General features: G+C 47.1%; 110 protein-coding genes, 1 rRNA gene, 1 pseudogene and 1 other annotated feature (2 of these 113 only partly in view). Of the genes and pseudogenes, 87 read left to right on the top strand and 25 right to left on the bottom strand.

Annotated features, from left to right (window positions below):
- A protein-coding gene (locus tag SATMO3_RS21900; protein WP_371371895.1) for an oleate hydratase crosses the window boundary here: on the bottom strand, positions 1–1,203 show its 5' portion. The gene continues 573 nt to the left of window position 1, outside the view; only the first 1,203 of its 1,776 coding nucleotides appear in the window; its start codon is at positions 1,201–1,203; its stop codon lies off the left edge, out of view.
- Positions 1,204–1,435: 232 nt separating this feature from the next.
- Between SATMO3_RS21900 and SATMO3_RS21895 the strand changes: the two genes are divergently transcribed.
- The 4 genes from SATMO3_RS21895 to SATMO3_RS21880 all read left to right on the top strand — a co-directional run bounded on the left by SATMO3_RS21895 (position 1,436) and on the right by SATMO3_RS21880 (position 6,127).
- Positions 1,436–2,983, top strand: a complete 1,548-nt coding sequence (locus tag SATMO3_RS21895; protein WP_371371894.1) for an ArnT family glycosyltransferase — start codon at positions 1,436–1,438, stop codon at positions 2,981–2,983.
- Between the two features lie 313 nt (positions 2,984–3,296).
- Positions 3,297–3,908 carry a DedA family protein gene (locus tag SATMO3_RS21890; protein ID WP_371371893.1) on the top strand — a complete coding sequence of 204 codons (612 nt, stop codon included), beginning with the start codon at positions 3,297–3,299 and terminating at the stop codon, positions 3,906–3,908.
- 37 nt (positions 3,909–3,945) lie between these two features.
- Positions 3,946–5,565 (top strand): polysaccharide biosynthesis C-terminal domain-containing protein, encoded by a 1,620-nt coding sequence (locus tag SATMO3_RS21885; protein ID WP_371371892.1) that lies wholly within the window; start codon positions 3,946–3,948, stop codon positions 5,563–5,565.
- A 322-nt stretch (positions 5,566–5,887) separates the two neighbouring features.
- Complete coding sequence (locus SATMO3_RS21880; RefSeq protein WP_371371891.1) at positions 5,888–6,127, top strand: hypothetical protein; 240 nt, start codon at positions 5,888–5,890, stop codon at positions 6,125–6,127.
- A 75-nt stretch (positions 6,128–6,202) separates the two neighbouring features.
- Here the strand turns inward: SATMO3_RS21880 and SATMO3_RS21875 are convergent, their stop codons facing one another.
- Positions 6,203–6,430 (bottom strand): hypothetical protein, encoded by a 228-nt coding sequence (locus tag SATMO3_RS21875; protein ID WP_371371890.1) that lies wholly within the window; start codon positions 6,428–6,430, stop codon positions 6,203–6,205.
- A gap of 183 nt (positions 6,431–6,613) precedes the next feature.
- Between SATMO3_RS21875 and SATMO3_RS21870 the strand changes: the two genes are divergently transcribed.
- The gene (locus tag SATMO3_RS21870; protein WP_371371889.1) at positions 6,614–6,796 is read left to right on the top strand and encodes a hypothetical protein; all 183 of its coding nucleotides are present in this window, start codon (positions 6,614–6,616) and stop codon (positions 6,794–6,796) included.
- Between the two features lie 408 nt (positions 6,797–7,204).
- Here the strand turns inward: SATMO3_RS21870 and SATMO3_RS21865 are convergent, their stop codons facing one another.
- Positions 7,205–7,882: an N-acetylmuramoyl-L-alanine amidase gene (locus SATMO3_RS21865; protein WP_371371888.1), complete on the bottom strand. Its 678-nt coding sequence runs from the start codon at positions 7,880–7,882 to the stop codon at positions 7,205–7,207.
- Positions 7,883–8,077: 195 nt separating this feature from the next.
- On the opposite strand from SATMO3_RS21865, the gene SATMO3_RS21860 reads away from it, so the two are divergent.
- On the top strand, positions 8,078–9,544 hold the full coding sequence (locus SATMO3_RS21860; RefSeq protein ID WP_371371887.1) for a PIG-L deacetylase family protein: 1,467 nt from the start codon (positions 8,078–8,080) through the stop codon (positions 9,542–9,544).
- A 319-nt stretch (positions 9,545–9,863) separates the two neighbouring features.
- Entirely contained in the window at positions 9,864–11,357 is a 1,494-nt protein-coding gene (locus SATMO3_RS21855; protein ID WP_371371886.1) for an Lsa family ABC-F type ribosomal protection protein, read from the top strand.
- 173 nt (positions 11,358–11,530) lie between these two features.
- On the opposite strand, the gene SATMO3_RS21850 is transcribed toward SATMO3_RS21855, so the two are convergent.
- Together SATMO3_RS21850 and SATMO3_RS21845 are read right to left on the bottom strand one after the other, a co-directional pair.
- Complete coding sequence (locus tag SATMO3_RS21850; RefSeq protein ID WP_371371885.1) at positions 11,531–11,857, bottom strand: multidrug efflux SMR transporter; 327 nt, start codon at positions 11,855–11,857, stop codon at positions 11,531–11,533.
- Positions 11,854–12,414: a TetR/AcrR family transcriptional regulator gene (locus SATMO3_RS21845; protein WP_371371884.1), complete on the bottom strand. Its 561-nt coding sequence runs from the start codon at positions 12,412–12,414 to the stop codon at positions 11,854–11,856. Before SATMO3_RS21845 ends, SATMO3_RS21850 begins: the two co-directional genes overlap by 4 nt.
- Before the next feature lie 632 nt (positions 12,415–13,046).
- On the opposite strand from SATMO3_RS21845, the gene SATMO3_RS21840 reads away from it, so the two are divergent.
- The 4 genes from SATMO3_RS21840 (at position 13,047) to SATMO3_RS21825 (ending at position 18,427) form a co-directional block, all read left to right on the top strand.
- Positions 13,047–13,388: a DUF3870 domain-containing protein gene (locus SATMO3_RS21840; RefSeq protein ID WP_371371883.1), complete on the top strand. Its 342-nt coding sequence runs from the start codon at positions 13,047–13,049 to the stop codon at positions 13,386–13,388.
- 252 nt (positions 13,389–13,640) lie between these two features.
- Positions 13,641–15,101 carry a tetratricopeptide repeat protein gene (locus tag SATMO3_RS21835; RefSeq protein WP_371371882.1) on the top strand — a complete coding sequence of 487 codons (1,461 nt, stop codon included), beginning with the start codon at positions 13,641–13,643 and terminating at the stop codon, positions 15,099–15,101.
- 56 nt (positions 15,102–15,157) lie between these two features.
- On the top strand, positions 15,158–16,933 hold the full coding sequence (locus SATMO3_RS21830; RefSeq protein ID WP_371371881.1) for a sigma 54-interacting transcriptional regulator: 1,776 nt from the start codon (positions 15,158–15,160) through the stop codon (positions 16,931–16,933).
- A 180-nt stretch (positions 16,934–17,113) separates the two neighbouring features.
- Positions 17,114–18,427 (top strand): serine dehydratase subunit alpha family protein, encoded by a 1,314-nt coding sequence (locus SATMO3_RS21825; protein WP_371371879.1) that lies wholly within the window; start codon positions 17,114–17,116, stop codon positions 18,425–18,427.
- Between the two features lie 90 nt (positions 18,428–18,517).
- Here SATMO3_RS21825 and SATMO3_RS21820 read toward each other — a convergent pair whose 3' ends face one another.
- Positions 18,518–18,649 carry a hypothetical protein gene (locus SATMO3_RS21820; protein WP_371371877.1) on the bottom strand — a complete coding sequence of 44 codons (132 nt, stop codon included), beginning with the start codon at positions 18,647–18,649 and terminating at the stop codon, positions 18,518–18,520.
- A 258-nt stretch (positions 18,650–18,907) separates the two neighbouring features.
- Between SATMO3_RS21820 and SATMO3_RS21815 the strand changes: the two genes are divergently transcribed.
- Entirely contained in the window at positions 18,908–19,294 is a 387-nt protein-coding gene (locus tag SATMO3_RS21815) for a PadR family transcriptional regulator (protein WP_371371875.1), read from the top strand.
- On the opposite strand, the gene SATMO3_RS21810 is transcribed toward SATMO3_RS21815, so the two are convergent.
- Entirely contained in the window at positions 19,287–20,042 is a 756-nt protein-coding gene (locus SATMO3_RS21810; protein ID WP_371371873.1) for an SDR family oxidoreductase, read from the bottom strand. The two genes, SATMO3_RS21815 and SATMO3_RS21810, sit on opposite strands and share 8 nt — an antisense overlap.
- Positions 20,043–20,091: 49 nt before the next feature.
- A complete protein-coding gene (locus SATMO3_RS21805) occupies positions 20,092–20,700 on the bottom strand; it encodes a TetR/AcrR family transcriptional regulator (RefSeq protein WP_371371871.1) in 609 nt (202 codons plus the stop codon).
- Between the two features lie 300 nt (positions 20,701–21,000).
- Between SATMO3_RS21805 and SATMO3_RS21800 the strand changes: the two genes are divergently transcribed.
- The 3 genes from SATMO3_RS21800 (at position 21,001) to dcuC (ending at position 25,003) form a co-directional block, all read left to right on the top strand.
- Positions 21,001–21,918: an NUDIX domain-containing protein gene (locus tag SATMO3_RS21800; protein WP_371371869.1), complete on the top strand. Its 918-nt coding sequence runs from the start codon at positions 21,001–21,003 to the stop codon at positions 21,916–21,918.
- A gap of 13 nt (positions 21,919–21,931) precedes the next feature.
- Positions 21,932–23,119, top strand: a complete 1,188-nt coding sequence (locus SATMO3_RS21795; RefSeq protein WP_371371867.1) for a hypothetical protein — start codon at positions 21,932–21,934, stop codon at positions 23,117–23,119.
- A 630-nt stretch (positions 23,120–23,749) separates the two neighbouring features.
- Complete coding sequence (dcuC, locus tag SATMO3_RS21790; RefSeq protein WP_371371865.1) at positions 23,750–25,003, top strand: C4-dicarboxylate transporter DcuC; 1,254 nt, start codon at positions 23,750–23,752, stop codon at positions 25,001–25,003.
- Positions 25,004–25,134: 131 nt separating this feature from the next.
- Here the strand turns inward: dcuC and SATMO3_RS21785 are convergent.
- A pseudogene (locus SATMO3_RS21785) lies at positions 25,135–25,290 on the bottom strand (ATP-binding protein); the annotation flags it as partial.
- 402 nt (positions 25,291–25,692) lie between these two features.
- On the opposite strand from SATMO3_RS21785, the gene SATMO3_RS21780 reads away from it, so the two are divergent.
- The 6 genes from SATMO3_RS21780 (at position 25,693) to SATMO3_RS21755 (ending at position 31,156) form a co-directional block, all read left to right on the top strand.
- The gene (locus tag SATMO3_RS21780; RefSeq protein ID WP_371371863.1) at positions 25,693–27,420 is read left to right on the top strand and encodes a methyl-accepting chemotaxis protein; all 1,728 of its coding nucleotides are present in this window, start codon (positions 25,693–25,695) and stop codon (positions 27,418–27,420) included.
- A gap of 941 nt (positions 27,421–28,361) precedes the next feature.
- A complete protein-coding gene (locus tag SATMO3_RS21775) occupies positions 28,362–29,267 on the top strand; it encodes a LysR family transcriptional regulator (protein ID WP_371371861.1) in 906 nt (301 codons plus the stop codon).
- Positions 29,268–29,356: 89 nt separating this feature from the next.
- Positions 29,357–29,527, top strand: a complete 171-nt coding sequence (locus SATMO3_RS21770; protein ID WP_371371859.1) for a hypothetical protein — start codon at positions 29,357–29,359, stop codon at positions 29,525–29,527.
- Between the two features lie 26 nt (positions 29,528–29,553).
- Positions 29,554–29,982 (top strand): nucleoside recognition domain-containing protein, encoded by a 429-nt coding sequence (locus SATMO3_RS21765; RefSeq protein WP_371371858.1) that lies wholly within the window; start codon positions 29,554–29,556, stop codon positions 29,980–29,982.
- A 5-nt stretch (positions 29,983–29,987) separates the two neighbouring features.
- The gene (locus SATMO3_RS21760; RefSeq protein ID WP_371371856.1) at positions 29,988–30,449 is read left to right on the top strand and encodes a nucleoside recognition domain-containing protein; all 462 of its coding nucleotides are present in this window, start codon (positions 29,988–29,990) and stop codon (positions 30,447–30,449) included.
- Between the two features lie 161 nt (positions 30,450–30,610).
- Positions 30,611–31,156 (top strand): ferritin family protein, encoded by a 546-nt coding sequence (locus SATMO3_RS21755; protein WP_371371855.1) that lies wholly within the window; start codon positions 30,611–30,613, stop codon positions 31,154–31,156.
- A gap of 114 nt (positions 31,157–31,270) precedes the next feature.
- On the opposite strand, the gene SATMO3_RS21750 is transcribed toward SATMO3_RS21755, so the two are convergent.
- On the bottom strand, positions 31,271–31,618 hold the full coding sequence (locus SATMO3_RS21750; protein ID WP_371371853.1) for a DUF4870 domain-containing protein: 348 nt from the start codon (positions 31,616–31,618) through the stop codon (positions 31,271–31,273).
- Positions 31,619–31,928: 310 nt separating this feature from the next.
- On the opposite strand from SATMO3_RS21750, the gene SATMO3_RS21745 reads away from it, so the two are divergent.
- The 4 genes from SATMO3_RS21745 to SATMO3_RS21730 all read left to right on the top strand — a co-directional run bounded on the left by SATMO3_RS21745 (position 31,929) and on the right by SATMO3_RS21730 (position 35,558).
- The gene (locus tag SATMO3_RS21745; RefSeq protein WP_371371851.1) at positions 31,929–32,621 is read left to right on the top strand and encodes a hypothetical protein; all 693 of its coding nucleotides are present in this window, start codon (positions 31,929–31,931) and stop codon (positions 32,619–32,621) included.
- A gap of 150 nt (positions 32,622–32,771) precedes the next feature.
- Positions 32,772–33,062: an ArsR/SmtB family transcription factor gene (locus SATMO3_RS21740; protein WP_371371849.1), complete on the top strand. Its 291-nt coding sequence runs from the start codon at positions 32,772–32,774 to the stop codon at positions 33,060–33,062.
- 49 nt (positions 33,063–33,111) lie between these two features.
- A complete protein-coding gene (locus SATMO3_RS21735) occupies positions 33,112–35,058 on the top strand; it encodes a CoA-disulfide reductase (protein WP_371371847.1) in 1,947 nt (648 codons plus the stop codon).
- A complete protein-coding gene (locus SATMO3_RS21730; RefSeq protein WP_371371845.1) occupies positions 35,055–35,558 on the top strand; it encodes a DsrE/DsrF/DrsH-like family protein in 504 nt (167 codons plus the stop codon). The genes SATMO3_RS21735 and SATMO3_RS21730 overlap by 4 nt, the downstream gene beginning before the upstream one ends.
- Before the next feature lie 165 nt (positions 35,559–35,723).
- Here the strand turns inward: SATMO3_RS21730 and SATMO3_RS21725 are convergent, their stop codons facing one another.
- Positions 35,724–35,945 carry a hypothetical protein gene (locus SATMO3_RS21725; protein WP_371371844.1) on the bottom strand — a complete coding sequence of 74 codons (222 nt, stop codon included), beginning with the start codon at positions 35,943–35,945 and terminating at the stop codon, positions 35,724–35,726.
- Between the two features lie 278 nt (positions 35,946–36,223).
- Positions 36,224–37,519: a nickel-dependent lactate racemase gene (gene larA / locus SATMO3_RS21720; RefSeq protein ID WP_371371842.1), complete on the bottom strand. Its 1,296-nt coding sequence runs from the start codon at positions 37,517–37,519 to the stop codon at positions 36,224–36,226.
- A gap of 379 nt (positions 37,520–37,898) precedes the next feature.
- Here larA and SATMO3_RS21715 point away from each other — a divergent pair, with 379 nt between their 5' ends.
- From SATMO3_RS21715 to SATMO3_RS21690, 6 genes are all read left to right on the top strand, one after another.
- Positions 37,899–39,161, top strand: a complete 1,263-nt coding sequence (locus SATMO3_RS21715; protein WP_371371841.1) for an MFS transporter — start codon at positions 37,899–37,901, stop codon at positions 39,159–39,161.
- Between the two features lie 161 nt (positions 39,162–39,322).
- Complete coding sequence (locus SATMO3_RS21710) at positions 39,323–40,198, top strand: hypothetical protein (RefSeq protein ID WP_371371839.1); 876 nt, start codon at positions 39,323–39,325, stop codon at positions 40,196–40,198.
- 20 nt (positions 40,199–40,218) lie between these two features.
- Entirely contained in the window at positions 40,219–41,334 is a 1,116-nt protein-coding gene (gene menC, locus SATMO3_RS21705) for an o-succinylbenzoate synthase (protein WP_371371837.1), read from the top strand.
- Positions 41,335–41,408: 74 nt separating this feature from the next.
- Entirely contained in the window at positions 41,409–42,524 is a 1,116-nt protein-coding gene (locus tag SATMO3_RS21700) for an amidohydrolase (RefSeq protein ID WP_371371836.1), read from the top strand.
- A 162-nt stretch (positions 42,525–42,686) separates the two neighbouring features.
- Positions 42,687–43,406, top strand: a complete 720-nt coding sequence (locus SATMO3_RS21695; RefSeq protein ID WP_371371834.1) for a peptidase C39 family protein — start codon at positions 42,687–42,689, stop codon at positions 43,404–43,406.
- A 128-nt stretch (positions 43,407–43,534) separates the two neighbouring features.
- Positions 43,535–43,843 carry a hypothetical protein gene (locus SATMO3_RS21690; RefSeq protein WP_371371833.1) on the top strand — a complete coding sequence of 103 codons (309 nt, stop codon included), beginning with the start codon at positions 43,535–43,537 and terminating at the stop codon, positions 43,841–43,843.
- 185 nt (positions 43,844–44,028) lie between these two features.
- Here the strand turns inward: SATMO3_RS21690 and SATMO3_RS21685 are convergent, their stop codons facing one another.
- The 4 genes from SATMO3_RS21685 to SATMO3_RS21670 are packed head-to-tail and all read right to left on the bottom strand — an operon-like array spanning position 44,029 to position 46,934.
- On the bottom strand, positions 44,029–44,679 hold the full coding sequence (locus SATMO3_RS21685; protein ID WP_371371832.1) for an amino acid ABC transporter permease: 651 nt from the start codon (positions 44,677–44,679) through the stop codon (positions 44,029–44,031).
- Positions 44,676–45,347, bottom strand: a complete 672-nt coding sequence (locus SATMO3_RS21680) for an amino acid ABC transporter permease (protein ID WP_371371830.1) — start codon at positions 45,345–45,347, stop codon at positions 44,676–44,678. The genes SATMO3_RS21685 and SATMO3_RS21680 overlap by 4 nt, the downstream gene beginning before the upstream one ends.
- Entirely contained in the window at positions 45,347–46,171 is an 825-nt protein-coding gene (locus tag SATMO3_RS21675; protein WP_371371829.1) for a transporter substrate-binding domain-containing protein, read from the bottom strand. Before SATMO3_RS21675 ends, SATMO3_RS21680 begins: the two co-directional genes overlap by 1 nt.
- A 37-nt stretch (positions 46,172–46,208) precedes the next feature.
- On the bottom strand, positions 46,209–46,934 hold the full coding sequence (locus SATMO3_RS21670; RefSeq protein WP_371371827.1) for an amino acid ABC transporter ATP-binding protein: 726 nt from the start codon (positions 46,932–46,934) through the stop codon (positions 46,209–46,211).
- Positions 46,935–47,326: 392 nt separating this feature from the next.
- On the opposite strand from SATMO3_RS21670, the gene SATMO3_RS21665 reads away from it, so the two are divergent.
- From SATMO3_RS21665 to SATMO3_RS21655, 3 genes are all read left to right on the top strand, one after another.
- A complete protein-coding gene (locus SATMO3_RS21665; RefSeq protein WP_371371826.1) occupies positions 47,327–47,623 on the top strand; it encodes a YtxH domain-containing protein in 297 nt (98 codons plus the stop codon).
- 83 nt (positions 47,624–47,706) lie between these two features.
- Entirely contained in the window at positions 47,707–48,066 is a 360-nt protein-coding gene (locus tag SATMO3_RS21660) for a hypothetical protein (RefSeq protein WP_371371824.1), read from the top strand.
- A 107-nt stretch (positions 48,067–48,173) separates the two neighbouring features.
- Positions 48,174–48,758, top strand: coding sequence for a hypothetical protein (locus SATMO3_RS21655; RefSeq protein ID WP_371371823.1), 585 nt, complete (start codon positions 48,174–48,176; stop codon positions 48,756–48,758).
- Between the two features lie 24 nt (positions 48,759–48,782).
- Here the strand turns inward: SATMO3_RS21655 and SATMO3_RS21650 are convergent, their stop codons facing one another.
- Positions 48,783–49,043: a hypothetical protein gene (locus tag SATMO3_RS21650; RefSeq protein WP_371371821.1), complete on the bottom strand. Its 261-nt coding sequence runs from the start codon at positions 49,041–49,043 to the stop codon at positions 48,783–48,785.
- Positions 49,044–49,145: 102 nt separating this feature from the next.
- Between SATMO3_RS21650 and SATMO3_RS21645 the strand changes: the two genes are divergently transcribed.
- The 5 genes from SATMO3_RS21645 (at position 49,146) to SATMO3_RS21625 (ending at position 54,164) form a co-directional block, all read left to right on the top strand.
- Entirely contained in the window at positions 49,146–49,823 is a 678-nt protein-coding gene (locus SATMO3_RS21645; RefSeq protein WP_371371820.1) for a type 1 glutamine amidotransferase domain-containing protein, read from the top strand.
- 253 nt (positions 49,824–50,076) lie between these two features.
- Positions 50,077–51,024 carry a 2-hydroxyacid dehydrogenase gene (locus SATMO3_RS21640; protein WP_371371818.1) on the top strand — a complete coding sequence of 316 codons (948 nt, stop codon included), beginning with the start codon at positions 50,077–50,079 and terminating at the stop codon, positions 51,022–51,024.
- A 162-nt stretch (positions 51,025–51,186) separates the two neighbouring features.
- Complete coding sequence (locus SATMO3_RS21635; RefSeq protein ID WP_371371816.1) at positions 51,187–51,657, top strand: N-acetyltransferase family protein; 471 nt, start codon at positions 51,187–51,189, stop codon at positions 51,655–51,657.
- Positions 51,658–51,840: 183 nt separating this feature from the next.
- The gene (gene metA, locus SATMO3_RS21630; protein WP_371371815.1) at positions 51,841–52,797 is read left to right on the top strand and encodes a homoserine O-succinyltransferase; all 957 of its coding nucleotides are present in this window, start codon (positions 51,841–51,843) and stop codon (positions 52,795–52,797) included.
- 209 nt (positions 52,798–53,006) lie between these two features.
- Positions 53,007–54,164, top strand: a complete 1,158-nt coding sequence (locus SATMO3_RS21625) for an HD-GYP domain-containing protein (RefSeq protein ID WP_371371813.1) — start codon at positions 53,007–53,009, stop codon at positions 54,162–54,164.
- A gap of 340 nt (positions 54,165–54,504) precedes the next feature.
- Here the strand turns inward: SATMO3_RS21625 and SATMO3_RS21620 are convergent, their stop codons facing one another.
- Together SATMO3_RS21620 and SATMO3_RS21615 are read right to left on the bottom strand one after the other, a co-directional pair.
- Entirely contained in the window at positions 54,505–55,356 is an 852-nt protein-coding gene (locus SATMO3_RS21620) for a DNRLRE domain-containing protein (protein WP_371371812.1), read from the bottom strand.
- 147 nt (positions 55,357–55,503) lie between these two features.
- Complete coding sequence (locus tag SATMO3_RS21615) at positions 55,504–56,841, bottom strand: beta strand repeat-containing protein (protein ID WP_371371810.1); 1,338 nt, start codon at positions 56,839–56,841, stop codon at positions 55,504–55,506.
- Positions 56,842–57,303: 462 nt separating this feature from the next.
- Here SATMO3_RS21615 and SATMO3_RS21610 point away from each other — a divergent pair, with 462 nt between their 5' ends.
- The 3 genes from SATMO3_RS21610 to SATMO3_RS21600 are packed head-to-tail and all read left to right on the top strand — an operon-like array spanning position 57,304 to position 62,081.
- Entirely contained in the window at positions 57,304–59,310 is a 2,007-nt protein-coding gene (locus SATMO3_RS21610; RefSeq protein WP_371371808.1) for a glycosyltransferase, read from the top strand.
- A complete protein-coding gene (locus SATMO3_RS21605; protein ID WP_371371807.1) occupies positions 59,270–61,042 on the top strand; it encodes a glycosyltransferase in 1,773 nt (590 codons plus the stop codon). Before SATMO3_RS21610 ends, SATMO3_RS21605 begins: the two co-directional genes overlap by 41 nt.
- Positions 61,032–62,081, top strand: a complete 1,050-nt coding sequence (locus SATMO3_RS21600) for a glycosyltransferase (RefSeq protein ID WP_371371806.1) — start codon at positions 61,032–61,034, stop codon at positions 62,079–62,081. The genes SATMO3_RS21605 and SATMO3_RS21600 overlap by 11 nt, the downstream gene beginning before the upstream one ends.
- Before the next feature lie 78 nt (positions 62,082–62,159).
- Here SATMO3_RS21600 and SATMO3_RS21595 read toward each other — a convergent pair whose 3' ends face one another.
- Positions 62,160–62,795, bottom strand: a complete 636-nt coding sequence (locus tag SATMO3_RS21595; protein WP_371371804.1) for a 3D domain-containing protein — start codon at positions 62,793–62,795, stop codon at positions 62,160–62,162.
- A 254-nt stretch (positions 62,796–63,049) separates the two neighbouring features.
- On the opposite strand from SATMO3_RS21595, the gene SATMO3_RS21590 reads away from it, so the two are divergent.
- Positions 63,050–65,086: a DUF342 domain-containing protein gene (locus tag SATMO3_RS21590; protein ID WP_371371802.1), complete on the top strand. Its 2,037-nt coding sequence runs from the start codon at positions 63,050–63,052 to the stop codon at positions 65,084–65,086.
- A 191-nt stretch (positions 65,087–65,277) separates the two neighbouring features.
- On the top strand, positions 65,278–66,138 hold the full coding sequence (locus SATMO3_RS21585) for a methylenetetrahydrofolate reductase (protein WP_371371801.1): 861 nt from the start codon (positions 65,278–65,280) through the stop codon (positions 66,136–66,138).
- Positions 66,139–66,431: 293 nt separating this feature from the next.
- On the opposite strand, the gene SATMO3_RS21580 is transcribed toward SATMO3_RS21585, so the two are convergent.
- Positions 66,432–66,728 (bottom strand): zinc-ribbon domain containing protein, encoded by a 297-nt coding sequence (locus SATMO3_RS21580; protein WP_371371800.1) that lies wholly within the window; start codon positions 66,726–66,728, stop codon positions 66,432–66,434.
- Between the two features lie 532 nt (positions 66,729–67,260).
- On the opposite strand from SATMO3_RS21580, the gene SATMO3_RS21575 reads away from it, so the two are divergent.
- Positions 67,261–68,319, top strand: coding sequence for an HD-GYP domain-containing protein (locus tag SATMO3_RS21575; protein WP_371371798.1), 1,059 nt, complete (start codon positions 67,261–67,263; stop codon positions 68,317–68,319).
- Positions 68,320–68,605: 286 nt separating this feature from the next.
- Complete coding sequence (locus SATMO3_RS21570) at positions 68,606–69,835, top strand: GDSL-type esterase/lipase family protein (RefSeq protein WP_371371797.1); 1,230 nt, start codon at positions 68,606–68,608, stop codon at positions 69,833–69,835.
- 180 nt (positions 69,836–70,015) lie between these two features.
- Here the strand turns inward: SATMO3_RS21570 and SATMO3_RS21565 are convergent, their stop codons facing one another.
- Entirely contained in the window at positions 70,016–70,525 is a 510-nt protein-coding gene (locus SATMO3_RS21565) for a hypothetical protein (RefSeq protein WP_371371795.1), read from the bottom strand.
- Positions 70,526–70,627: 102 nt separating this feature from the next.
- A complete protein-coding gene (locus SATMO3_RS21560) occupies positions 70,628–71,050 on the bottom strand; it encodes a PaaI family thioesterase (RefSeq protein ID WP_371371794.1) in 423 nt (140 codons plus the stop codon).
- A gap of 264 nt (positions 71,051–71,314) precedes the next feature.
- Here SATMO3_RS21560 and SATMO3_RS21555 point away from each other — a divergent pair, with 264 nt between their 5' ends.
- The 25 genes from SATMO3_RS21555 (at position 71,315) to SATMO3_RS21435 (ending at position 95,602) form a co-directional block, all read left to right on the top strand.
- Entirely contained in the window at positions 71,315–72,076 is a 762-nt protein-coding gene (locus SATMO3_RS21555; protein WP_371371792.1) for an N-acetylmuramoyl-L-alanine amidase, read from the top strand.
- Positions 72,077–72,539: 463 nt separating this feature from the next.
- A complete protein-coding gene (locus SATMO3_RS21550) occupies positions 72,540–73,808 on the top strand; it encodes an MFS transporter (protein ID WP_371371791.1) in 1,269 nt (422 codons plus the stop codon).
- 27 nt (positions 73,809–73,835) lie between these two features.
- The gene (msrA, locus tag SATMO3_RS21545) at positions 73,836–74,336 is read left to right on the top strand and encodes a peptide-methionine (S)-S-oxide reductase MsrA (protein WP_371371789.1); all 501 of its coding nucleotides are present in this window, start codon (positions 73,836–73,838) and stop codon (positions 74,334–74,336) included.
- Positions 74,337–74,481: 145 nt separating this feature from the next.
- A complete protein-coding gene (locus SATMO3_RS21540; protein ID WP_371371787.1) occupies positions 74,482–76,464 on the top strand; it encodes a sigma-54-dependent Fis family transcriptional regulator in 1,983 nt (660 codons plus the stop codon).
- Between the two features lie 297 nt (positions 76,465–76,761).
- Positions 76,762–77,133, top strand: coding sequence for a Lin0512 family protein (locus SATMO3_RS21535; protein ID WP_371371786.1), 372 nt, complete (start codon positions 76,762–76,764; stop codon positions 77,131–77,133).
- Positions 77,134–77,180: 47 nt separating this feature from the next.
- Complete coding sequence (locus SATMO3_RS21530) at positions 77,181–78,140, top strand: thiamine pyrophosphate-dependent dehydrogenase E1 component subunit alpha (protein WP_371371785.1); 960 nt, start codon at positions 77,181–77,183, stop codon at positions 78,138–78,140.
- 24 nt (positions 78,141–78,164) lie between these two features.
- On the top strand, positions 78,165–79,133 hold the full coding sequence (locus SATMO3_RS21525; protein ID WP_371371783.1) for an alpha-ketoacid dehydrogenase subunit beta: 969 nt from the start codon (positions 78,165–78,167) through the stop codon (positions 79,131–79,133).
- Between the two features lie 24 nt (positions 79,134–79,157).
- Positions 79,158–80,186, top strand: a complete 1,029-nt coding sequence (locus tag SATMO3_RS21520) for an NAD(+)/NADH kinase (protein WP_371371781.1) — start codon at positions 79,158–79,160, stop codon at positions 80,184–80,186.
- A complete protein-coding gene (locus SATMO3_RS21515; protein WP_371371780.1) occupies positions 80,186–81,379 on the top strand; it encodes a dihydrolipoamide acetyltransferase family protein in 1,194 nt (397 codons plus the stop codon). Before SATMO3_RS21520 ends, SATMO3_RS21515 begins: the two co-directional genes overlap by 1 nt.
- Before the next feature lie 40 nt (positions 81,380–81,419).
- The gene (locus SATMO3_RS21510) at positions 81,420–81,761 is read left to right on the top strand and encodes a carboxymuconolactone decarboxylase family protein (RefSeq protein WP_371371779.1); all 342 of its coding nucleotides are present in this window, start codon (positions 81,420–81,422) and stop codon (positions 81,759–81,761) included.
- Complete coding sequence (lipA, locus tag SATMO3_RS21505; RefSeq protein ID WP_371371777.1) at positions 81,761–82,642, top strand: lipoyl synthase; 882 nt, start codon at positions 81,761–81,763, stop codon at positions 82,640–82,642. Before SATMO3_RS21510 ends, lipA begins: the two co-directional genes overlap by 1 nt.
- 33 nt (positions 82,643–82,675) lie before the next feature.
- Positions 82,676–82,975, top strand: coding sequence for a DUF6506 family protein (locus tag SATMO3_RS21500; RefSeq protein WP_371371775.1), 300 nt, complete (start codon positions 82,676–82,678; stop codon positions 82,973–82,975).
- Positions 82,972–83,688 carry a lipoyl(octanoyl) transferase LipB gene (gene lipB, locus SATMO3_RS21495; protein ID WP_371371774.1) on the top strand — a complete coding sequence of 239 codons (717 nt, stop codon included), beginning with the start codon at positions 82,972–82,974 and terminating at the stop codon, positions 83,686–83,688. Before SATMO3_RS21500 ends, lipB begins: the two co-directional genes overlap by 4 nt.
- Complete coding sequence (locus SATMO3_RS21490) at positions 83,685–84,776, top strand: biotin/lipoate A/B protein ligase family protein (RefSeq protein WP_371371772.1); 1,092 nt, start codon at positions 83,685–83,687, stop codon at positions 84,774–84,776. Before lipB ends, SATMO3_RS21490 begins: the two co-directional genes overlap by 4 nt.
- 39 nt (positions 84,777–84,815) lie before the next feature.
- Positions 84,816–85,235, top strand: coding sequence for a glycine cleavage system protein H (locus SATMO3_RS21485; RefSeq protein ID WP_371371771.1), 420 nt, complete (start codon positions 84,816–84,818; stop codon positions 85,233–85,235).
- Between the two features lie 43 nt (positions 85,236–85,278).
- Positions 85,279–86,739, top strand: coding sequence for an FAD-binding oxidoreductase (locus tag SATMO3_RS21480; protein ID WP_371371770.1), 1,461 nt, complete (start codon positions 85,279–85,281; stop codon positions 86,737–86,739).
- Positions 86,736–87,902 (top strand): (Fe-S)-binding protein, encoded by a 1,167-nt coding sequence (locus SATMO3_RS21475; RefSeq protein ID WP_371371769.1) that lies wholly within the window; start codon positions 86,736–86,738, stop codon positions 87,900–87,902. The genes SATMO3_RS21480 and SATMO3_RS21475 overlap by 4 nt, the downstream gene beginning before the upstream one ends.
- Positions 87,903–87,928: 26 nt before the next feature.
- Entirely contained in the window at positions 87,929–88,339 is a 411-nt protein-coding gene (locus SATMO3_RS21470; protein WP_371371767.1) for a glycine cleavage system protein H, read from the top strand.
- Entirely contained in the window at positions 88,332–89,483 is a 1,152-nt protein-coding gene (locus SATMO3_RS21465) for a lipoate--protein ligase (protein WP_371371766.1), read from the top strand. Before SATMO3_RS21470 ends, SATMO3_RS21465 begins: the two co-directional genes overlap by 8 nt.
- A complete protein-coding gene (locus SATMO3_RS21460; protein ID WP_371371764.1) occupies positions 89,461–90,534 on the top strand; it encodes a geranylgeranyl reductase family protein in 1,074 nt (357 codons plus the stop codon). The genes SATMO3_RS21465 and SATMO3_RS21460 overlap by 23 nt, the downstream gene beginning before the upstream one ends.
- A 46-nt stretch (positions 90,535–90,580) precedes the next feature.
- On the top strand, positions 90,581–91,654 hold the full coding sequence (locus SATMO3_RS21455; RefSeq protein WP_371371763.1) for a radical SAM protein: 1,074 nt from the start codon (positions 90,581–90,583) through the stop codon (positions 91,652–91,654).
- Entirely contained in the window at positions 91,647–92,531 is an 885-nt protein-coding gene (locus SATMO3_RS21450; RefSeq protein WP_371371762.1) for a radical SAM protein, read from the top strand. The genes SATMO3_RS21455 and SATMO3_RS21450 overlap by 8 nt, the downstream gene beginning before the upstream one ends.
- Before the next feature lie 68 nt (positions 92,532–92,599).
- Positions 92,600–93,142, top strand: a complete 543-nt coding sequence (locus tag SATMO3_RS21445) for a DUF116 domain-containing protein (protein WP_371371761.1) — start codon at positions 92,600–92,602, stop codon at positions 93,140–93,142.
- 592 nt (positions 93,143–93,734) lie between these two features.
- Positions 93,735–94,790, top strand: coding sequence for a 2,3-butanediol dehydrogenase (locus tag SATMO3_RS21440; protein WP_371371760.1), 1,056 nt, complete (start codon positions 93,735–93,737; stop codon positions 94,788–94,790).
- 44 nt (positions 94,791–94,834) lie between these two features.
- Positions 94,835–95,602: a glucose 1-dehydrogenase gene (locus tag SATMO3_RS21435; RefSeq protein ID WP_371371759.1), complete on the top strand. Its 768-nt coding sequence runs from the start codon at positions 94,835–94,837 to the stop codon at positions 95,600–95,602.
- A 159-nt stretch (positions 95,603–95,761) separates the two neighbouring features.
- On the opposite strand, the gene SATMO3_RS21430 is transcribed toward SATMO3_RS21435, so the two are convergent.
- Positions 95,762–97,675, bottom strand: coding sequence for a sigma 54-interacting transcriptional regulator (locus tag SATMO3_RS21430; RefSeq protein WP_371371757.1), 1,914 nt, complete (start codon positions 97,673–97,675; stop codon positions 95,762–95,764).
- Between the two features lie 281 nt (positions 97,676–97,956).
- Positions 97,957–98,910 (bottom strand): NAD(P)-dependent oxidoreductase, encoded by a 954-nt coding sequence (locus SATMO3_RS21425; protein WP_371371755.1) that lies wholly within the window; start codon positions 98,908–98,910, stop codon positions 97,957–97,959.
- Between the two features lie 350 nt (positions 98,911–99,260).
- Here SATMO3_RS21425 and SATMO3_RS21420 point away from each other — a divergent pair, with 350 nt between their 5' ends.
- The 16 genes from SATMO3_RS21420 to SATMO3_RS21345 all read left to right on the top strand — a co-directional run.
- Positions 99,261–99,734 carry a DoxX family protein gene (locus SATMO3_RS21420; protein ID WP_371371754.1) on the top strand — a complete coding sequence of 158 codons (474 nt, stop codon included), beginning with the start codon at positions 99,261–99,263 and terminating at the stop codon, positions 99,732–99,734.
- A 136-nt stretch (positions 99,735–99,870) separates the two neighbouring features.
- Positions 99,871–100,163, top strand: a binding site (T-box leader).
- A gap of 115 nt (positions 100,164–100,278) precedes the next feature.
- Positions 100,279–100,386: a symporter small accessory protein gene (locus SATMO3_RS21415; protein WP_371371753.1), complete on the top strand. Its 108-nt coding sequence runs from the start codon at positions 100,279–100,281 to the stop codon at positions 100,384–100,386.
- Between the two features lie 24 nt (positions 100,387–100,410).
- Positions 100,411–101,991 carry a sodium:solute symporter gene (locus SATMO3_RS21410; protein ID WP_371371752.1) on the top strand — a complete coding sequence of 527 codons (1,581 nt, stop codon included), beginning with the start codon at positions 100,411–100,413 and terminating at the stop codon, positions 101,989–101,991.
- Positions 101,992–102,020: 29 nt separating this feature from the next.
- The gene (locus SATMO3_RS21405; protein WP_371371751.1) at positions 102,021–103,328 is read left to right on the top strand and encodes a phenylacetate--CoA ligase family protein; all 1,308 of its coding nucleotides are present in this window, start codon (positions 102,021–102,023) and stop codon (positions 103,326–103,328) included.
- A 123-nt stretch (positions 103,329–103,451) separates the two neighbouring features.
- Positions 103,452–103,919: a bacterioferritin gene (gene bfr / locus SATMO3_RS21400; RefSeq protein WP_371371750.1), complete on the top strand. Its 468-nt coding sequence runs from the start codon at positions 103,452–103,454 to the stop codon at positions 103,917–103,919.
- A 261-nt stretch (positions 103,920–104,180) separates the two neighbouring features.
- On the top strand, positions 104,181–104,849 hold the full coding sequence (locus SATMO3_RS21395) for a DUF1638 domain-containing protein (protein ID WP_371371749.1): 669 nt from the start codon (positions 104,181–104,183) through the stop codon (positions 104,847–104,849).
- Positions 104,839–106,680 carry an ASKHA domain-containing protein gene (locus SATMO3_RS21390; protein ID WP_371371748.1) on the top strand — a complete coding sequence of 614 codons (1,842 nt, stop codon included), beginning with the start codon at positions 104,839–104,841 and terminating at the stop codon, positions 106,678–106,680. The genes SATMO3_RS21395 and SATMO3_RS21390 overlap by 11 nt, the downstream gene beginning before the upstream one ends.
- Before the next feature lie 60 nt (positions 106,681–106,740).
- Positions 106,741–108,012, top strand: a complete 1,272-nt coding sequence (locus tag SATMO3_RS21385) for a PocR ligand-binding domain-containing protein (protein ID WP_371371747.1) — start codon at positions 106,741–106,743, stop codon at positions 108,010–108,012.
- 15 nt (positions 108,013–108,027) lie between these two features.
- A complete protein-coding gene (locus SATMO3_RS21380) occupies positions 108,028–108,687 on the top strand; it encodes a corrinoid protein (protein WP_371371746.1) in 660 nt (219 codons plus the stop codon).
- 251 nt (positions 108,688–108,938) lie between these two features.
- Positions 108,939–109,577 carry a B12-binding domain-containing protein gene (locus tag SATMO3_RS21375; protein WP_371371745.1) on the top strand — a complete coding sequence of 213 codons (639 nt, stop codon included), beginning with the start codon at positions 108,939–108,941 and terminating at the stop codon, positions 109,575–109,577.
- A 22-nt stretch (positions 109,578–109,599) separates the two neighbouring features.
- The gene (locus tag SATMO3_RS21370) at positions 109,600–110,979 is read left to right on the top strand and encodes a methyltransferase MtaB domain-containing protein (protein ID WP_371371744.1); all 1,380 of its coding nucleotides are present in this window, start codon (positions 109,600–109,602) and stop codon (positions 110,977–110,979) included.
- 56 nt (positions 110,980–111,035) lie between these two features.
- Positions 111,036–111,833: a methyltetrahydrofolate cobalamin methyltransferase gene (locus SATMO3_RS21365; protein WP_371371743.1), complete on the top strand. Its 798-nt coding sequence runs from the start codon at positions 111,036–111,038 to the stop codon at positions 111,831–111,833.
- Between the two features lie 115 nt (positions 111,834–111,948).
- The gene (locus tag SATMO3_RS21360; protein ID WP_371371742.1) at positions 111,949–112,542 is read left to right on the top strand and encodes a GTP-binding protein; all 594 of its coding nucleotides are present in this window, start codon (positions 111,949–111,951) and stop codon (positions 112,540–112,542) included.
- Positions 112,535–112,900 (top strand): hypothetical protein, encoded by a 366-nt coding sequence (locus tag SATMO3_RS21355; protein WP_371371741.1) that lies wholly within the window; start codon positions 112,535–112,537, stop codon positions 112,898–112,900. The genes SATMO3_RS21360 and SATMO3_RS21355 overlap by 8 nt, the downstream gene beginning before the upstream one ends.
- Positions 112,901–112,930: 30 nt before the next feature.
- The gene (locus SATMO3_RS21350) at positions 112,931–113,302 is read left to right on the top strand and encodes a helix-turn-helix domain-containing protein (RefSeq protein ID WP_371371740.1); all 372 of its coding nucleotides are present in this window, start codon (positions 112,931–112,933) and stop codon (positions 113,300–113,302) included.
- 560 nt (positions 113,303–113,862) lie between these two features.
- Positions 113,863–114,996: ribosomal RNA gene (locus tag SATMO3_RS21345) — 16S ribosomal RNA — on the top strand; it runs 421 nt beyond the window's last position.

Genomic DNA, 114,996 nt, shown 5'->3' with positions numbered 1-114,996 from the left:
TTTGAAATGGGGCTGGCGGTTAACCGTATAACTCATTAGCCAGTTGGAGTCTTTAACTGTAATAATGCCGCCGGTAACAACCCTGCCTGAGAATGGATCACGCCTGGCCATTTTTTGGATGTACTGCGGAATCCTTTCATCAAGAGTCGTGACGGTAGCGGATTCCCAGTTGGTCGCCATTATTTCGGTGCAGAATTTTTCCGGGCGGCCAAATGACGGATCCTGCTTGGCGATGTTCTTCCAGAGATGCCAGCAGCCGCCCTCGCCGGGATTGGTATCTAGCACCGGCGGATGCTCGTCATCGCCGAACGTAGAGTTTTCAGTACAACTGCCGTTTGTGACAAATACCAGATCATCTTCGGTTAGGTCAATAGTTTCTTCCTTGCCGGCCTGCCGGCAGATAATTTGTTTTGCAATCTTTTGCCGGCCCTGTATGTCAAAGATGACATTGGTGACCTGCGTATCATACTGGATGCTCACGCCATGAGCATCCAAATATTTCACCAGCGGCAGAATGAGTGATTCATACTGATTGTATTTGGTGAACTTTAGCGCCGAGAAATCAGGAAGACCACCGATGTGATGGATAAAGCGCTGGAGGTAGAGTTTCATTTCCAGTGCACTGTGCCATTTTTGAAAAGCAAACATGGTCTGCCAGTAGAGCCAGAAATTTGAAGCATAGAAATCATCGTCAAAAAAGTCATCAATGATTTTGTCGTATAAATTTTCATCTCTTGTCATAAACAGTTTGACAATTTCCATTGACGCTTTTTCCGACAGTGTGAACTTTCCGCCGGTCTGCGCATCTTCGCCGCGGTTTACGGAGGCTCGCATCAGCGAATAGTTAGGGTCGTGCTTATTAAGCCAGTAGAATTCATCAAGCACAGATACACCCTCGGTTTCAACAGAGGGGATTGAACGGAATAAATCCCAGAGGCATTCAAAATGGTTTTCCATTTCCCGGCCGCCGCGGATAATAAAGCCTTTATGGATATCTTTAATACCGTCGCAGGCGCCTCCTGAAATGCCTGTTTCCTCAAGAATATGGATGCGATCTCCTTGCATTTGCCCGTCGCGAACAAGAAAACAGGCTGCTGCCAGGGAAGCAAGTCCGCTGCCGACAAGATAAGCTGATTTTTTATCAACGCCTTTAGGCTTTTCCGGGCGGGCAAACGCTTCATAATTACCATTTGAGTAATACATAGCCGGAACCTCCCAAAAAAATTTATGAGTATAGTGTAAACGATACCGCTGGCGTATAAACGGATTTTTGGAATTTTACATCGTCGTTTTTTCAGCTTGTTTTCAGTTATGTGCTATATACTCGAGTACGACAGTTCGGATCGGGCTGCCTATGCGTATAGTGCTTACAATGTACTAGCATATATGAGCTATACAAAGAAGTTTTCTATGGAGGCAATATGAAAAAGACTACATGGCTGGAAATAATGCTTGTGCTGATTGTGGCGGGGTTTATTATGTCATTTCAACTTGGCGGGCTGCCATTATTGGACCCGGACGAACCGGTGTATGCGCAAACGGCAGAGAAGTGCTGGCTGCGAACGACTTTATATCACCAAGAATCTATGGGGATTTCTGGTATGACAAACCACCGATGTATTATTGGCTTGTGACCGGCGCTATGAAATTTGTTGGCCAGACAGAGACGGCGGCACGGCTGCCTTCCGCTTTTTTCGCCGTGGGCGGGGCTTTATTGGTCTATGCCGGCGGCAGGTCGATTATGAACAGGCGGGCCGGTCTCATCGCTGCCTTAGCGTTGTCGACAAGTTTGGAATATTTTTACCTGGGTAAAGCGGCTATTACTGACGCGACCTTAACATTTTTTATGTCAGCCTGTTTGTTACTATATTTGCGGCAAAAATACCATCTTGCTTATATAGTTGCCGGCTTGGCGGCGCTTACTAAAGGGCCTGTTGGTATTGTCCTTCCGGCCGTTATTATCTTAATTCATCTGATTGTGACAAGGTCATTAAGCAATGTAAGGAGAATGAAACTTATAACGGGCGGGTGTCTTGTTATGGCGGTTTCACTCCCCTGGTATTTATTAATGTATCAGTATCATGGCATGGATTTTATTAATACTTTTCTGGGATTTCACAACCTAACCCGTTTTCTCCAGCCCGAGCATCCGGCAGGCAGTTTGTGGTATTACTACATTCCGGTGCTGTTACTGGGATTTTTCCCGTGGACAATTTTTCTGGTTCAATCAGTAGCAGCGGCAATCCGGAACAGGCGAGACAGTAAGCAGGGCAGCGCGCTTATTTTTTTTGTAATTTGGGCAACCGTGATATTTGTTTTCTTCTCTCTGTCGCAAACTAAACTTGTTTCCTACATTCTGCCGATGTTCCCACCGCTGGCGTTGCTTGCCGGCTGGCATATCGACAACTGCCTGCAGGCCGATGTTCCGGGCAGTTTTAAAACACCTGTACGAATATTGACCCTGCTGATTATTATTTTGGAGGCTGCCCTTTTTATTACCGCTAAAACAGTGACAACGGATTTGCTGTACGGAGCAGCGCTGACCGGAGTGCTTTTTGCAATCCTTCTCGCTTTGGCGTGGTACACTGTACAAACAGGAAAAGGCAAGGCCTTCGTAAGTGTTCTTGTGTCCGGTATGGCTGCATTTGTCATCATCTTTATGAGTGTCCTCTTACCGGCGGCAGCGCCGAGTTTCTCAATGAAAGAGCTGGCTGGCGACTTTCAGGAGAACTATGATGGCCAGGCTCCGGTGTATGTGACAAAATTCTACCGTCCGGGATTTACCTACTATACCGGCACGGCGGGCATGGAATTGACAACTACCGAGCAGCTCAAAGATTTGGTTGCAAACAACCCGGGGAAAGCGTATTTCGTGGTTAAGAAAAAAACATACCTGGAGTTATCGTTTGCAGAACAGAACAAATTACAAATGGTTGCCAGCCAGCAAGACGTAGCATTATTACTGAAGGCAGATCACCGGTAATTTGACAGGCAGATAACTTTAGTGAATTTATCAAGGGACTTGTCGTCGCGTTGCGGAGAAAACAGCAGTTTGAGGCCAGAGTATCTTTTATGCAATTGCCAGGTATTAATGTGAATTGATCCTCCGGGCATTTCCCCATACTAATAGAAGACGGCTTTGATTAGGATTTCGTGCCGACGAATGAAATTGGTTTTTCGTTTGTTATTGAGAGTAGAGGACAGGTTAGTGGCCGCAGGAGGCGGAGAAAGCTTCGTACCGGCCAGGATTCTGTTACTGCTGCCTTTGAAAAATTGTAATGAGAGTTGGAGAAAATATGGAACAGTTTTTTCATATGATAGTTGACTATATTGGTCAATGGGGTTATGCGGCCATCATAATTGGTATGGCCCTTGAAAGCGCCTGCATTCCAATACCCAGTGAATTGATTTTTGGCTTTGCAGGCTATCTGGTGTACCTAGGCAGAATGGATTTCACTATGGCCGTAGTCGCCGGCGTAGCAGGCGGCCTTATCGGCTCAATTGGCGCCTATTTTCTTGGTTACTATGGAGGCCGCCCTTTTGTCCTGAGGTACGGACGATATATTTTACTATCGGAACGCAACGTGGACGTTGCACAAAAGTGGTTTGACCGATATGGGCTAAAGGCTACATTATTTAGCCGGTTATTACCAGTTATACGGACTTTTATATCACTGCCGGCAGGTTTTGCCAGAGTGAATTTTCAAAAGTTCGTCCTCTATACCGTTTTAGGTTCAATTCCCTGGACGATGGTTTTAATATACGCAGGGATATTGCTGGGGGAAAATTGGCAAATGATTAATACTATTGGCCACCAGGCGAGTTTTGTTGTTGCAGCGGCACTCATTATTGTGGCATTCTATTACTATAGGAAGAACCGTCTTCACCCAGGACACGATAAAGCTTGAACCTTAACAATAGCTCTGAAAGGATAACGGTCATCAAATGGCAGAACACCCAAAACCCAATCGGCTTCTCCAAGGTACTTTGATTTTGACAGTTGCCGGTATGGTTGTTAAAGTAATTGGCTCACTTAATTGGATTATATTATCGCGGGTATTAGGCGGAGAGGGGATTGGCCTGTATCAAATGGCCTTTCCCATATACTTGCTGGCATTAAGCGTGTCTTCCGCCGGTATACCTGTTGCCATTTCAATTATTACTGCCGAAAAAGTGGCGCTTAAGGATTATTCCGGCAGTAAACGCGTATTTAAATTGTCAATGGGCATATTAGCTGTCACCGGTCTTTTACTAAGTCTCCTGGTTTATTTTGGCGCCGGCTGGCTAATCGGACATCAAATAATCAGGGATTCGCGGGCCTATTATGCAATACAGGCCTTATCACCCGCGATATTTTTGGTCACTATACTCTCGAGTTTTCGCGGGTATCTGCAAGGTTGGCAAATTATGACGCCAACGGCTGTATCGCAAATTGCCGAGCAGATTTTCCGGGTAGGGGCCATGTTGTTCTTTGCGATGTTACTGTTGCCGCGAGGGATTGAATATGCCGCAGGCGGAGCCAGTATGGGGGCAGGCGCCGGGGCGGCTGCCGGCCTGCTTGTGTTGCTCTATTATTATTGGCGCCTGGAGAAACAGCAGAATGATTTTGCTGACAGTGCAGTCGCCGCTGAAAAAAATCATGAACCGGTTATCAGTATGGTACGCAGAATTGTTAAACTGGCATTGCCGGTATCGTTAGCCAGTATTATGCTGCCGCTTGTCGCTAATCTTGACTTGCTTATTGTTCCGCTGCGGCTGGAGGCAGCCGGCTATACAGTGGAACAGGCTACAGAGCTATTCGGCTACTTAACCGGCATGGCCGTGCCTTTAGTAAACCTGGCGACAATGGCAACCGCAGCATTGGCTACCAGCATAGTCCCTGCCGTATCTGAGGCGGCCGTCACTGGCAACATGCGCGAAATTCAGCAAAGAACGGCTACCGCGATGCGATTTGCCAATTTAGTCACAATTCCTGCTGCTGTCGGCTTATGGGTATTGGCCGAACCTATCGCAACCTTTGTATATCATGCGCCGCAAGCCAGCCAGGTAGTGAGGGTGTTGTCCTTTGGCGTATATCTTCTGGGGATTCATCAAGTGACTACCGGGGTGCTGCAAGGTATGGGACATGCCGTGCTGCCGGTTATTAACATGGGGGTTGCGGCGGTTATTAAAGTAGTTTTCAATTATTATTTGACTGCGGTGCCCAGCCTGGGCATTTCTGGTGCAGGCTGGGCAACCAATGCCGACCTGGGGGTTGCCGCGCTGCTCAACTACTATTTTGTTTGTCGCTATACCGGGTTTCAGATGGATAGGAAAACACTGGGAAAATATTTGCTTGCTGCCGCCATTATGGGGATATGTATCGATTTTTTACATCTCGTGACTATCAAACAAGGGATTGGCGATGCAGAGGCAACCTTGCTGCTGATCATTTTGGCGATGCTTATATATACAATAAGTGTGATCTTATTAGGCGCGGTTAACGAACAAGAACTTAAGCGAATTCCGGTTGTGGGAGCAGTATTGCACCGGCTCTTTTGGCGCTTTGGTTTGAATAAAAACTAATTACAGGAAATAACCTGAACCCCGCAGCTGGGACTAAAAAGAAAAAACCTCTTATGTCGTATAGTATAACTATATTGCATGGGAGGTTTTTCTGCCGGGCTGGAAGCAGGTTTTTGTACTTTGTGAAGGTGGGAATTCGCTGGGAAACAAGGTTGCTAATAGGGGAATTATATGAGCTAAATTCTTTTTTGGTATTATGCTGCTGGTTTATACATGAGTACAATCTTGTGGAAATAGGAAATATTAGATAATTTATTATATACATTTATGGAAATAAATGGTAAAATAATATACATAATCATCGTTAAAGGTGGTATAAATTATGCATGATCCCAAAGAGCTGTGGAAGGAAGTAGAACAGTTGCAAGAATTACTGCATGAGACTGTTAGCAAAAAAGGTATTGATTCACCTGAAACGAATCGGGTTATTCATGAGTTCAGAAATAAGATGCAGGAATACAATAACTTAGTAAGCCGATGTGATAATATAAATAAGAATAAGCGCTGCAGGCAGCCAACAACGCTAAAAGTAAGGAAACCGAAAGCAAGCTTTCTTGCCTGACTGCATACGACAGAGCCCTTTATCGGGCTCTGTTCTATTTTGTATTTAATAATCAACCCGAAAATAAAAATCGCCTCAATGGGCGGCGGGGGTTGCTTCGACTTTGCCGCTTGCCAGATAATCCGGCGCCGGCTGTTCGTAATCTCCGAAAAGGTATGTATCACCATTACTTTTTAAATATTGCCTGAGTGCATTTAGGATTATAGTATCTTTATTGACTCCAACATCGTGTGCATGGAGTACCAGTTTATCATATAGTTCGATTGGAATTTCAGATGATATTGTTATTGGCGATGTTTCCATGGTAATCCCTCCTTATTGTTATGAGTAGTATTTATCTAAGCGGCTGCTTTTATTAAGGGGTAATAATGGCCGAAATCAGGACTATTGAAGAGCTGCAGTCAATATTATCCGGCCGGCAATCAGAATCACTTCGGACGGTAAGCGAATATGCTAATATAAAACTGCGTAAAAGGGGAGTCGGAAATGCGCCATTTCGCCATAATTGATGTCGGTAAGGCGGGATATCGGATCGTACCGTTATCGACTGACGGCAACGCTTACATTGCTCACTGCCGAGGGATGCTGACCTATTCAAAACACAACCTTGCCAAGTCGGCAGCAAAGCGGATGGAGGAATCATTGCTGCGACGCCTTGAAAAAAAGTAAATGAGATGAAGTACACCAGTTTCTAGAAAGTATAGAGACGCGTTTTCCAAAAACACGATAATAACCCCAGCAAGCCCGCGAATTTTCGCGGGCTTGCGTATGGCTCAAAAGACTTTAGCAATACCTATGGTTTGTCGTAGTTGTAATGTTCTAACAGCGACTTTATTAGTTTTATTGGTATTGCATCGGCGTCATTTTCAAAGGTTGTTATCAAAGCTTTAAGAGCAGCTAAAAAGTGTAAAAAATTATCCCCATCGCTATTCATGTTATTATCAGCACCTTTCGTTGCGGAATGCGTTCTGACTTTGTACCTCTTATAATATATTCAGGAATGAGACACCGGTGTTTTGGGAAAATACATAGAACGGAAGCAATATTATTTTATAGGGAGAGTCCTGTCTCCTTTGCTTACTGACAGTAATTGTGAATCCCCTTGGCAATTGCCTCAGCAAGTTTAACCTGATATTCAGGGGACTTTAATAACGAGCGTTCCTCGGCATTTGTAATGAAGCCAACCTCGATGAGGGCGGCGGGAATTTTGTTGCGGCGCAAGACAAAGTAATCAGCGGCCTTAGCAGTCCGGTTTGCCTGGGTAACCTTGCAGAGCTCATCTTGAATTGCTTCGGCTAATGCTTTGCTGCTTTCCGATTTTTTGTTATAAAACACTTCGGCGCCGTGTTGCTTGGGATTGGCGACAGCATTGGCATGTATGCTGATAAATATGTCTGCATCCGACTCTTCTGCCATTTCAACACGGGCTGCCAAATCCCGGTGGTAGCGACCGCGAACCTTTTCATTGTCACACTCTGCACTCAGTTCGACATCTGCTTGCCGGGACAAAACGACCTTGGCGCCATAATTGTTTAATATATCTTTAAGCTGCAATGCTACCGCTAAATTAATATCTTTTTCCAGTACATTTGGCCGGTTTGCCCCGGGGTCAATACCGCCGTGGCCGGCATCGATAACAACAATTTTACCTGTCAGATTATAAGCGAGATTGTATGCGTAGATACTGCTCAAGAAAAAAAATACCGGCAGGCATAGAAAAATGGACTGGTGTCTGGCAATAAAAAAGACCTTCATGACCATTCCTCCAGGTTGATATTAGAGTTTTTTTGCAAGAATGCAAAATATAAGTCCAGCGGATCGCCAAGCAATACGACGTTTTCAAGCATTACGTATTTTCTTGCTGGCTAAATATATGCAAGCAGCAAGAATTTTATCAAAAATTTCGAAAGGAACAGTATGCTTTTACGATATATCTCCAGGATACTTATAATGTTAATCTGCCTTGGACTGGTGTGCTTTGGCATATATAAAGCTTATTTTTACTATCAGGAGAAGCCGGAAACACGTGAATTGCTGCCGGCAATATCAATTGTTCCGGGAAAAGCCCGTCTGCTTATCATCGCACCTCACTGTGATGACGAGACGCTGGGGTGCGCGGGGGTTATCCAGGAAGTCGTAAGTGGCGGCGGCCAAGTTATGATTGTTGCTATGACCAACGGCGACGGTTTTACTTTCGCTGTTGAGGAGCAATATCGCCAGTTGATACTGACCAGTGATGACTATGTTCATTCGGGCTACACCCGGCAGAAGGAATTTATTCAGGCTTTAGACCGTTTAGGCGTAGTCCAACGGCAATTGGCGTTTCTTGGCTATCCAGACCGCGGCTTAAGGGCTCTATGGGCAGAACACTGGTATAGCAGTCAGCCTTATCAATCCCCTTATACCGGGCGGGATCATTCGCCATATGAAAACAGCTTTCGGGCAAATACTCCTTATGCAGGAGAAGCAGTAATAAACGATTTGGAAACCATTATGCGCGAGTTTGCACCTAGTGTGATTTTTTCACCTCACCCGGTTGATGAACATCCTGACCACGCGGCAACTTGGGCTTTTGTATCTGCCGCTGCTTATAAAGTTTTTAACAGTGGTGAGCTGCCTAAGCCCAAAATATATACATATCTTATTCATCGCGGTGATTTTCCTATTCCACATGGCTATCAACCGGAGGGATTGCTGTTGCCGCCTAAGCCGCTTTATTATAATTACAACAGCCAATGGCAGGCTTATACATTAACAGCCGAACAAGAAGCAGTGAAAGAGCAAGCTCTTAATGAATATGTGAGCCAATTACGGGTTCCGGTTATGTCTAGTCTTCTGCGAAGCTTTATCAGAAAAAATGAGCTGTTTGAAGAGGCCATACCTCACATTGCCTTGTCTGAATCGAAAAATATTGAACTGGCAAATTTGAATGCCTGGGAAAATAGAAAACCGGCATTGGTATATCCGGTTGGCACAAGTGCTTTAGGGGCTTTGGAGAGAAGCGCAAAAGTTGAAGCAATTGATTGTGCCGTGCAGGATAACGTTTTATGGCTTCGATTTCATATACCCGGTTTTTCTACGCAACATCATCAATATCAAATAGCCGTTATTGGTTTTCAAGCAGGTCATGACGCTCTTAAGCGTGATAACAGGTCGTTGTCCTTTAGCGCCCAAGATACCGATTTACTGCCGGCTGCCGTTTACAAGTTTAAAGAAGACGTAATTATTAATATTCCTTACTCCGAGCAAACCTTACCGGAGTTCTTTCTTATTCAGACAGCAACAAAAGACCGGTTCGGGGCAACTATTGACCGGACAGCATGGCAGCAGGTGCAGATTAACAAGGCGGGTCCTGAGGAATCAACCGGGAGGAGTAAGAATGATTCCGGCGCCGCGTTTGTGAATACTGCATTTTGAATAAATGAGTTGCATGGTCTGGCAGATTGTTCCACTAGAGGCTGGGTTTGTTGAATCTTAAACAGCAGTGTGATATAATCAGTGTAAATAAACGATTGGAGTTGAAGAGATGTAATTTTTCTTGCTATTATACAGCATAACAAAATCAACGGCGCGGGAAGGCTGCTTGATTTGTTGCGCGTATGCAAGAAAGTTACAATTCTTTTCACTCAGACATATACCCTCGTCATGTCCAGCTACTGGGCTTGGCTTTGCTGTATTTTATGAGCTGCAGGAATTAACTTTCTTGCAGCTTTATATTTTTACAGGAGGATAAATTATGTCTTTAATAAATGTTGCAAATCTGACTTTTAGCTACGATGGCAGTTATGATAACATATTTGAAAATGTGAGTTTTCAAATAGATACAGATTGGAAACTGGGTTTCACAGGCAGAAATGGCAGAGGTAAAACTACATTTCTCAACTTGTTGCTTGGAAAATATGAATACAGTGGTACTATAGCGGCGAAAGTAAACTTCGAATACTTTCCCTTTGCGGTTGCTAACCCGGAAGATAGCACCATTGATGTAATTGAGAATATCTATCCGGATTATCTTCAGTGGCAGGTTATGCGTGAACTTTCCCTGCTGCAGGTTTCTGAGGACGTTCTATACCGCCCTTTTGCAACGCTTTCCAGCGGCGAGCAAACCAAGGTGCTGCTAGCTGCTTTGTTTCTAAAAGAAAATAGTTTCCTGCTGATCGATGAGCCGACGAATCACCTTGATATGAATGCAAGAAAGATTGTCAGCGACTATCTTAGCGCTAAGCGCGGTTTTATTTTGGTATCTCACGACCGAGCATTTCTCGATAATTGTGTTGACCACATTCTTTCTATCAACAAAACAAATATTGAAATTCTAAAAGGAAATTTTTCGTCCTGGTGGGAAAATAAAAAAATGCAGGACAACTTCGAGCTTGCAGAAAATGAGAAACTCCGCCAAGATATTACCCGTTTGTCATCCGCCGCCAAACGTACATCGGATTGGTCGGATAAAGTGGAAAAAACAAAGCTGGGTACAAAGAATTCAGGGGTAAAGCCTGATAAAGGCTATATAGGCCACAAAGCCGCGAAGATGATGAAGCGTTCCAAGACGATTGAAGCAAGGCAACAAGCAGCCATTGACGACAAGTCTAAGCTTCTGAAAAATATAGAAAACTCCGAGCGGCTGAAAATTTCTCAGTTGAACTTTCATAGCGATCGCCTTATCGAACTTGAAAATGTATCTATATTCTATGGTGAAAAGACCGCCTGTGAGAATGTAAGCCTGACCATTGAGCAAGGTGACAGAGTAGCGTTTTACGGTAAAAACGGCTCGGGAAAATCAAGTGTTATTAAGCTGATTTGCGGGGAAGATATTGCCTATACAGGTATTTTCCGAAAGGCAAGCCAGCTTAAGATATCCTATGTTCCGCAGGATACCTCTCACCTTAGGGGCAACTTAACCGGCTATGCCCAAGATAATGATATTGATGAAAGTCTTTTTAAGGCTATCTTAAGAAAACTTGATTTTTCAAGAATCCAATTTGAAAAAGATATGGCTGATTTTAGCGGTGGGCAAAAGAAAAAAGTCCTGATTGCAAGAAGTCTTTGTGAGAAAGCTCATTTACACATTTGGGATGAGCCGCTTAATTTTATCGATGTTATCTCGCGCATGCAAATAGAAAAATTGCTGCTTGAATACTCCCCGACTATTTTGTTTGTCGAGCATGATACCGAGTTCTGCCAAAATATCGCCACAAAGATTTTTGAGCTTCATAAGCCGATAAAATAAAGAAAACGCGGCTGCAGCGGGCTTTAGGCGAAAGCTTAAAGCCGGTGCTCACTATCCTGGCGAAAGTTATACTATCTGTCAGGGCGAAAAAAGCCCAAGGCCTGTTTGACTTCAGGCCTTGGGCTTTTAGTTTTGGCGATATCGGGTTTGCTAAGAACGGAGAAGTCGTCGGCTTAATGTCCGGCTCCTTTTAGGTTAAGTAAGACTACCCCGCTTACGATTAAGGCAATTCCTGCGCCGGTATACAGATTGGCTGGTTCCTGCCAAATCAAAATGGCGATCAGGGCTGTTAATACCGTGCCTAAGCCTGACCAGATCGCATAAGCGATGTTTAGGGGAATGGAGTTCATGGCCTGGGAAACTGTATAAAAGGAAGCGCTCATTCCTACGATAAACGCAAGGCTCGGCATAAGTTTTGAAAAACCTGCCGAGGCTTTAAGCATTGATGTGGAAAATACTTCGCAGGCAATGGCTATACCTAATAAAACATATCCGTTCACGCTGTCGCCTCCTTAGTTAAGGAAATCAAGTGGTTTAAGACTTTCTCACAGGCATCTTCCTGTAAATCGGCGCCATAGAGCTGATTGAAGTACATACCATCGACAGCAAGCCTAATGACTGTCGATATAATTGGATCAATATGATCATTCTCTATGTGCGCTTGTAGTGCTTGCATTTGTTTCGCCATAGCTCTCAGCAGGTCAGGGTTTGTTGCAGCCGCAGCCAAAAATGCGACGTTTATATCAATTTCATCGTCTAATTGGCGAAAGGTTACTGATGTATAAGCCCTTGTCCATTTTCCTTCTTCTACAGGATCCTGCTTGGCGGCATCTTCCACTTCCGCTACAAACCTTTGCAGCAAATAGTCGTTCATCCCTTTCATCAGGGCATCTTTACTGGGAAAGTGATATAGCAGGCCGCCTTTGCTTATTCTGGCTTCCTTGGCGACTGCTTCCAATGTTAAGGCCATTACACCGGCAGAGTTAATAATTTGAGCGGCGGCGCGCAGTATTTTTTGTTTGGTATCAATAGTTTCAGCGGGAAGCTGGTTTGGCATGGGCTTTACCTCCGGCGGCGTTTCTTTTTATTATATACCGTCTGGACGGTACAGTAAAGCTGCTGAGTTATTAATGGCTGACAACGCTCCGGCGCCTGACTTTTGCTTTTACCAACACACCACCCGTCTGCCAGACTTTAATGCGTTGCAGATAGTTGTTTGGCCGGATATTAACTTTATATATTTTTTGATCTATAACTTGACGATTATACGAAAAAAACGGTAAAATCTATACTGAAAGAGTGAATGAGTGTTTAAGTGTTCTAAAAGTTTCGATATGAACAGCATGCCCTGCTTTATTCCCTAAGGATGCATGCGGAATTTTTTCAATGAAGTAGAATGCTTGCCGTCTTACGGACTAATACGGTGGGATTCTCTAATACTGTGGCAATGTGTAAAAGGGACAGAGTGAGTTAATAGCTCAAGCTGTTCTTTAATTTTTTTTAAGGAGAACTATATAGTAGCCAATAAGCTTTACAAGCAGGGTGTTAGTAACCGCGCCGGTTAGGCGCCGGCGGCAAAGGTATTGAAAGTTATACCGGCAAGTAAGCATTAACGAATTTTTGTAAATGCTAAATATTATCAATAGTGTAGACAAAGCCATATATTTTATAAAGTGGAGGTTATATATATTGGACGCAAATGTTGTTCTGTTTTCTGCTTATGCGCAATTGCCGTCCGGGACGGTATCGAGTGAAATTTATGGTGTAATGGCCTTAGTCGTTTTGATTGAGATGGAAAGCGGGACAATAGTTGATGCTGAATGCACACTGTCAACGCCACTGTCGCAGAAGTTTGTCGCAGAGTTGTTAAGAGGAAAGAGTTTGCAGCAAAGTCCCAAAGCATTGACTGATTTAATTGGCGAGGTATATCAGGGCAATGCCAAAAAGGCAATTATTACCGCACTGCGCATTATTTTTGATAAGTATACGGCATATGCTTCCGGGAGCAATACTAAAAAAAGTCAGTACTGAACTAAAAGAGACGCACTATCAGGCTGATCAGGGAATACATAAGACTGCTGCTAATCTATATATTTTGCAAGTGACCCCAGGATCTGTGAGAAAATGCAGAAATCCTGGGGTTTATGAGTTTGTATGACTGACTAGTTGAACTTATATTACGCTATTCAAATAAATTTCTTTTATAATTTACTATATTGCCTGTCTCTACTCACTGCAGTAAGCAAAATATGTTCAGTAGGAACGATATTGGGGTGAACGCCTATGACTGCTAAAATGTATCTGGATTTAGGAATAAAGCTGGTTAAGAAGGGCGATATAGAAAATGCAACCACGGCATTCTGTACAGCTATAAAGTTAGATCAAAGCTATGCACCGGCTTATAATAACTTAGGCCTGATTTTTAAAAATACCGAGCGACTGGGCGAAGCCGAAGCTTGTTTTTGTCGGGCTATTGAATTAGACTCGAAGAATTGGCATGCCTATAATAATTTAGGGTTGGTTTTTCTGGATGTTGGTGATTTGCAGCAGGCGGAAGCTTGTTTTCGAAAAGCCACTGAGCTTTATGTTAATTCACCGGCAATTTATAATAATTTAGGCATTGCTTTAGAAGAGCAGTATCAACTGTTTGAAGCAGAGAAAGCATATGAAAGGGCTGTACAGTTAAAGCCTGATTTTCCGGAGGCCCATCATAATCTGGGAAGAATTTTACGAATGACCAGGCGTTTTGCGGAAGCAGAGCAGCATTTTTTTCGGGCTGTCGAGTTACGTCCTGGTTATTCTGAGGCCAAGTATTCGCTGGCGATTTTTTATTTGCTATGCGGCGAATTCGGCAGGGGCTGGCGAGAATATGAGCAATCACGTTTAACGAGTTATCGGTATCGACAGCTTGATATACCGCACTGGCGCGGAGAAGATTTAACCGGTAAACATATTCTGTTATGCTGGGAGCATGGTTTTGGCGATACTATACAATTTGCCAGATATGCGCAAATGGTAGAGCAGTTGGCTTCAAAAACAAGTTTGTGGGTGCAAAAGCCCCTGGAACGCTTACTGTCGACTCTGTTTCCGTCTATAACAGTATTGGCGGGAGAATGTCCATTGCAGGCGCGATATGACTATGTCTGCTCTTTGCTTAGTCTGCCGGCAATATTTAACACTTGTTCAGAGACCATTCCACAACCTGTTCCCTATGCGCCGGTTAAGTGTGCAGCGTCAGCCTTTCACCGGGAGACCTCCGAAAAGATGAATGGAAACAGGGTGGGAGTGGTATGGGCCGGGAACCCCAAACATGCTAATGACGCCCAACGGTCAATTCCGTTTACTGTCTTCCAAAATCTATTCAGAGTACCAGGGGTTAGCTGGGTTAGTCTGCAGGTTGGTCCCAGAGCTGAAGACTTAATGGCGGCATCCTGCAATATCAGTGATTCCTCGAGTGAACTTGCCGATTTCCTGGACACGGCAGAATTGCTCGAAGATATTAATTTAGTGATAACCGTAGATACCGCAGTGGCGCATGTGGCAGGGTCTATGGGGAAAGAGACCTGGGTACTTTTGCCGTATGATCCGGATTGGCGCTGGCAATTGGACCGGGAGGACAGTCCTTGGTACCCGGCAGTACGGCTTTTTCGTCAGCGTAAGCCTGGTGAGTGGCAAGAAGTTATAGAAAGAGTTAGAATGGCTTTACAGCAAAAAGCAGCTGGAATATCAACTCATGGCAGGTAATTGCCAGTCCGGGAAGAAGTACTATTCAGTGAAGCTTGAAGAATAGAGGAAAACAAATGTCAAAACTCGGGCAAATTAAACAAGCGGTACAACAGGCGGCTGAAGCAATCGCCAGTGTTCTGGGTGTGGAGGTAACCATTGTCGACGATACCTTAAAACGTATTGCCGGTACCGGACGGTATGCTAAAACGCTCAGTGCGGATTTAGCCAAGGACTCTGTTTTTGCACAAGTTTTGAGGAACGGACGCGGTTTTATTATTACAGACCCAGGCAAGCACAACGCCTGTGTAACTTGCCAACTGCGGGAGCAATGCGCTGAACTGGCTCAGGTCTGCTGCCCGATCAAAGCAGAAGGCGTGACCATCGGCGTGATTGCCCTGATTGCTTTTAGTGAGCAGCAGCGGCAAATGTTGCTTGAGCAGCAGAATGATTTGTTTGGTTTTATCAACCGTATGGCCGATCTTCTCGCCAGCAAAGTTGCTGAGCAGGAAAACCTCAATCAACTGCAGGCTGTTAAACGCCAGTTGGAAACGGTAATTAATTCTGTGCAGGAAGGAATTATTGCGGCTGATCGTTTTGGCAATATCGTTAATATTAATACCTCGGCTGAGAACATGCTGGGTATAACGGCTGACATAGTCGCCGGAACCAATATAGAAATTTTACTGCCGGGATTAGCGGTTGAAGAGGTAACGCAGAGCGGTCGCGAGATTTTGAATCAGGAAATTATCCGTAATTGTAAAGGGCGGCGGCTTCATTTCCTGGTTACGGCCAAACCGTGGTCTGAAGGCGGCCACGTCCGCGGCATAGTAGCCACCGTGCGGGAAATGGCCGAGGTGCGCAAGTTTGTCTCGCAATTATCTGCGCAAAATTTCTACTATACACTGGATATGATATTGGGTGAAAGCCAGCCGCTGTCGGCAACCAAAAAAGCGGCCAAGATAGCGTGCGGCAGTAATGCTACCGTATTAATCCAAGGTGAAAGCGGCACCGGTAAGGAGTTGTTTGCCCGTGCTATTCACTGTGGCAGTGGCCGGAAGAATAAATCCTTTATCGCCATAAATTGTGCGGCCATTCCGGAAGCCTTGCTGGAGAGTGAACTCTTTGGTTATGAGGAAGGCGCTTTCACCGGCGCCCGACGGGGTGGAAAACCGGGAAAATTTGAATTGGCCGATGGCGGTACGCTGTTTCTTGACGAGATTGGCGATATGTCGCTGGCTCTACAGGCCAAGCTGCTGCGCGTTCTCCAGGAACGCAGAATTGAGCGGGTTGGCGGCGTAGACAACATTCCGGTTGATGTTAGGATTGTGGCCGCAACTCATAAAGACATTGATACTATGGTCGGAAATGGTGAATTCCGTCAGGACCTTTATTACCGGATTAATGTTTTTCCCTTGTACATACCGGCTCTGCGGCAGCGACGTGATGATCTGCCGCTTTTGATACAAACTTTTCTTGCCAAATATTCATCTGCTCTTGGTAAATTTGTGCGAGCTATTGATGCGGATGCTTACGAGACATTATTTAACTATGGCTGGCCGGGTAATGTGCGTGAACTGGAAAATGTCATTGAATACCTGGTCAATATCGCCACAGCCGAAACTATAGGGCTACCCTCAATTCCCGCACGGATCAGAGAAAAAGCCGGCAACAGCTCTCAATACAGTGATGTTGTTCCGCTAGCCCAGTTAGAAAGAATGGCAATCACGGGGGCGATAAAGAAATTTGGCTCTACTGTTGAGGGGAAGATTAAAGCGGCCCAAGCTTTGGGCATTAGCAAGGCAACTCTTTACCGGAAATTAAAAGAATATGACACGCGTTTCTCGATTTGAGAAATGTGTGTCATATTAAGAAATTCTAATTAAACGTGATATCAGGTTATTTATACCAACGTTGTGTCTCTTTTTGAGAAAAGATATATAGTGTAATCAGGAAAGTCAGGTTCTTTCAATTTGGCATATAACTTGCATACTGTATTGAGGTGAGTAAATATATGTCTAGCGGAGGAACTTATGAAACACTATCAGGAAGTTATTGGTTTAATTCGCGCCGGCGTCATACCGGCTCTTGGCTGTACTGAGCCTGGTGCGGTTGCTTTGGCAGCAGCTTACGCCAAGCAAGCTTTCGGAGATATGGATATTGCGGAAGGTCAGATAACAGTAAGTGTTGATCCGAATGTTTATAAAAACGGTTTGGCAGTGGGCGTACCCGGGACGGGACAGGCCGGTCTGGCGATTGCGGCTGCTTTGGGATTTTTAATTGGTGATCCGGGCCAGGAATTATCGTTGCTGAGCGGCATTACCCCCGGGCTTTTAGAACAGGCCAAGGTTATGACTCAGACCGGGAAAGTGTCAATACTTCTGAATGATAAGCAAGGGCTCTATATAGAAGTGATTGCCAAAGCAGGGGATACAACAGCGCGTTCTGTGATAGCCGGCAACCATACGAAATTGGTTTCTCTACAATTCAACGGTACTGACATAATATCTGCTGCCGATAACATCGCCAGTACTGCCCGCAGCAAGTTTTGCGGTGATGATGTTTCGCTTGGCGAGCTTATTAACGCTGTCGAAGCCGCTCCGTATGCAGAACTGGTCTTTCTGGAAGAGTGCGTCAGTATGAATTTAGCTGCGGCGGCAGCCGGCCTTACAGGCCGGCTGGGAATGGCCGTTGGCGCGCATCTTCAGGATTTGATCAGCGAAAACGTTTTGGCCAACGACCTTGTCCATTATGCCAAGATTTTAACGGCCGCAGGCGCCGACGCCCGCATGTCTGGCGAAACCATTCCGGTTATGAGCGTCGCCGGCAGCGGCAATCATGGCTTAACCGCTACACTGCCGGTTGTCGCTGTGGGCGAACGAATGAATATTTCCCGGGAAAAAACAATTAGGGCGTTAGCAGTCAGTGCGGCTGTTACATTATATATTAAGAATTTTACAGGCAGCCTTTCGGCCCTATGCGGCTGTGCGGTAGCGGCCGCGACCGGCGCCAGCGCCGCCATCGTGTGGATGCTGGACGGCACTACGGAACAGATCAATGGCACAATAAAGAACATGATCGCCAATCTTACCGGTATGATTTGTGATGGCGGCAAGGTAGGGTGCGCTTTAAAACTGGCCACAGCAGCCGGTGTGGCTGTGGAGACGGCGCTGCTGACCCTGAAAAATGTTGTGGTGCCGTGCAGTAATGGGATCATTCTGCAATCGACAGACGCAACCATCCGCAATCTTGGTCTTGTCAGCAATCCTGGGATGGTGCATACTGACAAAATTATTCTTGATATTATGTTAGAAAAAAGCAAGGTTTTTTTAAATCCTGATCTATAAAGAAAACGGCAGGAAACCCTCACCCTGGTTTTTACGCAGGGTTGAGGGTTTCCTGTCAATAAAGGCTTAAGACTAAAATTTAGCTGGGCGCTACCAGGTAATTACTCTCTTTGCTTCCTTAAGGGCATTGGCAACTAATTCGCAAGCCAGTACATACTGGTCGGGACTACCGGCAGTATTGGTAACGCCAAAATCTACCAATGCTTTGAAACCAAAGCGCATGAAAACATCGCCTTTATGATTATCCGAATGATTTGCCCGCCGCTTTTGTAGTTTGCTTATTAACTAGTAGACTCAGTCTAATGTGTGTGTTACTATAGTAAATATTGTAAAAATTACGATAACTGTAAGGGCGAGACATCTGAATTAGATGTGACACGCGAGCTTTACAGAGACGCGGCTCTAAAGTCACGGTTTGTAACTGAACCGACAGTTGTTATACAGGCGGCGGTTGCTGCTAAAGTCTGGAGTGTTTCCGCAATGTTAAAATTCAGTATAAAGAAAAACTTTAATGATTGTCCCTGCACGGGAGCCAATCTTGAAAAATTAATACATCCGTCAATTCTTGTTCTGTTAGTTGAAAACGAAGAACTACATGGCTACCGTATAGTGCAAAAACTGCAAGAAACCTATATGCTTCGCGGGCGGCGGCCTGATCCATCCGGAGTTTACCGCTGCCTGAAGCAAATGGAGCAAGGCGGTTATGTTACTGCCGCCTGGGATGTGTTAAGCCCGGGGCCAGCCAAGAGGTTGTATAAAATAACGGCTGATGGACAGGAATGTCTAAAAACTTGGCTGGCTACTTTGACGGACTATCACCAGGCCCTGGGAAAGTTTTTGAATTATGCGCAAAATGTCATTATATAAAACCGCCATTAACGCGAATGGTTTGACCTGTCAGCCATTGTGAGTCTTCGCTGGCCAGGAACAAAATAACTTTTACAATATCTGTTGTTTCGCCCAGCCGGCCTAACGCGTTCATTTTACTGAGGGCTTCAATCTGCTCTTTGGTTTTTCCAACCGTGAATAGTTCGGTATTAACCGGTCCGGGCGCAACCGCATTAATGGTAATACCCTTGGGTCCGAATTCCTTTGCCAGTTGACGTGTAAACTGCTCGACGGCTCCCTTGGTTCCTGCATAGACACTATACATAGGAAACATCTGTCCGGCAACTGAAGTGGAGAAATTGATGATGCGGCCCTTAGCGGCCATGAACCTGGCGGCCTGCTGACATGCAAAATAAGTACCTTTTACATTTACGGCAAAAATTTTATCAAAATCACTTTCCGTTATGTCGGTGATGGCTTTTGTAATCATTATGCCCGCATTATTAACAAGGATGTCGATTCGGCCATAGGCGTCCAGCGTCTTTTTAAATAGCCGCTCCACTTCGGCAACCTGGCTAATGTCCGCCTGGACGGCCAAAGCATCTCCGCCTTGTGCTTTAATTCCGGCAACCACTTGGGCGGCTTGTTCCCCGTTTTGCGCGTAATTGATGACAACCTGAGCCCCGTTTCGCGCCAGCTCTTGGGCGATGGTTCTGCCGATACCCCGGGAAGCGCCTGTTACTAATGCTACTTTTCCCGTCAATTTTTTCTCCTGAAATGCAGTCATTGTATTTTTCCCTCCTATAGATTTAATTAGTTTCTGGGTGCAGGAACGTTTATCGCTTGCTGTCAGTGTCCTGGAAACCTAGCAGCATAACTTCAACTAAATCCTTTAACAATGGATCTCTATGTTCAGCCTTGTGCTCCAGCACCATTTGCGGATGGTGAAAGGACACAGTAGCTTCCAGCAAGAGGCGAACGGCTTTCGCCGGTGATTCACTATGGATTTCTCCGGCTGCTGTTGCTTTTTGTACAAGTATTAAAAGCTGGTTATGAACATTGTTTAAATGCTGCACGATGAATGGTTTTAGCAGCTCTGCCGCCATACTAAAGGATTTGTAAAGTTCCGGGTCTTGCAAAACCTTTTCTTTTTTTAATTCGTGGTATCTCTGGAACCATTCCAGAATCAGCTGCTGCGGGGATGCTTCTTTTTGCGTTATCAGCGCCAAAGCGTTATCCAGCCGCGACAGCCAGCGTTCAGAAATAGCGTCAAGCAGCGCTGCTTTATCGGGAAAATGATTATAGAGCGCAGCCTGACTTACTTTAAGCTCTTTGGCAATGTCGGTTAAACGAAATTTCTCAAACCCATAATAACGTATCTTGTCTTCGGCGATTTGCAAAGCTTTTTCTTTTATCTCATCAGAGGTCAAGCCTGTTTTCGGCATGTTAGTCACCACCTGCATTCATTTGCAATACTTAGCTGCTTTCTTAAGTCTTCATATTATAAATTATTAAAATTATAATATATAATATCGATTTGAGTCAATAGTTAGCTGACTTGTAAAGTTGTATATCTTTTTTTAAATTATCGCCCAAACTACTTGTAAAGACTAATGATACTTTGTATAATAAGCACATAATACATTTTAGATAATATGTTTAAGGTAGTAAGTAAGGTGGGAGTACAAAATAACAAGTATAAATCTTCCTGAACGAATCCGCTTACGACTAGTGGAGGGATGTATATGAGTAATGAAAGACTAATGCCGGCTGAATTTAGCAAACGCCACAATATGAAGGTTGCAACTGATGTTTTGATATATACTGTCAGGGAACGGAACCAGGACAATCCGCGCAAGGTGCCTGAAAAGCAACTGCAGCTATTAATGATTCAGCGGCGGGGCAATCCGTTCAAAGGAGCGTGGGCCATCCCGGGAGGGGTTGTTGAAAACACGGAAAGTGTGGATGCCGCCGCTTACCGTGAACTCAAAGAGGAAACCAATATTGATGATGTCTATATTGAGCAACTCTACTCCTGGGGGGATGAAAAACGGGATCCGCGTGCTGAGGAATCTCCTGATAACCGTGCCGTTAGCGTCTCCTATATGGCGCTGGTCGACAGTGAAAAGCTTGATATTAAGGCCGGTGATGACGCCGCCGACGCCAGATGGTTTTCCGTGGAGTATACGAGTATGGCGTATACCCTGGAGGATGGTAAGGGCAATATACTGGGAAAGGAATATGATTATTCTTTAACGTTGACTAATGAGGACGGTGTTGAACCGATAACCTGCCCGGCGCTTGTCAAAGTCAAGCATATTATTGAGGGAGCGGCTATTCGCACCGAGCGGGAAGTGGTGAATTCGGACGGCATTGCCTTTGATCATGCCATGATTATTCAATATAGCTTAGAGCGGCTGCGCAATAAAGTTGAGTACACCAATATCGCTTTTAATCTGATGCCAGAGCTATTCACTCTCGGAGAACTCCAAAGCGTTTATGAAATCTTGCTGGGCAAAGAACTCTTGACTCCCAATTTCCGCAAAAAAATGCTTTCCGTAAACAAACTGGTTATTCCTACCAACCATAAAAAAACGGAAGTAGGACACCGGCCATCGCAGCTATACCGGTTTAATCCCGAATGGTTTATAAAAAATGTATAGGAGAGGGTTCGCTATGTTATCAGGAAAAGGAAGCTATCGGACTTATAATGACGAAGAGATTAAAGAGAGAACAGATAAGTATTTTACGAAGACACGCAATGTTTTAAATATGTTCGGCTCTAAGAAAGTTACATACGGAGTATTTTTACGGCGTGACTGTATCTGTGCCATAGAGCCGGCGCTGACCTTTTTAACCAGCAACGCACCGACAACTACTGTACAACGGTTGCATGAGGAAGGCTCTATTGTTTTATCCGAGGATGTCCTCTTTACTTATACCGGTCCCTTTGATGAACTGGTAGAACTGGAGACATTGCTCTTGCGAAATGTAGGATTTCCGTGTTTATCGGCCTATAATGCCTACAGTATGTGTTTAAGCCTGCCCAAAGTCACTTTTATAGATATGCATCCACGGCATTCTACCGGCGATTCTATGAGTTATCTTGCCGCCTATGGAGCGAATGTAGGCAGCAAATTAGCCAAGCTGCATGGCTGTAAAGGGTTTATTGGCACATCTCAGGATTTAACGGCAGGTATGTTTGGGACAAAAGCCGGCCTGGGAACCATGCCGCATGCTCTTGTCGGCTATGCAGGCAGTACCTTGGAAGCCACGAAAATGTTTATCGCCGCTAACCCGGAAGACAGTAATATTGTTGCCCTGGTGGACTATTTCGGCAAGGAAATAACCGAATCTTTGGCAGTCGCCGAGTGGTTTTATGCACAAAAACTTCCCGGCAAAAGTCTGGGAGTAAGATTAGATACTCATGGCGGCCGTTTTGCAGAAGGCCTGGACTTCGATAAGAGTGTTGAAATTATCTGCAACTGGCTGCATGTTGACAGTGAGTATCAGGCTGTACGGGCGGTTATTGGTGAAGATACCTATGATTTAGTCGATGATGTCACCAAGGATAGGGTCCGGAAAATTTTATTCGGGACAGGCGTATCGGCTGCCAACATAATTAATACGCGCAACAACCTGGATCAGGCTGGCTATAAGCAGGTAAGTATCATTGCTTCAAGTGGTTTTGACCTCTTAAAGTGTAAAATTATGGCTAAGGCCAAGGCGCCTATCGATGTTGTCGGCACCGGTTCTTTTTTACCTTCCACCCTGAGCGAGACCTACGCTACAGCCGATATCTTCAAGTATGATGATACATTTTCAGTTAAACTTGGCAGAGAAAAATTATTCAAAAACCTTTAGTTTGTCCTTTAAGCTGGCACCGAGATATTCGGTGCTTTTTTATTTTCGCATACTCAAGAGAGGGGAGGAAAAGTAGCCTACAATTGAAAATCATGACGCGCCCTAGCATATTGTCGTCTGATACAGTAAGCTAAAGCAAAGTTAACAAGAAGCCGCAAGGAGCAAAATAAGGTAGTATATCAGGCTTTCGCTATTTTCCTGGTTAAAGAAACTGTGGCAGCATGCAATGCCCTAATTTGTTTTTGTTTTAAATCTATTTTGCATCGAGTGTAGGAAAGGACCATTTGTCTCTTGGCGGACGAATTTTTAGTAAAAGAATTTGCTTTGCACTTAGAACAATTACAATGCATGAAGAACAAAAGTGGCTTATCATGCATTGCCACCTGTCATGGAGTTTGCCGGGTAAGGATAAGGCTCGGCAAAGTGTTCAGCTTGAAGATTTTAACATTGATTTTGCCATGAAATGTATGATATAGTATGACTAAAGGCAAAGACGCTGTTTTCTTTGAAGGAAAACTGCGTCTTTACCTTTTTATATCCCGGGAAACAGGAGGCGAGTTTAATTTATAAGGAAAAAATAGGCGCTGCGACCGTCTGACGGAATTTGTATTGAGAAAGTGAGGTCTTCTTATGATGACAGCCGCTGGTACCATCATGGTACTAATCACGATTTACTTTTTGCTAAAGCGTTATGATGCAAGATTGGTATTATTAGTTTCCGGTATTATTATGGCTTGTGTGGCCGGTACCCCAATGGTTTCCTTGAATGCGTTCGCCAAGGAAATGACAAATGGAGGGCTGATTCAGGCTGTTTGCTCGGTTATGGGTTTTGCCATGGTAATGAAATATACCGAATGTGATAAGCATTTGATCAATCTTATGGCAAATGGCCTTTCCAAAGTTCGTCCACTACTCATTCCCGGAGTAGTTATCGCCACTTACGCAGTCAACGTTGCCCTGCCTAGTGCAGCAGGGACGGCAGCGGCCGCCGGTGCTATTTTTGTGCCCTTAATGATGTCGGCGGGTGTGCATCCGGCCATGGCGGGAGCTGCAGTAAAATGCGGTACATATGGTAGCATGCTGAATCCCGGCTTGGCTCATAATCCTTTTGTCGCCAAGATTGCCGGCGTGGGGGTTATGGATGTTATCGGTTTTCACTATAAAGCCAATATTGCCTCCTTAATCACGGCCACAATCTTGATTACACTGATTGCTTATTATAAAAAGGAACATAAAGGATATGTTGCCGAAGGCCTGGCAGTTGAAAAATCTTTTAAGGTTAATTTGCTTTATGCTTTCATGCCTATTTTTCCGATAGTTATTTTGATTTTAGGCGCTACCGGCGTTGTCCCGGCTTTTAAGATGGATGTTCCGCAAGCCATGATTATTGGTGCGCTGCTTGCTCTGCTAGTGACAAGAAAAAATCCTGTCAACCTAAGCAATGCTTTTTTTGACGGTATGGGTAAAGCTTATGGAGAAATTATTGGTATTATTATTGCAGCCGGCGTATTTGTTTCCGGTTTAACAGCCATGGGACTTGTAAAAGCTTTTACAGACGCTATGCTTAGCAACCCGGCCATTGTCAAGATTTGCGCAGCTGTTGGACCGTTTATCCTGGGATTGGTTGTTGGCTCGGGTGACGCGGCGACTTTTGCGTTTAATCAGGCAATTACACCCCATGCGGCCGACTTCGGCATGTCTGCGGTACAGATGGGCAGTATGGCAACGCTGGGCGGTACACTGGGACGTACTATGTCGCCGATAGCCGGTGCTACCATTATCATAGCCGGCATTGCCGGGGTAAATCCGATGGAAATAGCCAAACGCAACAGCCTGCCGATGGTGGGGGCTATGATTATCGGGATGGCATTTTTGTTAATGTAGTTGCTCAATTCCTACTTCGATTAGGTTAACTCATCTGCCGATGTTATTTTGATGCGCATATGTAGAATGAAGATGATCCCCGGGAGTTTTCCCGGGGATTATTTTTGTGATTGATCAACGCAAAACTTAGCTCAACCGTTACCAGTTGTACGGAATTTTACCTGAAAAGTTGTTCCCAGGCTGCTTGTTTCTATCTCGATATACATGTTATGCCTCTGGGCGATTCGATAACATACCGGTAATCCTAATCCGGTACCGTCGGTGGTTATAAAAGGAGTGCCTAACTTCCCTCTTTTGCATATGCGGGGGATTTTTGCTGTCTTGCTCAGAAAGATCGATTGCGCGCCGGGAATAACCCGGTGCTTTTTAACTAGTGCTGCTAGCGAATGGTTTTAGTTCTTGGCTTCTACGTTTTTATGGGAAACTCAGAGGGAGATTTTGTCGAATATGGGGGTTAAATAAAAAAATAAGTCGGATAAATAGAGAAAATGGAAAGGAAATTAACGGGTTTTTATGGAATTTATATTTGATATATGGAAATTATGTGTTAATAATTACTTAATACTGGAATCACACATACGTGAATTCTGCAGAGAATAGGGGCGATGTCACAAAATCTACACGATTTAACTCGCGTCGAAGACTACTCTGAGTAATTGGTGCAATGTGAATACGAAAAGAGGTTAGATATGAGAATTAGGCAAAAAATTGTTATCGCTCTTACTATGATTTTATCTTTAATGCTGGTATTGACTGCTTATTCTTTATGGTCTTCCAATAAGATTAAAAATGATGTTGATGACATTCAAACAAGCAATGTCCGGGCTATTATCGCCGCTAAGGCTGAAAATGAATATACGGGGGCTGTCCTGGAAATCAGACGTTATATCGCTGACGGGGATGAAAAGTATAGTAAGAATTTTGAGGAAAAGCTAACAAGCGTTATTGCTTTGGAAAAACAACTGCGTGACCTGACTCCCCCCGATAAAGTGCAGGACATTGAAAAATTAATCAATGATACAGAACAATATAAAACAGGTGTAGTGGGCCGCCTGATTCCTGTATTGCGGGAACAATACAAGAATAAACTGGCGGGAAATACAGAAAAAGCTAACGCCGAAGCCCAAACCGCCGCAATGATAACCAGGGAACTGACACCCTTTGCCCAGTCTATCCAGAAAACGCTTCATACTGCAGTGGAGGATAATTCCAAACTGGCTCAGGCGAATGTCGAGGAAGCCAACGGCAACTTATCCAGTAACGTACTTATCGCCATGATATTAAGCGGTATTGCTATTGTTATCAGCGTCATGCTGAGCATTTTTCTGACAAAACATATTACAACTCCGGTTAGTTTAATTACCGGCGAATTAACCACTATGGCAACAGGTGACTTTGCCGGCAAGATCGATCATATGCTTACTCAGCGGACTGACGAATTCGGTATTCTCGCCAAAGCGCTTATTGATATGAAGAGTAATCTTAAAAATTTGATTTTTAACGTACAGTCAAAGGCCGAACAGCTATCGGCAGCCTCAGAACAACTGACTGCCAGTTCTGAACAATCGGCGCAGTCTGCCGTCCAGGTCGCCGATTCTATCATTGGTGTGGCCAACGGGACCGAGAAACAAGTAAATGCAGTAAGAAAAACATTGTCGGTGGTAGAGAAATCCGCTGCAGATATCAACGGCGTGGCTCATAATGCTCAAAGCGCCGCTAGTATTTCCCAGCAGACTGCAACTGCTGCCGAAGAGGGCGGAAAACTCATCAAATCGGCGGAAAACCAGATGTCCAGTGTGAAGGAAACTGTAGACTGTTCGGCGCAGGTTGTCAGTAAGCTTGGGGAGCGTTCTAAACAGATAGGTCAAATTGTTGATACTATATCCGGGATTGCCAGCCAGACCAATCTTCTGGCGCTTAATGCCGCTATCGAAGCCGCCCGTGCCGGAGAACAGGGCCGAGGCTTTTCAGTGGTAGCTGAAGAAGTGCGGAAATTAGCTGAACAATCGGATGCGGCAGCGCAACAGATTGCCATATTAATAAGCGAAATCCAGCAGGAGACAGATCAAGCCGTAACTGCTATGAACAATGGTACAGAAGAGGTTAAGAGCGGTTCTATGGTTGTGGCTGAAGCAGGGGAGGCTTTCGCTAAAATAATACATATGGTTGAAGAAATGACCAGTCAAGTCCGGGAAATATCCGGCGCGGCGAGTGGTATTTCCGATGCTAGCCAGGATATCGTTAGTGCTGTGCGCGGAATTGAGGAAGTAACCCAACATACTGCTGCAGAAACGCAGACCGTTTCCGCAGCAACTGAAGAGCAAACTGCTTCCATGCAGGAAATTGCGGCTACCAGCCGCAGCCTTTCGCAGATGGCTGAAGAGCTTCAGATTGCTGTTAGTACTTTTAAGGTCTAATCACCGGTGATTTTTTGCCGGTGGGAATTGCCGATGTCTTGAGGGACTATACGGCGTAAATAAGAGAAACTGGCCGTAAGTGTAACGCAAGGTGATCTTAAACAATAAGTGAGTGTTATGGTTTCCCCAGATATCTTCAGGGTTGATTTCAGGGCTCGCGGATTATTGCGTCTTTACCTTAGATTGTTGCAGCCGAAACATTAACATATCTACCTTCTGAGGCATACTCTAAATTAGGCTAACCAAAATTTGCTTTAAGGAGGTAACTAAGAATGGGTAATGGTTTTGGTGGTTGCGGTGGCCGTAGTGGCTGGTGGATCATTATTATAATTATAATTATACTCCTTTTAATCCCCGGGTTCGGGTTTGACGACAACTCAATTTAACTAGTCTAACCAAGGACATATTTTGCTACTTTCCAGCCCTTCGAAAAGAGGCCGGCGCACATATGAATGAAACAAGCGTTGGGACACTAATAAAAACTTCCTATGGTAGAATTGTTAACTACCATAGGGGGTTTTTCATTTTGCTGAAAGAGAGAATAAGTTAGGGCAGCATCGCCTTCTTCTTTCGCCAAAGGCTCGGCTGCGGCCGTGCTTTCTTTATGGCTTACAGCCTGTAAAGAAAGCTCTGCAATGTTTTGCAATAATATATTAAACAAATATTTTGGTCAGTAGCAAACAGGAGTGCTATAGCATAGGATAAAAAAACTAAACCTCCGAATCCGCAGAGACTAACTACCGGAATTCTTAAAAGATACCGGGAACAAAACGTTCCCGGTATCTTTTTTGCAGGTTATGAAATAGAGGCACAGAATATAAAAGATGCAGCCGTTTAAAAGGGGAAGAAAAACCTGGCGCTTTAATGCCAATTTATTTGGATAGAAGTAGAAAAAAGGTGTAGAACTTATATCTATACCTATGTCGCTTGGAGGATGGCGAATGGACATTCAATTATTTCGAACGTTTCTATTGGTAGCTAAGCTGAAAAACATCACTCAGGCTGCCGAGCAACTGAATTTTACCCAACCTGCCGTCACAGCTCATATACGGACACTGGAAGAACACTTTGGAGTTCTCCTGTTTGAGCGGATTGGTAAAAAACTTTATATCACGGAAGCGGGTCGAGAACTTACTATACATGTGGAAAAGCTGCTGAATTTATGTTGTGATATGGATACTGCCATGCAGCGCTTTTCAAACCTTAACAGCCCTGTTAAGGTGGGCGCATCCACAGCGGCGGCCAGTTATATCCTGTCACCGATACTGCTCGACTTTCAAAAAAGCGGGGTAGCCGGTTCGGTGACTGTAGATATTTGTCCTAATCTTCCTTTGACTATCAAAGGCCTAATGGACAACGTATTTGACATTGCCATAGTCCACGACAAAATTGACAGCAGCCAGATAATACAATTCGAGCTGTCCCATGAAAAGTTAGTTTGGGTAGCCAAGCGTGATTTGATTGCTACTAATAATAACTGCCAGGATATTAGTGAATACCCTTTTATTAATTTTCGTCCAGGTTGCGTGTACCGGACAAAATACGAAGATGTTGTAAAGGAAAAGGATATTCAATCCCTTATTGAATATAGTGATGCCGAAGCTATTAAGCAGGCCGTCCTGGATGGTTTAGGAGTCAGTGTATTGCCGTACGTATTGGTTGAGCCGTTTCTGGCTAATGGTATACTTGTTGAATTAGCGGGTACACCACAGCTTGATTTTGTAATGTATGTCGCTTTTCACAAAAGTAAGATGCTGACGCCGGCTATAAGATCCCTATTGCTGCTTGTTGCCGAACACGCCAATATACAAAACGGCCTCATTGAGTATCTTACCGCTCAATCATAAAAGTTTTTTATTAATCCCATAATCATCCGCAATTTCCTTTGCTCTAAGCCTGCGCGTTATAATGAAGCAAGAGGTTGGGAGGGAAATCAATGCGGGCTTGTAGTCTGGTATGCATAATCATTGTAATATTTTTACTCATTAATCAATTCTATAGCGGCCTTAACTGGGAACAACTCTTTATTGGCGGCTTCGTGGCTGTCGCCATTTGGACCGATTGCGGGCGTTGGCTGCGATATAAACTAAGGCATAGAAATCGTTAATCAGGATTGAGAGCGAAGGAGTTATTATGCTGAGAGTGGATATTGCAGCAACTGGATTGAATAAAGGCCTAGCCGTGGTTTTGCGGCTTGCAAAAGTTATTGTGCCGGCAATTATTTTTGTGTCTGCTTTGCAGACGACAACGTTATTACACACCCTGGCTCAACTGTTTGCTCCCCTTATGCGAATGGTTGGACTTCCGGGAGAAGCCGCTATTGCATTTGTTATCGGCATCCTCGGCAATATTTACGGGGGGATTGGGGCCATGCTTGTATTGCCTTTATCAAATAAAGAAGCAACTATCTTAAGCACCATGATTGTTATTTGTCATAGTGCTTTTATGGAGACAGCTGTGGTAACAGAAGCCGGGGTCAGCGGTATATTGGTATTTGGCTTGCGTTTAGCAGGCGCTTTCCTGGCCGGATGGCTTATTCATATATTAGGAACATGGAGTTAGGCTAAGTGGAATATTTGTCGATAGTATATCAGGGATTGCTTGCCAGTCTTGCTATAGTACTGAAACTGGCGCTTATCATCTTGCCATTTATGGTTTTGGTAGAATATGCGAAACATTTTGGCTGGCTGGAGGTCATTGCCAAGCGATCCCAGTGGTTTACCCGTGTCTTCTATCTGCCTGAATCGGCCGCTTTGCCTGCATTTGCCGGTTTATTCATTGGCATCGTTTCCGGCAGTGGTGTTATTCTCCAGGCGGCTAGAGAAAAAAACTATTCCCGCGCCACGCTCACCATTCTATTCGTAATGATTGGCATATGTCATTCCATATTTGAGGAAACAGCCTTATTTGTTGGTGTAGATGCAAACCTTATGGTAGTCGCAGGTGCGCGCCTCATAATCGCTTTTGTTTTCACCTACTTAATCGGGAAGATGCTGGAACGAAAGCGTACCATTCAGCAGAGCCGGTAATCTAAGTTTTTTTGTCATAGAGTCAGGGTCTGAGTTTTCGTTTTTAGAAGCGGAAAACGCCCTGATTTTTATTTTGTAAAAAAATCCTTGCATTTTATAGTAAAATTTGCTATTATAATAATTGTTATTAAAAAGAAATAATTATTCGGAGGGGATTTTAAATGAAAAAATTTGTCTGTACGATCTGTGGTTATGTCCATGCAGGGGATGCTGCCCCGGACGCATGTCCGCACTGTAAAGCGCCTGCAACTAAATTTATAGAGCAAGTTGCAGGCTTGGCTTGGGCTGATGAACATCGGATCGGTGTAGCTGCCGGCGTTGATGCGGAGATCATTGAAGGTCTGAAAATGAACTTTACCGGCGAATGTACCGAGGTGGGAATGTACTTGGCTATGAGCCGCCAAGCCGACCGGGAAGGCTATCCGGAAGTGGCTGAAGCCTATAAGCGTATTGCCTTCGAAGAAGCAGAGCATGCTGCCAAATTCGCCGAGTTGCTCGGTGAGGTTGTATTTGCCTCCACAAAAAAGAATCTTGAGCTGCGTGTAGATGCTGAGCATGGCGCTTGCCAGGGTAAATTGGATCTTGCCAAAAAAGCAAAGCAACTTAATCTGGATGCTATTCATGATACCGTTCATGAAATGTGTAAGGATGAAGCCCGCCATGGTGCTGCCTTTAAGGGACTTCTCGACAGATATTTCGGTAAATAACACGGGTTATTACCCTACCCTACATAAAGCATTTTACTAAGTTTATCGCTGAGAAAAACAATACCCCACTATGGATTGCGGTTGCGACCGCTAAGCATAGTGGGGTAATTTTAATTATAATTTGCTGATTAGCCTTTGAATAAAAGGATACTCATACACTTGACCATCAGCCGCTTTAATAGCCGCCAGAATGGAGGTTATAACCAGCAGCAGCCAGAGAATTGCAATTACGGGAACAATCAATAACCCAATCAGTGCCATACATAATAATCCGGTAATAGCAGAAACAACTGCAATGGCAAGATGAGCGACCAGGGCCTGCTTGGCGTGCTCATGAACAAACGGGTCATCTTTTTTCAACAAAAAAATGATTAAGGGAGCTACAATAAAGCCAAGGCCGCCTAACAGATATGCAAGATGCGCCAGGATTGCCAGTATCTTCTGTTCTCCGGTAATATTCATAGTTTCCTCCTTTAGAAATAAAAAAATTATGGAATAAAGTAGACTTAGCTTCAGGTGGGGTTTTAACTCTATCTGAAGGTTAGTCGTCGGATAAAGAGTCAGGTTTATATGGTATATATTCTATTATACCAGACAGCCAAGCCGATGTGCATTTATTGACTGGGGAAAATGAGGGGCAGTGTTTTTCACGATAATTTTACAAGTCCAAATACAGACGGTCTCGGCTTATGTTCTATAAAAAAAATTAATCTTGGCAGGAATTTTCATAAAATAAAAAGAAAGGTACATAATTCGCCATTGGCGGTGAATTATGTACCTTTTATTTTGCTTGAAGGGAATGGTCGAACTGAAACTATTCTTTAACCCAAAAAATGAAGTAGATATTACCGGCTTAAACAATAAAGCTACGGTGCAAGACTTTTTTGATGCTGTTGACGAGTTTTTGACAGAAAACCCTTTGCCTTGCGAGACCTGTAAAGAGCATTGCTGTAAAGGGCGGTTTAAAATTAATATGGATAGTGTCAGTGCTAGAAGAATGTCCAAAGGAAATGTAAAACGGTTAATCCCGAAATTATTTATTGACATGGGCCAAGATAAACTTGAGATATTTCTCATTGCCGGGCATAAACAATGCCGCCAGTTGGACGGTCTGGGGAGATGTCTTAAGTATAAGGAGCGTCCGGCTAGCTGCCGTACTTACATCTGTATACCTCAAAGCAAATGTTATAAAATTCTCGATGCGGCGATTGTTGCTGAATTGCATCATGCCATGCGGGCTGAATATCTTGATACCGTGATAAATGATCCGGCGACTCCCCGGGCCGCCGTTGACCCGGCCAAAGCGTTACGTGAGGAAATAGTTAGTGCAAGTAGTGTCTATGGATGCAACCATTACAGTGAAATTTTAATTAAGGACTGTGTAAGGTCTGAATTCGCGCATTCTAATGTGTCGGCAGAAGACGTCAGTTTTTTTCAGGAAGTTCTCAGTAAAGAAGATATTTAAAGATTACATTTCAGCAGAAGTATTTCTCCATCTGATGTCAGATGGAGATTTTCGTTTAACAAGGAAAAATATAGAATGAGATTGACAAATATATCGATATATCATAATATATGAATATAATAATATTCTGAAAGTGGAAAGAGGCTTTTGATGAACAGCGACGATTTGGTCAAATTTACTGAAGCAGCGGAGCTTTTAAAGGTACTGGCGCATCCTATCAGGCTTTGTATTGTAAAAGGCCTAATAGAAAAAGGTGAATGCAATGTTACCCATATGCAGAATTGCCTCAAGGCGCCTCAATCGACAGTGTCCCAGCATTTGCAAAAATTAAAAGCAGCTGGAGTGATTGAAGGAGTTCGCAACGGATTAGAGATAAATTATAAAGTTTGTGATTCCCAAGCTATTGCTTTAGTAATCGTTCTTTTTGAGAATCAATCCTAAGGATAGCCTTTTTAAAAATTCGATCTAAATCGTAAAGGAGGAATATCTTATGAGTAAAAAGGTATTGGTTGTGGGGGGAGTAGCCGGGGGCGCGTCTGCAGCGGCCAGACTGAGGAGAATGGATGAAACGGCTGAAATTATTATGTTTGAGCGGGACGAACACATTTCTTTTGCTAATTGCGGTCTACCCTATTATATCGGCGAGAACATTAAAGAGCGCAGCAAGCTACTGGTGCAAACGCCCCAGGGTATGCAGAACCGGTTTAAGATTGATGTCCGAACCCATAGTGAAGTTACCCAGGTCAACTCCGCAAGAAAAACGGTTACTGTAAAAAGTAAAGAGAAGGGTATATATGAAGAGTCCTATGACTATCTGGTATTATCCCCCGGGGCCAAGGCCATAAAACCACCTATTCCCGGAATTGGCAGCAATAAGATTTTTACATTAAGAAATATCCCTGATACCGATACAATAAAAAGTTTTATTGATAAACAGGAAGTGCAGCGGGCTGTAGTTATCGGTGGTGGTTTTATCGGCGTAGAGATGGCCGAGAACTTAAGGGAACGGGGACTGGAAGTAACACTGGTGGAAGCGGCGCCGCATATTCTGCCTCCCTTTGATACTGATATGGCTGTTGTCGTGGAACAGGAACTTGAGAATCATGGAGTTAAGTTGCTGCTGAATGACGGTGTAAAGTCATTTGCAGATCAAGGCGACACAATAGATATCGTATTAAACAGCGGGATGTCTCTTAATGCCGATACTGTCATATTGGCGATCGGTGTAACGCCAGATACCGGTTTTCTCAAAGACAGTGGAGTAAAGTTAGGGAATAAAGGGCATATCCTTGTAAATGAAAGGCTGGAAACGTCCTGGCCCGGTGTTTACGCCGTTGGCGATGCGATTGAAGTTATCGACTTTGTCACAAAACAGAATGTAACTATTCCTCTGGCCGGACCTGCGAATAAGCAGGGAAGAATTGCTGCCGATAATATTGCCGGACTTGCCTCTACTTACAAGGGAACACAGGGAACTTCAATTCTTAAAGTTTTTGGCCTGACAGCCGCTAGTACCGGCAATAATGAAAGAAGTCTCAAAAAGTTAAATATCCCTTACAAAGTAATATACGTTCACTCTGCCTCGCATGCTACCTATTATCCGGGAGCGTTGCCTTTGTCCTTAAAGTTAATCTTTAATGATGCCGGGTATATTTTAGGTGCCCAAGGCGTAGGCTCTACCGGCGTCGACAAGCGTATTGACGTAATTGCTACAGTAATCCGGCTTAACGGCAAAGTAGCTGATTTGGCGGAATTGGAACTTTGCTATGCGCCACCGTATTCTTCTGCCAAAGATCCGGTTAATCTGGCCGGTTATGTGGCAGAGAATGTTCTGGCAGGCAGGACAGAAACTTTCACCTATGATGAACTGGCTGATTATGACAAAGAGAATACGCTATTAGTTGACGTGCGAACTGAACTGGAATTTCAGAACGGACATATAGAAGGAGCCGTTAATATTCCGGTAGATAAATTAAGGGAAGAACTAAATAACCTGGATAGAGATAAGCCGATTTTAGCCTATTGCCAGGTAGGTCAACGGGGTTACTATGCTTCCCGCATCCTGACTCAGCATGGATTTAATGTAAAAAACATGACGGGCGGTTACAAATCCGCTAATGCCCAGAATTTCAGGCCAGGCAGAGTTGCCAATATTGCTGCAAAAGAATCGGCCGCAAACTCAGAGGCAAATAGTAAAGAGCAGTATGATAAAGTGCTGGATGTGTGCGGATTAAGCTGTCCAGGCCCTTTGATGCAAGTTAAGGCTTCCCTTGACGATATGGCGGACGGCCAAATTCTTAAAGTGATTGCCTCTGACCCCGGCTTCTATGAGGATATTAAAGCCTGGTGCACCAGAACAAATAATGAGCTTGTTGATCTTAAAAGAGAGCACAATCAAATTGTGGCGCTGATAAAAAAAAAGATAAACGGCAATTGATAAATATTCCAGCGTCTGCTGTACCAACAAAAGATAATAAGACTATCGTGGTATTCAGCGGCGATCTGGACAAAGCTATGGCTGCCTTCATTATTGCCAACGGCGCTGCAGCGATGGGGAAAAAAGTGACTATGTTTTTCACTTTCTGGGGCCTGAATATTCTTAGAAAACCAGAACCAGTTCCGGTAACGAAAGGGTTAATGGATAAACTGTTTGGGTTTATGATGCCCAAAGGCAGCAAGGAGCTCAACCTGTCACAAATGAATATGCTGGGAATAGGCGGCAAAATGATGCGTTGGATTATGAAAAATAAAAACGTGAGTTCGCTGGAAGAACTGATTCAGGCTGCATTGGCCTCCGGTATTGAAATTGTCGCATGTCAAATGTCGATGGAGGTAATGGGGCTGCAGCCTAAAGAGCTGCTGGACGGTATCAAGTTTGGCGGTGTTGGTTATTATCTTAACGAAGCAGAGGACTCCAATGTAAATTTATTTATCTGAAATGCACACGCTTGAATAGCCCGGTAGTAAGAAATAGTTTGCACTACAAAAAAAAGCCTGGATTTCGCCGGCGAAGATTCGGCATTTCCAGGCTTTTTTATCCTGCTAAAAAGTATAACTTTCCTCCCGCTAAGGGCAATACTGGTTACGTCTTAACATTATTCGCTAACGAATATGTTTCTGCTTGCGGGTATGCACATTATCAACTATATCAATTATCATAAAAAACAAGAAGAAGCCACATATGATCTTTACAATGAAATTAAGGCTGTCCAGCAGTGCGGCAAAAATATGCCATTCCCTCACTAGCGGGGTAATGAGGACTAGCGATAGTAAAACAACCAATGATATAAGAAATAATTGAGTAGCAGGATAATCTCTGAACATAATATCATCCTCCCTTTTCTTATTTCTATTTTCATTATATTCTGTAATTTAAATTTTGTCTATCATTGACAATAATAATTATTAATTCAAGAACAGAAATGGTTAGGAAAAGGTTGACGGTCCTATTAAATTGCATATAAGAAGTGAAATCTGATCACTATTATAGTATTCTGGAAAAACAAGGTCCCTGTCCCCATGTTTTCCCGTGCTTTGCCTTTTTCCATGTTTTGCATGTGTAAAAAAAGAAAGCGTTCCTTTAGAGGAACGCTTTTAGTGATTTAGCCTTTAAAGACAGGTACCGTATTGGCAGCGTGCGGCATTACGGTAACAGTATAATCTTTGGTGCCCAGCTTCTGTTCCGCAATGGCGATGGCTTCTTCCAGCGAGGCGGCTGGTATCATGCCGGCTTTGCTGATGAACTCTTTGTTTTGCGGCAGGGTAACAACAATGAGAGATACCTGTTTGGCGATCGTACCGCATTTGAGGGCAATAAATCCAGGTACGGTGAAGCCTTTACGCAGGGCGAGCTCCCGTTCATAAAGTGATTCGATATCAAACCAGCCGCTGAAATCAGGCGGTTCTTTTATATCACGGCATTCTAAAAGCAGAATGATAACGCCGCCCTCTTTTACGGCCATATAGGCGTTGTCAATGGTTTTTGACCCCTGGTACAGGTTGATGTCTTTAGGGAAGCCGCCGGCCGAGCCAATAACCAGATCAGCTTTGGCAGTAATCGGCACGCCAAAAATTTCTTCTACTGCCCGGCAGCCTTCCAGCCAGGCATCTTGCCAATGACCGGCGACAAATTTGGCAAACTTGCCTTCGGGTGTCAACACGACATTGAGCAGGAAAGCAGGATTCACCATAGCCGCTATTTCCATTAAATCCTCATGCATATTGTTGCCGCTGAGCTTGCCGGAAATGCAGCTGGGGCTAACCCCCTGGCCGACGACTTCATGCAGGCAGAGACTGTGGTTGCCCTGAATACTGCTGTAGGCGGAGACACCGGGGATGATGGACTTGCGACCACCGCCAAAACCGGCCATCAGATGATAGACGATACCGCCGGTCAAAATAACTTTATTAGCTTGCGTAACTGCTTTGCAAACATAGGCATCCACTCCGCGACTGGTGGTGCCGACCTTTTCAAAGTTATCAGCATCAAGGGCATAGCTCTGCTCGATATGAATTCGATCAACCACTTCCTGCCCATAAGTGGAAATATTCTCCTCGGGGGTATGGTGACGATGTGCACCCAGAGCGACGACCAGGGTAATATCGCTGTCGGGAATTCCGGCTGCATTTAATTCATCAAGCAGCGGCGGCAGGAACAAATCGTTTCTTACCCAGGCGCGGGTGATATCGCTGGCAATAATACTTACTTTATCGCCCTTCTTTACGATTTGATTAAGCGGCGGAGTACCAATCGGGTTGGTTAGAGCGGCTTTAACCGCTGCGGGAATATCTGCCACCGCATCTACATGGTTGCCTTCAATTACATGCAAAATCTGTTTTTCCGGGAGAGAGAGCTTAATCTCTTCGTTCCCATATCCCAGCTCAATTTCCATAGACATTAGAGAAATCCTCCTGTATTTTAATGATAACATTGCAGCTTTTGAACAAATTTCCAGCCAAATGATATGACTTTTATTATAACATAAAAAGTTACAATATTACACTGTATTGTGGATAATAGTTATTTTTTCGACTTCTGAGCAAAGGAGAAGATAATTGACTGTATGTTGTTAACCAAAATAAAACAAATTCTGTTAATTCATACTAATTTTGCAGGATTTTATGATTTTATGGTAAATTATATAGCGTAGTGTACTGTAGTAATGTATATTTACTGTATATGTTTACTTTATATTTGTTTGTGTGTAACTACTCTATAGGGGGTGAAACCCAGGTTTTTCCGGTACTCTAACTATATTAAAAAAAGAGGTGGATTATTTGAAGAAAACTAACTTTCGCTGGTTTATGGCAGTACTTATATTTTTGATTACTTTTATGTCATACATGGACCGGGTTAATTTGTCGGTTGCTACACCGACAATTATGCAGGAATTTGGTTTTACTAAAGTGGACATGGGCTTTTTGCAAACTGCATTTTTCGTAGGATATGCGCTCATGCAAATCCCGGGAGGGATGATGGCGGAATACTTTGGTCAGCGTATTTCTTCAACCGTGGCTGTTACGTGGTGGTCGGTATTTACTGCACTTACTGCTTGCGCATCAAACTTTACATCATTTGCAATTATTCGCGCTTTGTTTGGCTTAGGGGAAGGCCCTATCTTTCCTGCCATGAATAATTTTATCTACCGGTGGTTTAACCGGGCCGAGAAGGCGACCGCCTCTTCCTTTATGCTAAGTGGCGCTTTTGTCGGTCCGGTATTTGGGCCGGCGGTAACGGTTGGCTTGATGCTGGCGTTTGGCTGGCGTTCGGTGTTTGTTATTTTTGGCGTAGCCGGTTTAGTTCTTGCCTTGGCCTGGTGGTTTTTAGCAAAGAATGATCCCCGGCAAAGTCCGTTTGTTAACGAGGCTGAAGCCGATCACATTGAAAATGGGATGGTAATCGCCGATGCGAAGGCGCCTAAGGAAATTGCGCCGTGGGGCTGTTTTATTTCTTCCACCCAGTTTTGGGCTATTGGCTTGCAATATTTTATTACCGACTACATTATGTATGTTTTTCTTGCATGGTTACCGCTATATCTGATGGAAGCGCAAGGCTTCTCTTTGGCGAAAATGGGTATTGCCGCATCCTTTCCCTGGGCAGCGTTATGTGTTGTAACCTTTTTCACCGGCTATGTAAGTGATAAACTTATTGCCGCAGGTGTATCCAAACACAAGGCGCGCACCTTCTTTGGAGCTACGGGGCTTATGCTGTCGGGAGCAGCCCTGTACATGGCGGCAGTGGCTGCCAGCCCCAGCATGAATGTTATGTGGCTTACCATTTCACTGGGTTCATTAGGCTTTACTTTTAATGCGTCCTGGGCTGCTTCTATGGACATTGGCGGCAAGTTCTGCGGAACTGTATCGGGTTGGATGAACTTTTGGGGGAATATCGGCGGGGTTGTCGCTCCGGTTGTAACCGCATGGATAGCCACTCATTACGGCTGGCAGGCGGCAATATTGGTAACGGCCTTTTCGGCAGTCCTTGGCGTAGTATGCTGGGTTGCTGTGAAGCCTGACAAGGAAATTGTAATTAAAAGATAGCATACTTTACTGAAAAATTTCATAAGTTCAAGAATAACTCCCCCTTCTTGCTCAAGCTAGCTCCCCGGCCGGGAGATTGTCTAACAAGGATGGGGAGTTTTCCTTAATGTCATGCCATACTAATAAAGTGAAAATCTCATCAATGGAGGCCGAGAGGAATTATGGCGATCGACAACGGTCTGAACTCAGGCGACAGCATACAAATAAGGGCTATTACGCCTGACGGGCTGCAGGATTTTGCTGCTATGCAGGAATTGGAACAGTTGGTTTGGCATATGCCGCAAGCTCTGCCCTTACATCAGGTGCTGACAGTAGCTAAAAACGGCGGCATATTGTTAGGCGCTTTTGCCGGTACCAGCATGGTGGGAATTTTGTATAGTTTTCCCGGATACTTAAACAGGCAGGTCTATTTATGCTCCCACATGCTGGGGATTAGGGATGACTGGCGCAATTGCGGGCTGGGGGAACAGTTGAAACTAGCACAGGCCGCGGCAGCCAAAGCCTCGGGTTATAGACTCATTACCTGGACCTATGACCCGCTGGAATCGGCTAATGCCAATCTGAACATTGGTAAGTTAGGAGCGGTTTGTTCGACGTATGTTGTCAACTGCTACGGCAAAATGGAAGATACTCTCAACCAGGGACTGCCGTCTGACCGTTTCCAGGTAGCCTGGTGGATAGATCAGCCGCAAGAAATAGTATTGCCTGCAGGAACAGAGTATCAGGCTATTCCCTGGCGGTTACGCGCCGACAATCTGATTGAACCGGTGGGAGAGCCTGATCTGTCCGGCGAGTTTCTTAATAAAGCAACGCGGGTAACTGTGGCGGTGCCTGCCGGTATTCAACTGATTAAAGAACGGGATATTGATTTGGCCAAAAACTGGCGGTTAGTAACAAGACAGGCGTTTATCCCCCTGTTTGACCAAGGCTGGATTGTTGTTGGCTTTCGCCGGTTGCCGGGGGTACCGGTAAATGAATATATCCTGGTCAAGCAGGAAGCAGTAGACTTGCCGAAACCGCCCTGGACGAAAAGATAAGAAAGAATGGGATGATAAACATGCAGTTAGCTTCTATAACCTTAAGAGCTATGCGGATGCGTATGAAAGCACCGTTTACCACAAGCTTTGGAACAGAATGGGATAAAGATTTTATTCTGGTGGAAGTAAGAGGTACGGAGGGGTGCTCGGGCTGGGGCGAGGCGGTAGCCATGAAGGCGCCGCTCTATAATGAAGAAACGGTAGGCACAGTATGGTTAATGCTGAAAGACGTTCTTATCCCTTTGCTATGGCAGCAGCCGCTGGGGCATCCCCGGGAAGTGGCAGGCCGCTTCCGCCACATCCGGCGCAATTATATGGCTAAGGCAGCTCTCGAAGGCGCCTTATGGGATCTGTATGCTGTGAAAGAAAATATTCCGTTGTACCGGGCATTAGGCGGACAGCGGACCCAAATTGATGTAGGCATCAGTTTGGGGATTGAAAGCTCGCCGGATCAGTTGCTGGCGCAAGTGGAAAAACATGTTGCCAGGGGTTATAAACGAATAAAAATTAAGATTAAACCAGGCTGGGATGTTGATATTGTAGCAGCTGTAAGACGGCGTTTTCCGGCTATCCAGCTAATGGCTGACGCCAATTCGGCCTACACCCTGGCTGATGCGGCCCGGCTGGCAGCTTTAGACGAATATAATTTAATGATGATTGAACAGCCTCTGGCCCATGATGATATCATTGACCATGCTGTTCTGCAAAAACAGTTAAAAACGCCAATTTGCCTTGACGAAAGCATTCATTCGGTGGAGGACGCCCGCAAAGCTCTGGCGTTAGACAGCGGACGGATTATTAATATTAAGATCGGCCGGGTCGGTGGTCTTACGGAAGCTAAGCTTATTCATGACTTGTGTGCAGCTAAAGGAGTGCCGGTATGGTGCGGCGGTATGCTGGAAGCCGGGATCGGGCGGGCTCATAATATTGCCATCACAACGTTAGCCGGCTTCACTTTGCCAGGTGATACTGCGGCTTCCAGCCGGTACTGGGAAGAAGATTTGATTGAGCCGGAGGTGTCTGTCCAGGATGGCGTCATTCAGGTACCGGACCGTCCTGGCATTGGCTATACCGTACGCCGGGAGCAGTTAGATAAATTTACCCTGTATAGTGAAACCTTCCGGCCGGCTTTTTAACAAAATACGAATCTGCGCAGTACTGCCGTTATTCCGGGAGAGAGAACATTTAATTTGTGCCGGGGGGACAATTAATGCTGGATATGAAAGCTAACGTTATGGAACACTTTGCAATTCTACACCGATTACCGGAACTGGGTTTTGAAGAAAACCGCACAGCCGCATATCTGGCGGAAAAATTGCGACAGGCAGGCTATCAGGTTACCGAACAAATCGGCGGGACAGGTTTAACAGGTATGCTAACCGGCCCGGAGCCCGGGCCTGCAGTAGCCGTCCGGGCCGATATGGATGCGCTGGCGCATTGGGTGAACGGCCAGCAAACAGCCATCCACTCCTGCGGACATGATGCCAACTCGGCTATGGTGCTTACTATGGCGCAAGCCATAGCTGCCCAGGGGATTGCCAAGGGCAAACTGAAAATACTATTTCAGCCTGCCGAAGAAATTTTGGGTGGAGCGCAAGCCATGATAACAGCCGGTGTGCTTGAGGATACCGATATACTCCTGGGGATTCACTTGCGTCCGGTGGAAGAAGCACGGCTTGGTCAGGCAATTCCGGCTCTTTTCCATGGCGCCAGCGCCATTATGGAGAGCGAGATCTGTGGTGCAGCCGCCCATGGCGCCAGACCTCATCTGGGGGTTAATGTTATCGATGCGGCTGCAGCGGTTGTGAATGCCATTAATGCCATTCATGTTAATCCAATGATTGCCGCTTCGGTTAAGGTCACTAAGCTCAAGGCCGGCGGGCAAGCCGTTAACGCTATTCCGGACAGGGCAGAATTGGCAATAGATCTTAGGACGGAGCGCAATGACATCATGGAGGAACTAATCAGTAAAACCAGGCGCGCTATAGAAGCGGCAGTAAACACTGTAGGAGCCACGGCGTCCACCAGGCTGCAAGGGCTGGTCCCGGCTGCGGAATATGATGCTTTCCTTATTGATCTGGCAAAAGAGTCTATCGCCGGGGTTTTAGGGGCCGAAGGGGTGCTCAGTTCTATCCGTACCCCGGGTGGGGAGGATTTTCATTTTTACAAGCAGTCTAAGCCTGCGCTCAAAACCTGCTATATAGGCCTGGGAGCCGATTTAAAACCAGGCTTGCATCATCCTGAGATGAATTTTAACAGAGCCGCCCTGCCTCAGGGGACAGCCATTCTCCTGCGAATGGTCAATAAGCTTTTGAATGGGGACTGATTTTTAGTGACACGGGCAGACAACAGAATCTGAGAATCCCGGCATGCTGGAACATTTTATTTTGCTCTTGGTCATAAATTGTAGCAGTAATCTAAATGCTGATGCATATACCGGCTAAGGCTGTCGCATGAAAATGACGTCCTGGTGTAAGGGGGGATGGCCATGCTTGCTAAAATGATTCATGTAAAACGCTGGCAGGCGGCTTTGCTGCTTTTTTTCTTCCTGGCCTGCGTTACTACGATAAATATTACCGGCGATGAGCGGCAGCGGGTAGTGCCTAATTCAACAGGCTCAGCCAATTATTATGAGATGACCCCCAATCCTAACTATGTGTCGCTTGGGGTCAAGGGTTATCAGCAAACAACCGGCTATACCTGTGGACCGGCTGTGGCCATGTCGCTGCTGCGGTGGTATAACCTACTTGGCGATCAGGATCTGAACCAGAATACGGAAATGACGATTGCCCGGGAAATGGGTACCGGTGACCTAACTGCCAGGCACCCGGGAACTTCCCCGCAGCAAATGGAAAAATGGTTGAAAAGCAACGGTTTTGAGGTGACTGTCGGTTATAACGGAACACTGGCAATGCTCCGGGAAAACCTGCATAATGGTATTCCCACTCTCGTTGAATGGATTGACTGGGGCGGCCATTGGGTTATTGTTACAGGTTATTACGTAGCTTCCGGAGCGCCGGAAGAAGGTCCGGATACCATTTTCTTCGCCGATCCGGCTGTACATTGGACCACTGTCAATAACCCGGACGGGATATCCTCTTTTAATGCCTGGCGGTTTAGGGATATGTGGTTTGATGCTCAATACCTTAATCCGGGGAAACTCGTAAGAAATGTATATATTGTGGCTGTGCCTAAGAAGAAAAAATAATGATCAGCAAGGGGCAAAACAGTTTTTAAAAATTCTATTTTTCTTATTTACTTAAATAGTGCCTGGCCGGACGCCAGTATATAATTAAGTCAGCAGCTATACTGGTGTTATATAAGAGGAGGAAAGCTATGACAAAGTTGGAAAAGGGCATGCTTGTAGTAGCAGACGTATCGGCCCCGTCAGGCTCACCGGCAAAAATAGTGTATGAAGGACCGGGTCAAGGCAATCAGTACGGCCAGACACTTTTTCATGTTTTTCTGGATGATATGTCCTATGGCGTTTTTTCTATGCGCGGCGAAATTGCAACCCTGGAGGACGCCCGGAAAAGATTAAGTTCGCCGAAATGTCAGGCGGAGCAGGAGACAGTAGCTGAATATGCCGTCCGCTATCAATGGCTTCACCTTGACGACAATGATCTTTACAATCTTGGCGACTAAAACCGGATAAAATCCTGCAAAGTATGAAAAATTGCGGGATTTTTTATTTATCCTACGACTAACCTGTATGAGGGGCACTAAATGGTGTCTCTTGTTTTTTTTAGACCATAAAATAAGAGGCTGTCTCAAGTTTTATTGAGACAGCCTCTTGCATTTGACAAGAAATTCACGGGCTAAAAGTACCATTAATAACTTCTGGCGGCAAGCCGCTTTTGCTGGAACCGGGCGACAACCGATAACGAATAATTAACGATAAAGTAGAGTCCGGCAATTGAGGCAAATATTGCAAATACCTGAGAGGTTGAGCCGTATTTGCCCATAATGATCATACCTTTGCCGGTTAAGTCCTCCACGCCGACGGCCCAGACAAAGGAGGTATCCTTGATTACTGTTGTAAACTGAGATAAAAGCGGCGGGATCATGTTTCGAAAAGCCTGCGGCAAAACAATATGGAGGAGAGTATGCCAGTAGGTGAAACCCTGAGAACGGGCAGCTTCCCATTGCCCTTTGTGGACTGAGTTTAGACCGCCCCGGATAATCTCAGCCATAACGGCTGACGTGAAAATCGTCATGGCGAGAATTCCGGAATTAACAGGCTGTAAATTAGTAGAGAATCTGGCAGCCAGGATAAAGAGCAATAGCGGGGTGTTGCGAATGGAGTCTATATAGAGTGTGGCGATTCTGCTATAGACCGGATGCCCGGAAAATTGAGCTACCCCGAATATTGTTCCGAATATCAGGCTGAGAACAATGGATACGCTGGCGATTTTTAAAGTAATGTAAAGCCCATCCAGCAGAAATAAGGCTATCTCCGGCTTGAGAAGATCCTGGATCATAGCGATACCTCCAGTTTCTTTTCCATCCGTCTGGCCAGCTTGGCCAGTGGATAGCAAAGAGCGAGATAGAGAAGACCTGTTATTACATAAGCAGGCCCGTAGTACAAATTGCTGCTGGACCAGGAATCGGCATGGTACATAAGATCGCCGCCGGCAACCATGGCTAAAACCGAAGTGTTTTTAATAAGACTGACAGACTGGTTGGTTATGGGCGGCAAGACAATCCGCTTGGCCTGCGGCAGTACAATGTAACGCATGGCCTGCCAGTAATTAAAACCCTGCGAATAAGCTGATTCGAGTTGTCCGCGCGGGACAGCCTGCAAGCCGGCCCTGATAGCTTCCGCTACATAAGCCCCATGATAAACGCCGATGCCCAGAATTCCGATTGACAGTACCGGGAGCATAATGCCCAGATGCGGCAAGCCATGGTATAAAAAAATGACCTGAATAACGAGGGGCGTATTTTGGATAAATTCGACATAAATCCGGTTGATGCTGCGAAACAATCGACCGGGGGCGGTACCCAGGATGCCGAACAGAATCCCGAGGGCTAAGGCCAGCATTAAGCCCAGTAGAGCTACTAGGATGGTTGTGGCAAAACCCTCGGCGAAGACGGTCCAATCCTGAAATAACGCCAGCCACTTAAACCCGGCGAAAGGTCCTGGCACTATTTAAGCCCCCATTTGGCAAGGAGTTTGTCAATTTCACCGGATTTTTTCATGTCGTTTAGTGTATCGTTTATTAATTTAGCTAAGGCAGTGTTGGATTTCTTGGTAGCTGCTCCGTATTGCTGGGGACTGTAACGGTCGGGAAGTATGACGGTGGAGTCATCCAAATAGCCGAAGAGGATTGCGGCGTCAACACTGAAGCAGTCTACGCGGCCGGAATCCAGAGCTGCTTTTACTTCAGCATAAGTGCCGAATTCCAGGAAATTAACTTTAATGCCAAGTTTGTCTGCTTCTTCCTGGATAGCTTTGCGGCTGGTGGAACTTTGTGCAACGCCGATTTTCTTACCGGCCAGATCTTTTAAGCTTTGAGCGCCGGAGGCTTTTTTAACTAATAAGGCTACGCCGTCGGTAAAGTACGGATCGGTGAAATTATAGCTGTTTTTCCGTTCTTCCGTAATAGTAAAGGTTGCCAGTACAAGGTCGACATCACCGTTGTCGAGCAAAGGCCCGCGTGTTTTGGCAACCGTGCCGGTCAGTTCAACTTTGTTTTCATCACCTACTATTTTTTTGGCGAGTGCTTTGACAAGATCAATCTCGAAGCCTTCAATATTGCCTGTCTTGGGGTCTTTAAAACCAAACTTGGGTACGTCTACTTTGATGCCGGCCTTCAGAACACCACGGTCTTTGATGGCTTTGATATCAGGCGGTGTTTCGTCTTTGGACGCCGCCGGCGCCGTTGAGGAACCGCCGCAGCCGGCAAGAAGTATACTGCAGACAAGTAATATTACCAGTGAGAGCAATGCGGGTTTTTTAGCAATTTTCATCTTTACTTTCCTCCGTTTCTTTATGTTGATTTCAATATTAATGTAAAATTCGGCTTAAAAATAATTTCGTCCGGTCATGATCAGGATTTACAAAAAAATGTTCGGGAGTACCCTGTTCCATGATCCGGCCTTCATCCATAAAAATCACTCGGTCGGCAACCCGGCGGGCGAAACCCATCTCGTGTGTTACCACAACCATCGTGATACCCTCATTGGCCAGGTCGACCATAACATCAAGAACTTCTTTGATCATTTCCGGGTCCAAGGCCGAAGTGGGTTCATCAAACAACATTATTTTCGGATGCATGTTTAATGCACGGGCGATGGCGACACGCTGCTGCTGACCGCCTGACAACTGGGACGGATAGGCTGCGGCCTTCTCTTTTAAGCCTACCCGGTCAAGAAAAGCCATGCCTGTTGTTTCGGCTTCTTCTTTTTTGACGCCTTTTAAGAGAATGGGAGCAAGTGTTAGGTTTTCCAGAACGGTTTTGTGTGGATAAAGATTGAACTGCTGAAAGACCATCGCTGCGGACTGGCGTATTTGGTTAACCGGCGATTTGGGAGCCGTAATGTCTACGCCGTCGACAATTACTTTACCGCTGTTTGGTTTTTCCAAAAGATTCATACAACGGATCATTGTACTTTTGCCAGAACCGCTGGGACCGATGACAACGAGTTTCTCGCCGGTCTTAACTGTTAAGTCAATGTCTTTTAGTACATGGTTGCTGCCGAAAGACTTATTTACTTTATCTAAGGTAATCAAGCAAACTCCTCCTCTCTTAAAAAAAAATAAAGACGCCAATCCACAGTGGGATTGAGCGTCTTTGCTCATCGTGACAATATTTATGCTTGATGATTTACTATTATATCTTCCATGCAGACAGAAAGCAAGCTAAATTTAGTTAAATGTATTATTTTATGCAGCCACCGGGGATTATTGTCTCTGACGCGGGTAATAGGCGGTTGGCGGTGAGCAATATCTGTTATTCTATCCTGGTATATGAGTTGAAAAATAACAGGGTTTCAGAAATCTTCTTGCTATGAAATATTTGCAAGTATTTATTATTAGAATCATTTTCCTTGCAGGTGTTTTTCCGCACCATGTCGAAGTAGTAAATAATCCCAAATAACCAATAATTACCGGAGGTGGATTGCATGTCTATTATGGATATAATCGAAAAAGGCAAAAAGCAGCGTAAGCAGAAAGAACGGAAAAAAACTTTGCAAAATGCAGCGATTGGCGCCGCCATTGGTGTGACTGTCGGAGCAGCCGCCGGCGTACTATTGGCTCCTAAAGCAGGCAAGGAAACGCGGGCCGATATAACCCAAGCCGCTAAAGAACTGCCAGCCAAGGCAAAAGAAATTGTTGATAAAACCAAGGAGAAGGTTGAAGAGGCCAAAAAAGCAATCGCTGAAAAGACAAATGCCAATGTAGAAGCGGATGCCCAATAATAACGTTCTCACGGGAAAGACAGGGCGGCCGGGCAGAAATGCCCGGCCGCTGTTGATTAATGGTAATGAAAGAGGGGATAACTGTGTATATCTCACTATACGATCTGGGTTTGTTTATTTTATTTGCAGTACTTGTCACTTGTGGCATTTATCTGATCGCAGTTTTGCGGCGGGTATTATGCATGCTCAATCAGGCTCAGGGCATATTAAATGCCCATCAGGGGGATATTGGCAAAACTGTTTCAATGTTTCAGGAAACGCTTATCAATATCAATGCGCTTACCGTAACTTTACAGGAAGCCACAGCGCAGACTACCAGCGCAGTGAGGGCATTACCCAGTGAAATTACAGAGACGGTAGAAGACTTGCGGGAAAGTTTTGAGACATTTGCTCTTTATGCCCGGATTGCCGGCGAAGTTGTAAAATCGGTTTTTTCAAAGTAGATGCCGGCGCTAAAGGTATAGCCGGATAACGGGAAAGGGTTCCGGCTGTTGGCGTTGAATCTATTAAACAGCCAGTAATGAAAATATAGAAACAGAGGCGTTCTTTTATGCCAGTTGCTCCTGCGTCGCCAACAAAACCCACATTGCCTGCCGCACCGGTTTTGTCGCCTGCAGCCCAAAATGCGCCGCCTAATTCGACTGCGGCATCGCCTGCCGGTGCTTTACCAACAGCCGGTAAGGCTGTGAATCCGGAAGTGTCAGATGCTGTCAGGAAATTAGAGGGATTGGGACAGGCTTTCCAGGGAACAAAGGCTCCTGCCGGTTCCGGGGATAAGGCGGGAACTGCCGCCGCTACCGCTGGCCAGCTGACTAATAGCAGCCAGAATACATTGCCGGCTTCTTTATATTCGCCGGACGGGAGTTTAAGGCAGACTGCTGTTCCTGCCAAACCGCCGGCGACAGATACCAAGCCGGTCTTCCTGAGCTATTTCCCTTTTCTGGGGATATTGGTGGCAGTTATCATGATCTTCATAGGTTTACGCTTATTAAAAAAACAAACAAAAGAGCAGCGAACGCTTTTTAATAAAACAAAGAAAACATCTAGTAAGACTGCCAGGGAGGAAATTGATGTAGTCACTGCTCCTCAGGCAGCATCTTCTAAAGTAAAAAGCAATTTTGAAGTGCGCATTTAATGAGAAACCTGAAATTTCCTCATGTCAAATATCATCTATCCTTAGGGCTGTTTCCATAAGTTCGCTCCACCTTTGATTATTGGCGTCTTCCTGGCAGAACTGCAGGAACAGATCGGCGATTGCCATAGCGGCTTGCTGCTCGCGTATGGTTAAGCCGGCATTGGCTATAACCGCGGCGGCATTTCTGCCGGCCTCTGTTACCAAAGCCTGCCGCTTAGAGGGGAGTATACCGGCAAGGGCTGGAACTGATTGCGCTAATTCGATTTGTTTGGGGTTTATTTCCATATCGTAGAAGGCCTCCCACGCATTATTTTTATTACTGTCATTTTAACGTTAATTTGTTAGAATTTAGTTAGTTAAGACAAGTATGACTGCGGGAGGCTTGCAATGACGGTTCAGAAACAAGTGTTGCTGGTAGTTACCAGCTTTAAGCGGATTGATGAAGAGCATTCTACCGGACTGTGGCTAGAGGAGTTTGCCGTTCCATACCTTGCGCTTAGCGCGGCGGGATATGGAATAACGGTTGCCAGTCCGCAGGGAGGTATGGCGCCCGTTGATGCGGAAAGTACCAAAGAAACCATGCCGGTTGAGTGGCAGGCGACGTCAGGTGTTTTAAAAAATACCCGCCGTCTGGGCGATTTAGATTATCAAGAATACGCAGCGGTTATTTTACCCGGTGGACATGGACCGTTGTTTGATCTGGCTAAGGATAAACAAATGGCTCAATTGCTACGGCTTTTTGCCCGGGAGCGCAAACTTATCGGCGCTGTCTGCCATGGCCCGGCGGCATTGGTTAGCGCCACTTTAGCTGACGGCAGGCCTTTAGTTGCCGGCAGGCAAGTTACCGCTTTCAGCAATGAGGAAGAACAAATGACCCATCTTAGCAGTGTAGTTCCATTTTTGTTAGAGTCTAAGCTTAAGGAGCTGGGCGCCCGGTTTGTCAAGAAGCAACCGTGGATGACGCATGTGGTTATAGACGGTAATCTGGTTACCGGGCAGAACCGGCAGTCGAGCGGCCAGTTTTCTGAAGTCATAGTCAATATGTTAGCCGGTCAAGGGGGCTAACATTCACATAATAACTGCCGGGAAATAGTATTGTGTATAGAGCTGCTTTCTTAGCGGCTTTTTAATTTTACTGCATAAATGAACCTAGCGACCCGCAACAACCGGCGTATCTTTGGTAAGGATAGCTTGTTGCCATGTCCCTCTTTAGTGGTTCTGGTATAATCAAATTGTAGTAACGCTATTTTTGTAACTTCCATTAGCTGATGGGCGGTTATGGTAAAGACCTGTTGAGAAGGAGTGAGCTAAAGAAATTATGAACTGTATTTTCTTTGATACTATTGGCCTGGATATGCAAGCCCTGGTTACCAGTGCCCAACCCCAGGAGATTCAAGTCGTGTTCTGGAGTGAATTAAATGAGAAAGAGCAGGCGACGGCCTTGCGCAACGCAGATGCCTTCATGGTTGCGACTTACCCAATAACGGCTCAATTATTGAAGCAGGCGCCTAAGGTAAAAATTGTACAAAAAATGGGTGTCGGTGTTGATAATATCGACAGTAAAGCGGCTGCGGCGCTTGGCATTGCGGTAGGGAATGTTCCCGGCGGCAATGCAAACGGTGTGGCCGAACTGACAATTGCTTTGATTTTGAATCTCTATCGTCATATATGCGCTTTAAACCAAGCTACAAAAAATTGTGAATGGCAAATGTGGAAATATCGTTCCTGTTCATATGAAATCAAAGGAAAAACTCACGGAGTTATTGGCTTTGGTTATACAGGCCGGGAAACAGCCCGGTTATCGCGGGCTTTTGGCAGTTCTATCTTGTATTCCAGTACCCGTCAGGCTGCGGCAGACGTTGAAAAACAATTAGGGGCCCGGTATGTTCCGCTTGATGAATTATTACGTGAAGCGGATATTGTTAGTATCCATGTTCCGCTGCTGTCTCAGACTGTGAATCTGATTGACAAAGACAAGCTGGCGCTTATGAAGGATAGCGCCATCCTCGTTAATGTCTCCCGCGGGAATATTGTCAATGAAGCTGATTTGTATCAAGCCTTAGTGAACAGATCTTTGTTCGGAGTGGCTCTGGATGTATGGTCGCAGGAACCGGTCAATGCCGGCCATCCTTTGTTATCCTTGGATAATGTGATTGCACTGCCCCATGTGGGCGGTGGCACTGTGGATGCGGCAATTAATATCTACCAATATTCTTTTGCTAATATGCTGGCATGCTTTAGGGGGCAGCAATTTCACGCGCTTTAAATAATGCAATTTTATCCGGCGACTAATCCGCTGGGAGCTATACCCCTACAGGTAAGGCGACGGCTAAGTCCCTGGATAAGGGCGACTTTGCCGGGGAAGGCAGGGGCGTGTTTTAGAACGGTTCGACCCCAGGAAAATCTTAGCAGGCAAGGAGTAAGTGTGATGCTGACGGATATTATTGTGCGCAAAGCCCGGACGGAGGATATTGGCTCTATGGTGGAGCTTATTGCAATTGTTTTTTCCGTTGAGGAAGATTTTGCAGTCGATATCGCCAAACAGCGGCGAGGTCTGGAGCTGATACTGGATGATCCCGCCAGCCGGTGTTTACTGGTGGCAGAATTTCAGCAGAAAGTGATCGGTATGTGTTCTGCGCAGTTATTGGTATCAACAGCCGAGGGCGGCTGGAAGGCTTTGGTGGAAGATGTTGTCGTTGCCAAAGAATTTCAGGGCTGGGGAATTGGCAGACAAATGCTTGCAGTCCTGGAAAAGTGGGCGTTAGATCAGGGGATAAAACGCCTGGATTTGTTGGCTGATCGCGACAATATGAACGGACTTGAGTTTTATGCCAAAGTTGGCTGGCGGAAAACCAACTTAATAGCCTTACAGAAAAAAGTAGGCAGTAACAGTAAGTGAGCTTTTTAGCCGACGACTTAGCTTCAGATGGGGTTAAACTCCGCCTGAAGCCTTATTAAGAAACTACTTCGGCGATCATTATGCCAAGCCTTAGGCTAGCGCTCTTTGCAGGAAATCACTTTTACATGCCGAAATGTTAAAGTCATATAGTTCGCAGAGACTGGCGATAAAGGAGAACTGAGCATGCCAATAAAGATACCTAATAACTTACCAGCCGTGAACATACTGGAAAAAGAAAATATATTTACGATGGACGAGACTCGTGCCTATTCCCAGGATATACGCCCGCTGCGCATAGTGCTTTTAAATCTGATGCCAACTAAAATTGTTACAGAGACGCAGCTGCTCCGGCTGCTTGGCAATTCGCCGCTGCAGGTGGAAGTTGACTTCATGTATACGGCGACATACGAACCAAAGAATACACCGCATGAGCATTTGGTTAAATTTTACGAGACTTTTTCTGAAGTAAAAAACCGTAAATATGACGGTATGATTATAACCGGGGCGCCGGTAGAGCAGCTTCCCTTCGAAGAGGTTGAATACTGGCCTGAACTTTGCGAAATTATGGACTGGAGCAGACGGAATGTATATTCGACGCTCCATATCTGCTGGGGAGCGCAGGCCGCCTTATATTATTACTATGGTATTCCCAAATATAATTTACCGGCGAAAATGTTCGGAGTCTTTCCTCACAAGGTAAATATGAAAGATAAAATGCTGTTTCGCGGTTTTGATGATATTTTTTATGTTCCTCACTCCCGGCATACTGAGGTGCGGCGGAAAGATATTGAAAAGGCATCGCGCTTATCGATCCTTTCCGAATCCGAGGAAGCCGGCATTTACGCGGTAGTTGACAAAAAATACCGGCATTTATTCATCACCGGCCATTCCGAATATGATCCGCTGACACTGAAAGCCGAATACGACCGGGATGTTGCGTTGGGGCTGCCAATCAATATACCGGCAAATTACTACCCCGGTGACAACCCGCAGCAAATGCCTGTGGTCCGCTGGCGCAGCGCCGCCAATTTGCTGTTTTCCAACTGGTTAAACTACTACGTTTATCAAGGAACTCCGTTTGACCTGGATAAGTTAAACGATTTGGATGATTTGAGCGGTCTATGCGGCGAGGGCATTTAAAGTGTTATAATTTGAGGCTATACTGATAAAACCCACGGATTCCGTGGGTTTTTCTATTGGGTATATACTTGTAATCCTGCTATGACTAATCTGCGGCAATAGTTGTTTAACACAATTTTTCCAGATATTTTAAGTATTTTTCACAAATCCCGATATATATATTAGTAGAACTGATAGGCAACATGCTTGTCGTAGGAGGGGAGGGTTCTATGCAACGAGTAACATTGGACGAAATTAAGCCTGGCATGTACCTGTCAAAACCGCTTATTGCTGCTGATGGTACGGTACTACTTCATGAAGGTATCGAGATGAAAGAGCGGTATATCCAATATCTTCGCAAGAAGGGTATCACGTCGCTGTTCATCGGAAAACCGGAAATTCAAGATACAGATGAAATTAAAGAGCAATTCTATGATGCGGAGCACCGGCAGGAAGCCATGGCGGCTGCGCTCGAGATTATTAGTGATTTTCAGGTGGGTAAAGGAATTCACCTGGATGGTGTTAAAAGCATTGTTAGCGACCTGATTGAGCAACTCGGACAGAAGCCGGAAAACATGATTCATCTGTTAGATATACGCCGTAAAGAAGAGTATATGTTTTCTCACGCCGTCAATACCTGCATCTTATCGGTTATGACCGGCATTGCTCTGGGATATGATGCTAATCAACTGGAGGAACTGGGGATTGCCGCTATATTGCATGATATAGGGAAGACCAAGTTTTCCCGAAAATTGGCTATGCAGTTTCCCGACTATTTGACAAGAATCGAAAGAGAAGAGTATAAACGGCACCCGTTTTACTCGTTAGAAATTCTGCGGGAAAATCCTACTCTTTCCGTGAACATTGTAAATGCATGCTTTCAGCATCATGAACGATGGAATGGCAGCGGTTATCCCATGGGACTAAAGGGAGATACTATTTCGGCTTATGCGCAGATAATCAGTATTGCCGATGCGTATGATCGCTTAATTGCCGGCATGCCGCACCGCCGGCCGACGCCGATTTATTATGCAGTGGCCATTCTAAACAAAGCTTCCGGAGAGTATTTTAATCCGGCGCTTGTCGAAGTGTTTACTCAGAATGTTGCTATTTATCCTTTGGGTAAAACGGTACAGTTGAGTAACAGGCAAAGCGGTTTGATCCTGGGGGTTGGGGTAAAGAACAGGACAATTCCGGTTGTTCGTATAACTTCCAGTCAGGATACCAGCCAGATGAATCAGCTTGTTGAGCTAGACCTGGCGAAGAATCCCGGGCTTTTTGTCGTAGATTTTGAAGAAATATATGCGAATTATGCCCAGGCTTACTCAGATCAGGCTACTATTTTTCATCCCAAAGAGGAAAGTGAGCCGTACGCAGCTCAGGCCTGACTTGGACGCCGTGTATTGAAAGAGACCTGAAAATTTTAAATGCCTGGAATTGTACCGGAGAATTCCGGCCGCAATTCCAGGCATTTTTTACATTATCAAAAAGCAGACTCCCTTTCTGATAATAAGTAAGAACGACTAAGTTTCTGCCGCGACGCGCCCGGATGGCGCTAGTTCCGATTGCGCCATGGATGGCATAGCAATTCGGCCGTCTTGCCGGAACTTGGCACAAACCCAGTCTTTTCTTACCCTGATTCAAACTTGCTGTGGATTAGTTCCGGTGTTTATCATGCCGGGGATGTTCTAAATGCTATTAAAGACGTTTTAGTTATGTAAGTACAAATTACGTACATCCTTGGACATAAATTAACAAATTCGTGTTTAGGCCGCTGGTGGCGGAATAATAACATAGCCGTGAATATTTTATTACAAAATCGGGAACAAAGCTTCGTTGTTCGCCAGGATCTATTGTTTTAACTTCACCGTTTATTTCCCAATGATCTCCATCCGGGCTGATCTGTAAAAAAGCAATCGCCGGCGCTGAACCGGTATTGACTACTATATAGGTATAATTGAAAACCAGCGTGTCTAGCGGGTCGGTATATGTCTCAATGCTGCGCGTAGTTACCGGCAGTGTAATCTCCAGGGTCTGACAGCATGAACTGTTAATAGAGGCTGGGTGATACTCTATTTGAAGATAAGGCTGAAATCCGGCATGGGGACTGTTGCGGCTCGCGAAAATAACTTTGCCGGGTATACCTTCATTAGCCATCTTTAATAGAATTCCCCAGTTGGTCTCAAGGCCATAGTACCATTTTTGGACCAGGTCGGTCAGTTCAATGGATACTAAGTCATTATGCCGGCCGGGAAGAGTTTTACAGGACGCCGGGGTGCAGTTAATCAGGGGCTGATGTCGAAAGGATACCGATTTTTCACACCATTTTGAGAGGATTTGATGAACAGCGATGTTTTTGGCAAAGCAGGGGGGGGTATTCTTTCTTAAGTATAAATTTAATGTAGCGTCGAGAATTTTTAGGTGTGGCGGCAATGGTGACAAATCGAATTGAAGGAGGGATCTAAAAAGATTATGACGGTTTTTCCCGAGCGGGAGGCTTTTTCTTAGACAACTGCAGGCAAGTGGTGCTTGCTTTACAAATGTACTTTTGTTTGGTGGTGCGATAATTGTAAATCCCATAAGTAATCCCTCCCTGTCATTAACATATGCAGGGAGGGTTCTTTTTGGCTACATAGATTCTAAAGCAGCAATTTTACCAGTTATTCGTTCTATTTCCTGCGGTATCTTTGTTTAGGCTTAGAACGGATTATGTTGCCTGTGCTGGCTTTAACTATGGCCCTGGTAGTAAAAGTTTAGAGTAATGGCGGAAGCTCCGCTAATGGCGCGATAATTCACCCGGGCATACCGCATGTGCGCACTGGAGAAAAACGGATACACCGTATTTGGCGATAAAGTTTCTGTTGAGTCGACGTAATAGACAGCGCCATCCGGGCTGACTTGTAGTTGAACCTCTGCATTTCCCGCACTTGTTGCATCATTGACAACGCCAATTGTCCAGACATTTAGATCCAGTACATCCCAAAGGGTTGAAGGTACAAAGGACGTATTGCTGAACTCGGATACTGACAGTGGGGTATTGGTTGTGGATGTTGTTGTCGTAATAATATTGCCGACCGTGACGGTACCGGCCACTGTGACATCGCCGGTGACATTGACGGTATTGCCGACCGTGACGGTACCGGCCACTGTGACATCGCCGGTGACATTGACGGTATTGCCGACCGTGACGGTACCGGCTACTGTGACATCGCCGGTGACGCTGACGGTATTGCCGACCGTGACGGTACCGGCTACTGTGACATCGCCGGTGACGCTGACGGTATTGCCGACCGTGACGGTACCGGCTACTGTGACATCGCCGGTGACGCTGACGGTATTGCCGACCGTGACGGTACCGGCTACTGTGACATCGCCGGTGACGCTGACGGTATTGCCGACCGTGACGGTACCGGCTACTGTGACATCGCCGGTGACATTGACGGTATTGCCGACCGTGACGGTACCGGCCACTGTGACATCGCCGGTGACATTGACGGTATTGCCGACCGTGACGGTACCGGCTATTGTGACATCGCCAATGACATTGACGGTATTGCCGACCGTAACGGTACCGGCTACTGTGACATCGCCGGTGACGCTGACGGTATTGCCGACCGTGACGGTACCGGCTACTGTGACATCGCCGGTGACATTGACGGTATTGCCGACGGTGACGGTACCGGCTACTGTGACATCGCCGGTGACGCTGACGGTATTGCCGACGGTGACGGTACCGGCTACTGTGACATCGCCGGTGACGCTGACGGTATTGCCGACGGTGACGGTACCGGCTACTGTGACATCGCCGGTGACGCTGACGGTATTGCCGACGGTGACGGTACCGGCTACTGTGACATCGCCGGTGACGCTGACGGTATTGCCGACCGTGACGGTACCGGCTACTGTGACATCGCCAGTGACATTGACGGTATTGCCGATAGTGACATTACCGTCAATCTGAAGAATACCGGTAGCATTATCTTGGGCAAGTGGCAGGTTTTGATTTCCATAAACCTTTATCCGCGCCTGGTCGGCCACATCCTGGAAAATTTTGAAGTTAGGCATTTTAGCTTCTCCTTGTCAGCTATTCGAGGCACAACCAGCCGGCGACTAACCCGCTCAAGGACTCTTGCTTTCCCGTGCTCTATTTTTTAGTGGGAGTAAAGAAATGACAGGTCCTCAGAGAAGGACGGCTAAGCTTCAGCTATACCCTATCTGAAGCTAATTTCTGTTATGTCTCGCTTCTACATAATATGGTTACTAAGTACTAATTGTTACCGTTGAATTCTTTAGCCAGCTATATATTTCAGAGTAAAGAAAATTTGCGGACGCCGGCGGCTGGGGCCTTGACAACGATCCACCACCGGCGCTTGACAGCCGCTTTGGGCAACACACCGCCCGCCTGCCAAACTCTTAAGGCGTTGCGATCGTTTTTGCCTGTTTCACCGATGCCAGGGGCGGCTTATAAGCACCACATCTTACGTTCTCATATACTGTATTAAAGTGAATTTATAGCGGGGTAGCGGCATGGATATAAGTTTGTGTATGATTGTGAAAAATGAAAGCGGGAATTTGCGCCGGTGTCTCCAGAGTGCAGTGGGCGTCGTGGATGAAATCATCATAGTGGACACAGGTTCAACCGATGAAACTTGTGAAATTGCCTGGAATTTCGGAGCGCAGGTAGAGTATTTCGACTGGAATGGGAGTTTTAGTGATGCGCGAAACTGCTCGCTGGCAAAGGCGCAGGGAGAGTGGATTCTATTCCTGGATGCCGATGAGGAACTGGCGCCGTCAAGCGCCGGCGTTTTACGGCGGATTATAAAGGATACAAGTATCAGCGGTTATTCCTTGCGTATTGAAAATTATACAGGTGATGACGGGGCGCCGGAAATGTATCCTGACCTGGTGTTCCGTTTATTTAGAAACCGCCCGGAGCACCGGTTCCAGGGGGCAATACATGAGCAAATTGCCAGTGCCATCCGCCTTAATGCCCCTGAAGCTAAATTCGGTTTGGCGGAAGATTTAGTCATCAGGCATTATGGCTATTTGAACCGGCAGATTGCGGAAAAGGATAAGAAAATGCGGAATTTGCGTATGGTTGAAGCAGAGTTAAAAAAGAATCCGGCTGACAAACTGCTCCGCTACCATTATGGAGTAGAGCTTTACGGAATCGGCAACAACCGGCAGGCCGCACTGGAGTTTATTGAAGCTGCGAACGGAATAGACTGCAATACTGTGTATTTGCCGAAATTAATGCGCTATCTGGTACTTTGTTATTATGGCGACAAAGACTATGACGCTGCTTTGAAAATCATTGAACAGGGATTGGGGTGGTTTCCCGCTTATGCCGACTTACACTATTACCAGGGTTTGCTATATTATGAGCAGCAGGAATATGGCTTGGCCTATACCGCTTTCGAGAGAGCGGTGGCGACACCGCCGCAACCCTCGCATTTCGCTACTTTAAGCGGCTTGCGAGGCTTCCGGGCGCACTATTACTTAGGTTTAATTGCTGAATTATTCTGCAATCTGGAAGCGGCTTTGCGTCATTACCTTAATAGCTTGCGGGATAATGCCGGTTTCATTGCGCCCCTTGAATGCATCTGTCGCATACTTAAGCCGCAGGAGGATCCTGCGTATGCCAGACAGGCTTTAGAATCCGTGTGCGAATTCAGCACTGCAGAGGCTAAGGTTTGTATAGCCGAATTATTAATAAACCAGTCTGCCTATGATTTAGCGTATCAATATTTTTCTTCGGCTACAAAAAATACATCAGCGACATCGGCAGTGGAAATAAAAAAAGCAATTTGCCTGATGCAGCTGCGGCAATTTTCCACAGCGATGACTTTACTTGACAGTATTCCTGCGACCGACTCGTTATACCGGGCTGCTATGTTTAACAAAATAGTATGCTATTGGCTGCAGGGGTGCCAGCGGGAAGTGAGGCATTATGCGGAAGCTATCCTGGCCTTAGCTTTAAATGAAGACAGTGCCGGCATGGTCAATATTCTGAAAAACAATCTTGGCGAACGAAGTTTTCCCAAAGTTGTTTTAGGCAAAGAAGGTTTGTTTATCTTAATAGATGTATTTAGGAGAACGGTAGCCTTAGGCGAATGGGAACGGGCGATAACGCTGCTGGACGGAATAAGACCGGAATGCTTGCAGGAACTAGACCTGGCGGTCGGAGAGATATGTTGGCAGTATGGAAATATGAATCTAGCGGAGCAGTATTTAAATCGCCACATTAATAAAAATCCGCTTTCCGATGCGGCTTATTACCTGTTGGCGCAGGTAAAAGAACAGCAAGGATTGTATGTAGACGCGCATTATTGTTATCGCCAGGCGATAAGTCTGGCGCCTAAGAACCCCCAAAGTTATGTGCATTTAGCGCAATTATATGAAAAAATGCGCCAGGATATTGTAAAGCAAACCATGGAAAAGTATCAAGGGGCTGCTGCTTTACGCTTCTTGCAGGAGGAGGTTGAGGCCAAGCATGTCACCAACCATCACTCTGGCGATGATTGTGCGCAATGAAGCAAAAAACCTGGCCTGTTGTCTGGAGAGCGTTAAAACTGACGTAGACGAAATAATCATTGTGGACACAGGTTCAACTGATCAAACAAGAGAAATCGCCGCCAGGTATACTGACAAAATATATCATTATACCTGGAACGGGGATTTCAGCGCAGCGCGTAATTTTGCTATCGGTAAAAGCTCCGGCGAGTGGATATTGAGCCTGGATGCCGATGAATTCCTGGACAGCGGCTGCGGGAGCTTACGGGATTGCATTGCAGACAACGACTTGGCCGAATTTGTTTTTTTACCGCTTCGCTATATGCATGCCGAACAGAATATTTTTACCTATGATCAATTTCTGATTTTGCGTTTGTTTCGCAATCTTCCCCAATACCGTTTTGCCGGAGCTATCCATGAGCAGCTGATAATTCCCTGTGCAGAAACAAAACGGGTTGCCCGGTATCCGGTTATCTGGCATCAAGCTACTCCGTTGACAGAGCGCAACAAAAAGCGCAACCGTAATGTGCGCCTGCTCAAAAAAGCCTGTGCAAATGAACCGGATAACCTCTATCTTAAGTATTACCTGGGAATAGAATGGCTGGGGTTTGGGAAGATTGCAGACGCATTGCCGCTGTTTAAAGCTGTTTGTGACGGCTTGCCGGCGGAACATGTTCTGTTCCGCGCACCCGCGGTAAGTCATTATGTTTTGTGCCTGCGGCACGAAGACAGGCCGGATGAAGCCCTGGCTGTGTGCATTAAAGAATGCAAGCAGTATTCAGAGTACACCGATCTTTTTTTTGATGCCGGGTCAATACTCGCAGAGCAGGGGGAATATCAACAGGCCATTAGCTGGTTTAACACAGCTGTGGCAAAAGGAAAACCGCCGCTGGAATTTGTTCATACCCACGGTGTGGAAAGTTTCTTGGCCTATGATCATTTGGGGCATTGCCATGAGGCAAGCGGGGATGTAAAAAGTGCAGAGTATTACTATCGACAGGCATTTCAATCAAATAATGAGTATACAGATTGTCTTTTACACCTGTTTTTTTTACAGTTTAATTATCTTGATCCGGACCAGCTGTACAATTATTTCCGCGAGTTGGGCTGTTACCGGAGTGGACGGCAAACTCAGTTTCTCGGGGCATTATTTCTGATGGCAGGCTTGCCGGCGTGGGCTGCGGCCTGTTACGAGGAATTTCCCGATCCCGGCATTTCGTCTGGTAGAATCAAAAGTATGGTGTTTGGCGGAGAATTCTCCAAGGCGGCCGTTATGCTGAATATCGCCAGGCAGAAGCAGGTTCCTCTATCTTTTGAAGCTGAATTGTATGAAATGGTAGCTGCTATGCTGGCGGAGGAATATACACATGCTCATAAGCTGGCTTTAACTATGTGGCGAACGCCCGCAAAGCGCAGTGCTGCTCTGGCCGTATTGCTGTTGTTGTCTAAATGCACAGCTGTGATTGGTACTGTTAAGCCGGAAGAACACCGCGAACCCGAAATAGCGCAAACCTTATTGGTAATTTTAGATGGTTGCTTGTTGTTCCGGGAAAAAGACAACGGCGCATCGCGGTTGGTTTACACCCGGTATGTGAACTTGGCGGAGAAAACCCTACAAGCGTTAATGACAATGACAGCCGCTGGTTGTATGGTTTTGTCCCCCTACCTAAAACAAAAGAGTCAGCAAGTTTATAGATTGCTGACTACTAAGCTGAAAGCTGACGCGGTTGGGTGCTTCTATCATGAAGAATGATTTGAAAATAAGTTTGTGTATGATTTGTAAAAATGAAGAAGAGCAGCTCCAGGCTTGTCTTCGCAGTGTCAAGCACCTGACTCACGAGATTATTATTGTTGATACCGGTTCCGAGGACAAAACCGTCAGCTTAGCCCGCGCTGAAGGGGCCGTTGTTTACGAGTATCCCTGGAATGATAATTTTGCTGAGGCGAGAAACTTTGGATTAGACCAGGCTAAAGGCCAGTGGATTTTAGTACTGGATGCCGACGAAGTGCTGCTCAATGCTGAACGGGACTATATCAGCAGCATTCTGCAGGAACCCGGCAAAGAAGGCTACTTTTTAACCATTCACAGCTATGTCGGCCAGGGTGAGGAGATGATCGAAGACCAGGTTGTCCGTTTGTTTAAAAATAATCCCGTATACCGGTTCCGAGGAGCTATTCATGAGCAAATTGCCGGCAGTATTCAGGAGTATAATCAGGGTGCAGGGTTAGGGATTGCTGCAGACGTAACAATTTCCCACTGCGGCTATTTAAATACAGTAAAAGCTGCAAAGAACAAGCATGTCCGCAATGTTACAGTAATAAAAAAAGCTTTAAAGGATAATCCTGATGATCCGCTGCTCTTATACAGTCTGGGAATTGAACATCTGCAAGTCGGTGAGCTGGCAGCTAGCGTCGAACAACTCGAGTATGCCTTGCGTTTCCTCTATGGCAGTGAAGGGTATTTTTCAAATGTTCTTACTATGCTGGGCACTGGTTACCTGCGCCTGAATGAAAAAGCGAAATTAGCCGCTTTGTTGCAAGAGGCCCTCCGGATGCTGCCTGAGAATGCGGACTTGCATCTTCTAAAAGGCATGCTGGCCTTTGCTAATGCTGAATATGAGCTGGTAATAGAGGAATTACAGTCAATAACCGGGACCCAAAGCGATATTCTGCCGGAATACAGCATTTGTAAGCTGTTGGGAGATGCCTGCAGAATAACCGGGCGGTATCGTGAAGCCGATCAGGCTTACGCAAAGATGCTAGTTTTGATCTCAAATTATAAGCCTGTATGAAATCCAGCACACCGCCCACCTGCAAAACTTTAAAGCGTTATATCGCTTTTTCTCATTTCGGGCAACTGCTGCTATAGTTTAGTCGAGTACAAACACAGTCACGGTTTTGCGGCCAAATTGCAAGGCTTCTTTGCGGGTTTCGTAAGCTAAGTCGATTCGGGTTCCTTTGATGGCACGGCCGATATCATCGGCGACTGCATAGCCATAACCTTCGATGTATAGCCTGGTTCCCAACGGAATTATTTTAGGATCAACTGCCACCAGCCCCGTACGCAGCGGGTGTTCCCGTTTGGTCAATTTGCCGCAGCCCGGGTCTTGCGAGGTATAGGCCGTGGCTTGCATTGACAGCTTTTTGCGATATGAATTTGGTTTAAGGCGGGCTTCCCTGGTAAGTATCTCCGCTAGCTTTTTGTCGTATTTACCTGTCGGGGCAAGTTTGAAAGTTCGTTGAGCCCGGGTAATGGCGTCTTTGGTAGTGCTGTCCAAAACACCGGTCATTGCGCCCGGATAAAATCCGGTATTGGCCAACAATTGCTGTAGGTGCTTAAGATTGGTGTCGGCGGCTGCGTTAGACTGCTTTGACGTGCTTGTCCTTGTCGAATCCGGCCGGGGATATGTCGGTTTTTTTTTCGCGTCGGCTTCTGTCGCCATACCTAGCATCACGGTGCAAGTTAGAACTAGTGCAAGAATCCGGGTGCGCCAGTTTTTTCGCATGTATTTATCCTCCGTCTTTGTCATGGTTAATTGCCTTTTCGCAGGCAGATCACTTTATTCTAATAGCAATTGTATACCATGACTATAGACCCAGGAAATAGTACTTATGTCCTGATTTACGTTACTTTGCTGGCTGTTTTGCCTTCTTATAGTTATAATAAGAATATTAGTGAAAAAATACCATTTTTGCGGATTGTTGACACTAATTAGGTAAAAAAGGATTATCTCTTGATTATCTGACAGGTGGTGGTTTCATGGAGGAGACATTGCTTCCCACTGTGCAAAACGGGCGTTATGAAATTAGTGCGAATGATAGTGGTGTGTATTTGAGTGTGTGGGGGCCGTCCACCGGCGGCTTACCGGTTTCCAAAACAGCCATCATTCAGGACTTAGCCAATCGAAATTGTAGCAACTTTGAAAGTGATTTCATTTCTGTGGTGATCCGCGAAGCCATGGGCACGCCTGTGCAGATAGTAAATTCATTGCCAGCGGTGGATGGCAGATATCAAATTACTGCCAACGACTGCGGGGTTTACCTTAGCGTATGGGGGCCGGCCAATGGTGGATCAGCCGTCGCTAAGAGCGCTATTGTGAAAAATTTGGCAGAACGTCATTGCACAGAATTCGAAAGCGATTTTATTTCCGTGGTAATTCGGGAAGCGGTCGGCGCACCGGTGCAAATTGTAAATACGCTGCCAAAAGCAGACGGCAGATATGAAATATATGCCAATGACACCGGTGTATATCTAAGTGTGTGGGGACCGGGACATGGCGGCTGGCCGGTAGCAAAAGCCACGATTATCCACGATTTGACTAAACGGAATTGTACTAATTTTGACAGTGATTTTATTTCTGTAGTAATTCGTGAAGCTGTGGGTAAACCGGTACTCATCGTTAACTCAGCACCGGCGGCTCCTGCCGTACCTTCTATCCGGGTTAAGGTCGGGCTTGACCGTATGGAGGCGCGCTTAACTATACAGATGCCGAAAGATCAGGATGTTCCCCCGGTAACCAAAGAACAGCTGTTAGATGAACTAAAGTCTGCCGGGATTGTCTTTGGTATTAATGACGAGGTACTTGATAACATAATACAGGCAGGCAGCGCCACCAATGCTGTTTGTGCTCGCGGGATTGCCTCTTGTGATGGTGAGCCTGCCTGCTTAAAATACTATATTGATCCTGACAGTCAGGGCCGCCCCGAGGAACTGGAAGACGGACGGGTTGACTTTAAAGAAACCAATAGTTTTCTCTGTGTTGAGGAAGGACAGCTGCTTGTGGAAAAAATTCCGGCGACAGCCGGAATACCGGGAACCGATGTGTATGGGCTGCCCATTCCTGCCAAACCTGGTAAAGATATTCGTCTGCCTGTGGGGAAAAATGTAATCAATGTGGATGATTGGCGGCTTTATGCAGCCATCAACGGACATTTGCAGATTTTTCTTGATAAACGCATTAATGTTATGCCGATCATTATTATCGACGGCGATGTTGATTATTCGACCGGTAACATTGATTTTAAGGGCAGCGTCATAGTACGGGGCTCAATACAACAGGATTTTGCCGTAAAAGCCGGCGGCAATGTTGAAGTTTGCGGAACCATCTCCGGCGGTATGGTAGAAGCCGCCAGCATCATTGTGCGCAAAGGGATCCAGGGTATGAAGCGCAGTGTAATCAAAGCGCGGGAACGTGTGGTAACGAATTTTATTGAGAATGCCACTGTGCATGCCGATGAGGATATCATCGTTAATGACGTTATTCTTAATAGTACAGTATTTGCCGGCAAGCGGGTGATTGTGGAAGGACGCCGAGGTCTGATACGCGGCGGGCGTGTGGCTGCCGGCGAGGTGATCCGGGCAACAACGATCGGTAATCCCTGTGGCGTTACCACTGAAATTGAAGTGGCTGTTGACTGGTTTCTTAAAGATGAGTTGAAGAATTTGCTTCAGAACATACAGAAAGCTGAAGTTACTTATGAAAGCCTGAAATTATCTATAAATCATATGCGTAATCAGGGCCTGGGCAATCTTAGCGGCGACAGACTGGAACGGTATAAAAAACAGGAGGCGGAGTATAAAACGTTACCGGATCGTCTGGAAGAGATGAAGCAGCGCGTCACCAATATTGAAAATCTCCTGAATACTATGAAAGCAGGCAGGATTCGCGTATGCAATTATATTCATCCCCGCACCAGAGTAGCCATTGGTAATTTGACCAAGAATATCAATGAGTCTCTGCAATTTATTTCTCTGTATGCTCTGGGGAGAGAGATAAAGTTTACATCTCTGCGGTAACAAAACCTCAACTTACACAGTAAGGGGCTGCTCAATGCCGGGTAGCCCTTATTTATTATTATCTTCTCCTCAGTTAAAGGTGACTATAGCTGTAACTTGAGCTGCTGTTACGTGCGAAATATGTTTCTCATAAGAGGAATTATCAACTTTTTATGGAATAACAGTAAAAAACTATCTTGGGAGGAACAAGGATGTCATTGACAAACAAGTTAGGCAAGACTTTTGTTTTTACCACCGAGCTGGGAGGCATAAATGGAACGGATATTGATGAGAGTATTGCTAGAGTCAGGGAATACTCCGGTTTGGACGCCATTAATATTCATGATTGCCCGAATGCCAGATTGCGGATGAATTCTGTAATGGCGGCCGCTGTTATTAACCGAGCTACCGGTATGGAAACGATACCGCATTTTACCTGTCGTGACAGGAGTTTGCTGGGAACTCAGGCCGACCTTCTGGGGGCGCATGCGCTGGGGATTCGCTACTTATTGCCGACAACGGGAGACGGTCCGCAGCACGGCCCTTATAATTCGTCAGGGGTGTACGATTATAATTCTGCCAGACTCATTGAAGTGATTAAAAGTTTCAATAAAGGTAAAGATGCCAACGGCGAAGATTTTAAAGGCCAAACTCTGTTCACCGTGGCTGCGACAGCCACGCCGGCGGCCGCCAACATGGAGGCTGAGCTGACGAATATACGAAAAAAAGTCACTGCCGGCACTGATTTTTTTCAGACCCAACCGGTTTACGACGCCACCCAAGCCAGGCGATTTCTCGATAAGGCCAAAGCGTTCGGCAAACCTGTATTATTAGGGGTGATGCCTTTAAAAAGTTTAAAAATGGCCGAGTTTGTCAATAAAAATGTCGCCGGTGTAACTGTTCCGGCCGACATTTTGGCGCAAATGGAGCAAGGCAAGAGTGGCTTTGAGGTAGCTTGTGAATTTATCAGGCAAGTCTACCGGCAAGTGGATGGTTTGCATATCTTCGGTATGGGGGATGTGGCGGTGACCAATCGCTTGGTTGCGTTTACCAAGGAATTATTGGAGCATTGAGGTTTGCCGGAAGCATTGGAACTGCCTTGTAACCGGAAAAACAATAAGTACGAAAAAATCATTAGGCTAGTGCTGCTCCTTCCGGCGGTGCGCTACCGGATTAGGGCTGACAAGCTACTAGCCTAATGATTTGAGAGTGGTATTCTGATCCGACAGTCTGATAATATAAAGAAAACACGGCTTGCGCAGAGCCTTTGGCGAAAGCGCAAGCCGATGTTGCCCTTATTCAGGAGAAAGTTATATACTTTCTCCTGAATAAAAAACCCTCTGCCAAAGGCAGAGGGTTAAAAATCTTAGTAGCGTTTGTTTTGGCTGAAGCAGTCGCGGCAGTAAACCGGACGATCACTGCTCGGACGGAAAGGAACCTGGGTTTGCACGCCACAAGCGGCACAGGTTACGTCATGCATTTCGCGCTGTTGATAGCTATCGCGGCCACCACGGTTGTTTTGTTGTTTGCGAGCTGAGCGGCAGCTAGGGCAACGGCCTGGCTCGTTGGTGAAACCTTTTTCAGCGAAGAAATCTTGCTCAGAAGCAGTAAATACGAAATCGGCGCCACAATCGCGGCAGGTTAAAGTTTTGTCTTGACTCATTAAATGGAATCCCCCTCAAATTTTGTACCAGCCAATAGTGAATGGGAATGACTCATCGCAACTTCCCTCACTAGACAGTTTGAGAAGGATAAATGACTAACCGCATTGGCGTATTTACTGGATTCTTTAACTATACTATACATTTCCTGAAAAGTAAAGCATTTTCATAAAATTATCTTAGATATAAAACTTGTTATGGGAAGACTGGCGGCGTGAAGGGAAGTAAATCGCGGATTTTATAGAAAGATGACGATTGTATGGGTAGAATTTTTTCATGTTTTCACCAAAAAGATGGAGGATTTTACACTGGAGTTGTGTAAATGTACATATGGGAAACCCGAATGTTTTTTTCGTCTTTCTTGTCCTGACAGAAAATAGTATTTTTTGTTGGATAAGGGCAACATTGGTTTCCACCTTTGCCAAAGGCCTGACGCAAGTTGTATATTTTTTATCAAAATTGAAAATTTCCGGTAAAGCTGATAAGCGTATTTATTACATTCTATTATTTTTCGTAGGATCAGGAGGCCCTGACATGAGGTTAGTTTTTACTAGAGATTTGATTCCCGGGATGCTGACAGGCGGGGAAGTAACTGATGTTGCAGGTGCAGTTAAACTACTGAAACAAGGTATTTGTCTAACCCAGTCGCAGATTACCAAGCTGCAGAACTGGGGAGTACCGTTTCTTTATCTTGACGACGGCACTGACTATGATAGAATAAAGTTTTCCGGCGTAGATATGATAAAGATTAATTTTGCAAAGGTTTATCAGGAGATCATGCATGATGTTGGGCATATGTTCAGATACATCAAGAAATTCAGGGAAGTTCCGGTCATGCAGATGAAGGCGCTTGCCGACCATAAAATTAGTCTCCTGGTGGAAACAATTGGCGCGCTTGACTATTTGCTGGAAATGCGCTGTCACAGCGAGCATACATTTCAACATTCCTTAAATGTTGCCGTAATTGCCGGTGTCCTGGGAAAATGGTGCGGCTATCAGGGTGAAAAACTGAAGAATCTGGTTTTGGCCGGTTTGCTGCATGACATTGGCAAAGTAGTCATTCCCTTATCCATCCTTGATAAGCCGGGATATCTTTCTTCGGCCGAATTTGCAATTATTAAGCAGCATACCGCAGAAGGCTACCAACTGGTAAAAACTTCGCAGCAGATTTCCCAGGATGTGAAGCTGAGTATTTTACAGCACCATGAGCGGATGGATGGCAGCGGCTATCCGGCAGGGCTTGCGGGCGATGAAATCAATGATGGGGCTAAGGTTATTGCTATTGCCGATATCTATGAAGCTATGACATCTGACAGAGTATATCGCAGCAAAATGACACCGTTTGAAGCACTAAATATCATTGCAGATCAAATGTTTGTCGGTTTGAAACCTGAAATCTGCCTTACTTTTTTTGATAATATGCGAAATTACCTGACAGGGAGCAGCGTGGCGTTAAGTAATGGCCTGGAAGCTAAAGTGATTGCTTTTGACGCCAAGGAAAAGCATGTGACAAGACCCATTCTCTACGTGCAGAATGGAACTTGTATTGATTTACAAAAAGAGGCACTCCGGATTGTTGGGGTTTACGGATAAAAGTTACCGATAATATACCGTAGCCAGTTGTGAAGAGATTATTTAAATACAGCTGCTTGCCCGCAGAAGGGGAGCGGCTGTATTTTTCTTCCTGTCTGAAAGTTATCATTTTCGCCGGGACAAAAGTAATTTGGCGGCTACCTTCGCCACAGGCCCGGCGCATGCCGTATTTTTTACAGGAAAATATACAGATATTTGCTGAAACAAGGATTTTTTGTATCGGCGAGGAATAAAAACAAGGACTGACTAACATCAGACTGAGACAATACAGGCGGAGGCGACCTATTTGCTACTACGGAAAATTACAGCGATATTACTTTTGTTTCTTACGGTTACGGTTCCGGCATTCGCTCAACCGGGAAAAGTTCAGCTAGTATGGCCTCATGCGGAAGATGTGGTAATGTATGAGCTGGAAGTCGCCAGGGTTAAGGTGGCGGACGATGCCCCGGCGCCGGCAGCCGAAATTGTATATACCAGCACCAGTATTTATACTCCCGGTGTAGAATTAAACCTGGCTTCCTTTGCCGCACCAGAAAGCAAAAAGTTATACTACCGTGTTCGGCCCTTAGATCTAGACTCAGAGCCAATCGGGCGTTTTTCCCGTCCGTCGGCTCTTTTGCAGGGGAAGCTAAATTCCTTGAAGCCAGCAACTACAACGAATTTTACAGACCGACCAACTCCTTTATATATGGTGTATTCCTGGATTCCTGTGTTAGGAGCCGCACGGTACGAAGTCGAAGTTACAAACCATATACCTGAGAGGGAAAACGGCATAACGCCTTCCAAATACAGGGTACGGGCCTATTCTGTCGGTCAGGTATTCGATTTTTATGATCCGCAGCCTTTTACCAGGGAAGGCTGCTACTATTGGCGCGTAATTGCATTTGACGAAAATAACAAAGCCATCGGCGCCTATTCGGACGCTGTTCCTTTCAGGGTCGAAAGAGGCGTCTACAAATGGGCAACCTATGGCGACAGCATTACGCACGGCGGGGGAGCCGTCTCCAATCCACCTTCTGATGCCCGCTATGACTATGCGTATTATTTACCGTTCGCTGTCAAAAACTTAGGGAAAAGCGGTGATACGGCAGCCGCGCTGGCGGAACGCTTTGAACAGGATGTTTTGCCGTTTAAGCCGGAAGTCATGTTAATTCTGGGAGGAACTAACAGTATCCGGGGCGGTGTGAGTGCGGCTGAGGTCATTGACTCACTGACAACCATCCGGGAAAAGTGCGAGAAATACAGTATTAAGCCGGTCTTTCTAACACTGCCGCCGCTGAATCCCGAGAGGATTCAGCGGGTTTTCAACCAGCCTACTGCTGATAACTGGCAGCAGGAGTTAAAAAAGGTAAATGCGTTTATTAAGACACAGCCTGACTATATTGATGTGTACGCAGCTTTGGTGGATGACAAGGGTTTACTGCCTGTTAAGTACGCCCAGGACGGATTGCACCCGGATATTGCCGGAAAAAAGGTTATGGCCCGGGAAGTAAACGCGTATATAAACAGTCATTAAAGCTGCCGCTGAAGAAGTCGAAAATGTAGTAAGACCTGCCCCAAAACGGCAGGTCTTACTACATTTTGTCCGGATCGTCAATTTAGAACGTAGTTCTTCGAACCTTGCGCCAACAAAGCTTCTGGCGGACTTTGCCTGACAAAATGAAATGTCCCGGGCAATTTCCCGGGGAATAACCGACTATTTCGTAATCTGATAGCTGTATTTTTTTATAATCTCCTCGGAAATAACCCGGTGGATTCCCGGAGCCAAGGTGGAGAGTAACGGGGATGCAAATCCCATAATCAAACCAAGCGTATTGAAGAGGGTATTACTGTTCTTTTTATAGAAATGCTGCCATAAATCCGGGTATGGCAAATGTAAGGCATTGATTTCCGGCAGCGAATGTAATGCCGCCTGCCAGCGGTCGCGGACTTTTATCTCCCGGTCGGAAAAGCAAATGACAGTCGGCTGATTTCGCTTGAGGGACCAGACAATGGTAGGATCATGGACTGCCAGCAGCCAGTGTGATGAATTACCGATGGCTTTGATGGTTTGGGAATCGGGGTCAAAGGCCAGCCCATGAAGTTGATCGGCGATCGCACCGGATGGTTCAGCCAGGGCCCAGAAATTGTGAGTAAACGGGGTAAATGGTATTCTGTAAGCCCGCGCCTGAATATTCCAAAGGCCGCCAGGCAAGGTACCCTTCATACGTTCCCCCCTTATCTAGCCTGATAGAAAGTATACCTTTCGCCTGATAAGTGCAGTATCAGCTGACGCTGTCGCCAAAGGCCCGGCGTCAGCCGTGTTTTCTTACAAAAAAGTTCCTGTTACAAAAAAGGTTCCTCTGGCTTTAACGATTAAATTGCCATCACTGTCAACAATATCCGCTTCCGCTACCATGGTTCTGCTGCCATCATGGATTACTGTGCCGACAGCCGTAAGGGCTGCCGGGCATTCGGCGGCACGGATATAATTAAGATTCATATCCAGGGTAACCACTTTTTTTCCGGTAGTTGCACAGGCCATTCCCATAGCGGTATCAGCCAGCGATGCCAGTGCGCCGCCATGGGCCGTCTGGTACAAATTGGTATGCATGTCGGCGAGTACTGGCATTGACAACTTGGCCAACCGTGTGTCCAGCGTAAGAATCTCCATTTTTAGTAAAGTTACAAAAGCATTTTGTGAATACAGTTTAAGTAGATGATCTTTTAACAACATAGATTGCTCTAGCATGGATTTTCCTCCTTAGGTTCAGTGATACTATTTTACCATAGTATTCTTTGCCCGATATGAAATCCAACAAAGATTTTTTTAAAACCGGGTATGGGGTACGCTTTGCCGCTGATGCTTACCCTATGTTCTTACTAGCACCCTGCCTGTGAATTTTTATTGGATACTATCCAGACAAAAACGGTAAATATTTCGTTTTGCCAGCGGGAGAAAACGCAGTATAATAAAGGTTGTCCTTTTACCTTTAAGCCTAGCGGAGATGAGCAGATGAAAAGAACTATGCCGGCATTTTTTTTATTTTCTTTACTTGTTTTTGTTTTCGCTTCGGTCGCATCGCCAGCCTATGCGGCGGCTAACAGTGCCGTAAATGCGCCTGTTGTTGACTGGAGTTCTATTGCGAGTGGGCAGTTGCCTACATACAACAAAAATAGAACGCCAGACAGACCTGATAATAGCCTGCAAGGCAGACTGATTGTTATTGATCCCGGTCATGGCGGCAGCGATACCGGTGCGATTGGCCCGAGTAAAGTAATGGAAAAGGATGTTGCTTTGCTCATTGCCCAGGAACTGCGTAAAATGCTGAACGACGTTGGCGTAACCGTGCTGATGACCCGGACGAGTGACCGGAGTGTAGCCTATGTAGGCGCTGCCGACAAAGAAGAATTGGCCGCCCGGATTGGTCTGGCCAATCAGGCTAACGCCGACATGTTCATAAGTATTCATGCCAATGCATTTTACGATCTTGCCGGCGGTACGTCAACGTACTTTTATGGTGCGACAGAACGTGATGCATTATTAGCCCGGTCTGTACAAAACAATCTGGTTGCCCAACTACAGCTTTATGACCGCGGTATCGAACAAAATGATTTTTTTGTTCTTAAATACGCTCAGGTTCCCGCCGTTCTGGTAGAGACTGCCTTTATATCCAACCCGTTGGAGGAAAGTCTGCTTGCCAACCGCGGCTTTGACAGAAAGGCAGCCCTAGGCATATACAACGGCATCAGGCAATATTTTGCAGCAGCAAGATAGAGAATTGCTTTGCACTTAAGTTCCACCCCTGTAGGCAGGAAATCATTGCAAGCCGGCATACTTATATAGTACAGCAACCGCGAACTCCCCGGTAATGGCCGGGGAGTTCTTTTGTCTATATCATACACTGGAAATTATAAGTTTTGTGCGTCGCTGAGGCCTTATAAAACAAAGGGTGCCGGTTTACAAGGCCCGGTGCGGGCGGCCGTCATACAACACTGCGCCGCTGGCGCTTAGCCTCCGCTTATGCATAACGAATGCTGACGGTGTAAGGCCGCGTTAGCGGTTTTTCTTATAGCTTTCGCCAAAGGCTCGGCGCAAGCCGTGTTTTCTTTATACCGAAAGAAAACCTTAATTCTTTTATAAGGGCATAGCGATTTCCTCATTCGGAGCAAGCGATTTTTTTGCCAAGTAGGAGATTGGGTTCTTGTCGCGAATAGGAATAATCAGGAGGGACAGCTACATGTCAAAGACCATTATTATAGCTCTATATAACCGGAATTACCGGATTTTTTTTGCCGGCCAGGGCCTGTCGATAATTGGCACCTGGATGCAGAATGTTGCCCTAAGCTGGCTGATATACCGTCTTACCGATTCGGCGTTTATGCTGGGACTGGTAGCCTTTATGGGACAGATTCCTAACTTTGTTCTGGCGCCTTTTGCCGGTGTATGGATAGACCGTCTGGGTAAACGCGCGGTTCTGATCATTACTCAGATTCTCAGTCTGCTGCAGGCCACGCTGTTGGCTTATCTTACATTATCGAGCCAGATTGGGATTGATCATATTCTAATATTGAGCTTGTTTCTGGGCTGTGTTAATGCTTTTGATGTACCGGCCCGGAATGCCTTTTCAGTAGAAATGATGGACACGCAGGAGGAGCGGCAAAATACCATTGCCTTAAATTCCGTTACCTATAATATGGCCAGACTGCTGGGGCCTTCGGCCGCCGGCATTTTAATCCCGCTGATCGGCGAAGGCTATTGTTTTGTACTTAATGTCGCCAGTTACTTCATATCCATACTATCTCTTCTGGCGCTAGAGATTTCTGCTAACAGCCAGGCCAAACGACATAGTAATATGCTGGCGCATTTTCAGGAAGGCTATAGGTATACGTTTAAACAACTGCCTCTGCGCAATATCCTGATATTGCTCGGGATTATCAGCCTGACGGCCATGCCTTACACTGTTTTATTGCCGGTTTTTGTATCGCAGCATCTGAACGCCAGCGCCGGGACCCTCGGCTTTTTGATGGCTGTGTCCGGGTGCGGTTCCCTGCTTGCAGCCATTGGTATTGCCTCCCGGTCGGAGTTTCAGGGACTGGAAAAGTTGCTGGTTGTTGCGGCTATCATAATTGGCGTAGGGCTGCTGGCCTTTCTGCTGCCGGCTAACCTCTGGCTGGCTGCCTTGCTGATGTTCATTTTGGGGGTAGGTTTTTTAATTCAGGTTGTGGGCAGCAATACCCTGTTGCAATGTATGGTTGACGACTCTATGCGGGGCCGGGTAATGAGCTTTTATACCATGACTTTAATGGGCATTGGGCCAATCGGCAGTTTGCTGGCCGGGTTGCTGGCAAGTGAAATTGGTGCTGTGTACACAATGGCAATCGGCGGCGTATGCTCAATCGCCGGTGCTGTCTTTTTCGCCCGGCGCTTATCGGTTTTTCGCATTCAGGCCTGTCCTATTTATGTTCAGTCAGGCAGTCTTTCTTCGCGGGACGAGTGCCGTTATTAAGTAAGAGAAGAGTAAGGAGGAAGGGCAATGAAAAAAATATGGTTGGCCGGCGGCTGTTTCTGGGGGGTTGAAGCCTATTTCCAGCAACTGAAAGGAGTACTTGCTACTAAGGTCGGGTACGGACAGGGAACCCGGTCCAATCCTACTTATGAACAAGTCTGTTCCGGTGCGACCGGACATGCCGAAATTTGTGAAGTAACCTATGATGAGAACGCTATAACATTAGAAAAAGTGCTCGAGCATTTTTTCCGGATCATCGACCCGACCAGTCTCAACCGGCAGGGACCTGACCGGGGAACACAATACCGTTCCGGCATCTATTTTACTGATGAGCCGGAAAAAACGACGATTGCGGCCTTTATCCAAAAAATGCAGCCCGGGTACCAAGCTCCCATTGTTGTCGAGGTGGAGCCTTTGCAAAGCTTCTATCCGGCGGAAGACTATCACCAGAATTATCTACAGAGGACGCCGGGGGGATATTGCCATATAAACCTCGGCTTAGCTGCGCCTGAAGAACGGCGGCAATAAAGAAAATAGCTATAGGACGCAGTAATTTGGTGATATTTTTTTTCATTATTAATATTAATAAGTATAGGTATTACCTTACTGTGTGTTCACCACAGAGGCAAAGTATAAATATTGCTTTTGGGCAATGAGTAGGTGGGTATTGTACATGTTTAGGGACAAACCGACAAACATGCCTGGCAAAAATCAAATTTGGAAAAAATTCATAAGTAACGGCAACCTGGATGACCAGCTTCTCCTGCCAGCCGAAATTGCCGATTCTTGGCTGCGGTGTTCACGGATTGCCCTGAATCCGGGTGACGGCCGGGGGCAAAATATTCTCGAACAGGCCAGTGTAAGAAGTATGCTGGAAAAAAACCAGGAGATTATCAGTATTGCTAAACCGTTTATGGCGAATCTTTATGAGTTTTTTCGCAACTCGGGCTTTATGGTGGTGCTGGCCGACGCCAATGGCTATGTTATGGAGAGTTTTGGCGACCGTGATGCCTTGTCCAGTGCCAGGAAACTTCACTTTGTCCAGGGAGCAAGCTGGCGTGAATGCGACGTAGGCACAAACGCGATCGCCGTCGGTATTGTGACAGGCAAACCTGTGCAGGTTTCGGGAGCGGAGCATTTTTGTTTAAAACATCACTGGTGGACTTGCTCGGCAGCGCCTATCTATGGAGCTGACGGCCAGATTGTAGCTTTTCTTGATCTGTCAGGACCGGCTAAGTCGGCGTATTCGCATACTTTAGGAATGGTTGTGGCCGCCGCAAACGCCATCAGCACCCAAATCGGCATTCAGCAAAAAAATTATGAGTTGTCGATTATGAACAAGCACCTATCCAGTATATTTAATACAATATCAGACGGTGTCATCTTATTTGACAGGTTTGGCCGGGTTAAGGAGTACAATCCGGTAGCCAAAAAGATATTGGGTAAGAGCGCCGACATAGCCTGCGGTACACCGGTGCAGTCCCTATTTAAGGGGAATGACCAACTGATCCAGAAGATGTTAAGCGGTAAAGAAACCTATACGGATGTGGAATTTCAGCCTGACGGCAAAAACAGTCCCAGCCGCTGCGCTATTTCCGGTGAGATTATCTTTGATAAACAAGGCGGCATTAACGGCGGTGTTATCACCTTACGGCCCATTGAGAAGATTCATAGCCTGGTGAACCGGTTAAGCGGTCATTATACAACTTTCAAATTCGGCGATATTCTTGGCAGCAGCCGCGCGATTCAGGATGCAGTGCTGCAAGCTGTTGCCGCTGCAGCCACCGCCTCTAATGTTATCCTACAGGGGGAGAGCGGTACGGGGAAGGAAATGTTTGCTCAGGCTATCCATAATAAGAGCGCCAGGCGCAACGGTCCTTTTGTAGCGCTGAATTGTGGCGCAATCCCGCGGGAACTGGTAGGCAGCGAGTTATTTGGCTATGAGGACGGAGCTTTTACCGGGGCTAAGCGCGGCGGCCGTCCGGGTAATTTTGAGCTGGCTTCCGGCGGCACATTATTTCTCGATGAAATTGGCGATATGCCGTTAGAGCAGCAGGTTGCGCTGCTTAGAGTATTGCAGGAAAAAAAGGTCTCCCGTGTTGGCGGGCACAAGGTCATTCCGGTCGATGTGAGAATTATCTGCGCCACTAATAAGGACTTGGGTAAACTGGTGGAAAGCGGCGTGTTCCGGCAGGATTTATATTTTAGGCTTAACGTATTTAAACTTGAAATTCCTCCCTTACGGGATCGCCGGGAGGATATTGAACTGTTATTTAAGCATTTTGTACAGCAAATTGGCAGCGAGCAGGGACGGGAGATAAAAATTGAAGCCGATGCGCAGCAGTGTATAAACAGCTATGCCTGGCCGGGAAATGTCCGCGAGCTTAACAACGTAGCGGAACGAGCCTGCAACCTGGCCGGTGACGGTGTGATTGCCATAACGTGCCTGCCGCCGGAAGTAAGCTCTCTGCGGCAGAATAGAGAGATAATTACCGGCAACAGGGAGATCAGGCAAATTTGTTTGCAGCAGGAATTGGAGCAAATAAATAGCCTCTTGCAACAGGAACACGGCAATATCAGCCGGGTAGCCGGTATGCTGGGGATGGCCCGCAGTACACTGTATCGCAAAATGAAGAAATATTCAATCTTTCACTAACATCCTGCCGGTAAATCTGTATTGACACTATACAACTACTGTAGCAAAGTGTAGCGGGTACTACGCCGGCGCTACAAAACGCTACAGTTAAACGCTACAGGCTGGAACGCGTACTGCAAACCGGCCTGGTTTCTTCTAAAATATTTGAGATTTCTGAATAGTGGTGTACAAGGAATCGCGCCTCCTGCCGGGAGGAGGCGCGATTCCTTTTTATTTTGTTGGCATAAGATTTGCAATTATAGTTGATGAACGTTCAATGGTTGCTGCAACTTACCCTTGGGGAACGGAGGTGATAGGGTGAACCGCAAGCGCTATATTGTCGAATTCGGTATGGGAGCTGATTTGCATGGCGGTGATGTTACCAAAGCGGCTCAACGGGCCGTAAAAGATGCTATGTCCCGAAGTTGTCTGTGTGGCTTATTTGATATTGTCGGCATCCGTGACCCAAATCAGATGATTGTCGAGGTCAGAATCGGCTGCCCGCAGCCGGAGCAAGTTCAGCTTGATGCCGTGAAAGGCATGGTTCCGTTTGGTTCGGTAACCGTAGAGGCGGTGGCCGGCGGGCTAACAGTCAAGGGGTTGTACTTGCCGGCGCTGGGGGAAGGCGACAACATCATGGTAGCGGTAGCGGCGCTGACGGTCTATATTGACTGGCCACAGAGCGGTTAGGCACGGTGACGGATGGTATTGCCAGAAAAGAAAATGGGGGGAGAATTATGGAACTTTCCAAGGAAAAATTATTGGGTTTCTATGAAACTATGCTGACTATCAGGGCTTTCGAAAGCAAAGCGGTCGAATTGTTTGCCGACAATCAGCTGCCTGGTTTTGTACATCTTTATCTTGGCGAGGAAGCAGTTGCCACCGGGGTCTGCGGCAGTTTGTCAGACAAAGACTTTATAACCAGTACGCATCGCGGTCATGGGCATCTCATTGCCAAAGGCGGCAAAGTGGATCTGATGATGGCCGAATTGTTCGGCAAGGCCACAGGATACTGTAAAGGCAAGGGCGGGTCCATGCACATTGCAGATGTAGAACTCGGTATTTTAGGGGCTAACGGTATTGTCGGCGCCGGACAGCCGATCGCCGCCGGTGCGGCTTTTGCCTGCAAATATAAGAAAACCGACGCCGTTGCCGTCTGCTTCTTTGGCGACGGGGCGTCCAACCGCGGTACTTTTCACGAGGCGTTAAACATGGCATCCGTATGGAAATTGCCGTTAGTTTTTATCTGCGAAAACAACATGTATGGCATCTCTAACTGCCAGCGGGATCATATGCGGGTTACCGACGTATCCGACCGGGCTGCGGCCTATGGCATTCCCGGCATGACGGTTGACGGCAATGACGTTGTCGCTGTGTACGAGGCTGCCAGTGAAGCTATTGAACGGGCCAGACGGGGAGACGGTCCGAGCCTGGTGGAGTGCAAGACCTGGAGATGGCGCGGCCATTTTGAAGGTGATCCGGGAGCTTATAAAGATCCGGCTGAACAGGAAGCCTGGCTGAAAAAAGATCCTATTCCCCGTTTTGCAGAAAAACTCCTGGAACTCAAAGTTGCAACAGCAGCGGAATTAGACGCAATCAGGGAAAAAGTACAAGCGCAAATTGACGCCGCCATCCGGTTCTCACAGGAAAGTCCGGACCCTAGCCCGGAAGAAGCTTTGACCGATGTCTACGCGTAAAGCAAATGAGAAAGGGTGAACAAAATGAAGGAAATGACATATGCGGAAGCCATTAGAGACGGAATGCGTGTGGAAATGCAAAGAGATCCCAATGTGTATATCTGGGGCGAAGATGTGGGCAAATTCGGCGGTTGCTTTGGTGTGACCAGCGGCTTGGTCGATGAATTCCCCGGACGGGTTGTCGATACTCCCATTAGTGAAACGGCCATTGTGGGGGCGGCTGTCGGCGCCGCCGCGGCCGGCCTCAGGCCTATTGCCGAAATTATGTTTGTTGATTTTATGGGCGTTTGTATGGACGAATTGTTCAACCAGGCCGCCAAAATGCACTATATGTTTGGCGGTAAGGCCAAGATCCCGATGGTACTCCGCACTCCCTGCGGGGCGGGAATGGGGGCGGCCGCCCAGCACTCGCAAAGTATGGAAGCCTGGTTTACCCATATTCCCGGCATTAAAACAGTTATGCCTTCCACCCCGGCTGATGCCAAGGGCTTAATGGCGGCTGCCGTGCGTGATGACAATCCGGTTATGTATATCGAGCACAAGCAGCTTTTGGGCGTGAAAGGCGATGTACCGGCAGGCGATTATGTTATCCCGCTTGGCAAAGCCGATATCAAGAAAGAAGGCTCTGATGTCACGATAGTAGCCTGGTCCTGGATGGTGCATAAAGCCTTAGCCGCCGCCGAAGCCCTGGCTGAGGAAGGTATTCAGGCCGAGGTGCTTGACCCGCGAACCCTTATGCCGCTTGATACCGAGAGCATCCTCAAGTCGGTTGGCAAAACCGGTAGGCTGGTTATTGTGCAGGAAGCCGTTAAGACCGGTGGTTTCGGCGGGGAAATCGCCGCCATTGTCGCTGAAGAGGGGATGGATCTTCTGGATGGCCCCATCAAACGGGTGGCTATGCCCTTTACACCGATTCCCTTTAGCCCGGTGCTGGAGAACTACGTTATTCCCAGTGAAGAAAAAATTATTGCCGCAGTGAAGAGTCTATTTTAAACGCTTGGATAGGTGGTGAGGAAGTTGGGACATGTCGGCATAATTGCCAATCCGGCCTCCGGTAAAGATATTCGCCGGCTTGTGGCATACGGAACGGTTGTTGACAATCTTGAAAAAGTAAATATTGTCCGGCGACTGATCCTAAGCCTGGCAGCCGGCGGCATAACAAAAATTACGTATATGCCTGAGTACTATGGCATTGTTGCCGGTGCAATGGAAAGTATCTGCAGCCGGCACCGGCCGGATATTACCGTGGAAGCTGCCGAACTATGTCTGACCGGTACCCAGATTGACAGTTTTTTTGCGGCCGAGGCCATGGCTGCTGCCGGCGTTGGCTGCATCATCACGCTCGGCGGGGACGGGACCAACCGTATGGTGGCCAAAGGCTGCCGGCATGTACCTATTCTTCCGATTTCCACAGGCACCAATAACGTATTTCCGGCCTGGATTGAAGGCACGATAGCCGGTTTGGCCGCGGCCGTTGTGGCCAAGGGACTGGTAGCCGGGGCTCCGGCCGTAACTCCCAGTAAAAAGTTAGTCATTCTTAAGGATGGTCAGCCGGTGGACATTGCCATCGTGGATGCTGTTGTCCTAAAAAATGCTTTTATCGGCTCGCGGGCAGTCTGGGATGCTGGTCAGATCAGGCGGATCGTGGTAACCAGGGGAGAGCCGCACAACATTGGGATATCGGCTATTGCCGGTCAGCTGGCGCCAGTACTGCCCGGTGAACCCAAAGGTGTGGACATTGAAGTCGGCGCCGGCGGCAGTATCGAGGTGCGGGCGCCGATTGCACCTGGCCTGATTGAAAATGTGCCGGTGTATCAGTACCGCTATATCGATCTGGATGAGGTTGTGGAAGTAAGCGCGCCCTGCATCATTGCTTTGGACGGCGAGCGGGAAGTACAAGTGCGCGAAGGTGAAAAGGTAGAAATCAAATTGACCTTTGACGGTCCTAATGTTATTGACGCCGCAGCGGCGCTGCGGCTGGCGGTCGCCAGGGGGTACGGAATCCGGCAGATAACGCAAAACCATGAAAATAAGGAGGAGCAGTAATGGCGACAGAAGTTAACATGCCTAAGCTGGGCTTGTCTATGAAAGAAGGTACTGTCGGTAAATGGCTGAAAAACGAGGGGGACGCCGTTAAAAAAGGCGAAGCCCTGCTTGAAGTTATGACCGACAAAATTGCCAATAAGCTTGACGCTCCCGCTGACGGGATTTTACTTAAGATCGTGGCCAATAAAAAGGCCAAACTTCCGGTAGGTGGTCTCCTGGGGGTTATCGGCAGTGCAGGGGAAGATATCGGTGAATTGCTTAAGAGAGCTGCTGCCGTCAAGGCGGCGCCGGCGGCTAAGCAGGCGGAAACCAAGGTAGTTGCTAAGGCGGCTGCGGCCCAGCCGGGCGCCAGGGTTAAGATTTCACCGGCTGCCCGCGCGTTGGCCGAAGCCAATGGCATCGACTATACCGTACTGGCCGGTACCGGGCCGGAAGGCCGCATTGTGCGTGAAGATATTGAACAGGCCATTGCCAGCCAAAGCGCAGCTGTCGATGAACGGGCCGCAATCGAAAGTATTCCTTATGAGGGAATGCGTCAGGCCATTGGAGAAAATATGGCCAGCAGCTGGGCCGCAGCTCCCAAAGTTACTCATCATATCGGCGTAGACTTGACTAACCTGCAGTCGCTGCGCGCCACCATTAATGCCGATGTCAAAGACAATGAAAAAGTATCGGTGACTGACTTGCTGGTAAAAGCCGTAGCCAGGGCGCTGGAAACCCATCCGCGGATCAATTCGACGCTTAGCGGCGACGAAATCCGCGTCCTGAAGGACATCAATATCGGGGTAGCCATCGCCATTCCCGATGGTCTGGTTGTGCCGGTTGTGCGCAATGCCAACCACAAAAATCTGACGGATGTCAGCCGGGAGATTAAGGATTTTGCCAAACGGGCCCGGAAAAACAAACTGGAGACCGAGGAAATGGCCGGCGGCACATTTACTGTTACCAATCTCGGCGGTTACGGATCGGTAGAGTATTTTACCCCGATTATCAATCCGCCGGAAGCAGCTATTTTAGGTGTTGGCCGGACAGTGGAAAAACCGGTTGTCGTGGCCGGTCAGATTGCCGTCAGACCCATTATGGGACTGTCCTTCGCTTTCGACCACCGTTTGATTGACGGTGCGCCGGCAGCCGAATTTTTGGCGACGTTAATAAAACTTATTGAACAGCCGTACCGGATTTTTATCCAGTAAACAAATTTTAAAATTTAATTGGAAAAGGCGGGGATTGATAGTGGCGGAAGATAGCATGGATTTAGTGAGTGAACTACAGTCTGGCATGGGGCAGGTGCAAAGTGAAAGCCCGGAACTAATGGCTGCCTTTGTGCAGATGGACCAGGCTGCCTATGTCGAAGGGGAATTAGAGCGCAAATATAAAGAGCTTATTGGCGTGGGGATTGCCCTGGCCGTTCGCTGCGAATACTGCATGAACATTCATGTTAAAAACGCGTTGGCTGAGGGCGCTACCCGGGAAGAAATTTTAGAGGCGGCGGCCGTGGCCGTAGCATTTGGCGGATCACCGGCAATGGCCTATTTGTCAACAACAATTATGAAGGCTTTGGACGCTTTTGAATAATGAATAAGAATGTTGCTGCCGATGCTGACAGGCCCGCGTGGCTGACTCTGCCGGTGCCTGAGGAACAGGCGCTTAACCGGATGAAACGTCTTTTGGATCGGGGGCGGCTGCATTCAGTGTGCGAAAGTGCCGATTGCCCCAATATTGGAGAATGTTTTGCCAACAGAACCTGTACCTTTATGATATTGGGCAGCCGCTGTACCCGTAACTGCGGCTTTTGCGCCGTGAGTTACGGACAGCCGGATGCGGTCGATCCGGATGAGCCGCAGTTACTGGCCGCTACCGCCAAAGAGCTTGGTTTGCGGCATGTGGTTATCACTTCGGTAACCAGAGATGATCTCAAGGACGGCGGAGCAAGTCAGTTTGCCGCCGCCGTCAGAGCGGTTAGAGAACAGTTGCCCCAGGCCGGCACGGAAGTGCTGATTCCCGACTTTCAGGGGAGTCGCAGGGCGCTCGGCATTGTACTTGCGGCTAAACCGGATATTTTGAACCATAATGTTGAAACAGTGCCGCGGCTATATCCCTTTGTCAGGCCGCAAGCCATTTATAGCCGGTCACTGGCCGTGTTAAGCCGCACACGCCAGGCCGGGCCGGAAATTGTGGTTAAATCCGGTTTAATGTTGGGACTGGGCGAAGAGACAAGTGAAATCATAGCTGTGATGCAGGACCTCTTTAATGCCGGTTGTCAAATGCTGACACTGGGGCAATATCTTCGCCCGTCGCCGGCGCATATACCTGTGGCCCGGTACATACATCCCGATGTTTTCCGCTCCCTGGCGGAAACGGCGCGGCAGATGGGGTTTAGCCATGTCAGCGCCGGACCCATGGTGCGCAGTTCCTACCATGCAGACTATTCCTTTGCCGCCCTGCATCAGGAGTGAGAATAGTATTTAATAGATAGGGAGGAGAAACACATGCTTAAGGCAGCTTTTATATTTGTTGCTCCGGGAGCCAACAGTCAAAAGCATCGCAGTGTTATCGCCACACCGGCTGTGGAGCTTACCGCTCTGGGGGTGAGTGACTATCCGGCGGCTGTGGCTGCGGTCAAAGAACTGGTAGACCAGGGAATAACCGCTATCGAATTGTGCGGCGGGTTTGGGCATGAAGGGGTGGCGCAAATTAAGCAAGCGGCCGGAAAACAGGCCGCTGTCGGTGTCGTCCGGTTTGATACACACCCCGGACTGGCAGGCAAAAGCGGCGATGATGTGTTTTGAGAAGCAAGACTGTTAAAAAGGATTGCCGGCTGCTTACGTTGGGCTGCATTCCCTATGCCGAAACCTGGCAGCTGCAGCAGGATATTGCAGCTGCCAGGCGTGAAGGCAGCTGTCAGGACACTCTAATCCTGGTTGAGCATCTCTCTGTCTTTACGCTGGGACGATCGGGAACCAGGGCCAATGTAAAAGTCGCCGATGAGGTTCTTGCCAAAGCCGGCCTGGAAGTAATAGAGGTTGACCGGGGCGGCGATATCACCTATCACGGTCCGGGCCAACTGGTAGGATACCCTATTATTGACCTGAGGGGGTACAAACAGGATTTGCATTACTATGCGTACCTGCTGGAAGAAGTCATTATCCGTACATTGGCCGATTATAGCATTACAGGCTATCGAGAAGCGGGATTAACCGGGGTATGGACAGGGCGCGGCAAGATCGCGGCTATCGGTATTGGGGCGCGGGGGTGGGTTACCATGCACGGGTTTGCCGTAAACATTGACCCGGACATGAGTTATTTTTCTTTGATCAATCCGTGCGGGATAACCGGCAGGCCGGTTGTATCGATGCGTGAACTCGGCGTCGCTGCCGGTGTGGAAGAGGTTGCCGGCCGGCTGATACAGCAGTTTGCCGCGGTATTTGGGGTTACTTTCAGCAGTTTGGACGGCAAGCTGCTTTGGGCGGCGGTGTCAGGGCGGTGCGGAGGCCGGGAATGAAGCTTTACAGGCTTGGCGCTATACCCTGGGATGAAACCCAGGCCATCTATCATGCCCTGGCCCATAATGGGCAGGAAGGACTTGTTATTTGCCGTCCGGCCTCGCCATGTGTATGTTTGGGACTGCATGACGATGTAAAGCAGGAAGTCAATCTGAAGTACTGCCGGGATAACAGCCTGCCGCTCATCCGGCGGGATATCGGTGGCGGCATGGTGCTTTTGGCTGAGGGGCAGTTATTTTTTCAACTGGTGCTTCAGGCCGGCAACCCGCTGTTAACAGGGCGGCGCGAACAATTCTTTACCCAGTTCTTACAGCCTGCCGTCCGTACGCTGGCTGACTTCGGCATCCGGGCGGCTTTAAAGCCGCCGGCCGATATTGTGGTTAATGGCCGTAAGATATCCGGCAATGGCGCTGGCGATATTAACGGATATGCGGTGTATACCGGCAATATCTTACTTACCTTTAACCGGCAGGTCATGACCCAGGTCTTTAATGTCCCGGCAGGCCGTTTTCGCGCAATGGTAGGTCTGTCGTTAGAACAGTATCTGACAACCATGACCGATGAACTGGGGTATGAGCCGGATATCGGGCTGGTGGAGGAACGCTTGGTTTCCCATTTTGCCGCCTGGCTGGATGTAGTGCCGGGTGAGTATTCGCCGGCTCTTCAAGCAAGTGTTCGCGAGCTGTCCGTAGTCTTAACCAGCCCGGAATTCCTCAGCCTGCCTGGCAAACGGAGTTATACGCGGCAAGTAAAAATCAAGGAAGGAACTTATGTGCGTTTGCATCCTTTTCCACAATGCATTAAGACAACACTGGCCGGTCAGGGAGCCTGCAATAACAGGCTGGGAAGCCCGTGCACAGGGTATGTCATCCTGGTTGTGGAGGATAAGCGCATCGTTGAGTTTGAATATTATGGGCTTGCTTGTCTGGATGAATTCGGCATTAATTCTTTAAGCGCCAGGCTGATCGGCAGGTCTTGGCAGAAGTATGATATCGGCGTTGCCCTGGCAGAATGGCTCATAGACGACCAGACCGGCGCGAGACAACTTCTAAAAGAACCGGTAACCAATTGGATACTGGGTACATAGATGGAGAAGAAATCTTTCTTGGATACGGAGGGGATAGTTGTGGCGCAGTATGAGATACCACAAGGTTTATATTACACGCAGGATCATGCCTGGGTGAAAGTGGAAGGCAATACAATACGGATTGGCATAACTGACTTTATGCAAAAGCTGGCTGGTGAAATTACTTTTATCCGCATTCCCCGGGCCGGAAAAGCACTGGCGGCAGGCGCTACGCTCAGTTCGATTCAGTCCGGCAAATGGGCGGGAAAAATTCAGGCCCCTATGACGGGAAAAGTGCTGGAAGCCAATGGCGAGCTGCCTGCCAATCCCAAGTTATTAAATAATGACTGCTACGGTGCAGGCTGGATCTGTGTCATGGAACCGGAAAATCTGGCGGAGGGGCTGGCAGGATTAATTCATGGCGATGCCGCCGACAAATTCTTCACCGAAGAACACGCCAAATTTGCCAAGACCGAGTAAACGGTGACGTCGCCTGCCTGCTATGGGAAGGAGAGTACATGGTATGGATGTGGAAACTGTAGAAAGACTGCAAAAAATGTTTGGCGACCGCGCAACGACTGATTTGTTTGAACGCAGCTTTTACCAGCGCGATCTGGCGCCGGTGCCGGATTTTTTGGTCAAGCCGCTGGCTGTTACTTTGCCTGATATTGTGCTGCGGCCCCGGAGTACCGAAGAAGTCGCCGCTATCGTCAGTCTTGCGGCAGCGCACAATGTCCCGGTAACAACACGGGCGGGAGGGTCTACTGTCTATTTCAACACAGTATGTACCCGCGGCGGTATCATTCTTGACAGTAACGGCTTGGATTCTTTAGTAACGGTGGACAGTGTCAATAATACCGTCCGGGCCGGCGCCGGCATGACTTGGTGGAAACTCGCACAGGTACTTGAACGCAGCCGGCTGGCTTTATGTTCTTATCCCAGCAGTGCGCAGAGCGCCACTGTCGGCGGCTGGCTGGCAATGATGGGCTATGGTCTGGGCAGCTTGCCCTATGGTCCGCTCATCGAGCAGGTTATAGCGGCCCAGGTGGTGCTGCCTGACGGCAGTATCCGGGAATTAACGAAAACAAGTCAGCCACCGGTTGATTGTCTGGCTGCCTCGGAAGGCACACTGGGGGTTATTACCGAGGTCGAGCTTAAGGTCCGCCCTCAGCCTGAGTCGCAGTGGCATGGTTTGGCGGCTTTCCGCGATGCCGTAGATATGCAGGCGTTTATCGAAGAGGCGGCAGCCTTAGCCAACAAGCCTTTTAACCTACATTTCAGCGATCCGGGCTGCAATGCTTTACGTCACCGGCTAGGCCTGGGCAGCGAACAGGCTGCTAATGTTTATACCGTTGCCTTTGATACCGATGGTACGCAGAAAGAAACCGAGGCGGCTTGTCAGGCGTATCACCGCTGCCGGCAGAAGACAGACGGTGAGGATTTGGCGGGAGAGGGCGAAGCAGAGTGGCAGCATCGCTTCTTTTCTCTTGTCTTGAAACGGGAAGGCCCTTCCCTGCTGGGGGTGGAAATTTGGCTGCCGGTTACCGGGCTTGCAGAGTATTTGGAGTCTGTGGCCGGTCTGGAGAAAACGAAATCCCTTGGGTTAAAAAGCTACGGCCATATTGTTACCCCAAGCCATGCTATGGTTATGACCATGTTTAATGCCGATGAGCGGGATACGGTAGGATATTTGCAAGGTTTAGCCTTTGTGAAAAAACTGCACGACATTGGCGCCAGATATGGCGGCAGTCCGTATGGTATCGGTCTGTGGAACACGCCTTATCTGGCGCGATGTTACAGCCAGGCTGCATTGCAAGAACTAAAGGAGCAAAAAACGCTGCTTGATCCCCGGGGTATCATGAATCCGGGCAAACGGTATGAAGCGCCGCTGCTGCTTAAGCCGGCATTATTTAGCGTAGGCATGGATTTGCTGGCAGCCACAACGCTGGTATACCGCGGCAGGGGCGGGAGGAATCAATTATGAGTTCAGGCAGTTTTTACAAGAATCTAACGGAGGAATCGCTTATCTGCGGCCGGTGCGGCAACTGCCGGAGCGACTGCCCGGTTTACCAGGAAATAGGCTGGGAGTCGGCTGCGCCGCGGGGAAAAATTTCGCTGGCGCGCGAGTTGTTTGCCAGAAACGCCGGCAAGCTGAGTCCGGAATATGCCAAACGCGTTACGCAATGCACCCTGTGCGGCGCGTGTACTAAAGCTTGCGCCGCCAGGATTGACCTGCAGGCTTTATGGCAGGATCTCAGGGCCCAAGTTGTGGCCGCCGGCCAGGCGCCGGCAGCTTATACCGCTATGGTTGCAAACCTGAAAGACAAAAAGAATATTTCCAGTTTTGCCAATATAACCAGACTGGACTGGGCCGAAGAACTGGAGGAAATACCTGACGCTCTTGACCAGGAGCCAGGCGCTGAAATTGCTTATTTTGTGGGCTGTGTATCCTCGTTTTTCCCCCGGGCGGCCCAGGTGCCTGTTGCCATGGTGCAATTACTGCAAAAAGCCGAAGCAAGTTTCACGACGCTGGGGCCGGAAGAATGGTGCTGCGGTTTTCCTCTGTTAGCGGCCGGACAACCGGAGGCCATCGGCGAATTTGCCAGGCATAATGTGGCGCAGGTGCGGGAACTGGGGGCCAAAACGCTTGTTACCGGCTGCGCCTCCTGCTACCATGTCTTTAGTCATGTTTACCCGGAGCTGGTGGGCGAACCTCTTGGGTTTCGCCTGGTGCATGCGACAGAACTGCTGGCTGAACTGCTTACGGAGGGACGGTTGGTTCCCCGCGAAGTGGATGTTACCGTGACGTATCACGATCCCTGTGATTTGGGGCGCAACAGCGGTGTTGTCAGCGCACCGCGGGCCGTTATAAACAGCATACCCGGTGTACGGCTGGTTGAAATGGCGACCGCCGGCGAGGACTCCACCTGCTGTGGCGGCGGCGGCAATTTGCAGGGAGCCGATCCAGGTCTGGCTGACGCTATCGCCCGCAAACGGATTCAGGAAGCGGCGGCAACCGGCGCTTCCATCGTTGTGTCGGCTTGCCAGCAATGCGAACAAATGCTGGAGAAAGCCGCCAGAGCTGAAAAATTGCCGCTTACCGTTATGGATGTCGCAGAATTATTGCTGATGGCTTTGGCAAAGTAGCGTACGGTAAGAAAGGAGGATAACAGATGAGCGTAAGTAAATGGAGTTTTCCGGAAGATCTGCTGTTTGACACTCACTACCAATGGATAAAGGCGGCAGGCAATAAAGTGCTGTTTGGTTTGACTCCTTATGGTCTGGAGATAACCGGTGACGTCTTATATCTGTCGTTGCCGCCGGTTGGCGCCGAGGTTGCCGCCGGCGGCGCCTGCGGCTCACTGGAAGCCGGCAAGTGGGTAGGCAGAGTGTATGCGCCGGTTTCGGGACGAGTGACGAGGATTAATGAAACCGTGCAGGCCAGTCCGGCCCTGATTGGCCATAGTCCGTTCAATAGCTGGTTTGCCGAAATTGAACTCAGTCAGAACGCAGCGTCGAGTGAGCTGATGGACGCGGCCGGCGTGCGCGCCTGGCTGACCGAGGAACTGAAAAACGATGCATGATACTCGTGACTATACCACCTTCCGGGTTCTGGATTCAGTGCCCCGGATAGCAGCCGAACATATGGCTCTTGACAAAGTGATCATAGAGCTGCACAGCCGGGGGGAGACTCCCAATACTTTACGGTTTCTGCAGTTTAAGCCCTGTGCGCTTGTCGGACTGCATCAAAATACGTATTTAGAAGTCAATGTGCCTTACTGCCGGCAGAATGGGATTGATATAAACCGCAGGATTACCGGTGGGGGCAGTTTATACTGGGGCCCCTTCGAATTAGGCTGGGAGATGTATGCCAGTAAAAAAACTCCCGGTATTCCCCGGAAGGTTGAGAACATGTACCGGCTATTGTGCGAAGCTATGGTACACGGGTTAGACAAATTAGGGCTTAAAGCCGCCGCATACCGGCCGGTCAATGATATTGAACTAAACGGGCGTAAGCTATCTGGCACCGGCGGCGCCGAACTGGCGGATTCTTTTGTGTTTCAGTGCAGTTTACTGGTAGATTTTAATGTGGATGAGATGCTAAAGGTACTCAGGCTGCCGGTGGAAAAACTGGGAGATAAAGACGTGAAATCGATGCGGGACAGGGTGACCTGCCTCAGGGAACAATTGGGGTATGTTCCGGACCAGCGGCTTATCAAACAGGCAATTTTAGGCGGCTTGCGCGAAACCTTAGACTATGAATTTTTTACCGGAGAGCTATCGCTGCCGGAAATGCAACTATTGGTGCAGTATTTGCCGGAATTTCAGAGTGAGGACTGGATTTTCGGCAGGGTAGGCAATGTTGTTAATACCATTGACAGTGTTGTGAGCTACAAAGCGCCGGGAGGGCTTATCCGGGTACAGATGCGGCTGGATGAAACCATCCGTACTATCAAATATGTAATCATCAGCGGTGATTTTTTTGCGTATCCGGCCAGGGTTATCAATGATTTGGAGAACGCTCTGAAAAACACGCCTATTGATAAAGCACGTATTGTCAGCACAATTGACAGTTTTTTTTTAGCCGGTCAGGCTGAGATTCCCGGAGTGATGCCCGAACATTTTGTGTCAGCGGTATTGCTTGCCATAGACCAGGCGAAAAAAGAGCTGGCAACCGTACCGTTGATAACACCGGAGGTTTATTATGAAACTCGCAAAACAATATGACGCTGTTGTTGTCGGGGCCGGACCGGCCGGCAGTACGGCGGCCCGGAGGCTGGGGCAAGCCGGCCTTCGCGTGCTTTTGCTTGAGCGGAAAAAGGTAGTTGGCGCCGGCGTTCAATGCGCCGAGTTTGTACCCGTAATTATTTCGCAGTACACAAGCCTCAGAGAAGATCATATCGCTCAGCGGATTAAAGGGATAAACACATATGTCAGTGGTAAACTGGCAAGTTGTCTTAAGGCGCCGGGCTATGTGCTCAACCGGGCTCCCTGGGAACAAGCGCAGGCGGAGGCGGCGGAACAGGCAGGAGTTTTGGTAAGCCGGGGGGCCCGCGTTACCGGGATTGCCAGGAATGTGGTCACCATTGCCAGCGGCAGCAGACTGTGGGCGGTTACCGCCGATTATATACTGGGGTGTGACGGTCCGCGTTCGCTTGTCAGTGCAGCGATCGGCAATGAACAGCAGGAACTGTGTATAGCCCTGCAGTATGAGCTGGCTTTAGAAAAGCCAACGGCCTATGCGGCGATTTACTTTGAACCGGCCTATTATGGCGGTTATGCCTGGGTTTTTCCCAAAGGGGCAACGGCTAATGTCGGTTTGGCTGTTCATAGTACATATAAAGACAAATTACGGTTGCTCTTGACTGCATTCTGCCGCAAACTGGCAGAAGAGAAAATTGTGCAGGAAAAACCTGTTTTATCTGTAACAGGCGGCCCGATACCGGCCGGCGGCTTGGTTAACCGATTGGAAAGCGGCCATATGCTGCTGGCCGGGGATGCTGCCGGTTGTACTCATCCGATTACCGGGGCGGGGATAATGAATGCTGTTGTGAGCGGTCACCTGGCAGCCAGGGCCGTAATTACGAACGCTAGCAGTCAGGGCGCCCAGCCGCTGGCCGAAAATTATACCCGGGCAATAAAAGACCAATATGGCAGGCAGTTTGCCATTGCCTGTGAACGGCTGCAACGCCGTACTGAGGAGTGGACTGATAATAGGGCTGAATTTCTGGCGCTAATCCGGCGGAGCTGGATTGCTTTTCCAGAGTATTATGCATAACACCGCTGGATTTTTCCAGGATATGTTTTTACGAGGGGGGCTAAATATGGAGGAAGCTGGTGTAATGGAAAGCCCGGATTATGTTCAAACCAGTTTAGCCGGGGCTATGGCTCTGGGGCTGGAACCGGGGAGTTTTTACCGCAATGCATACCCGGGGAGCCTGAACTTATTAATGACATACCGGGATGGCTGCCGGGCCAACTGCAGTTATTGCGGCTTGGCCAGACAACGCCGGGGCGAAGCCGATAACAACACCTTTATCAGGGTGAAATGGCCGGCATATAAGCTGGCTGCGATTATGGAAACATTGTCCAGACCGCCGCAGGCTGCAGCAGCTAAGGTGCAAAAACTGGGCCGGATATGCATATCCATGATTACTCATCCCCAGGCGGCAGCGGATTGTCTTACAATTGTCAGGCAGGTGCAGGCGGCTGCACAATTGCCGGTTAGTGTCCTGGCTTCGCCAACTGTTTTGACAGACCCCGGAACTTTTTTTCAGGAGCTCAAAGCAGCCGGGGCAGAGCGGATTGGGATTGCTGTCGATGCCGCTACACCGGAACTATTTGCCGCCATGCGGGGCCGCCAGGTGAGCGGGCCGCACCAATGGGACACTTACTGGGCCGCCGTCGAACAAGCTGTCAGGGTGTTTGGCCGCGGCTATGTCAGTGTACACCTTATTGTCGGTCTGGGTGAAACAGAACAGAACTTGGTGCAGACTATTGGCAAGGCTGGCGATTATGGCGCCCAGGCCCATCTTTTTTCCTTCTGTCCGGAGCCTGGCAGCTTGTTAAGCCAGCAGCAGCCGCCCGCTTACGGCCAGTATCGCCGTTGCCAGCTGGCCGCCTTTCTGCTTAACAGGAGACAAATCAGGCCAGATGATGTTTCCTTTGATATGCAGGGAAAAATAACAGGCTTTGGCCATCGGCTGAATGAATTGTTAGGCGAGAATTTGGCGTCCGGTGAGCCGTTTATGACTTCCGGCTGTCCTAACCGGGAAGGCTGCGTGGCCTGCAACCGCCCTTATGGCAATGAACGCCCGGGACCGGTGCTGCGCAATTACCCGTTCCGGCCGGAAACCCAGGATATAAATATTATTAAAGGACAGATATGGGATGACTAACATTGCTTTCTATGCGCCCGGAGTGCGGCATTATGACAATGGCATATTTCAAAATAAAGCCCATTCTTTTTGCAATATCAGCATTACCGGGCCGGCCTGCCAGTGCTGCTGTGAACATTGCCAGGGCCGGCTGCTGCAAAACATGCAGTCGGCTACAGAACCAGACGAACTGATCAGCCTTGTGGGCAGATTAAAACAACAGGGCTGCCGCGGGGTACTCATCAGCGGCGGCGCCTGTCAGGACGGCAGCGTGCCGCTGACCCGGTTTGCCGGTGCATTGCAGGCAATTGCCGCTATGGGATTAGACGTAGTTGTTCATCCCGGTTTGCTGAGCGAGGCAATGGCCAAACTGTTGGCTCAGGCAGCAGTAACGCGGGTTGCCCTGGACTTAATCGGCGACAGGGATACCATCAGCGAGGTCTACCACTTAGATCGCACGCCGGAAGATTACCGGCAGAGCCTGCGGACCGCGCGGGAAGCAGGGCTGAAGGTCTCGCCGCATCTTGTTGCCGGCTTGCATTACGGTCAAATCCGGGGAGAGTACGAGGCTCTTAATATGGTGGTGGCGGAAGGGGCCGACAGTCTGGTCCTGGTAATCCTGCAGCCCCTGCCTGGCACGCCGATGGGCGGGATTTCGCCGCCGCCGCTGGCTGAAGTGGCCGACCTTTTCCGGACAGCCAGGCGGCTATTACCTCATACGCCGCTGGCCTTGGGGTGTGCCCGCCCCCCGGGACTGTACGCCCGGGCCGCTGAACGGCTGGCAGTGGAAGCCGGCTTTGATGCCATTGCTTATCCGGCGAAGGAAACTGTTGACTATGTATATTCGCTGGGGTATAACGTGACATATCAGGAAACCTGTTGTGGTATTTTAACATAAGGCACCGCGGCTATCTGGTATAGCCGGCGCGCTTGAGCCGTGGGCAGCCCTTAGGAAGGAGGAAAAGCATGAAAGAGCGACTGTTATTTCTTAACCGGCAGATAATGCCGGACGAAAGCAATGAGATTACTCTTGTCGGTGATCTGGCCGCAATGGATTTTACTGCCCGGCAGGCCATACCGCTGCTCCTGCCTTATTGCGCCAAAGATATAGCTTGTCTGTACCGCTACCAGGAGGGATGCTCCCGGTGCGGGCAATGTGATATCAATTCGGCCTATGCGATTGCAGCGCGATATGGCCTGCAGCCTGTTACCATTCAAAATTATGAAATGCTGGAAGAAACACTGGAAAAATTAAAGCAACAGGGCTGCAAAGGATTTATCGGTACCTGCTGCCGCCGTTTCTGGCTTAAGCACGACGCCGATTTTGCCAGGCTGGGAGTACCTGGTATTCTCATTAATGTTGAAAACTGTACCTGCTATGATCTGGGTAAGGAACAGGCCGCCTATCAAGGGAGCTTTAGCAAACAGACCCGCCTGAAAACCAGACTGCTAGAACTTGTCATCGATACAATCCTGAATTCGAACAGGCGGTTTATATGTGAAATATAAGCTAATAAGCTAATTCGCAATGGAACTTACAAGTGTCTCTGCGTTATGTGGAGATACTTTTTTCGTATCGAAACCATAATTTTTCACCTGAATACGAGTAACACGGCTTTCGCTTGGTTAAAAGCGGAAGCCGTGTTGGTGATGGGGTGACCAAGCGCAATGCCCGGCAAAAAGGCCGTCATGCAACGCTTCTGGCGCTTAACCTCCGCTTATGCATAACGGCCTCTTCGCCTCAGTGACGTTTTAGGAGTATAAGGACCGCGCCAGAGGTTTTTCTTATTTGTGTAGCGGGATTGACCGCGATAACTACATTTTTGGATAATTCTGCGACAGTGCAAAACAAACATATGTTTTTGTTTCAACAGGATATTACCATTTTCTTACTCTGTAGATAGCTATAAAGGCTTGTTTGTATAGTGCGGGATGTTGGCATGTTTGTTGCGAATATAGCGTCTAGAGGCAAGCTTCCGGTTAATTCAAGTTGACCGAATCTTCTACAAATTACAAACATGGAGGCTGCTCAAAATACACAGACCCGGAAAGGAGGTTCATTGCAGTTACTTATGACTTAGGATAAAAAGGAGGATTACACATGAAAGCAGCGGTATGGTACGGTAAGAAGGATGTAAGGGTTATGGACGTTCCTGAGCCGCCAAGCCCTAAGGCAGGCTGGGTGAAGGTTAAGGTGGAATGGTGCGGGATCTGTGGATCAGATCTGCATGAATACCTGGCCGGTCCGATTTTTATTCCGGTAGATATGCCTCACGCTTTGACGGGAGGTACAGCTCCTGTAATTTTAGGGCATGAGTTTTCCGGTGTGGTGACTGAGATCGGTCCGAATGTCACCAACGTTAAAGTCGGCGACAGGGTGGCGCCGGACGCCTGTCAGGTTTGCTGGGAATGCCCACGGTGCAGGGAGAATCGTTACAGCCTCTGTGAAAAGCTGGCATTTACCGGACTCATGACTGACGGCGCTTTTACTGAATATGTCAATGTCCCGGCTTACACCATGTATAAAATTCCCGACAATATGTCTTATGAAGTAGCGGCGTTAATTGAACCGCTGGCCGTAGCCATGCACGCCGTCCGGCGTGCGCCGCTGGTACAGGGCGACACAGCCGTTGTTATGGGCGCCGGCACGATTGGGCTGGCAACCCTGATGTGCGCCAAGGCGGCCGGAGCCAGTACGGTGTATACGGTCGAGGTTGCCAGGGCCAGAAAGGAATATGCCTTAAAAGCCGGGGCAACTGCCGTTCTTGATCCAACGGAAGGCGATGTTGTCAGCCGGATCAGGGAATTGACCAATGGCGGCGCCGATGTGGTGTTCGAGTGTGTAGGCAGTGACAAGACTGCACCGGTAGCCGTTGAACTGGCCCGGTCAGCCGGTAAAGTAGTGATCGTCGGCATTTTTGAAAAAGCGTCATCCCTGAATTTTAACGCTTTGTCGTTTACCGAAAAAGAGGTGAAGGGTTCGCTGGCCTATTACGGCGAATTCGGATCGGCCATCCAATTGGTTGCCGACGGCAGAATTAATGTGGAGCCGCTGATCACCGGCAAGATTGGTATTGAAGAAATTGTGGAAAAAGGCTTTGAAGAACTGGTAAACAGAAAAGAGGAAAACATCAAAATTCTGGTAAGACCTTTCTAAACCATGCCTGCTAGCTTAGTCTGCCAATGAGAGGAGGATACGTAATGAGCAGAACTGTAATTGTAACCGGTGCGGGCCGTGGTATCGGCCGGGGAATTGCGTTAAGAATGGCGCAAGACGGCTTTAATGTGGTCGTCAATGATATCGATTTGGGAAGTGCCCTGGAGACAGCTGAGGAAATCAAGTCTCTCGGCCGGGAATCCATGGCGATTGCGGCTGATGTTTCTAAGGAAGAAGACGTGTACGGCATGGTCGGGAAGGTTATCGACGAGTTCGGCAAACTGGATGTGATGATTGCCAATGCCGGAATCGCCAATATTAAATGGACGGTCGAAATGTCCGCCGCCGAATGGGATCAAATATTTGCCGTAAACTGCAGGGGAACATTTTTATGTGACCAGGCGGCAGCCAAACAGATGATAAAGAAAAAGAGGGGAAAAATTATCAACTGCTCCAGCATAGCCGGACATGCCGGCTTTAGCCTGCTGGCCGCCTACAGCGCAACTAAATTCGCTGTGAGAGGTTTTACGCAAGCGCTGGCCAAGGAAATGGGGCCTTATGGCATTACCGTCAATGCCTATTGTCCCGGTATTGTGGGCACAGATATGTGGGACCTTATTGATGAGAAGATGGGGCCTTATCTCAAGCTTGGCAAAGGCGAGGTACTTAAGGAATATTCCAAGCTAATCACAATGGGACGGGTACAAACACCGGCAGATGTGGCTAATTTCGTATCCTATCTGGCATCCACCGATTCGGATTACATGACAGGCCAGTCAGTCATTATTGACGGCGGCATAGTGATGAACTAACCCGGGACGTTTCCGAGCCGAAGGCTGTGAGCGCACTTAGAAATAAGGCGTTGCTCACAGCCTTTGTTTATTTCTATCATACAGGCATCAAAGAACTGAACTATCATTGCGAGGAGGTACGACGAAGCAATCTCTCCATATCCTGCTTGACTGATCTAATTAATAGGAGATATTATACTGACGCATTTTCCGGTACATGGTACTTCGGGCCATTCCCATTTGCTTGGCGGCAAGGCTAATGTTGCCGCTTGCTTGCAGCAAATAGTCAAGTATTTGCTGCCTTTCCCGTTCATTAAAGCTCTGTTTGATTTTGTCTCTTTCGTATAAAGAGGTGCCTATCTGTGAGGTAGACTGTGTAAAGGAATTAGCGTGATTATTGACAATGTAATCAGGTAAATGCTCGGGTAAAATGATATCCTTATCTGCCAGACTAATTACCCGTTCCACGATATTTTGCAATTCACGGACGTTTCCCGGCCATTGGTATTGCTGCAGCAAAGTAATTATTGCCGGGTCAACTGTGTGCAGGGGCTTGCGCCATTCCCGGCCCATGGTATGTAACATATAAGTAAAGATGTGCGGGATGTCTTCGCAGCGTTCGCGCAGGGGCGGAATTTTTAAGGATATTACATTTAACCGGTAGTATAAATCCTGGCGGAAGTTGCCTTTTTCCACTTCCCGGGCCAAAGCCTTATTAGTGGCGCAAATAATTCTCAAATCCACCGGAATGACTTTATTATCCCCCATCCGCGTTATTTTCCGCTCCTGAATAACCCGCAGCAAAGCCACTTGCAATTCAAGGGGAGTATCGCCGATTTCATCCAAAAAAATGGTTCCCCCGGAGGCAAATTCAAATTTACCCGGCCGGCCGCCGCGTTTGGCGCCGGTAAACGCTCCTTCGGTATAGCCAAATAATTCACTTATCATCAATTCTCGGGGGATGGCTCCGCAGTTGACGGCCACAAACGGGCCTTTACGCCGCGGACTTTGGTTATGAATTGCCTGGGCAAACACTTCTTTGCCGGTGCCGCTTTCCCCCTCGATCAGCACATTGGACAGGCTGCTGGCAGCCTGGGATGCTAATTTCACTGTTTTGCGAATAGCAGGACACTGGCCGATAATATCCTCAAAGCGGAAAGTAGCCTGCGCGCCGCTTAACCGGTTGATCAAATTATGCACTACTTTGATGGGGCGCAGGATAATCACCGCACCGGATAGCACGCCCTCATCGTCAAATATCGGCCGGCCTGAGGCCAGACAATGAAGACGCCCGGTACTGGCATCAGTAAAAATTTCAAAATCATTGAAAGGCGTTTGTTCTTTATAAACGTTTTCGATAAACGGCGCCTTGCTGCCTATAAGTTCAATAATCGACTTGTTCAGTAGCTCACAGCCGGGACGGTCGAAAATTTCTTCGGCAATGCCGTTAACTTGACCGATAGTGCCGTTGCTGTCAATAATTAAAACGCCATCAGACATAGTATTGAAGATGTTTTCCAGCCGGTTATACGACAAGGCTATCTCCCGGTTTTTCTCTTTGAGTTTTAATGATTGATAAGCAAATTTGGATAATGTGTTAGCGACAGAATAGAGGACTTTAGCGGCAGCCTGGATCTTATTAGGGGTGACAATGGGGATTTCTTTTATGGCGGCCAGGTATTTCTCGGCATCGACGCCAAGGGTTTTGGCAATGTTGCGGCAATGAGTCTCATTCGGCTCCTTAGTAAGCACCTGACCGCCGAATATGGTACCAATTACCTGACCGTTAAGTAAAATAGGGGCCGCAAAATCAAATAAACCTGCATGACATTGGTAGATTGCCGGTTTGCCGGTTCGCACAGCTTCGTCCGCACCGCACATATCGGCTGTTAAACATCGTTTTAAGCCTATAGGACTCGAACGGACAATTTCTCCACAGAATCTGGAAAAACAGCTGGGACGGGTTAATGTATGTCCCTGACGGTCTTCGATTACACTGGCGACACCTACGCTTAAAGCAAAGTTATCCTGAAACTCCTGAAGAAATAAAGAGTCAATCAAATCTTCCAGTTGTATAGTTTTTGGTTTCGTCATTAATTGGCCTCCCTTTGAACTGCAAGTTATGACCAGGGATGTTTTGGTTACCCATGACGATTTGCGTACTATATGGCAAAATTATCCTGACTCTATTTTACAGTACAATGCGACTTTTGTCGCGAAATAAATGCCAATAATCTGACAAATGAAACGAGCCGGTCTTCGCGTAGCCTTTCACGCCAGAAAAAGGAGATAATGCTCTTACTCTGGCGAAAAGTTACACTTCTAACAGGACTAAAAAAGAGCTGCCAGTTTCGGCAACTCTTTTTAGTCTAATTTTAACTTACAACATTAATTGGTTTTCCATCCAGGAATGAGGCAATATTACCTGCCAACAGGCTAATGAGCCGTTGCCTTGCCTCCAGTGGCTTCCAGCCAATATGGGGAGTCAGGATGACATTATTCATTGTAAACAGAGGGTTATTGAGTTCCGGGGGCTCCGGATCCTGAACATCCAGTGCGGCGCCGGCAATTTTACCGGCTTCTAAGGCTTCAATCAGATCAGGCTCCTTAATAAGTGCTCCTCTAGAGGTGTTAATGATATAGGCTGACGGTTTCATGAGGCTGAGGCGTTCTTTATTGATTAGATGCCGGGTATCCGGGGTCAGCGGGCAATGGAGGGAAACGTAATCGCTTTGTTTGAGCAGTTCTTCCAGTGTAACCGACTTAATATTTGGTGATTCCCAGGTTTTCGGTGTCCGGTTATATACCAGGATATTCATACCCAGCGCCAGCGCTACTTTCATGACTTGCCGGCCGATACTGCCTGAACCGATTATGCCCAACGCCTTATTTTGCAGTTCAACATGAGAAACCATGAGATGTTTGGTAAAATTATCGTAGTTTTTTTGTTTAAGCATGATCTGCTGCTGTGTCAATGATGAACTTAGGCTTAAGATGGAGGTAATGGCTAGCTGGGCTACGGCTTCTGTACTGTAGCCGGGAACATTGCAGACCGTGATGTTCTTTTCCCTGGCGGCGGCCATATCGATATTATTATAGCCGGTGCCGGCTTCGCAGATAAGTTTGACTGAGGGCGGAAATTGGAGGATGATCTCTCTGCTAACGGGCAGTTCTTTAGTGATGACAATATTCTGATCCTGTACTTTTGCTACAATGTCCTGGTCATTGCTGCTGTCATACTTGGTGACAGCAGCAAGTTTTGCTAACTGTGAAAAGTCGAGTTTGTTATCAAAGTCCAGTTTGACTGCATTGAGAAATACTGTTTTCATCGCTTACCCTCCGTAATTTAGAACATTTACAAATTTAAGTATATTGTGACCATAAACGGCTGTCAACATTTAACGGTATTCCTTTATTGTGTCAATAACAGATGCAGGCAGGAAGTTAAATCAGCACAGGTCAGGCGACGGCAGCGAAGTGGTATTGCCAGGGTGAGATGCTACATTTTATTTAATATATAATTAATGAAATATTGCTATAATGGGCTGCATTGTAATACATAGGAAGCAGCGAGAAGATTTATATATTTTTGCGACTAATGAGGTAAACTGTAGATATGAAATCCAGTAAACTCATTGGATGCTGCATAGTAACTAAACTTGGAGGAGATGTGATTTTTTTGAAACACCTATTACAGCTACTGGCGCAGATGCTCTCGAATTACCGGGACGTGGCTTTGCTGCTATTTCGCCTGGGCTTAGGCGGGATGTTCATGTGGCATGGCTGGCCCAAGATTATTGGCGGACCGGAAAAATGGGCCGGTCTTGGCAAAGCGGTGGGGACATTCGGTATTGAATTTGCCCCTGGTTTTTGGGGGTTTATGGCCAGCTTTGCCGAGTTTGGCGGCGGGCTATTGTTTGCGCTGGGCTTATTCTACCGTCCGGCCTGTTTTCTCCTGTTTATGAATATGTGTGTTGCTTTTACAACGCAGATGTTAGACGGCAAAGGTTTGCAAAAGGCATCGCAATCGTTTGAAGACGGCCTGAGTTTCTTCGGCGCTGCCTTTGTGGGGCCCGGCAAGTATAGCCTGGACCGTTTGCTGGGGATTGAAGAGTCGGCGGAAAAAGCGGCGTTTCGATTACACCGCAAGTAAGGGGGAATTTCTCTGGGAATAATAGGAATTCAGTACTTGACAAAACACATATGTACTGTTATATTATACTCAATGAAACGTTTTGTGTAAATTATACAAAAATGGTAAACTATGTTGACAATTATATAATACTATCCTAAAGACTGTGAAGAGGAGAAGTAGCATTCAATATACAGCGCAGAGAGCCGGCGGCTGGTGGAAGCCGGACTGGGATTGAATTGTGAAGTACACCTTGGAGTTGCTAGCTGAAGAAACGGATTGCGAAGGATTTGTCCGTGATTGGTAGGCGTGGCCGGAGCTTCCGCCGTTAACTGGAAGGGGGTATCGGTAAGATAAATGCTTGCCCGTACTCTGGTGAGGGGAGCCGCTATTCTGTTTTTAACGGCTCTACAAGGGTGGTAACGCGGGAAATATACTCCCGTCCCTTATATATAAGGGACGGGAGTTTGACTTTTTTTAGTAGTTTGTAGGTTAAGTGTAATATGGCATTTCATTCGCAGCTTGACTCAGACAAGCTGTAGTTCAGGTAAGGAGGTGACTCAACATGCTCGGCATTACGGATCCCTGGATCGTTTTGGCCTATTTATCCTGTATTGGCTCAACGGTTTTCTGTTTCTTGTATGCGGTCTGGAAAACAAGGAAAGAAGCATAAGCGGGTAATGGAAGGATGTGTAGTATGGATAATCAGTTGCTTTATAGCATGCTGGCGGTGTATTTGGTATTAACGGTGTTTCTGGGATATTTGGGGTTTAGGCATACCAAATCGGCCAAAGACTATATGATTGCCGGTGGTAATGTGCATCCGGTATTAATGGCTTTGGCCTATGGGGCAACCTTTATTTCCACATCGGCAATTGTAGGCTTTGGCGGTGTTGCGGCTGTTTACGGCATGAGCCTGCTATGGCTGACCGCATGTAACATTTTTGTAGGTATTTTTGTAGCATTTGTTTTTTATGGTGTAAGGACAAGGCAGTTAGCCAGCGAACTCGAAGTAAAATCGTTTCCTGAGTTTTTAGGAGCCCGCTTTTGTTCGCCGTTTATCAGAAAGTTTGCCGCCGGCGTAATCAGTCTGGCAATGCCGCTGTATGCCGCCGCCGTAATGATCGGCGGCGCGAGATATATGGAGGAAGCCTTGGAGATGAGCTACGGCTCGGCAGTGATACTATTTGCCGTTATTGTTTTTTCTTATGTGTTTTTCGGTGGTTTACGCGGGGTTATTTATACCGATGCCATGCAGGCCGTTATTATGCTGATCGGCATGGTCGCGCTGATGATCTTAACTTATTCGGCGCTGGGCGGGGTAACGGCAGCTCATGCCAAACTGTCCGCCCTCCAGCATCTTGTTCCCGCTCCTTTGGCAGCCAAAGGACATCAGGGATGGACGGCTATGCCGGCGTTGGGCTCGGAATTATGGTGGTTTGTTATCTCAACACTTATCTTAGGGGTCGGTATAGGTGTTCTGGCCCAGCCGCAACTGGCCGTCCGGTTTATGACGGTTGCCAGTTCAAAAGACCTCTACAAAGGATTAACGGTAGGCGGTCTGTTCATCCTGCTGATACCTGGTGTCGCCTATACAGTAGGGGCGCTGTCCAATGTCTATTTTATGGAACAATCCGGTCAATTGGCGTTGGCAGCAACGGCAGTCGGCGGCGCGGCCGCTAATGTGGATAAAATTATCCCCCTGTATATCACGCAGGCCATGCCGGAATGGTTAAAGTATCTGTTTTTGTTTACTTTGTTATCTGCAGCTATGTCTACGTTAAGCGGTCAATTTCATATCATAGCCACATCTGTTTCTTATGATTTAAATCCCAATAGAGACGCCAGTGACAAAAAAACGTTGCTGATCGCCAGGCTTGGGACCTTATTCGGTTTGGCTTTAACTATCCTGCTGGCGTTTCAGCTGCCTTTAGGAGTAATAGCCATTGCGACGGCTTTGTTTTTTGGTATGTGTACCTCGGCCTTTTTGCCCATGTATACCGCTGCCTTGTACTGGCCGAAGGTGACGCCGCAAGGCGCCATTGTCAGTATGGTCATAGCTTCCTTTGTCTATCTGCTGACAGTATTGTTTATTCACGAAAGGGAAGCGGCTATTTTTGGTGTATGTTTCAAATTGTTCGGCGTAAATACGCTGGCGTCAGCACCCTGGACATATATTGATCCGCTTGTCATAACGCTGCCGGTCAGCGCGATAACGCTTGTGGTTACGAGTTCCCTGACGCAGCCTGGACAGCAGGCGGTAATTGTCAAGCAGTAAGGATTACCAAAATAAGAGAAGGAACAGTGATGTTTATGATTTGGGATAAAGCGGCAGAATGCATAGAGCGGCCACAGATGGAGGAGTTGCAGCTTACAAGATTGCGGCAGGTTGTTGCCCGGGTATACGAAAATGTGTCTTTTTACCGGGAGGCTCTGGATGATTCCCGGGTAGGGCTAAATCACATCCGCTCCTTGCGGGATATTCGCCTGCTGCCTTTTACTACTAAGGATGATATCCGTAACAACTATCCATATGGTTTATTTAGTACTCCGTTAAAAAAAATTGTGCGGTTACATGCTTCTTCGGGTACTACCGGCAAGCCCACGGTTGTGGGTTATACCAAAAAGGACATTGAACTGTGGGCCGAGATGGTAACCCGTATCGCCGTGGCCGCAGGCGCCCGGGAAGATGATGTAGCTCAGGTCGCTTTTGGCTACGGGTTATTTACCGGCGCCTTCGGGCTGCATTATGGTCTTGAAAAGCTGGGGGCCACTATCGTACCAGCTTCAACCGGCAACACCGAACGGCAAATCATGCTGATGCAGGATTTTGGCACGACTATTTTAGTAAGTACTCCGTCCTATTCCTTATATCTTGCGGAAACTGCCCACAGTATGGGTATTGATACCCGTTCGCTCAATGTCCGCTTAGGTCTGTTCGGTGCGGAAGGCTGCTCAGATGGGATGCGTCAGGTCATTGAACGTTTATGGGGCATCAGTGCTGTTGAAAACTATGGTATGAGTGAATTGATCGGGCCCGGTGTTTCCGGTGAGTGTGAATGCAAGGCAGGGCTGCATATCAATGAAGACCACTTTTATCCGGAAATTATCGATCCGGTAACAGGTGCGCCGCTGCCTTACGGCGAAACGGGAGAACTGGTCATTACTACCATGACCAAGGAGGGTTTTCCGTTGCTGCGTTACCGTACCCGTGACATTACCAGTCTTAATCCGGAGCCTTGCCAATGCGGCCGGACTCTGGTACGCATGAATAAGGTTCAGGGCCGGACGGATGATATGCTTAAAATTCGCGGTGTTAACATCTTCCCTTCCCAGATAGAGAGTGTTTTGGTTGGTATTCGCGAAATTGGGCCGCATTATAACATCATCGTGCGCCGGAAAGGCTACCTGGACGATCTGGAAGTCAAAGTTGAACTGGCTGATGAGAGTCTGCTGGAAGATTTCCGTAAGCTGGAGGGCCTGCAGGATATGATCCGCCACAAGCTGCGGGTCATACTGTCGATCGATGCTGCCGTGCGTTTGGTGCAGCCAAAAACGATTGCCCGTTCCGAAGGCAAAGCCAAAAGGATTATTGATTTAAGGGATCAAAAGTGATCTGGTTAACAGAAGTATAATGAGTACCTGGTACTAATAATTTTTTATTGCAATAAGTGGATAAAAATGGTATGTTTAATTTAGGTTAAGCCTAAATACATACCAGGAAGGAGATTCTGTCGAATGAAAGGAAATCCCCAATTAATTGAGACCTTAAATTCACTTCTTGCTGACGAACTTAGCGCTATCAACCAGTACATTGTCCATTCTGAAATGTGTGCCAACTGGGGTTATGACAAATTACACAATCAATTTGAACAGCGGGCTATTTCGGAAATGAAACACGCCGAGAAATTGATTGCACGAATCCTGTTCCTTGAAGGTACACCCATTGTTTCCAATTTGAAAGAGATTCATATTGGCAGTGACATTCCCAAACAGCTTGAATATGATCATGCCGCCGAAGAGGGAGCAATCGCCGCCTATAATGCCGCCATAAGGCTGGCAGGCGAAGTTAATGATTTTGCTACCAGGGAGATACTGGAAGAAATTCTTAGCGATGAAGACCGTCATATTGACGGTATCGAAGAATTGCAAGATCAGGTTTCTCATATGACTCTGCCTATATTCCTGACAACACAAGTAAGATAAATAGGAACATTCCCGGAATCAATGTATTACATGATTTCGGGAATGTTTTTTATATGACAAATTGTCAGGGAAGCAGGATTTATCTCTTAAAAGGCCCTGTTCAAAATTACAAGCTGTCATATAGACAAAAGCGGTGCAAGGATATAAATGTTTGTGAATATATAAACCTTTGACATTAAAAGTAAATGTATATATTATTAAATTGACTGTATAATTTTTACACTTTTCATTTTTTATTCCAGTTGGAGTTGGGGGAATACAATGAGGATTAAACTGATTGGCTGTATTTCCACGAAAAATGAAGTGTTGGCAATGCAACCTGGCTCCCCTGCTGACTGTGTTTTTTTTGACTTTTCCTTACATGCCTGTCCTGGTAAATTGCATAGGGAACTGCAGCAAACAATTAATACCTGCCAGGACTATGATAAAATCATTTTAACCTATGGGAGATGTTCCCGTGCCGTGGAAGGCTTGGCTTCTGCCCGCGTGCCGCTGGTACTGCCAAACGCGCATGATTGCATTAGTGTATTGCTGGGGTCGGATCTAAGGCGGCAGGAACAGTCGGCGCGTAATCCGGCTGCTTATTATTTCAGTCAGGGATGGCTGGATTACGGTCGAAATCCCTATGATGAATATTTAGAATACATTGAAAAATACGGCCAAGACAAGGCCCATTATCTAATTCAGAGTCTTTACGGAGCCTACCGGGAAGCCATATTTATCCGTACTGCCGCAGATAGGAAAAAAATAGAGGAATACAGACAAAAGGTAAAGCAAATTGCCAGTTTCTTCGGCTGGAAAATTAGTGAAGTCGCCGGAGATTTAGAACTGTTGAATGCTGTTGTAAACCAGCTGTCACATCCCGGCGTTATCAGGGTGGCGCCGGGGACACCGATCGTGTTGGAGGAGGGGATTTTTAATGCAGATTAAAGTTAATTCCGAACACTTGTCCGTAGCGGAGGGGGAAAGCTTGCTGGATGCCTTGCTCCGCTGCAGTCAACCGCTGACGAATGTTTGTAATGGCCATGGAACCTGCGGGAAGTGTAAAGTACAAATAACTGCCTGCGCGCCGGAACCCACCGAGATAGAATACCAAAAACTCAGCGCCGGTGAGCTTGCTGCCGGTGCCCGGCTGGCATGTCAGGTTAAGCCTCAGGCCGGCATGGCGATCAATTGCGGGGAGAATGGCTATGTTGACCGGAAGGAGGGCCTGCTATTTGCCGCCGATCAGGCCGACAGTGAATTCTGTGGTATTCAGCAGGTATACGTTACTCTGGATAAGCCAACCCTTCAGGATGAGCGGAGCGACTGGGAACGGCTTTGGACAAAATTGCGGGCTAGCTGCGCGACTGGTAACCTGAAGATAGGATTGCCTGAGATGCAGACGTTAGCTCCGGTAATAAGGCAGGAAGAGTTTTCTGTAACGGCTGTTTTATGGGACGAATGTATTCTTGACATTTTTCCGGGGACAGAGCCAATACCGGTTTATGGAGTAGCCATTGATATTGGTACTACTAATATCGCGGTTGCCTTGTATAATTTGGCAAATGGAACTATGGTACGGCTGGCGGCAGCCGAAAATGGGCAGACGCGTTATGGGGCGGATGTCATTTCCCGCATTGAAATGGCCAGCAAGGGGCCGGACAAGCGTACTTTACTGCGGGAAGCAGTAACCGGTACCATAAATGGGCTGATTACGAAAGTGTGTAATACGGCAGGCATTGCTGGCAGCCAAATCTTCAAGGCGGTTATAGTAGGCAATACTACTATGCATCATTTGTTTTTAGGACTCGATGTTTCCTATCTGGCGCTTTCTCCCTTTGTATCTGTATGTAATGCCGCCCTGGAATTTTCCGCGGACGAGACAGGGCTGGCGCTGCACCCGCAGGCCAGAGTTATTTTATTTCCCAACGTGGGTGGCTTTGTCGGCGGCGATACACTGGGGGCTGTTCTGGGTGCAGAGGAGCTGCTGGCAGACGGCCGGCATTTACTGATCGACATTGGTACAAACTGTGAATTGTATTTGCAAGACGGTGTAAAGATGTGGGCTTGTTCCACTGCTGCCGGGCCTGCATTTGAAGGCGCCGGGATTACTTATGGCATGCGGGCTCAGCCTGGTGCGATCGAGCGGGTACATATTGACCGGCAAAGTGTCGAAGTCTCAGTCATTGGCGGCGGGGCAGCGACAGGCATATGCGGCTCCGGTCTTATCGAGGCTGTTCAGCAAATGCGGCTAGCCGGTGTTATTAATCAATATGGAGCAATCTCAGATCCGGCTGATCCGGAGGTGCAGGCGGATCTGGCTCCGGCATTGGCAGCGAGAATTCGTACCGGACAGCAAGGACGGGAGTTTGTTTTAGCCTATAACGCCGGCGGAAATGATATTGTTTTAAGCCAGTATGATCTCAGCCAGCTGCAACTGGCAAAAGGGGCAGTTTGTGCCGGAATCCGAACGCTGCTCAATATTGCCGGACTGCGGATAGAGGATATTGATTCAGTGGTATTAGCGGGAACCTTTGCAACTCATCTCAATTTAGCCAGCACCTTAGACATCGGGCTTATTCCCAAGATGGGCTTGCATAAATTAAAGACAGCCGGCAATGCGGCTCACGCCGGGGCTGTAAAGGCTTTGCTGGATAAGCGGGCATTTGACCGTTTGTGGCGGCAGGCTGATAGCATTCAGCACATAGAATTAGGCGGGAGCGCCACTTTTAGTATGTATTTTATGGATAGCATGTGTATCGAACCTTGTGAAATATAATTAGTAATATTAATGGACTGTATCTGTAAGACGTATCTTTTTAGATTGGGGTGTTGGAATATGATTGACAGAAATCTGGTTGACCTCCAATATCTGGAAGAGGTGCTGGATAATTTTTCCAAAGCGACCGGTCTACATGTGGCAATTGTAAATAAAAATGGAGAATCCTTTGGTCTTTTTGAAACAGCCGAGCGCTGTGAGTTTTGCCGGTATATCCGCAGTAAACCCAGCGGGGTTGAGAAATGCCGGGCTTCCTATAAACAGGCAACGCAGGAAGCGTCGAAATGGGAGGAACCCTACTTTTTCCGTTGCCGGGCCGGTCTGGTTATTTGGGCTGTGCCTATTACCCTACGGGGCATTTCTTTAGGAAGCATTATTTGCAGCCAGGTGTTACTGTGGAAGCCTGACCGTTTTTTTTATCAAGAACTGCACGAGTTGAACCCGGAAGTGAATGATTTTGCTGAGCTCGAGAGAACAGCCGGACAACTTGATATCATTTCTCCTGTCCGCTTCCAGGCGGCAGCCGATGTTTTGTACGTCACCGTAAACCAGCTTATGAAGCGGGACCTGCATGTTTTGGAGAATGTGGAAACCTATAAAATGCAGCAGCTCATCCACAAAGAACTGGAAGAGCGTAAACGGCAGCAACTTTCCCTGGTAAAAGAAGGCTATGACTACGGCTCCTATTTACAGCGGGAGAGGAGTTTTCTCCGGTATATTCGACTGGGGGATAAACCCCGGGCCGAAAAATCTTTACATACGCTGTTCATACAACTTTTTGTAAAATCCACCGGCGAACAGGTGCCGATAAAATTGCGTATCATTGAACTGGCAGCTTTGGTTTCACGGGCTGCGGTGGAAGGGGGGGCGGAACCGGAGACCGTAATGGTGTTGCTGGAGACGTTTAATGATAGGATTAATGATTGCCAGCATTTGGAGAAATTCTTTTCTCATATGAAAAAATTTGTGACTATGGTACTGGATCAGAGTGTGGCCTTAGAGGAGAAAAAATACAACGGATTAGTGAATGAAGCCAAAGCCTTTATTCTGGAGAACTACTCACAGGCCATCAAAATTGAGGATGTGGCTGCGCGCTTATTTATTAGCCCTTCGCACCTGTCACGCTTATTCCGTCAAGAGGTAAACTGTACTGTCAATGATTATATTACCCGGGTACGGGTAGAACAGGCGGTTGAATTGATGAAGAAACCGGAGTTGAGTGTTGCGCAAGTTTCGCAGTCAGTCGGGTTTCAAAGCCAAAGCCATTTCGCCAAGGTTTTTTCAAGGTATATTGGCGTTGCGCCGCTAATCTACCGTAACAGCCTGTCTTAACTGGAGGAGATGCGCATGATTTATGATCAAATTACCGAAAAAGTGAAGACTGGTGAGGCTGAGTCGGTAGTGGAACTGTGCAGCAAGGCTTTGGCGCAAGGCTATCCTGCGCTGGCAATTCTGGAGAAAGGCCTCATTGTCGGCATGGATCAGGTTGCCGAAAAATACAGTCACAGGCGGATTGTTGTGCCGGAGGTTCTGCTGTCGTCGCGGGCTATGCACGCCGGACTGACAGTGGTGGAACCACATCTTAAATACAAAGTCAAAAAACAGACCGGAACTATTGTAATTGGGACAGTAGCCGGTGACTTGCATGATATTGGGAAGAATTTAGTTAAGTTAACGGTAATGAGTACAGGGGCGCACATTGTCGATTTGGGAATTGACGTTACGCCGCAACGATTTCTCCAGGCTGTTGAAAAGTACAAAGCTGAGATATTAATGATGGCGGCGCTCTTAACTACGACGATGCCTGTTATGCGGAAAGTTATCAATGTCTTAAAAGAGGCAGATATGCGTAAGGATTTGATTGTAGCCGTTGGCGGCGCACCGGTGGATGAAGGTTTTGCCCGGGTAATCGGCGCAGACTGCTACTTTAAATGTGCCAAGGATGTTAAGAGTTATCTCGATCATAACCTGAATAAAATTTTACTGCGAAGAAATCTGGCAACATAACATACAGCAAAAAGAAACATCTGGTCCTATTAGGGAGCCGGATGCTTCTTTTTGCGTCCATGCCAATTGGCTGTAATGGCGCGTTTTAATCGTGTTTTTATTCACATAGTGTACGATGCTCGAATTGCATTCAAAAGAGCAGTAATGGTGCGAACTTTCAGAATACAAGCAGTGATATACTGAAACCAGAAAAAGGAAATGATTGAATCTGGTAACAATTGAAAATTTACCAAAAACAAGGGGGAAGAGAAATGGATTTTAATCAACTCTCGCTGTACGTACAAAAAGGGAATGGAGCCAAGGTAAAAGAAATGGTATCTGAAGGTTTGGCTCAGAAGGTTGCTCCAACCGAAATATTAAATGATGGCCTAATTTCCGCCATGGCAGTAGTTGGGGAGAAGTTTAAAAATAACGAAATGTATGTACCTGAAATGTTGATGGCAGCCAAGGCAATGAATGCCGGGATGCAGGTTCTGGAACCTGTTTTATCCGCAACCGGAGCTAAACCGGTTGGCAAGGCTGTTATCGGTACTGTTAAAGGCGATTTACATGATATCGGCAAGAATCTAGTTCGTATGATGCTAAAAGGTGCCGGTATCGAAATGTATGATCTGGGCATCGATGTACCTGCTGAGGCATTTTTGGCAAAAGCCAAAGAGGTTGGAGCTGACATGGTTTGCCTCTCAGCGTTACTGACAACAACAATGCCCTATATGGATAGAGTAATAAAAGAATTTGAAAAAGCCGGTGTACGCAGCCAGTTTGCCTTTATGATTGGCGGGGCCCCTGTCAGCGAAGCGTATGCTAAAAACATTAATGCCGATTATTATGCCGAAGATGCTGTTGTGGCGGTTGATGTCGCCAAAAAAATACTGGCAAAAAGACAGTAACTTAATGGGGAGGTAATTGGAAATGGCAAAAACCTTTGAAAATTTGGCTTACAACTCGCTAAACGATTTTGTATACGGCAGTGCTCCTAATCCGGTTAAGTGCAAAAACGGTTTAGTAATTGGCGGTGGCGAGATCTATCCGGAACTTAATTTTACTTTACCGCCAATGGAAGTCAACGCCGGGACAATGCCCGAGGTCAAAGAAATTTATACTGAAATGATCAACGGAGTACTGAAGCGGGCCAAAGAATTATATGCCCCGGGAATTGTGGTAGAATTCGAAATGCTGCCGGAAATGACACTGGTACCGGAATGGGGTATTGAAGTTAACAATCTCCTGGTTAATGCCATGCGCGAGTACGAGGCCAAATACGGACTGAAAAGCGCTTTGCGCAGTACACCGGGTGATGTGCGCGAATTTAAACGGCCGCCACTCATGCGTAGCGGTGAAATTTTTGATAATCTCCTAAGGACGATAGAAGGGTCTGCTAAAGGCGGCGCCGATTTTATCGCAATAGAGTCAACCGGTGGTAAAGAGATTCATGATGACGCACTCGTGAATGCTGATTTAACGAAAGTAATTTTTGCTTTAGGAATTATGGGTACCAGAGACATGAAATTCTTATGGGAGCATATTGTGCGGATTTCAAAAGAAAATGGTGCGCAGGCAGCCGGCGACACGGCTTGCGGCTTTGCTAATACCGCTATGGTCCTTGCCCATAAAGGATTCATCCCCAATGTATTTGCGGCGGTAGTGCGGGTGGCCAGTGTGGCGAGAACCCTTGCCCCTTATGAAGCCGGTGCAGTTGGACCCAATAAGGATTGCGGCTATGAAGGCGTATACTGCAAAGCCATTGCCGGTGTACCGATAGCTATGGAAGGCAAATCAGCCGCTTGCGCCCATTTCAGCGCGGTTGGCAACATTTCCGCTGCGGTAGCCGACCTATGGAGCAATGAATCTGTCACACCGGTTCGTCTTTTGTCAGATATCGCTCCGGTTGTTTCTATTGAGCAATTAATATATGATTGCCGCCTGATGAATGTAGCCAAACAAAAAGGCTATGGAGTCACCTTTAGGGATTTACTTTCAGATTCTGACTCCAAGTGGGATCCGCAGGCGTATATCTTGCGTCCTGACGTGGTGTTTGATATTAGTAAAGAGTTGATAAAAGCCAAGACTCCTTTCCTGAGAACGAAAGCCGGCGCCAAACTGGCCATTGAAGCCATCAGAAAGGCTGTTGCCGGTAATGAAGTCTATATTGCCGAACGTGAGAAAAACTGGCTGGATATTATGGATGGCCAAGTGGACGCCATTCCTGACGACGAAGAAAAATTCTGGCACGAAATAAAAGGCGAACTCGAACTGGATAAGTTCATTCCCTCCGAATACGGCCTGAAGTAATCTAATTGATTGACAAGAAGATTAGCTAAAAACGACTGCCGAAGGAGGACAATACAATGATAGTTGTTGGTGAACTTATCAATTCCAGTCGCAAGGCTATTGCCGCCGCTATCGAAGCACAAGATACCGCTGCTATTCAAAAAGTGGCAAAAGACCAGTTCGAGGCCGGCGCGCAATATATTGATGTTAATGCCGGCGTATTTGTAGGAAAAGAGTCAGAGTATCTTACATGGCTGGTTAAAATTGCTCAGGAGGCTGTCGATGCACCTTGCTGCATTGACAGTCCGGATCCAAAATGTGTAGAGCAGGCACTTGCTGTTCATAAAGGGATAGCCATGGTCAACTCTATATCACTGGAAAAAGAACGCTACTATTCGCTATTGCCGGTTATTTCCGGAACGGATCTCAAAGTGGTTGCCCTGTGCATGAGTGATGACGGTATGCCGGAAACGACGGAAGCCAGGGTAAGAATTGCGGATAAACTGATTAACAGTCTGACTCAGCACGGTATACCTTTGGGCAATATTTATATCGATGCCCTGGTTCAGCCTATAGCCACCAGTGACACTTATGGCATTGAGTTTTTGGATGCTATCCAGGTTATCACGACGAATTACCCTGGAGTTCATACTATCTGCGGGTTATCCAACATCTCCTATGGATTGCCTAACCGGAAGTTTATGAATCAAATGTTTGCGGTGATGGGCGTTGCCAAAGGGCTGGATGGTTTAATTATCAATCCGTTGGACAAAGCCATGATGGCCAGTATCGTTACGGCTGAAACGCTGGCTGGCCGGGACAGCTTTTGCTGCAACTATCTTGAGGCTTATCGGCGGGACGCATTTACCTGGTAGTCACATTTCAACAAGGGGTTGTCTCCGAGCGGATGGGGATAGCCCCTTCGTAATTATCCGTTTACCGGAATTAAACGGATAATGGGGGAATCGAAGCCTGTGGGGGGAGAACTCTATGCAGATTTTGCTCTTTGGCGGTTTTCTGGGATCTGGTAAAACTACAATTATGCTGCAGGTTGCTAAATATATTACCGCCATCCGTCAGGAAACTGTTGCTATAATCGAGAATGAAATCGGGGCTAATGGAATCGATGACAAACTGTTTCTCAATAGCGGCTTAAAAGTAAAACGGTTATTTGGCGGCTGTGTATGTTGCCAGATTTCCAGTGACTTGATACGTGGTGTTAATGAGATTCATGAGACTGTGAACCCAGCCTGGGTGATGATCGAGATGACAGGTCTGGCGTATCCTGCTAAAACCGTCAAAGCGCTTGAAAAATATTGTTCGGTTTTTTCAGGACTAAAAACCATCACGATAGTTGATCGGGGCCGCTGGTCGGAACTGACAACTTTGTTAAAGCCGCTTGTTCTTGGACAGGTAGAGGGTAGTGATTTAATTATTCTTAATAAAGTAGATCTTTCCGGTCAGGATATACCCAAAATTGAACAGGATCTGCGGGCAATAAATAACCAAATGAAGATTGTACTTACCAGCGCCGCCAATGAGCTATCCCCTGGCGTGCTTGAGGAGGTCGTTCGCTTTGAATAATACTGCCACTGTATTTAGCAAATGGTATGACGTATCTCTTGGTAAAATTATGACAACCACGCAAACCGAAGAACTCTTGCGAGAGTCGATAGCCTTTATTGGCAGAGCGTTAGCCTATAACGGGATTATTCTAGGACATATCAAAATTCTAGCCAGACTGCCGGAGCCGGTCATAGATCGTTATCTCTTCTTATCGCTAACACGGCTGGAGCAGATAGATATCACCCCCTCAAAATATTGGTCTAAAGTCAGCGGTATTGGTTTAACCCATATAGAGTTGCATGTAAATGTTTTAATCTTTGGATACACTTTCAGCGAAGTTGAAGCAGTGATAACCGAAGCTTTGAAAAAAAAGTAATTTTCGGGGACACGACAGGAGGAACGGTTTATGAAGTTTGGTGATAAGGTACGATATGTTCGCGAAAAATCCGCACTAACGACCGAGCAATTGGCTAAGCTGCTGAATGTAAGCCAGTCGTACATATCACATGTTGAAAATAACCGCCGTCAATTTGGTCGTGATAAAATTGTCAGTTTAGCAAAAGTGCTCAATATCCCGGTTGAATTTTTCTTTCGGGAAGATATCGAGACACTAGATACATTTAGAACTATTGATAAATTACAAAATGCAGAGAAAACGTCTGACTACCTTGGGGTAGTTGATTACGCAGTCAAAGCTGATATTAGTCCTGCGGAATTACAGCAGGCTATAGAATTTATTCGCTGTATAAGACACAAAATTAACGCAACGTTAATATGAAGCCCCCTTTCTCCTGGCCGTGATTTAATTCGGCCGGGAGTTTTTTATACTCAAAGGCAGTATAAGACGCTTAGCGTAAAGGCAAAAAAACATTACGCTAGTCATGTTTTCGAAACAGCATCTTGTTTTATGGTTGACAAACGCGAATATATCTGATAAATTTATATACCTGTCACGAACTCGCAAAACCCGAATGAAATAACCAAAAATTAACATTTGACAGAATAGTCAGTTCATGATAATCTATAAAAGTCGCTGTAAGCGGCGGTAATAAATGGAATAAATAATAGTGTTGACATAAATAATTAAAAATGCTATTATATGATTCTGCGCCGGTGAAACAAACGGCAAAAAAAGAGTGTTCCCTGAAAACTGAACAATGTAAGTAATGCATCAACGTACTATCGTGCAAGCTTACAAACGCATCACGGTCCTAATGGCCGTCGCGAATGTAATCTTGATACAATGTACGGAAAGCCAGATGTGCGGTGCTCATTTGAGCACATTAAATAATTTCTTTAAATTTTATGAGCCATCAGATGGCTTCAATAAATAAAACTTTATTGGAGAGTTTGATCCTGGCTCAGGACGAACGCTGGCGGCGTGCCTAACACATGCAAGTCGAACGGAGTATTCATTTATGGATACTTAGTGGCGAACGGGTGAGTAACGCGTAGACAACCTGCCTCTAAACTGGGGACAACACCGCGAAAGTGGTGCTAATACCGAATGTGGTAACTTGGTTGCATGACTGAGTTAAGAAAGGTGGCCTCTATATATAAGCTACCGTTTAGAGATGGGTCTGCGTCTGATTAGCTAGTTGGTGAGGTAATGGCTCACCAAGGCGACGATCAGTAGCCGGTCTGAGAGGATGAACGGCCACACTGGGACTGAGACACGGCCCAGACTCCTACGGGAGGCAGCAGTGGGGAATCTTCCGCAATGGACGAAAGTCTGACGGAGCAACGCCGCGTGAGTGAAGAAGGTTTTCGGATCGTAAAGCTCTGTCGTTTGGGACGAACGTATCTTGTGTAAATAATGCAAGGTAATGACGGTACCAAAGGAGGAAGCCACGGCTAACTACGTGCCAGCAGCCGCGGTAATACGTAGGTGGCAAGCGTTGTCCGGAATTATTGGGCGTAAAGGGCGTGTAGGTGGATTTTTAAGTCTTGTGTCTAAGTGCGGAGCTCAACTCCGTATGGGCGCAGGAAACTGGGAATCTTGAGTGCAGGAGAGGAAAGTGGAATTCCCAGTGTAGCGGTGAAATGCGTAGATATTGGGAGGAACACCAGTGGCGAAGGCGACTTTCTGGACTGTGTCTGACACTGAGGCGCGAAAGCCAGGGGAGCGAACGGGATTAGATACCCCGGTAGTCCTGGCCGTAAACGATGGGTACTAGGTGTAGGAGGTATCGACCCCTCCTGTGCCGGAGTTAACGCAATAAGTACCCCGCCTGGGGAGTACGGCCGCAAGGTTGAAACTCAAAGGAATTGACGGGGGCCCGCACAAGCGGTGGAGTATGTGGTTTAATTCGACGCAACGCGAAGAACCTTACCAGGGCTTGACATTGAGTGAAAGGTCTAGAGATAGATCCCTCCCTTCGGGGACACGAAAACAGGTGGTGCATGGCTGTCGTCAGCTCGTGTCGTGAGATGTTGGGTTAAGTCCCGCAACGAGCGCAACCCTTATCCTTT

It is taken from the genome of Sporomusa aerivorans (genome assembly GCF_041428895.1).
GTDB lineage: Bacteria > Bacillota > Negativicutes > Sporomusales > Sporomusaceae > Sporomusa > Sporomusa aerivorans.
This window is presented reverse-complemented; position numbering and strand designations above follow the sequence as displayed.

What these genes read in the sequence shown, in the direction of transcription:
- SATMO3_RS21405 (WP_371371751.1), top strand. Translation starts at nt 102,021, where the DNA reads ATGTTTATGATTTGGGATAAAGCGGCAGAATGCATAGAGCGGCCACAG.
- SATMO3_RS21565 (WP_371371795.1), bottom strand. Translation starts at nt 70,525, where the DNA reads ATGAAGGGTACCTTGCCTGGCGGCCTTTGGAATATTCAGGCGCGGGCT.
- SATMO3_RS21575 (WP_371371798.1), top strand. Translation starts at nt 67,261, where the DNA reads ATGAGGTTAGTTTTTACTAGAGATTTGATTCCCGGGATGCTGACAGGC.
- SATMO3_RS21415 (WP_371371753.1), top strand. Translation starts at nt 100,279, where the DNA reads ATGCTCGGCATTACGGATCCCTGGATCGTTTTGGCCTATTTATCCTGT.
- SATMO3_RS21365 (WP_371371743.1), top strand. Translation starts at nt 111,036, where the DNA reads ATGATAGTTGTTGGTGAACTTATCAATTCCAGTCGCAAGGCTATTGCC.
- SATMO3_RS21640 (WP_371371818.1), top strand. Translation starts at nt 50,077, where the DNA reads ATGAACTGTATTTTCTTTGATACTATTGGCCTGGATATGCAAGCCCTG.
- bfr (WP_371371750.1), top strand. Translation starts at nt 103,452, where the DNA reads ATGAAAGGAAATCCCCAATTAATTGAGACCTTAAATTCACTTCTTGCT.
- dcuC (WP_371371865.1), top strand. Translation starts at nt 23,750, where the DNA reads ATGATGACAGCCGCTGGTACCATCATGGTACTAATCACGATTTACTTT.
- SATMO3_RS21855 (WP_371371886.1), top strand. Translation starts at nt 9,864, where the DNA reads ATGTCTTTAATAAATGTTGCAAATCTGACTTTTAGCTACGATGGCAGT.
- SATMO3_RS21870 (WP_371371889.1), top strand. Translation starts at nt 6,614, where the DNA reads ATGCGCCATTTCGCCATAATTGATGTCGGTAAGGCGGGATATCGGATC.
- SATMO3_RS21685 (WP_371371832.1), bottom strand. Translation starts at nt 44,679, where the DNA reads ATGATCCAGGATCTTCTCAAGCCGGAGATAGCCTTATTTCTGCTGGAT.
- SATMO3_RS21425 (WP_371371755.1), bottom strand. Translation starts at nt 98,910, where the DNA reads ATGAAAACAGTATTTCTCAATGCAGTCAAACTGGACTTTGATAACAAA.
- SATMO3_RS21550 (WP_371371791.1), top strand. Translation starts at nt 72,540, where the DNA reads ATGTCAAAGACCATTATTATAGCTCTATATAACCGGAATTACCGGATT.
- SATMO3_RS21880 (WP_371371891.1), top strand. Translation starts at nt 5,888, where the DNA reads ATGCATGATCCCAAAGAGCTGTGGAAGGAAGTAGAACAGTTGCAAGAA.
- SATMO3_RS21380 (WP_371371746.1), top strand. Translation starts at nt 108,028, where the DNA reads ATGATTTATGATCAAATTACCGAAAAAGTGAAGACTGGTGAGGCTGAG.
- SATMO3_RS21560 (WP_371371794.1), bottom strand. Translation starts at nt 71,050, where the DNA reads ATGCTAGAGCAATCTATGTTGTTAAAAGATCATCTACTTAAACTGTAT.
- SATMO3_RS21735 (WP_371371847.1), top strand. Translation starts at nt 33,112, where the DNA reads ATGAGTAAAAAGGTATTGGTTGTGGGGGGAGTAGCCGGGGGCGCGTCT.
- SATMO3_RS21435 (WP_371371759.1), top strand. Translation starts at nt 94,835, where the DNA reads ATGAGCAGAACTGTAATTGTAACCGGTGCGGGCCGTGGTATCGGCCGG.
- SATMO3_RS21595 (WP_371371804.1), bottom strand. Translation starts at nt 62,795, where the DNA reads ATGCGAAAAAACTGGCGCACCCGGATTCTTGCACTAGTTCTAACTTGC.
- SATMO3_RS21830 (WP_371371881.1), top strand. Translation starts at nt 15,158, where the DNA reads ATGTCAAAACTCGGGCAAATTAAACAAGCGGTACAACAGGCGGCTGAA.
- SATMO3_RS21540 (WP_371371787.1), top strand. Translation starts at nt 74,482, where the DNA reads ATGTTTAGGGACAAACCGACAAACATGCCTGGCAAAAATCAAATTTGG.
- SATMO3_RS21710 (WP_371371839.1), top strand. Translation starts at nt 39,323, where the DNA reads ATGGCGATCGACAACGGTCTGAACTCAGGCGACAGCATACAAATAAGG.
- SATMO3_RS21480 (WP_371371770.1), top strand. Translation starts at nt 85,279, where the DNA reads ATGGATGTGGAAACTGTAGAAAGACTGCAAAAAATGTTTGGCGACCGC.
- SATMO3_RS21885 (WP_371371892.1), top strand. Translation starts at nt 3,946, where the DNA reads ATGGCAGAACACCCAAAACCCAATCGGCTTCTCCAAGGTACTTTGATT.
- SATMO3_RS21675 (WP_371371829.1), bottom strand. Translation starts at nt 46,171, where the DNA reads ATGAAAATTGCTAAAAAACCCGCATTGCTCTCACTGGTAATATTACTT.
- SATMO3_RS21665 (WP_371371826.1), top strand. Translation starts at nt 47,327, where the DNA reads ATGTCTATTATGGATATAATCGAAAAAGGCAAAAAGCAGCGTAAGCAG.
- SATMO3_RS21635 (WP_371371816.1), top strand. Translation starts at nt 51,187, where the DNA reads ATGCTGACGGATATTATTGTGCGCAAAGCCCGGACGGAGGATATTGGC.
- SATMO3_RS21555 (WP_371371792.1), top strand. Translation starts at nt 71,315, where the DNA reads ATGAAAAGAACTATGCCGGCATTTTTTTTATTTTCTTTACTTGTTTTT.
- SATMO3_RS21815 (WP_371371875.1), top strand. Translation starts at nt 18,908, where the DNA reads ATGTTAAAATTCAGTATAAAGAAAAACTTTAATGATTGTCCCTGCACG.
- SATMO3_RS21500 (WP_371371775.1), top strand. Translation starts at nt 82,676, where the DNA reads ATGCTTAAGGCAGCTTTTATATTTGTTGCTCCGGGAGCCAACAGTCAA.
- SATMO3_RS21515 (WP_371371780.1), top strand. Translation starts at nt 80,186, where the DNA reads ATGGCGACAGAAGTTAACATGCCTAAGCTGGGCTTGTCTATGAAAGAA.
- lipA (WP_371371777.1), top strand. Translation starts at nt 81,761, where the DNA reads ATGAATAAGAATGTTGCTGCCGATGCTGACAGGCCCGCGTGGCTGACT.
- SATMO3_RS21890 (WP_371371893.1), top strand. Translation starts at nt 3,297, where the DNA reads ATGGAACAGTTTTTTCATATGATAGTTGACTATATTGGTCAATGGGGT.
- SATMO3_RS21525 (WP_371371783.1), top strand. Translation starts at nt 78,165, where the DNA reads ATGAAGGAAATGACATATGCGGAAGCCATTAGAGACGGAATGCGTGTG.
- SATMO3_RS21440 (WP_371371760.1), top strand. Translation starts at nt 93,735, where the DNA reads ATGAAAGCAGCGGTATGGTACGGTAAGAAGGATGTAAGGGTTATGGAC.
- SATMO3_RS21775 (WP_371371861.1), top strand. Translation starts at nt 28,362, where the DNA reads ATGGACATTCAATTATTTCGAACGTTTCTATTGGTAGCTAAGCTGAAA.
- SATMO3_RS21765 (WP_371371858.1), top strand. Translation starts at nt 29,554, where the DNA reads ATGCTGAGAGTGGATATTGCAGCAACTGGATTGAATAAAGGCCTAGCC.
- SATMO3_RS21465 (WP_371371766.1), top strand. Translation starts at nt 88,332, where the DNA reads ATGCATGATACTCGTGACTATACCACCTTCCGGGTTCTGGATTCAGTG.
- SATMO3_RS21350 (WP_371371740.1), top strand. Translation starts at nt 112,931, where the DNA reads ATGAAGTTTGGTGATAAGGTACGATATGTTCGCGAAAAATCCGCACTA.
- SATMO3_RS21475 (WP_371371769.1), top strand. Translation starts at nt 86,736, where the DNA reads ATGAGTTCAGGCAGTTTTTACAAGAATCTAACGGAGGAATCGCTTATC.
- SATMO3_RS21460 (WP_371371764.1), top strand. Translation starts at nt 89,461, where the DNA reads ATGAAACTCGCAAAACAATATGACGCTGTTGTTGTCGGGGCCGGACCG.
- SATMO3_RS21445 (WP_371371761.1), top strand. Translation starts at nt 92,600, where the DNA reads ATGAAAGAGCGACTGTTATTTCTTAACCGGCAGATAATGCCGGACGAA.
- SATMO3_RS21490 (WP_371371772.1), top strand. Translation starts at nt 83,685, where the DNA reads ATGAAGCTTTACAGGCTTGGCGCTATACCCTGGGATGAAACCCAGGCC.
- SATMO3_RS21860 (WP_371371887.1), top strand. Translation starts at nt 8,078, where the DNA reads ATGTTAATCTGCCTTGGACTGGTGTGCTTTGGCATATATAAAGCTTAT.
- SATMO3_RS21385 (WP_371371747.1), top strand. Translation starts at nt 106,741, where the DNA reads ATGATTGACAGAAATCTGGTTGACCTCCAATATCTGGAAGAGGTGCTG.
- SATMO3_RS21690 (WP_371371833.1), top strand. Translation starts at nt 43,535, where the DNA reads ATGACAAAGTTGGAAAAGGGCATGCTTGTAGTAGCAGACGTATCGGCC.
- SATMO3_RS21700 (WP_371371836.1), top strand. Translation starts at nt 41,409, where the DNA reads ATGCTGGATATGAAAGCTAACGTTATGGAACACTTTGCAATTCTACAC.
- SATMO3_RS21605 (WP_371371807.1), top strand. Translation starts at nt 59,270, where the DNA reads ATGTCACCAACCATCACTCTGGCGATGATTGTGCGCAATGAAGCAAAA.
- SATMO3_RS21750 (WP_371371853.1), bottom strand. Translation starts at nt 31,618, where the DNA reads ATGAATATTACCGGAGAACAGAAGATACTGGCAATCCTGGCGCATCTT.
- menC (WP_371371837.1), top strand. Translation starts at nt 40,219, where the DNA reads ATGCAGTTAGCTTCTATAACCTTAAGAGCTATGCGGATGCGTATGAAA.
- SATMO3_RS21455 (WP_371371763.1), top strand. Translation starts at nt 90,581, where the DNA reads ATGGAGGAAGCTGGTGTAATGGAAAGCCCGGATTATGTTCAAACCAGT.
- SATMO3_RS21725 (WP_371371844.1), bottom strand. Translation starts at nt 35,945, where the DNA reads ATGTTCAGAGATTATCCTGCTACTCAATTATTTCTTATATCATTGGTT.
- SATMO3_RS21810 (WP_371371873.1), bottom strand. Translation starts at nt 20,042, where the DNA reads ATGACTGCATTTCAGGAGAAAAAATTGACGGGAAAAGTAGCATTAGTA.
- SATMO3_RS21655 (WP_371371823.1), top strand. Translation starts at nt 48,174, where the DNA reads ATGCCAGTTGCTCCTGCGTCGCCAACAAAACCCACATTGCCTGCCGCA.
- SATMO3_RS21600 (WP_371371806.1), top strand. Translation starts at nt 61,032, where the DNA reads ATGAAGAATGATTTGAAAATAAGTTTGTGTATGATTTGTAAAAATGAA.
- SATMO3_RS21820 (WP_371371877.1), bottom strand. Translation starts at nt 18,649, where the DNA reads ATGCGCTTTGGTTTCAAAGCATTGGTAGATTTTGGCGTTACCAATACT.
- SATMO3_RS21865 (WP_371371888.1), bottom strand. Translation starts at nt 7,882, where the DNA reads ATGAAGGTCTTTTTTATTGCCAGACACCAGTCCATTTTTCTATGCCTG.
- SATMO3_RS21390 (WP_371371748.1), top strand. Translation starts at nt 104,839, where the DNA reads ATGCAGATTAAAGTTAATTCCGAACACTTGTCCGTAGCGGAGGGGGAA.
- SATMO3_RS21770 (WP_371371859.1), top strand. Translation starts at nt 29,357, where the DNA reads ATGCGGGCTTGTAGTCTGGTATGCATAATCATTGTAATATTTTTACTC.
- SATMO3_RS21395 (WP_371371749.1), top strand. Translation starts at nt 104,181, where the DNA reads ATGAGGATTAAACTGATTGGCTGTATTTCCACGAAAAATGAAGTGTTG.
- SATMO3_RS21825 (WP_371371879.1), top strand. Translation starts at nt 17,114, where the DNA reads ATGAAACACTATCAGGAAGTTATTGGTTTAATTCGCGCCGGCGTCATA.
- SATMO3_RS21645 (WP_371371820.1), top strand. Translation starts at nt 49,146, where the DNA reads ATGACGGTTCAGAAACAAGTGTTGCTGGTAGTTACCAGCTTTAAGCGG.
- SATMO3_RS21450 (WP_371371762.1), top strand. Translation starts at nt 91,647, where the DNA reads ATGACTAACATTGCTTTCTATGCGCCCGGAGTGCGGCATTATGACAAT.
- SATMO3_RS21650 (WP_371371821.1), bottom strand. Translation starts at nt 49,043, where the DNA reads ATGGAAATAAACCCCAAACAAATCGAATTAGCGCAATCAGTTCCAGCC.
- SATMO3_RS21615 (WP_371371810.1), bottom strand. Translation starts at nt 56,841, where the DNA reads ATGCCTAACTTCAAAATTTTCCAGGATGTGGCCGACCAGGCGCGGATA.
- SATMO3_RS21805 (WP_371371871.1), bottom strand. Translation starts at nt 20,700, where the DNA reads ATGCCGAAAACAGGCTTGACCTCTGATGAGATAAAAGAAAAAGCTTTG.
- metA (WP_371371815.1), top strand. Translation starts at nt 51,841, where the DNA reads ATGCCAATAAAGATACCTAATAACTTACCAGCCGTGAACATACTGGAA.
- SATMO3_RS21695 (WP_371371834.1), top strand. Translation starts at nt 42,687, where the DNA reads ATGCTTGCTAAAATGATTCATGTAAAACGCTGGCAGGCGGCTTTGCTG.
- SATMO3_RS21580 (WP_371371800.1), bottom strand. Translation starts at nt 66,728, where the DNA reads ATGAGTCAAGACAAAACTTTAACCTGCCGCGATTGTGGCGCCGATTTC.
- SATMO3_RS21875 (WP_371371890.1), bottom strand. Translation starts at nt 6,430, where the DNA reads ATGGAAACATCGCCAATAACAATATCATCTGAAATTCCAATCGAACTA.
- SATMO3_RS21755 (WP_371371855.1), top strand. Translation starts at nt 30,611, where the DNA reads ATGAAAAAATTTGTCTGTACGATCTGTGGTTATGTCCATGCAGGGGAT.
- SATMO3_RS21370 (WP_371371744.1), top strand. Translation starts at nt 109,600, where the DNA reads ATGGCAAAAACCTTTGAAAATTTGGCTTACAACTCGCTAAACGATTTT.
- SATMO3_RS21360 (WP_371371742.1), top strand. Translation starts at nt 111,949, where the DNA reads ATGCAGATTTTGCTCTTTGGCGGTTTTCTGGGATCTGGTAAAACTACA.
- SATMO3_RS21795 (WP_371371867.1), top strand. Translation starts at nt 21,932, where the DNA reads ATGTTATCAGGAAAAGGAAGCTATCGGACTTATAATGACGAAGAGATT.
- SATMO3_RS21845 (WP_371371884.1), bottom strand. Translation starts at nt 12,414, where the DNA reads ATGCCAAACCAGCTTCCCGCTGAAACTATTGATACCAAACAAAAAATA.
- SATMO3_RS21585 (WP_371371801.1), top strand. Translation starts at nt 65,278, where the DNA reads ATGTCATTGACAAACAAGTTAGGCAAGACTTTTGTTTTTACCACCGAG.
- SATMO3_RS21745 (WP_371371851.1), top strand. Translation starts at nt 31,929, where the DNA reads ATGTACCTTTTATTTTGCTTGAAGGGAATGGTCGAACTGAAACTATTC.
- SATMO3_RS21740 (WP_371371849.1), top strand. Translation starts at nt 32,772, where the DNA reads ATGAACAGCGACGATTTGGTCAAATTTACTGAAGCAGCGGAGCTTTTA.
- SATMO3_RS21610 (WP_371371808.1), top strand. Translation starts at nt 57,304, where the DNA reads ATGGATATAAGTTTGTGTATGATTGTGAAAAATGAAAGCGGGAATTTG.
- msrA (WP_371371789.1), top strand. Translation starts at nt 73,836, where the DNA reads ATGAAAAAAATATGGTTGGCCGGCGGCTGTTTCTGGGGGGTTGAAGCC.
- SATMO3_RS21895 (WP_371371894.1), top strand. Translation starts at nt 1,436, where the DNA reads ATGGCTGGAAATAATGCTTGTGCTGATTGTGGCGGGGTTTATTATGTC.
- SATMO3_RS21590 (WP_371371802.1), top strand. Translation starts at nt 63,050, where the DNA reads ATGGAGGAGACATTGCTTCCCACTGTGCAAAACGGGCGTTATGAAATT.
- SATMO3_RS21625 (WP_371371813.1), top strand. Translation starts at nt 53,007, where the DNA reads ATGCAACGAGTAACATTGGACGAAATTAAGCCTGGCATGTACCTGTCA.
- SATMO3_RS21780 (WP_371371863.1), top strand. Translation starts at nt 25,693, where the DNA reads ATGAGAATTAGGCAAAAAATTGTTATCGCTCTTACTATGATTTTATCT.
- SATMO3_RS21800 (WP_371371869.1), top strand. Translation starts at nt 21,001, where the DNA reads ATGAGTAATGAAAGACTAATGCCGGCTGAATTTAGCAAACGCCACAAT.
- SATMO3_RS21530 (WP_371371785.1), top strand. Translation starts at nt 77,181, where the DNA reads ATGGAACTTTCCAAGGAAAAATTATTGGGTTTCTATGAAACTATGCTG.
- larA (WP_371371842.1), bottom strand. Translation starts at nt 37,519, where the DNA reads ATGTCTATGGAAATTGAGCTGGGATATGGGAACGAAGAGATTAAGCTC.
- SATMO3_RS21835 (WP_371371882.1), top strand. Translation starts at nt 13,641, where the DNA reads ATGACTGCTAAAATGTATCTGGATTTAGGAATAAAGCTGGTTAAGAAG.
- SATMO3_RS21375 (WP_371371745.1), top strand. Translation starts at nt 108,939, where the DNA reads ATGGATTTTAATCAACTCTCGCTGTACGTACAAAAAGGGAATGGAGCC.
- SATMO3_RS21410 (WP_371371752.1), top strand. Translation starts at nt 100,411, where the DNA reads ATGGATAATCAGTTGCTTTATAGCATGCTGGCGGTGTATTTGGTATTA.
- SATMO3_RS21620 (WP_371371812.1), bottom strand. Translation starts at nt 55,356, where the DNA reads ATGGGATTTACAATTATCGCACCACCAAACAAAAGTACATTTGTAAAG.
- SATMO3_RS21430 (WP_371371757.1), bottom strand. Translation starts at nt 97,675, where the DNA reads ATGACGAAACCAAAAACTATACAACTGGAAGATTTGATTGACTCTTTA.
- SATMO3_RS21470 (WP_371371767.1), top strand. Translation starts at nt 87,929, where the DNA reads ATGAGCGTAAGTAAATGGAGTTTTCCGGAAGATCTGCTGTTTGACACT.